Origin of the sequence: Pontibacter sp. MBLB2868 (assembly GCF_051904785.1) — a bacterium.
Classification (GTDB): Bacteria; Bacteroidota; Bacteroidia; order Cytophagales; family Hymenobacteraceae; genus Pontibacter.
Window position 1 is genome coordinate 346,029 of the sequence record NZ_CP196710.1, and the last position, 115,343, is coordinate 461,371.

General features: G+C 45.2%; 100 protein-coding genes (2 of these 100 cut by a window edge). 47 read left to right on the forward strand and 53 right to left on the reverse strand.

Going from position 1 to position 115,343, the window contains the following annotated elements; translation table 11 throughout:
- On the forward strand, positions 1-573 hold the 3' end of the coding sequence (locus tag ACSX1A_RS01495) for a sigma-54-dependent transcriptional regulator (protein ID WP_439881836.1). The gene continues 807 nt to the left of window position 1, outside the view; the window shows 573 of its 1,380 coding nt (coding positions 808-1,380); its start codon lies off the left edge, out of view; it ends in the stop codon at positions 571-573.
- A complete protein-coding gene (locus ACSX1A_RS01500) occupies positions 563-1,939 on the forward strand; it encodes a sensor histidine kinase (protein ID WP_439881837.1) in 1,377 nt (458 codons plus the stop codon). The genes ACSX1A_RS01495 and ACSX1A_RS01500 overlap by 11 nt, the downstream gene beginning before the upstream one ends.
- A gap of 33 nt (positions 1,940-1,972) precedes the next feature.
- Here the strand turns inward: ACSX1A_RS01500 and trxA are convergent, their stop codons facing one another.
- On the reverse strand, positions 1,973-2,278 hold the full coding sequence (trxA, locus tag ACSX1A_RS01505; protein WP_439881838.1) for a thioredoxin: 306 nt from the start codon (positions 2,276-2,278) through the stop codon (positions 1,973-1,975).
- 260 nt (positions 2,279-2,538) lie between these two features.
- Between trxA and ACSX1A_RS01510 the strand changes: the two genes are divergently transcribed.
- The 7 genes from ACSX1A_RS01510 to ACSX1A_RS01540 all read left to right on the forward strand — a co-directional run bounded on the left by ACSX1A_RS01510 (position 2,539) and on the right by ACSX1A_RS01540 (position 7,441).
- Positions 2,539-2,868: a hypothetical protein gene (locus ACSX1A_RS01510; protein ID WP_439881839.1), complete on the forward strand. Its 330-nt coding sequence runs from the start codon at positions 2,539-2,541 to the stop codon at positions 2,866-2,868.
- Positions 2,868-3,530, forward strand: coding sequence for a hypothetical protein (locus ACSX1A_RS01515; RefSeq protein WP_439881840.1), 663 nt, complete (start codon positions 2,868-2,870; stop codon positions 3,528-3,530). Before ACSX1A_RS01510 ends, ACSX1A_RS01515 begins: the two co-directional genes overlap by 1 nt.
- Entirely contained in the window at positions 3,527-4,306 is a 780-nt protein-coding gene (locus ACSX1A_RS01520; protein WP_439881841.1) for a sensor histidine kinase, read from the forward strand. Before ACSX1A_RS01515 ends, ACSX1A_RS01520 begins: the two co-directional genes overlap by 4 nt.
- A 27-nt stretch (positions 4,307-4,333) precedes the next feature.
- Entirely contained in the window at positions 4,334-4,753 is a 420-nt protein-coding gene (locus ACSX1A_RS01525; RefSeq protein ID WP_439881842.1) for a response regulator, read from the forward strand.
- Positions 4,754-4,975: 222 nt separating this feature from the next.
- The gene (locus ACSX1A_RS01530) at positions 4,976-5,263 is read left to right on the forward strand and encodes an HNH endonuclease (RefSeq protein WP_439881843.1); all 288 of its coding nucleotides are present in this window, start codon (positions 4,976-4,978) and stop codon (positions 5,261-5,263) included.
- An 85-nt stretch (positions 5,264-5,348) separates the two neighbouring features.
- Complete coding sequence (locus ACSX1A_RS01535) at positions 5,349-6,416, forward strand: DUF6687 family protein (RefSeq protein ID WP_439881844.1); 1,068 nt, start codon at positions 5,349-5,351, stop codon at positions 6,414-6,416.
- Between the two features lie 170 nt (positions 6,417-6,586).
- Positions 6,587-7,441: a universal stress protein gene (locus ACSX1A_RS01540; protein WP_439881845.1), complete on the forward strand. Its 855-nt coding sequence runs from the start codon at positions 6,587-6,589 to the stop codon at positions 7,439-7,441.
- A gap of 46 nt (positions 7,442-7,487) precedes the next feature.
- Here ACSX1A_RS01540 and ACSX1A_RS01545 read toward each other — a convergent pair whose 3' ends face one another.
- The 11 genes from ACSX1A_RS01545 to ACSX1A_RS01595 all read right to left on the reverse strand — a co-directional run bounded on the left by ACSX1A_RS01545 (position 7,488) and on the right by ACSX1A_RS01595 (position 23,687).
- A complete protein-coding gene (locus ACSX1A_RS01545; RefSeq protein WP_439881846.1) occupies positions 7,488-7,895 on the reverse strand; it encodes a hypothetical protein in 408 nt (135 codons plus the stop codon).
- Between the two features lie 37 nt (positions 7,896-7,932).
- A complete protein-coding gene (locus tag ACSX1A_RS01550) occupies positions 7,933-8,772 on the reverse strand; it encodes a thermonuclease family protein (RefSeq protein WP_439881847.1) in 840 nt (279 codons plus the stop codon).
- Positions 8,773-8,869: 97 nt separating this feature from the next.
- On the reverse strand, positions 8,870-9,088 hold the full coding sequence (locus ACSX1A_RS01555) for a hypothetical protein (protein WP_439881848.1): 219 nt from the start codon (positions 9,086-9,088) through the stop codon (positions 8,870-8,872).
- A 126-nt stretch (positions 9,089-9,214) separates the two neighbouring features.
- A complete protein-coding gene (locus ACSX1A_RS01560) occupies positions 9,215-12,640 on the reverse strand; it encodes an amidohydrolase family protein (RefSeq protein ID WP_439881849.1) in 3,426 nt (1,141 codons plus the stop codon).
- Positions 12,641-12,971: 331 nt separating this feature from the next.
- Positions 12,972-14,984 carry a tetratricopeptide repeat protein gene (locus ACSX1A_RS01565; protein WP_439881850.1) on the reverse strand — a complete coding sequence of 671 codons (2,013 nt, stop codon included), beginning with the start codon at positions 14,982-14,984 and terminating at the stop codon, positions 12,972-12,974.
- Positions 14,985-15,174: 190 nt separating this feature from the next.
- The gene (locus ACSX1A_RS01570) at positions 15,175-18,828 is read right to left on the reverse strand and encodes an AAA family ATPase (RefSeq protein ID WP_439881851.1); all 3,654 of its coding nucleotides are present in this window, start codon (positions 18,826-18,828) and stop codon (positions 15,175-15,177) included.
- 124 nt (positions 18,829-18,952) lie between these two features.
- Positions 18,953-20,182: an exonuclease SbcCD subunit D C-terminal domain-containing protein gene (locus ACSX1A_RS01575; RefSeq protein ID WP_439881852.1), complete on the reverse strand. Its 1,230-nt coding sequence runs from the start codon at positions 20,180-20,182 to the stop codon at positions 18,953-18,955.
- Between the two features lie 293 nt (positions 20,183-20,475).
- Positions 20,476-20,862 (reverse strand): rhodanese-like domain-containing protein, encoded by a 387-nt coding sequence (locus ACSX1A_RS01580; protein WP_439881853.1) that lies wholly within the window; start codon positions 20,860-20,862, stop codon positions 20,476-20,478.
- A gap of 122 nt (positions 20,863-20,984) precedes the next feature.
- Complete coding sequence (locus tag ACSX1A_RS01585; RefSeq protein ID WP_439881854.1) at positions 20,985-21,290, reverse strand: ArsR/SmtB family transcription factor; 306 nt, start codon at positions 21,288-21,290, stop codon at positions 20,985-20,987.
- Positions 21,291-21,530: 240 nt separating this feature from the next.
- Positions 21,531-22,481 (reverse strand): YeiH family protein, encoded by a 951-nt coding sequence (locus ACSX1A_RS01590; protein ID WP_439881855.1) that lies wholly within the window; start codon positions 22,479-22,481, stop codon positions 21,531-21,533.
- A gap of 72 nt (positions 22,482-22,553) precedes the next feature.
- Complete coding sequence (locus ACSX1A_RS01595; RefSeq protein ID WP_439881856.1) at positions 22,554-23,687, reverse strand: BamA/TamA family outer membrane protein; 1,134 nt, start codon at positions 23,685-23,687, stop codon at positions 22,554-22,556.
- Positions 23,688-23,995: 308 nt separating this feature from the next.
- Here ACSX1A_RS01595 and ACSX1A_RS01600 point away from each other — a divergent pair, with 308 nt between their 5' ends.
- Positions 23,996-27,019 carry an amidohydrolase family protein gene (locus ACSX1A_RS01600; protein WP_439881857.1) on the forward strand — a complete coding sequence of 1,008 codons (3,024 nt, stop codon included), beginning with the start codon at positions 23,996-23,998 and terminating at the stop codon, positions 27,017-27,019.
- 57 nt (positions 27,020-27,076) lie between these two features.
- Positions 27,077-28,420, forward strand: a complete 1,344-nt coding sequence (locus ACSX1A_RS01605) for an amidohydrolase family protein (protein WP_439881858.1) — start codon at positions 27,077-27,079, stop codon at positions 28,418-28,420.
- 76 nt (positions 28,421-28,496) lie between these two features.
- On the opposite strand, the gene ACSX1A_RS01610 is transcribed toward ACSX1A_RS01605, so the two are convergent.
- Together ACSX1A_RS01610 and ACSX1A_RS01615 are read right to left on the reverse strand one after the other, a co-directional pair.
- Positions 28,497-29,531 (reverse strand): alkaline phosphatase D family protein, encoded by a 1,035-nt coding sequence (locus tag ACSX1A_RS01610; RefSeq protein ID WP_439881859.1) that lies wholly within the window; start codon positions 29,529-29,531, stop codon positions 28,497-28,499.
- A gap of 128 nt (positions 29,532-29,659) precedes the next feature.
- Positions 29,660-31,459: a M61 family metallopeptidase gene (locus ACSX1A_RS01615; protein WP_439881860.1), complete on the reverse strand. Its 1,800-nt coding sequence runs from the start codon at positions 31,457-31,459 to the stop codon at positions 29,660-29,662.
- A gap of 234 nt (positions 31,460-31,693) precedes the next feature.
- Here ACSX1A_RS01615 and ACSX1A_RS01620 point away from each other — a divergent pair, with 234 nt between their 5' ends.
- Positions 31,694-32,599, forward strand: a complete 906-nt coding sequence (locus tag ACSX1A_RS01620) for a hypothetical protein (protein WP_439881861.1) — start codon at positions 31,694-31,696, stop codon at positions 32,597-32,599.
- A gap of 159 nt (positions 32,600-32,758) precedes the next feature.
- Positions 32,759-33,226: an META domain-containing protein gene (locus ACSX1A_RS01625; protein ID WP_439881862.1), complete on the forward strand. Its 468-nt coding sequence runs from the start codon at positions 32,759-32,761 to the stop codon at positions 33,224-33,226.
- A gap of 55 nt (positions 33,227-33,281) precedes the next feature.
- Here the strand turns inward: ACSX1A_RS01625 and ACSX1A_RS01630 are convergent, their stop codons facing one another.
- Together ACSX1A_RS01630 and ACSX1A_RS01635 are read right to left on the reverse strand one after the other, a co-directional pair.
- Positions 33,282-33,692: a hypothetical protein gene (locus ACSX1A_RS01630; protein WP_439881863.1), complete on the reverse strand. Its 411-nt coding sequence runs from the start codon at positions 33,690-33,692 to the stop codon at positions 33,282-33,284.
- Between the two features lie 288 nt (positions 33,693-33,980).
- A complete protein-coding gene (locus tag ACSX1A_RS01635; protein ID WP_439881864.1) occupies positions 33,981-35,621 on the reverse strand; it encodes a M28 family peptidase in 1,641 nt (546 codons plus the stop codon).
- A 210-nt stretch (positions 35,622-35,831) separates the two neighbouring features.
- Between ACSX1A_RS01635 and ACSX1A_RS01640 the strand changes: the two genes are divergently transcribed.
- A complete protein-coding gene (locus ACSX1A_RS01640) occupies positions 35,832-37,379 on the forward strand; it encodes a gluconokinase (RefSeq protein ID WP_439881865.1) in 1,548 nt (515 codons plus the stop codon).
- Positions 37,380-37,453: 74 nt separating this feature from the next.
- Complete coding sequence (gene gnd, locus ACSX1A_RS01645) at positions 37,454-38,353, forward strand: phosphogluconate dehydrogenase (NAD(+)-dependent, decarboxylating) (RefSeq protein ID WP_439881866.1); 900 nt, start codon at positions 37,454-37,456, stop codon at positions 38,351-38,353.
- A 39-nt stretch (positions 38,354-38,392) separates the two neighbouring features.
- On the opposite strand, the gene ACSX1A_RS01650 is transcribed toward gnd, so the two are convergent.
- From ACSX1A_RS01650 to ACSX1A_RS01665, 4 genes are all read right to left on the reverse strand, one after another.
- Complete coding sequence (locus ACSX1A_RS01650) at positions 38,393-38,671, reverse strand: GNAT family N-acetyltransferase (RefSeq protein ID WP_439881867.1); 279 nt, start codon at positions 38,669-38,671, stop codon at positions 38,393-38,395.
- Positions 38,672-38,754: 83 nt separating this feature from the next.
- Entirely contained in the window at positions 38,755-39,009 is a 255-nt protein-coding gene (locus ACSX1A_RS01655; RefSeq protein ID WP_439881868.1) for a DUF3820 family protein, read from the reverse strand.
- Positions 39,010-39,013: 4 nt separating this feature from the next.
- On the reverse strand, positions 39,014-39,460 hold the full coding sequence (locus ACSX1A_RS01660) for a GNAT family N-acetyltransferase (protein ID WP_439881869.1): 447 nt from the start codon (positions 39,458-39,460) through the stop codon (positions 39,014-39,016).
- Positions 39,461-39,639: 179 nt separating this feature from the next.
- Positions 39,640-40,125: a DUF4168 domain-containing protein gene (locus tag ACSX1A_RS01665; RefSeq protein ID WP_439881870.1), complete on the reverse strand. Its 486-nt coding sequence runs from the start codon at positions 40,123-40,125 to the stop codon at positions 39,640-39,642.
- Between the two features lie 398 nt (positions 40,126-40,523).
- Here ACSX1A_RS01665 and bioA point away from each other — a divergent pair, with 398 nt between their 5' ends.
- Entirely contained in the window at positions 40,524-41,774 is a 1,251-nt protein-coding gene (gene bioA / locus ACSX1A_RS01670; RefSeq protein WP_439881871.1) for an adenosylmethionine--8-amino-7-oxononanoate transaminase, read from the forward strand.
- A gap of 113 nt (positions 41,775-41,887) precedes the next feature.
- On the opposite strand, the gene ACSX1A_RS01675 is transcribed toward bioA, so the two are convergent.
- The 5 genes from ACSX1A_RS01675 to ACSX1A_RS01695 form a co-directional block, all read right to left on the reverse strand.
- Positions 41,888-42,280, reverse strand: coding sequence for a response regulator (locus tag ACSX1A_RS01675; RefSeq protein ID WP_439881872.1), 393 nt, complete (start codon positions 42,278-42,280; stop codon positions 41,888-41,890).
- A gap of 436 nt (positions 42,281-42,716) precedes the next feature.
- Positions 42,717-44,915 (reverse strand): M3 family metallopeptidase, encoded by a 2,199-nt coding sequence (locus ACSX1A_RS01680; protein ID WP_439881873.1) that lies wholly within the window; start codon positions 44,913-44,915, stop codon positions 42,717-42,719.
- Positions 44,916-45,082: 167 nt separating this feature from the next.
- Positions 45,083-46,681 (reverse strand): FAD-dependent oxidoreductase, encoded by a 1,599-nt coding sequence (locus tag ACSX1A_RS01685; RefSeq protein WP_439881874.1) that lies wholly within the window; start codon positions 46,679-46,681, stop codon positions 45,083-45,085.
- Between the two features lie 33 nt (positions 46,682-46,714).
- Positions 46,715-47,629 carry a YihY/virulence factor BrkB family protein gene (locus ACSX1A_RS01690; RefSeq protein WP_439881875.1) on the reverse strand — a complete coding sequence of 305 codons (915 nt, stop codon included), beginning with the start codon at positions 47,627-47,629 and terminating at the stop codon, positions 46,715-46,717.
- Between the two features lie 644 nt (positions 47,630-48,273).
- Positions 48,274-49,587 carry a hypothetical protein gene (locus ACSX1A_RS01695; RefSeq protein WP_439881876.1) on the reverse strand — a complete coding sequence of 438 codons (1,314 nt, stop codon included), beginning with the start codon at positions 49,585-49,587 and terminating at the stop codon, positions 48,274-48,276.
- A 356-nt stretch (positions 49,588-49,943) separates the two neighbouring features.
- Between ACSX1A_RS01695 and ACSX1A_RS01700 the strand changes: the two genes are divergently transcribed.
- A complete protein-coding gene (locus tag ACSX1A_RS01700) occupies positions 49,944-50,243 on the forward strand; it encodes a hypothetical protein (RefSeq protein WP_439881877.1) in 300 nt (99 codons plus the stop codon).
- Between the two features lie 349 nt (positions 50,244-50,592).
- Here the strand turns inward: ACSX1A_RS01700 and ACSX1A_RS01705 are convergent, their stop codons facing one another.
- Both ACSX1A_RS01705 and ACSX1A_RS01710 read right to left on the reverse strand, forming a co-directional pair.
- Positions 50,593-50,754 carry a hypothetical protein gene (locus ACSX1A_RS01705; protein WP_439881878.1) on the reverse strand — a complete coding sequence of 54 codons (162 nt, stop codon included), beginning with the start codon at positions 50,752-50,754 and terminating at the stop codon, positions 50,593-50,595.
- Between the two features lie 88 nt (positions 50,755-50,842).
- Positions 50,843-52,237, reverse strand: a complete 1,395-nt coding sequence (locus tag ACSX1A_RS01710) for an arginine decarboxylase (RefSeq protein WP_439881879.1) — start codon at positions 52,235-52,237, stop codon at positions 50,843-50,845.
- A gap of 176 nt (positions 52,238-52,413) precedes the next feature.
- Here ACSX1A_RS01710 and rocF point away from each other — a divergent pair, with 176 nt between their 5' ends.
- The 4 genes from rocF to ACSX1A_RS01730 all read left to right on the forward strand — a co-directional run bounded on the left by rocF (position 52,414) and on the right by ACSX1A_RS01730 (position 56,842).
- On the forward strand, positions 52,414-53,385 hold the full coding sequence (gene rocF, locus ACSX1A_RS01715) for an arginase (protein WP_439881880.1): 972 nt from the start codon (positions 52,414-52,416) through the stop codon (positions 53,383-53,385).
- A complete protein-coding gene (gene argS, locus ACSX1A_RS01720) occupies positions 53,385-55,175 on the forward strand; it encodes an arginine--tRNA ligase (RefSeq protein ID WP_439881881.1) in 1,791 nt (596 codons plus the stop codon). Before rocF ends, argS begins: the two co-directional genes overlap by 1 nt.
- Before the next feature lie 81 nt (positions 55,176-55,256).
- Complete coding sequence (locus ACSX1A_RS01725) at positions 55,257-55,856, forward strand: glutathione peroxidase (protein WP_439881882.1); 600 nt, start codon at positions 55,257-55,259, stop codon at positions 55,854-55,856.
- Between the two features lie 53 nt (positions 55,857-55,909).
- Positions 55,910-56,842, forward strand: coding sequence for a 1,4-dihydroxy-2-naphthoate polyprenyltransferase (locus ACSX1A_RS01730; RefSeq protein WP_439881883.1), 933 nt, complete (start codon positions 55,910-55,912; stop codon positions 56,840-56,842).
- Between the two features lie 21 nt (positions 56,843-56,863).
- Here ACSX1A_RS01730 and ACSX1A_RS01735 read toward each other — a convergent pair whose 3' ends face one another.
- Entirely contained in the window at positions 56,864-57,982 is a 1,119-nt protein-coding gene (locus ACSX1A_RS01735) for a M23 family metallopeptidase (RefSeq protein WP_439881884.1), read from the reverse strand.
- A gap of 224 nt (positions 57,983-58,206) precedes the next feature.
- The gene (locus tag ACSX1A_RS01740; RefSeq protein ID WP_439881885.1) at positions 58,207-59,640 is read right to left on the reverse strand and encodes a DEAD/DEAH box helicase; all 1,434 of its coding nucleotides are present in this window, start codon (positions 59,638-59,640) and stop codon (positions 58,207-58,209) included.
- A 638-nt stretch (positions 59,641-60,278) separates the two neighbouring features.
- On the opposite strand from ACSX1A_RS01740, the gene ACSX1A_RS01745 reads away from it, so the two are divergent.
- The 3 genes from ACSX1A_RS01745 (at position 60,279) to ACSX1A_RS01755 (ending at position 63,106) form a co-directional block, all read left to right on the forward strand.
- Positions 60,279-61,031, forward strand: a complete 753-nt coding sequence (locus ACSX1A_RS01745; protein ID WP_439881886.1) for a YebC/PmpR family DNA-binding transcriptional regulator — start codon at positions 60,279-60,281, stop codon at positions 61,029-61,031.
- Between the two features lie 132 nt (positions 61,032-61,163).
- Positions 61,164-62,279 carry a CaiB/BaiF CoA transferase family protein gene (locus ACSX1A_RS01750; protein WP_439881887.1) on the forward strand — a complete coding sequence of 372 codons (1,116 nt, stop codon included), beginning with the start codon at positions 61,164-61,166 and terminating at the stop codon, positions 62,277-62,279.
- A gap of 146 nt (positions 62,280-62,425) precedes the next feature.
- The gene (locus ACSX1A_RS01755) at positions 62,426-63,106 is read left to right on the forward strand and encodes a hypothetical protein (protein ID WP_439881888.1); all 681 of its coding nucleotides are present in this window, start codon (positions 62,426-62,428) and stop codon (positions 63,104-63,106) included.
- A 70-nt stretch (positions 63,107-63,176) separates the two neighbouring features.
- On the opposite strand, the gene ACSX1A_RS01760 is transcribed toward ACSX1A_RS01755, so the two are convergent.
- Positions 63,177-63,914, reverse strand: a complete 738-nt coding sequence (locus ACSX1A_RS01760) for a phenylalanine 4-monooxygenase (protein WP_439881889.1) — start codon at positions 63,912-63,914, stop codon at positions 63,177-63,179.
- Between the two features lie 136 nt (positions 63,915-64,050).
- The gene (locus tag ACSX1A_RS01765) at positions 64,051-64,188 is read right to left on the reverse strand and encodes a hypothetical protein (protein ID WP_439881890.1); all 138 of its coding nucleotides are present in this window, start codon (positions 64,186-64,188) and stop codon (positions 64,051-64,053) included.
- Positions 64,189-64,546: 358 nt separating this feature from the next.
- Between ACSX1A_RS01765 and ACSX1A_RS01770 the strand changes: the two genes are divergently transcribed.
- Together ACSX1A_RS01770 and ACSX1A_RS01775 are read left to right on the forward strand one after the other, a co-directional pair.
- Positions 64,547-65,542, forward strand: a complete 996-nt coding sequence (locus ACSX1A_RS01770) for a sulfatase-like hydrolase/transferase (protein ID WP_439881891.1) — start codon at positions 64,547-64,549, stop codon at positions 65,540-65,542.
- 120 nt (positions 65,543-65,662) lie between these two features.
- Positions 65,663-66,775, forward strand: a complete 1,113-nt coding sequence (locus ACSX1A_RS01775; RefSeq protein WP_439881892.1) for a hypothetical protein — start codon at positions 65,663-65,665, stop codon at positions 66,773-66,775.
- A 40-nt stretch (positions 66,776-66,815) separates the two neighbouring features.
- Here the strand turns inward: ACSX1A_RS01775 and ACSX1A_RS01780 are convergent, their stop codons facing one another.
- From ACSX1A_RS01780 to ACSX1A_RS01790, 3 genes are all read right to left on the reverse strand, one after another.
- Positions 66,816-68,705: an ABC-F family ATP-binding cassette domain-containing protein gene (locus ACSX1A_RS01780; RefSeq protein WP_439881893.1), complete on the reverse strand. Its 1,890-nt coding sequence runs from the start codon at positions 68,703-68,705 to the stop codon at positions 66,816-66,818.
- Between the two features lie 98 nt (positions 68,706-68,803).
- Positions 68,804-69,193, reverse strand: a complete 390-nt coding sequence (locus ACSX1A_RS01785; protein ID WP_439881894.1) for an SPW repeat protein — start codon at positions 69,191-69,193, stop codon at positions 68,804-68,806.
- A gap of 94 nt (positions 69,194-69,287) precedes the next feature.
- Positions 69,288-69,791 carry an RDD family protein gene (locus ACSX1A_RS01790; protein ID WP_439881895.1) on the reverse strand — a complete coding sequence of 168 codons (504 nt, stop codon included), beginning with the start codon at positions 69,789-69,791 and terminating at the stop codon, positions 69,288-69,290.
- 303 nt (positions 69,792-70,094) lie between these two features.
- Here ACSX1A_RS01790 and murI point away from each other — a divergent pair, with 303 nt between their 5' ends.
- The gene (gene murI, locus ACSX1A_RS01795) at positions 70,095-70,910 is read left to right on the forward strand and encodes a glutamate racemase (RefSeq protein WP_439881896.1); all 816 of its coding nucleotides are present in this window, start codon (positions 70,095-70,097) and stop codon (positions 70,908-70,910) included.
- A gap of 16 nt (positions 70,911-70,926) precedes the next feature.
- Here murI and ACSX1A_RS01800 read toward each other — a convergent pair whose 3' ends face one another.
- Positions 70,927-71,640, reverse strand: a complete 714-nt coding sequence (locus ACSX1A_RS01800; RefSeq protein ID WP_439881897.1) for a hypothetical protein — start codon at positions 71,638-71,640, stop codon at positions 70,927-70,929.
- 149 nt (positions 71,641-71,789) lie between these two features.
- Here ACSX1A_RS01800 and ACSX1A_RS01805 point away from each other — a divergent pair, with 149 nt between their 5' ends.
- The 10 genes from ACSX1A_RS01805 (at position 71,790) to ACSX1A_RS01850 (ending at position 84,921) form a co-directional block, all read left to right on the forward strand.
- Positions 71,790-72,893 (forward strand): complex I subunit 1/NuoH family protein, encoded by a 1,104-nt coding sequence (locus tag ACSX1A_RS01805; protein WP_439881898.1) that lies wholly within the window; start codon positions 71,790-71,792, stop codon positions 72,891-72,893.
- A 115-nt stretch (positions 72,894-73,008) separates the two neighbouring features.
- On the forward strand, positions 73,009-73,614 hold the full coding sequence (locus ACSX1A_RS01810; RefSeq protein ID WP_439881899.1) for a NuoI/complex I 23 kDa subunit family protein: 606 nt from the start codon (positions 73,009-73,011) through the stop codon (positions 73,612-73,614).
- Between the two features lie 23 nt (positions 73,615-73,637).
- Positions 73,638-74,150, forward strand: a complete 513-nt coding sequence (locus ACSX1A_RS01815) for an NADH-quinone oxidoreductase subunit J family protein (RefSeq protein WP_439881900.1) — start codon at positions 73,638-73,640, stop codon at positions 74,148-74,150.
- A gap of 2 nt (positions 74,151-74,152) precedes the next feature.
- Positions 74,153-74,461 (forward strand): NADH-quinone oxidoreductase subunit NuoK, encoded by a 309-nt coding sequence (nuoK, locus tag ACSX1A_RS01820; protein ID WP_439881901.1) that lies wholly within the window; start codon positions 74,153-74,155, stop codon positions 74,459-74,461.
- 205 nt (positions 74,462-74,666) lie between these two features.
- A complete protein-coding gene (nuoL, locus tag ACSX1A_RS01825) occupies positions 74,667-76,853 on the forward strand; it encodes an NADH-quinone oxidoreductase subunit L (RefSeq protein ID WP_439881902.1) in 2,187 nt (728 codons plus the stop codon).
- Positions 76,854-76,922: 69 nt separating this feature from the next.
- Positions 76,923-78,668: a complex I subunit 4 family protein gene (locus tag ACSX1A_RS01830; RefSeq protein ID WP_439881903.1), complete on the forward strand. Its 1,746-nt coding sequence runs from the start codon at positions 76,923-76,925 to the stop codon at positions 78,666-78,668.
- The gene (locus tag ACSX1A_RS01835) at positions 78,669-80,174 is read left to right on the forward strand and encodes an NADH-quinone oxidoreductase subunit N (protein WP_439881904.1); all 1,506 of its coding nucleotides are present in this window, start codon (positions 78,669-78,671) and stop codon (positions 80,172-80,174) included.
- Between the two features lie 8 nt (positions 80,175-80,182).
- Entirely contained in the window at positions 80,183-82,075 is a 1,893-nt protein-coding gene (locus ACSX1A_RS01840; protein WP_439881905.1) for an amidophosphoribosyltransferase, read from the forward strand.
- A 178-nt stretch (positions 82,076-82,253) separates the two neighbouring features.
- The gene (locus ACSX1A_RS01845; protein WP_439881906.1) at positions 82,254-83,582 is read left to right on the forward strand and encodes a T9SS type A sorting domain-containing protein; all 1,329 of its coding nucleotides are present in this window, start codon (positions 82,254-82,256) and stop codon (positions 83,580-83,582) included.
- 95 nt (positions 83,583-83,677) lie between these two features.
- Positions 83,678-84,921 (forward strand): IS3 family transposase gene (locus ACSX1A_RS01850; protein ID WP_439881907.1). Its coding sequence is split into 2 segments (ribosomal slippage): positions 83,678-84,020 and positions 84,020-84,921, totalling 1,245 coding nucleotides; the frame shifts between segments, so codons are not numbered across the junction.
- Positions 84,922-84,963: 42 nt separating this feature from the next.
- Here the strand turns inward: ACSX1A_RS01850 and ACSX1A_RS01855 are convergent.
- The 4 genes from ACSX1A_RS01855 to ACSX1A_RS01870 all read right to left on the reverse strand — a co-directional run bounded on the left by ACSX1A_RS01855 (position 84,964) and on the right by ACSX1A_RS01870 (position 87,469).
- Entirely contained in the window at positions 84,964-85,290 is a 327-nt protein-coding gene (locus ACSX1A_RS01855; RefSeq protein ID WP_439881908.1) for a HesB/IscA family protein, read from the reverse strand.
- A 12-nt stretch (positions 85,291-85,302) separates the two neighbouring features.
- On the reverse strand, positions 85,303-85,710 hold the full coding sequence (locus ACSX1A_RS01860) for a hypothetical protein (RefSeq protein WP_439881909.1): 408 nt from the start codon (positions 85,708-85,710) through the stop codon (positions 85,303-85,305).
- Between the two features lie 13 nt (positions 85,711-85,723).
- The gene (gene iscU / locus ACSX1A_RS01865; protein WP_439881910.1) at positions 85,724-86,137 is read right to left on the reverse strand and encodes a Fe-S cluster assembly scaffold IscU; all 414 of its coding nucleotides are present in this window, start codon (positions 86,135-86,137) and stop codon (positions 85,724-85,726) included.
- Positions 86,138-86,254: 117 nt separating this feature from the next.
- Positions 86,255-87,469: an IscS subfamily cysteine desulfurase gene (locus tag ACSX1A_RS01870; RefSeq protein ID WP_439881911.1), complete on the reverse strand. Its 1,215-nt coding sequence runs from the start codon at positions 87,467-87,469 to the stop codon at positions 86,255-86,257.
- A 116-nt stretch (positions 87,470-87,585) separates the two neighbouring features.
- Here ACSX1A_RS01870 and mce point away from each other — a divergent pair, with 116 nt between their 5' ends.
- The 3 genes from mce to ACSX1A_RS01885 all read left to right on the forward strand — a co-directional run bounded on the left by mce (position 87,586) and on the right by ACSX1A_RS01885 (position 90,165).
- Positions 87,586-87,987, forward strand: coding sequence for a methylmalonyl-CoA epimerase (mce, locus tag ACSX1A_RS01875; protein ID WP_439881912.1), 402 nt, complete (start codon positions 87,586-87,588; stop codon positions 87,985-87,987).
- Between the two features lie 65 nt (positions 87,988-88,052).
- Positions 88,053-88,625, forward strand: a complete 573-nt coding sequence (locus ACSX1A_RS01880; RefSeq protein ID WP_439881913.1) for an L-threonylcarbamoyladenylate synthase — start codon at positions 88,053-88,055, stop codon at positions 88,623-88,625.
- Between the two features lie 97 nt (positions 88,626-88,722).
- Positions 88,723-90,165, forward strand: coding sequence for a CCA tRNA nucleotidyltransferase (locus ACSX1A_RS01885; RefSeq protein WP_439881914.1), 1,443 nt, complete (start codon positions 88,723-88,725; stop codon positions 90,163-90,165).
- Between the two features lie 30 nt (positions 90,166-90,195).
- On the opposite strand, the gene ACSX1A_RS01890 is transcribed toward ACSX1A_RS01885, so the two are convergent.
- The 3 genes from ACSX1A_RS01890 to ACSX1A_RS01900 all read right to left on the reverse strand — a co-directional run bounded on the left by ACSX1A_RS01890 (position 90,196) and on the right by ACSX1A_RS01900 (position 94,271).
- Positions 90,196-91,077 carry a hypothetical protein gene (locus tag ACSX1A_RS01890; RefSeq protein ID WP_439881915.1) on the reverse strand — a complete coding sequence of 294 codons (882 nt, stop codon included), beginning with the start codon at positions 91,075-91,077 and terminating at the stop codon, positions 90,196-90,198.
- A gap of 342 nt (positions 91,078-91,419) precedes the next feature.
- Entirely contained in the window at positions 91,420-93,930 is a 2,511-nt protein-coding gene (locus ACSX1A_RS01895; RefSeq protein WP_439881916.1) for a PspC domain-containing protein, read from the reverse strand.
- On the reverse strand, positions 93,927-94,271 hold the full coding sequence (locus ACSX1A_RS01900) for a PadR family transcriptional regulator (protein WP_439881917.1): 345 nt from the start codon (positions 94,269-94,271) through the stop codon (positions 93,927-93,929). Before ACSX1A_RS01900 ends, ACSX1A_RS01895 begins: the two co-directional genes overlap by 4 nt.
- Before the next feature lie 289 nt (positions 94,272-94,560).
- Here ACSX1A_RS01900 and ACSX1A_RS01905 point away from each other — a divergent pair, with 289 nt between their 5' ends.
- Positions 94,561-95,655, forward strand: coding sequence for a PorV/PorQ family protein (locus ACSX1A_RS01905; protein ID WP_439881918.1), 1,095 nt, complete (start codon positions 94,561-94,563; stop codon positions 95,653-95,655).
- Between the two features lie 27 nt (positions 95,656-95,682).
- A complete protein-coding gene (locus tag ACSX1A_RS01910; protein WP_439881919.1) occupies positions 95,683-100,689 on the forward strand; it encodes a C25 family cysteine peptidase in 5,007 nt (1,668 codons plus the stop codon).
- 71 nt (positions 100,690-100,760) lie between these two features.
- On the opposite strand, the gene ACSX1A_RS01915 is transcribed toward ACSX1A_RS01910, so the two are convergent.
- The 3 genes from ACSX1A_RS01915 to ACSX1A_RS01925 are packed head-to-tail and all read right to left on the reverse strand — an operon-like array spanning position 100,761 to position 103,436.
- The gene (locus ACSX1A_RS01915; RefSeq protein ID WP_439881920.1) at positions 100,761-101,246 is read right to left on the reverse strand and encodes a dihydrofolate reductase; all 486 of its coding nucleotides are present in this window, start codon (positions 101,244-101,246) and stop codon (positions 100,761-100,763) included.
- Between the two features lie 3 nt (positions 101,247-101,249).
- Positions 101,250-102,179, reverse strand: a complete 930-nt coding sequence (fmt, locus tag ACSX1A_RS01920; protein WP_439881921.1) for a methionyl-tRNA formyltransferase — start codon at positions 102,177-102,179, stop codon at positions 101,250-101,252.
- A 3-nt stretch (positions 102,180-102,182) separates the two neighbouring features.
- Positions 102,183-103,436: an exo-beta-N-acetylmuramidase NamZ family protein gene (locus tag ACSX1A_RS01925; protein ID WP_439881922.1), complete on the reverse strand. Its 1,254-nt coding sequence runs from the start codon at positions 103,434-103,436 to the stop codon at positions 102,183-102,185.
- A 34-nt stretch (positions 103,437-103,470) separates the two neighbouring features.
- Here ACSX1A_RS01925 and ACSX1A_RS01930 point away from each other — a divergent pair, with 34 nt between their 5' ends.
- Positions 103,471-104,679: an ABC transporter permease gene (locus ACSX1A_RS01930; RefSeq protein WP_439881923.1), complete on the forward strand. Its 1,209-nt coding sequence runs from the start codon at positions 103,471-103,473 to the stop codon at positions 104,677-104,679.
- A gap of 65 nt (positions 104,680-104,744) precedes the next feature.
- Here the strand turns inward: ACSX1A_RS01930 and ACSX1A_RS01935 are convergent, their stop codons facing one another.
- From ACSX1A_RS01935 to ACSX1A_RS01945, 3 genes are all read right to left on the reverse strand, one after another.
- Positions 104,745-105,590, reverse strand: a complete 846-nt coding sequence (locus ACSX1A_RS01935) for a mechanosensitive ion channel family protein (protein ID WP_439881924.1) — start codon at positions 105,588-105,590, stop codon at positions 104,745-104,747.
- 98 nt (positions 105,591-105,688) lie between these two features.
- Positions 105,689-106,387: a peptidoglycan DD-metalloendopeptidase family protein gene (locus tag ACSX1A_RS01940; protein WP_439881925.1), complete on the reverse strand. Its 699-nt coding sequence runs from the start codon at positions 106,385-106,387 to the stop codon at positions 105,689-105,691.
- Between the two features lie 33 nt (positions 106,388-106,420).
- A complete protein-coding gene (locus tag ACSX1A_RS01945) occupies positions 106,421-106,999 on the reverse strand; it encodes an HNH endonuclease (RefSeq protein ID WP_439881926.1) in 579 nt (192 codons plus the stop codon).
- A 259-nt stretch (positions 107,000-107,258) separates the two neighbouring features.
- On the opposite strand from ACSX1A_RS01945, the gene ACSX1A_RS01950 reads away from it, so the two are divergent.
- From ACSX1A_RS01950 to ACSX1A_RS01960, 3 genes are all read left to right on the forward strand, one after another.
- Positions 107,259-108,344 (forward strand): 2Fe-2S iron-sulfur cluster-binding protein, encoded by a 1,086-nt coding sequence (locus ACSX1A_RS01950; protein WP_439881927.1) that lies wholly within the window; start codon positions 107,259-107,261, stop codon positions 108,342-108,344.
- Positions 108,345-108,460: 116 nt separating this feature from the next.
- Entirely contained in the window at positions 108,461-110,191 is a 1,731-nt protein-coding gene (locus tag ACSX1A_RS01955) for a M3 family oligoendopeptidase (protein ID WP_439881928.1), read from the forward strand.
- 103 nt (positions 110,192-110,294) lie between these two features.
- On the forward strand, positions 110,295-111,104 hold the full coding sequence (locus tag ACSX1A_RS01960) for a copper resistance protein NlpE N-terminal domain-containing protein (protein ID WP_439881929.1): 810 nt from the start codon (positions 110,295-110,297) through the stop codon (positions 111,102-111,104).
- 79 nt (positions 111,105-111,183) lie between these two features.
- Here the strand turns inward: ACSX1A_RS01960 and paaD are convergent, their stop codons facing one another.
- The 5 genes from paaD to ACSX1A_RS01985 all read right to left on the reverse strand — a co-directional run bounded on the left by paaD (position 111,184) and on the right by ACSX1A_RS01985 (position 114,880).
- Positions 111,184-111,669, reverse strand: coding sequence for a 1,2-phenylacetyl-CoA epoxidase subunit PaaD (gene paaD / locus ACSX1A_RS01965; protein WP_439881930.1), 486 nt, complete (start codon positions 111,667-111,669; stop codon positions 111,184-111,186).
- Between the two features lie 40 nt (positions 111,670-111,709).
- A complete protein-coding gene (gene paaC, locus ACSX1A_RS01970; protein WP_439881931.1) occupies positions 111,710-112,465 on the reverse strand; it encodes a 1,2-phenylacetyl-CoA epoxidase subunit PaaC in 756 nt (251 codons plus the stop codon).
- The gene (locus ACSX1A_RS01975; protein ID WP_439881932.1) at positions 112,465-113,103 is read right to left on the reverse strand and encodes a phenylacetic acid degradation b; all 639 of its coding nucleotides are present in this window, start codon (positions 113,101-113,103) and stop codon (positions 112,465-112,467) included. Before ACSX1A_RS01975 ends, paaC begins: the two co-directional genes overlap by 1 nt.
- A gap of 107 nt (positions 113,104-113,210) precedes the next feature.
- Positions 113,211-114,197 (reverse strand): 1,2-phenylacetyl-CoA epoxidase subunit PaaA, encoded by a 987-nt coding sequence (gene paaA, locus ACSX1A_RS01980; RefSeq protein WP_439881933.1) that lies wholly within the window; start codon positions 114,195-114,197, stop codon positions 113,211-113,213.
- Positions 114,198-114,274: 77 nt separating this feature from the next.
- Positions 114,275-114,880 carry a TetR/AcrR family transcriptional regulator gene (locus ACSX1A_RS01985; RefSeq protein ID WP_439881934.1) on the reverse strand — a complete coding sequence of 202 codons (606 nt, stop codon included), beginning with the start codon at positions 114,878-114,880 and terminating at the stop codon, positions 114,275-114,277.
- A 357-nt stretch (positions 114,881-115,237) separates the two neighbouring features.
- Here ACSX1A_RS01985 and ACSX1A_RS01990 point away from each other — a divergent pair, with 357 nt between their 5' ends.
- Positions 115,238-115,343 carry the 5' portion of an enoyl-CoA hydratase/isomerase family protein gene (locus tag ACSX1A_RS01990; protein WP_439881935.1) on the forward strand. 704 nt of this gene lie beyond the right edge of the window, so only the first 106 of its 810 coding nucleotides appear in the window; the start codon lies at positions 115,238-115,240; the stop codon falls past the right edge of the window.

Below are 115,343 nucleotides of genomic sequence, written 5' to 3' on the forward strand. Positions count from 1 at the left end.
AGCAGGCAGGTAATACGGTTGGGCACCAACAAACCACGCCCTATCGATGTGCGGCTGGTGTGTGCTACTAACATGCCGCTGTACGAAATGGTGAAAGAGGGCACCTTCCGGCAGGATTTACTATACCGCATAAATACCGTAGAAATTCACCTGCCACCGCTGCGGGAGCGGCGCGAAGATGTTAAACTGCTCGTGGACCACTTCCTGAAAGTATACTGTGAGAAGTATGAGCGGCCTGATCTGGGTATCAGCAGCGAAACGATCCGGCGCTTAAGCGAGTACCACTGGCCTGGTAACATACGTGAACTGGACCATGCCATTGAGCGCGCTGTTATTTTGTGTGATGGGAATGAACTGCATCCGGATGATTTTTACCTGGTACCAGGTGAACCGGATAAACAGCAGCAGGGTAGTGAGGCGTTTGCCGAAAGCGATTATACTTTGGAAGCCCTGGAAAAGATGATGGTGCAGAAAGCTTTGGTAAAACATGGCGGTAATATTACCCATGCCGCAAAAGAGCTGGGCATAACCCGAACGGCCCTTTACCGACGAATAGAAAAACATGGCCTTTAAAAGCTTCAGGCTTAACATGCTGCTGCGTCTGTTATTGCTGATAACAGTGATAGTGGCTTTGCTGCTAGTGCTCTACCGTACAGATTGGTTCATTACAGCGTTTTGCCTGCTTCTGCTTGCCCTGTTCCAGATATATGATCTTTTGTATTTTGTAGAGCGGACTAACCGTGATATCAGCAGTTTCCTGGAGGCTATCAGGCATTCTGATTTCACACAACGCTTCGCCACCAAAAGCAAGACATCTTCCTACAATAAACTCTACCAGAGCTTTAATGATATCTCAGATGCTTTCCAGAAGGTGAAGGCAAAGGAGCAGGCGCATTACCTTTATTTGCAGGCAATTGTAGAACAGGTAGGGGCAGGTATTTTAACATTCGACGAAAGCGGAGAAGTACGCCTCGTAAATCAGGTAACAAAGGAAATGTTTCATGTGCCTCACCTTAAAAATGTGGAAGCATTGGCACGTGTAAGTCCCGAACTGGTGCATGCTCTGCGGTCAACAGGCCATAATGAGAAAGCACTGGTTACGGTACAAGTAGGGCAGGCCCAGTTATTGGTGAACCTGCATGTTACGGAGATGGTGACGCAGGGGCAAAAGCTGAAGATCGTGACATTTCAGAACATACAATCAGAACTGGAAGAACAAGAACTGCAGACGTGGCAAAAGGTGATTCGGGTGCTGACGCACGAGATAATGAACTCCATAACCCCTGTCATCTCTCTGGCTTCTACAGTGTCTGGTATGCTCGAGCAGGAGGTAATTGAAAAGTATAAGAAGGGCGAGCCCCTGGACGAAGAGGTATTAGGTGACATGCAGGCCGGATTACAAACAATTGAAAGGCGTAGTACTGGCATGCAGAGCTTCGTGAAGAACTACCGCCGGCTTATGCGCTTGCCTGCTTCCGAGCTGAAACCTGTGAAAGTGAGAGACCTTTTACACAACATCCATCATCTGCTAAGTTCCCAGATGCAGGCCAATAAAGTGGAAATCAAAATATTTTTACCGGAAGAAAACCTGATGGTGCTGGCTGATGAGGAGCAGTTGGAACAGGTACTCATCAATCTGGTAAAGAATGGTATGGAAGCCTGTGCGGCAGGGGAGCACCCATGCGTTGAGATAATTGCTTATCTACCGGAGCAGGAAAATGCAAAGCTGCAGATCGATGTTACGGATAACGGGACAGGTATACCGGAAGATGTGCTGGATAAGATCTTTATCCCGTTTTATACTACAAAAGAACAGGGGTCCGGCATTGGTCTAAGCCTTTCAAAACAGATCATGCGGCAGCATGGCGGTAACATTCGTGTACGATCACAGCCCGGCGAAACCACTTTCAGTCTGCAACTAAGGCTGATGAAGAAGTGAGGATCGGCTATAACTCCTGTTTGCGCCTAACAGTTATACGTATTGCTTGATTACCTGTGTGAGCTGATGGGCGGGCATAGCGCCTGACTGTCGCCATACTTGTTGACCTTTGTGAAATAGAATAAACGTGGGTACTCCCTGTACCCTGAACTGAGAAGCAGCAGCTTGATTGTTATCAATATTTACCTTTACTACTTTTAGTTTACCATTGTACTCGCCGGCGACTTGCTGTATAATGGGATTCATACTTTTGCACGGGCCGCACCAGTCAGCGTAAAAATCAACGAGCACGGGCATACCCGGACTGCTAATGATCTCCTGGAATGATTTTTTTGCCATAATTTAGAAATTAGAAGGGCCTACTACATCATCTTCTACGTCAATTGTATAAAAAGATGTTGCACGGTTTTCTCCTAAGGTAGTATAAGCGCGGAACAATTCAGATGATCATAAATAAAAATTGTATACAGCTGCTATTGCGTACGGGGTCGCGCTGGAAGTTTAGGATGAATAAAAAAAAATGAGCTGGCCAATACGATTTTTTATAAATATAAATTTCTATATATTTAGCATAGATTTTCAAGCTAAATGAAAAAGAGATGGCAAAGTTTGACGGAACAGAAGGTGCAGTGATCGAGCTGAGCCAGGCTGCTAACTGGACAGGAAATTATAGAGCTGGGGCAGCAGAGGAGCCAGGTGGTACAGTAGTTAAGGCGCACTTTTTCGGGCATCAGATTTTGCAAAGTATTCTCGATCAGGAAGGTTGTATGGGCATCAGGATATACTATGCCCGGGATGAGGAAGGGCGTAAAAAACTGGTACTTATCGGTGCCGATGCAGCGGGCAATGACATGGAGGATGGCGTAGTTGCAGACTGGTCAAAAATATGCCATCCTGATTGCACAACCAGTGGAAAACTGATCGGTTAATGGAATTTTTTCTTCGGAAGGTTTACCCATGGCTGATCGAATTTGCATCTGTCAGTCCAATTTTCCCATTTATTATAGCTCTGCTTTTAATTACAAAGCATAAAAGTCTTCAATTCAGATTACTGTTTGCCTTAATCCTGGTAAATGTTATTGCAGAAATAGTTGGGCAGGTTACAGTATATTTAGGTACTACAAGCAACCTGTGGCTGGGACATATCATTACTCCTGCAGAGCTGTGCATTCTGGCAGCCGTTTATTACCATAGCTTTAAGAGGCCAGCTTTTAAAAAGATCATTTTTTGGGCTTCAATTGTGTTTGTGATCTTCAGTATAAGCGACAGCTTTTTTGGAGATGGCGTAGTTCAGATGAATTCGGTGCCTAAAATGATAGCAAACACCATCTTGATCGGCATGACGATCTTATACTTTTATAAAGTTGCCAATGATCTTACTATCACTTACCTGGACCGTGACCCGATCTTTTTACTGAGTTGCGGACTTTTGATCTATAAAGCAGGTACCAGTATGTCCTATGCCATGTTTAATGCAGCACTTGCAGAGTCTTATGACGCAGCACGTTTGTGCATAACGTTTATTTTAGTGCTGAATGTCTTTTTTAATGTTGCCTTAATTTTCGTGCTGAAAAGAACTTCTCTGAGATGAAAACAATAGAACCTGTACTGTATATCACACCTGTGCTGCTGATATTGGCATTTGGCATTATTGCATTCGTATTTTTATATCAGCGGCGTATGCTGCAGCACCAGGAAAACCTCCGGCAGTTGCAGGAAGCAAGGCAAAGACAGGTGCTGGAGGCAACACTACAGGCACAGGAAGAGGAGCGCAGGAGGGTGGCCCGCGACCTGCACGATGATGTGGGCGCGATGCTGGCATTAGTAAAACTCAATGTTCATCAACTCAATGCCGCTCTTGAAGATAAGACCATGGGGCAGGGGGTAAAGAAGATGTTAGATGAGGTAATTGGCACCGTGCGCCGCATTTCTCATGATTTGATGCCGGTTGTTCTCGAAAAGATGGGTTTACCCCAGGCGCTTGAGGCAATGAAGCGTGCTGTGCCACCTTCTTCAGGCATTAATTTCGAATTTGTATGCAACGATAAGGAAAGGCGTATAAATTCCATAGTAGAGCTTTCCTTGTACAGGGTGGTGCAGGAGCTCCTGAACAACACCTTAAAACATGCCGAAGCATCTTTGATAGCTATAAATCTGGATTTTGAAGCGCATACCTTGCGGCTGGAGTATCTGGATAATGGCGTAGGGTTTGATTACAACGGCATGGTGAATAAGCCAGGGAAAGCCAGCCGGGGATTGGGACTGATGAACCTGCAGGCACGCGTTGCCCTTTTAGATGGAAGTTTTAAGTTTGAGTCTGAATCAAATAAAGGCACAAAAGCTTTTATTTCTGTCCCGATTGCTTAATTTTGTAGTAAAGCTGAACGCTAAATCATGGATTACCAGTCTCTTACACTTGCCATCGCAGATGATCATACCTTATTTAGAAAAGGTGTGATGGAGATACTTAAATCCTACCCGGAAATAACAGTAATAGCTGATGCTAATAACGGTGCAGAACTTATCGAAAAGATTGAGAAAAGCCTGCCAGATGTCGTTATGCTAGACCTGGAGATGCCTGAGATGGACGGCATCGCAACATCCCGCTACTTACTGAGCAAGTACCCTTTTGTGAAGATCCTGATCGTGTCTATGTATGGCGAAGAATCACTGGTGGAAAAATTGCTGCAAGAGGGTGTACACGGGTATTTATTAAAAAGCTCCGAACCAGAAGAGCTTCGGGAAGCGCTTCAAACCCTGAAATCAGGTAATTGCTACTTCTCTCAAACTATCCAGAACAGGTTGCACCTGTAGTCTCTGTCTTAATTTATTATTTTACCTTCCGTTGCTTTCTGCTGTAAGTCAGGATAGCAGTGCGTTGCTTTAATTAACCCAATTTTTTGTTGAACTTATAAAACTGACTTAAAGCCCTTCTATTTAAAGAGGAACTTTGCCAGCAGTATGATAATAGCTGAATTTTAAACCCTGGAAAGCCTAAAACTGTTGTGAAATAAGAATAGGAGTAACATTTTTGGGATGGCAAAAAAGCAGGAGCAGCAGGTTTGCGAACTTTGTGGCAGAGATGTTCAAAATTTATCCAGGCATCACCTGATACCCCGCGAAGAGGGTGGCCGGTATGGAGCGACAGCCGAGCTTTGTCAGCCATGTCACAGCACTGTACACCTCAAATTCAGTAACCGGGAACTGGCAGTTACCTACAACTCGATACCGGCCCTACAAAAAGCAGAACCTCTGCAGAAGTACCTGAAATGGGTAAAAGGCAAGCGTATAGAACGCATCTCCAACAGCAGGGGCAAAAGGTGATCTAATATAGGTTTTAGGGTCAGTGCAGTAAAAGTTTAAGCACAGAATGTTTTATGCAGGATCAAAATCTATTTAACTTTATAGTATGCAAACACGAAAGTACCTGCCTTTCGCAGAGGTTAAGAACCAGCAAGCTGTAGTTGTAGATAGTACTCACCCAAATGGGTTCATGTTGTCGCATTGGAAAGGTGCGCCTACCCCGGAAAATGTACGCGACGACACCAGTGCAGCCATTGTGCTGCATGCGCTCCGGCAAAACCTGCCTGAAATCGACCTGCCCTACGTCACAGCAAATCATTTTGATATTGATGGCTTTATAGGCGTTTGGGCCCTGCTTAACCCTGAGAAAGCACTGGAAAATGAGGAGCTGCTGCGGCAAATGGCACTTATCGGAGACTTTCGGGAACTGGACCTGAATCATCCGCTGGCAGGGGAGGCGCTAAAGCTTGTTTGCTGGATAAATGCCAAAGAGCAGGAACTGTTCTACCGGCCTTTTGAAGCTGATGAGATGGAGGAAAAGGAAACAGAACAGTGTACCGCAAAGTTTAAATATTTCCTGCGTGAGTTTGATCGTGCTTTACTGAACCCGGACTGGGAAAAAGGCGCCTGGGAGGATGAGGTAGCCAGTGTATTGCTGGGCTATCGTGACATGTACAAGCCAACCACGAAGCTAATACGCCACCCTGCTATCGGATTGGTTATCATCGAGACACCACACCCTGTGCATTATTACGCCCTGTTTAGCCGCACGAAAGGGTTTGATATAGTACTAAGCTGCTATGAACATAACCGGTACGAACTGGAGTATAAATACACCACTTGGGTAGATATTGCTTCCAGGCCCACATTGCCACGGATAAAACTGGCACCCTTGGCTGACAGCCTAAACGAGTTGGAAAAGTCCGGCTACCACTGGACCTCTAATTCTATCACTGAAACCGGGCCTTTACTGCGCCTGCAGGGTGATCAACTGAAAAGGTCTGAGATGTATGCAAACCCTACAGAGCGTGAAATATTTTCATCCTCTATACCACCGGAACAATTCAAGCAGGTGGTGGTAGCCTATTTTCAGAATGCTTATGCAGGACTAGAACCAAGATTTCATTGGTCCTGGAAAGAAGTAAAAGAGTTGAACAAGCAGTTGCAGCTTTAGAGGGAAGTTAAAGATCTGCTACACGGATTACAAATGACCTTTAGGGGCTAATGAGTTGATCCTAATCATTTTTAAATTGGAAAAGTTCTATCTCTTTTGCATTATCACGTATACATCGTAAAAAAGGGATATTTTGTGCCGCTTATCACACTAGCAAATCAGCATCTGCAATGAAAAAGATATTGTGCCCCACCGACTTTTCTAAGACAGCCTCAAAAGCTGTAGAATATGCCACCTACATCGCCCAAAGGGCTGGTGCGCATCTCACGCTCATACATGTTGTTCATCTGCCGATCGTGGATACTTCGGAAACAGCATTGGTGGCGAGTGAGCTGCTAGGAGAGCAGATGCGTGATGCCGCTGAAAAGCTAAAGGCACTTGTAATGCACCTGGAGGAAAAGTATGGAGCCAACCGTGGTGGAGAATTTACCTGTGATTATGTGCTGAAAGAGGCGCTTCTGACAGATGTAACGGAGTACCTGACCAAAAGAGAAGGCTATGACCTCATCGTAATGGGTACCACAGGTTGCGACAACACAGTAGAAGAGATATTGATAGGCAGTAATACCGAAGCAGTAATTGAGGAAGTACACTGCCCTGTGCTATCAATTCCTGTTAACGCAGAGAGCCCAAGTATAACCAAGATCGTGTATGCCACTGAGTATACAGCGGAAGATAAAGAAGCGCTAGTATCAATAGTTGATATAGGAAGTATTTTTGGGGCGCAGATAGATGTGGTGCATGTTGTAAAGGAGCCTGGTGAAGACAGTACAGAGAAAGGAAAACAGTTCTGGCTCGACCTTCAGCAAATTTTTCCTGGGGTTCCGATGCATTTTCAGGAAGTAATAAACAAGCATCGTGATCAGGGGCTAAAAGATTATTTTAAGCAGGAAAATGGCAGTGTGTTAGCGATCTTAAGGAAAAGTAAAGGGTTTTTACGGGAGCTCTTTTCCCAAAGCCTCGCAGAAAAAATGACCTACCAGGCAGAGGTTCCGTTGCTGGTATTGCAGGGGCATAAGGAATAAAAAAAGGGCTTTACTATACAGTAAAGCCCTTTTTTTATTCCTAAGATTAACGCACCATGTTTTCGTCGAAAATATGGTTAAGTTCACTACTGCACTCCTGGCAGTTGTAGCGGCCATATTCTTCAATAGCCCTGGTCAAAGTAACGTTTTTGAAAGTGCCTTTTCCCTTACCTGCTACCAAAACCGGGCAGTCATGCTTCAGATGAAAGATATCAGACTGCCCATCTTCCAGTAGCCATACACGTTTCTTTGCGAGATCCTCAGGAATGATATAAAACGTAGGGGCTGGTCTTTTTTCAGTTACCAAAGTATTTGTTACATCGGAAGGAGCCTTTGTAGCCGCTACTTCTTTAGATGACTCTTGCTGCTGGCAGGCAACAACATTGATTAATACCAACAGGGTAACCGCGCATTTTAGAGTAGAGCCTGCTAGAGTTTTTAGGGTAAGTTTCATTTTGATGTAACTCGTGGTATACTCAAAAGTATTAAAATTATTTGTATTTACTGCAGGTCTTATCAATTCTTCTGCCATATTCACGAATGGCTGCAGCCTCTGTTACAGTTAATACATCGGCCTTGCAGCGCTTTAACACCGAACAGTTTTTGTCAGTGTGATAAACTGCAGATCCACTGCTGTTACACAAGTAAACAGTGCGTTTGGTTGCACCGGCCGGTATTGCAGCATTAGCCGTTGTACTGCTGCCGCTACGTTTGTCCTTGCGATAATCCCAGGGCGCAATTGGGTTTGGATCCTGCCATAAGCCACGCTTGAACCGGCGCGCATCTGCTTCTGCGTTTGCCAGGTTCTTGTCAGTGGAGTAGGCTTTGTAGTGCCAGGCAAAGCCATTCTTTACAAGCTCTTCATTAAGGCTTCGGCCATCCGGGAGTATAATGGTGCCTACTGTTCGTCCATAGCGGTCTTTGTTATGCACGATCAGGCGCACCTGCTTCCCGAAAACAAGATCAGAAGTGTATTGCTTTGCTTTCTGCCCAAATGCCTGTGCCTTTTCAGGAGTATCCACACCATAAAGCCGCACCGTTACTTCCTCGCCGTTTCGTAGCAAGACAATTGTATCACCGTCTTTAACACCAACCACTTTATCTCCGCTGGTAGTGGTCGGTTTGGCTGATGCTTCCGGTAAAGGCTCCGCTATGTCCTCTTCAACTATAATTGTATCTGTAACAGGCTGAGCAGGGGATGGCTCTTCCCGCTCCAGGATAGCTTGTTGCCGCTCTCTGAATTGTTGTTGCGCATCTTTATTGTCTTCCCGGCAGGAAAGGGTGGTAAAAAGTAGTAGTACAGTAAGCAGTTGAAGGGCAGTCTTTCTCATATAAAGCAAGTATGTTATGCAAAGGTACAACTGCAGATGGGAAAAAAATAAAAGCGTAATCCTAATAAACTGCAGAATTCCCCGGAAAGTATGGAGGTTACAGACTGTCTATAGTTTCTCCTTGCTCCTGTAAAGAATCCTCAAGTCCGGCGCCGATATTGGTTGTCGGTTTATCCGGAGCAACAGTTGGCGCCCTTGGGTCTTCAGCTGATACAGGAATTTTACCCTCCTCTGAATTTTCCCGCGAATCGCTGTTACAGGAAAAGCCGGCAAAAAGTACAAAGCTTAAAAGCAGGTTAATAATGAGCTTTTTCATGATACATTTTTAAGTACCTGTATAAATACGATTATTCCACACGATTATGTTAGATTCAGGTGCAGCAAAAAAAGGAAGCCCTCCAGGCTTATCAGTCTGGAGGGCTTCCTTTTGAAAATACATTTATTATTCGTGGATACCAGGAACACCTACTGGTGTGGCGCTGTGCCAGTCAAAAGCTGGTGCTTTCTTCTTGGTCGGTGCCAGTTGATCCAGTGTGCTGGCATCATACAGGCGGCCATTACGCATCACATACTTGATGGTATTTGTGTTTCGGATATTCTCCAGCGGGTTCTGATCCAGGATAACCAGGTCCGCCAGTTTACCTCCTTCAATAGAACCGATGTCGCCATCCAGGCCTAAGCCCTTGGCACCAAGTATGGTCGCTACTTTCAGAGCATCCATGTTACTCATGCCTCCTGACTGTACAGACCAAAGTTCCCAGTGGTAACCAAGCCCCTGCAACTGTCCATGAGATCCGATACCGGCAAGACCGCCAGCTTTCACCAGGTTATTCACAAATTCGGCATGGCGCTCAAAGATGTGTTCTTCTTTTGTGAACCAGCCTGGTCTGCGTCTGGCTTTGGCATCCAGCTCAGCCTTTGGTGTAAAGTAGTTCAGTTTCTTGTCTCCTACCACATCTTCGGTTGCATAGTAATAGTTCTCAGCCCAAGGGCCACCGTACGATACAAGAAGTGTAGGCGTGTAGGCCATCTGTGATTTAGATACAAAGTCAACTACATCCTTGTACAGCGGGTAGATCGGGAACGAGTGCTCATGTCCCGGATAACCATCAATAGCCTGTGTCATGTTCAGTTTAAAATCAAGGCCTCCCTCGGTTGTTGGAAGTAAGCCCTGCTCTTTCGCTGCCATTATGATCCACTGACGATGCTGGCGATTACCAACGAGGTACATCTTGATCGTTTTAGTGTGATAATACTCAGAGTACTGCTTCAACACCTGCCTGGTATGGTCAAGGCTTTTTAAATTGTATGCCCAGTAACCAACTCCGGGGCCCGTAGAGTAAACGCGAGGGCCTATCATTTTGCCGGCATCTACCATGTCGCTGTATGTCAGCACGTCTGTCGTGCCGGTTTGCGGGTCGCGGGTAGTGGTAACGCCATATGCAAGGTTAGCTGCATAGATCCATACCTGGTTCGTATGCACGCCCCAACGCGGCCACATGTGTGCGTGAGTATCAACGAAACCCGGAGTGATCGTTTTACCTTTTACATCCACAACATTAGTACCTTTCGGAGCATTTAGTGTTCCTGTTGGTCCTACAGCCTGGATCCTGTTGTTTATGATCAGGATATCTCCGTTTTCAATCACCTCATCGCCCTTCATGGTGATAATGCGTGCCCCTTGCAGGAGCGTAGTACCCTGTGGGATGTCGCGTGGTACCTGAATGGCAATTTTCGTCTCTACAGGTTTATAACCTTCGTCTTTTTTCTCCTCTTTGCTCTTATCGTCCTTCTTTTCTTCAGCCTTGTCGCCTTCAGCTTTGGCTTTCTCTTTTTCGGCCTCTTTCTTGCGCTCTATTTCCTCCTGCTTGGCTTTAGCCTCATCCAGGTTATAAGCAAAGAAACCGTTACCAATAGACCAGTAAACAGTTTTGCCATCGGCAGACCAGCTCGGGAACTGGCCACCAATTTCTGTCAGCTTCCAGCTTGGGAACGCAGCTTTGTCAGCATCGGCTACGGAGATAGTTGGCGTTTCGCCACCTGTAACCGGAATGGTTACGACATAAATCTCATTATTGATCAGTGCCAGAGCTCTGTCACCTACCGGAGCTTTGATTACAGTAGAAGCTGTTGATGGCTTTTGCTGCGGTTCACGCTCTTCCAGGTGCAGGTTATGGCTCATCTCTTCCTCTATCATGTCTTCGACAGAGCCAAAAGTCGTGATCCCTTTTACTTTCAGGAATGACTTCTTATCCGTTCCATCCCAGCGGATCGAAATAAGGCCATCCGAGTCGCTGTAAAGGTAAATGCGGTCATCACCTTTTACAAAGTGCGGGTTTGCACCTACGTCAGCTTTAGTAACATACTGCGTTTCGCCACCTTTGGCAGGTACCCAGTTTATACTTTGACGGGAGTCAAAGGCACCCGGACCTGCTGCTTCACGGTAAGCCTGTGCAGATCCTTTTACAAACACGATCTTGCTTCCATCAGGAGACCAGGCTGGATCCTGGAAAACAGCTTTCTCAACAGTTACTTTCGTTGGCTTGCCTTTTCCACTGGCGTTTATTTTATAGATGGAGCCTCCTTCCTTTTCGTCCCAGGTTACATAAGCAAGTTGCTTGCCATCCGGCGACCAGGCAGGCTGTGCTTCGGTGTGCTCTGCCTCTGTCAGGCGCTTTGGAGTACCGCCCGGGTAATCCATCACATATAACCGATCGAGGGCTGTAAATGCAATCTGCTTTCCGTTTGGAGACACTGCCGCATCCCTGATCTGGGTAACGGTCATCATCTTCTCATCAGATATCGGGAACTTGAAGTCCAGCTTTGGACCAATGGCAATTTCTGTATCTACCTGGAAAGGTATTTCTCTGGCGTCGCCGCCTGCTACCGGAATGCTGTAGATCTTACCACCATAAGAAGCGATCAGGTTCTTGCTATCTGGTGTGAAGGACATAGCAGGAAGTACGCCAAGTGGTGCGATCGACTCCTGCTCATCGCGCTGTACGGGGTAAGCCAGCCATTTCTCTTCGCCTGTTTTCAGGTTTTGAGCTACCAGGCCTGTATTATCGTTATGGCGCGTGCCATATACCAACCAGGTACCATCCGGTGACAGGGTAGGGGTAAAGGCTGAACCGTAGCGGGCTGTTCTTACATCTACTTCGCCGGTTTCACGATCGAAAGTGGCCAGCTGATACTGCGGCAGTTGTGCGTTATAATTCCAGGCCCCGGTGCGCTGCGAGAACCAGATGTAGCGGCTGCTTTTGCCAAAAGCCGGTTCCACAGTTTTCAGGTTATCCGGTTTGCTGATCAGTTCTGCCCCTGAACCACCATCTTTGTGATACAGGTGCAGCTTCAGATTTCTCCGGCCTTGAGCCGCCACCAGGTACTGACCGTCCGGCGTCCACTCAGCAGACTGGAAATTTTCATTTTTACTTTTGCTGATCTGCTTTGTCTTTTTAGTGGCCAGATCCATGGTCCAGATATTGTCAGCGCCGTCTTTATCAGAAATGAAAACGATTGACTTACCATCCGGGCTGAATTTTGCCTGCGTATCAAACTGCATTCCTGAAGTAAGAGGCTCTGCCTTTCCGCCACTTACCGGAAGCAGATACAGGTCTCCGAGCATGTCGAATACTATCTTGCTGCCATCGGGGCTAACATCCAGCGCAAGCCAGGAGCCTTCAGAGGTGTTTATCTTGATTTTGCGCGCACCTTCTAAAGGAAGGTCCTGCTTGTCTTTTTTGTCTTTGTCCTTTTCTGTTTTAGCTGCATCCTGCGCCATGGCGGGCTCAAGCAGTAAACCAAGAGAGCAAACAACTAAAAGAGACATTTTCCATCGTCTTTTGATGTTGTACAGGTTTTGGTACATAAGAAGAGTTAGGTTTAGTTTAGTTCAGCTAATATAATCGATTCGCTTGAAATCAGCTTTTCAAATAGATGAACCGCCTTATTGTAAAGGTATTAAGCTGATTTTTCTAGATAAATCAGTTTCTGCTTCAGTAAGTTCCAGTAAATATGAGGTGCAGGAAAATTGGCCGGCAGCATGGAGTGGCGGGTTTTAATTCAGGCTGTACTGGTTGCACAGTATTGCCTTCCAAAGCTTCCAGTAAAGCGAATAGTTTTAAAGAGGGCTGTTTAAAATCTTAAGATAATCTTTAAAAGGGTGTGCGTCTACACTGGTCGCTCAAGCGACGGTTATACTAGGCCATCTCAAGTTCTGCCGGTTGTTCTGTGGTGGCAGCATCTACTGCTTTTAGTACAGCCGGCAACCTGAAGCTAAAGTTACTTCCTACTCCTAACTCACTTTCTGCCCAAATCTGGCCTCCGTTCTGCTCGATAAAATACCTGCAAAGCTGCAGCCCTAAGCCGCTGCCCTTTTCATTGGCAGTACCGGGGGAACTGCTGTTATTGTGCCCTGTAAATAACGTGCCGAGCTTTTCAGGAAGTATACCAATGCCGCTATCAACAACCTTTACTGTCACCTTATCAGCATTACAATCAGCCTTAACGGTGATTTCATCACCCTGCTTACTGAATTTGATCGCGTTTGACACCAAGTTTCTGATCACCAGGTCTGTCATCTCCTTATCAGCAAACAGCAACAGCTCCGGGTCTATGTCAGAGATCAGTTTTAGCCCCTTATGTTCTGCCTGGGGCTGCAGGAGTTTGATATTCTGTTTTACCAGTTTTGAGATGTTTACTTCACCCGGCTCGACTTTAAGGCCATTCATCTGGGCCTTTGCCCATAAAAGTAAGTTATCAAGCAGCCAGAGCGAGTTCTGTTGTGAAGTTTCAATGGCTGAAATAAAGGTTTTCATTTTTTCAGGTGGTACTGCTCCCCTCGAGAAGACATTTAACAAACCTTTCAGCGTAACCAGCGGCCCCCGCAGGTCATGGGCAATTATAGAAAACAACTTGTCTTTGACGTTATTCAGCTTTTCAAGCTCTGTCTTTTGTTGCTGTAGCAAAACAGCCTGCTTCTGCAGTTCTTCCTGTTTATGGGTCAGAGCTGCGCTCTGTTCCAGGATACTGTTGTTTTTAAGGATGAGCAGCTTGTTGAAACGGTGAAGACGTTGCCTGCCCATAAAGAATACGACAGCCAGTACAACTGACATTAAAAGTAATGAAATCGTAAAGTACTGTAATAAGTTCTTACGACCCATATCCTGCTCCTGTAAGTCTCTTTCTGCTTTTAAAAGCTTATTTTCCTGCTCCGCTTTTTCCTTGTCGTACTGCAGTTGCAGCTTTGCTATTTTGGTATCGGTCTCGGTTGTGCTTACACTGTCTTTGTATTGATCATACAACGAAAGGTAATTGTGGGCTTTTTTATAGTCTCCCAGTTTGATGTAGATCTCATTCAGTAATTCAGCACCTATCTTGATCTCTTCTTTTGATTTGATCGTTTTTACTACCTCAAGATTTCGCAAGGCAAAAGGAAGCGCCTGTTCCGGGAAGCCACCAAACATGTAGGCCTGAGCCAAACCATACAGGGAGTATGCTTTGCTCAGGGAGCTATCCTGGGGGGGGAGTAACTCCAAGGCACGCTTATGGTATGAGATTGCCTTATCCCAGCCACCCATGTCGGAGTAGATGTAGCCAACATTGTTCAGGCTTAGTACAATACTCTCCTTATCACCTAACTTCTGTTTTAGATGAAGGCTTTTCAGGATGTAGTTAAGCGCCTTGTTCAGGTCCTGCTTTTTCTGGTAAATGCTGCCCAGGTTGTTATAGGACATCGCAATAGAAACCGTGTCATGCAGTGCAACAGCAATGTCTAATGACTTTTCGTAAAATTCTGTTGCTTTCTCAAAATTGTTCTGGATATTATATATAGAGCCTATGTTATTATAGCTTGCTGACAGGCCAACAGAATCTTTCAACTCTTCCCTGATCCGAAGCGATCTATAGTAGTATTCAGCAGCACCGTTGTAATCGCCGGATTTGTCATATGCTACGCCAATTGCATTATAAGCATACGCCAGCCCAGTCGGGCAATCAGCATGTTCTGCAAGTTGTACCGCTTTGTTGGCATAAGCTAGAGACGTACTCAAAGATGTGTTTACATTTAGTTTGCTTAGTTCACAAAGGAGCTTTACCTGCTCAAAAACATCAGAAGTTTCCTCTAATCTGGATTGAACAGACGTTATATTATCAGTTTGTGCGTAAGCCCCAAAGGTGAAAAGCAAAAGGCCTATGTATATAAGGTGTCTCATTTACACTATGTTATAATCAAATATAATGCAAAAGTATAGACTAACATAAATTTAATATGATTAATATTTCATGTTTCTGGTTGCTTGTATAAAAAACGTTATTTAAACACTTAAAGCGCACTTTATACATCAAAATTTAAAAACATGTAAGAATAGATTGTGGTAATGCCAGCACGGATGCAATTATATGTTACCAGCCTGCTACTTCTACTGTGCTAACTCCACCAGCCTTACGGTGCAATTTTACCTGCGTATGGATACGCTCCTTTAAGGCTTCGACGTGTGAGATAATACCAATCATTTTACCGCTTGCCTGCAGGTTTTCCAAGGTCGAGATCGCCGCATCCAGCGTTTCACCGTCAAGTGTCCCAAACCCCTCATCTATAAATAAAGAGTTGATCTGTGTTCTGCGGCCGGCCAGGTCTGATAGGCCAAGAGCCAGGGCAAGACTTACAAGAAAGCTCTCTCCACCGGAAAGGGTGTTCATCGGGCGTACTGCTTCTGCCTGATACGTGTCTATTATCAGCAGTTCCAGGTCTTCAGTAGTGCTTTTGACAATTCGATAACGGTCATTCAGTTTCTGCAGGTGGTGGTTTGCCAGTTCTACCAGCCTTGCCAGCGTTAATCCCTGGGCAAAGCGGCTGAATTTTGTTCCTTCCGCAGAACCAATCAGGTCCGACAACTGAGACCAGCGGTGGTATACCTGCAGCTGGGTTTTGATCTGATTTGCCAGGTCTCTGTTCTTCTCGCGCTGCGTTGCATCTTGTTCCAGCAGCTGTTGCAGGCGGGCCCGCTGTGCAATTATTTCCCGGTGCTCACTTCCGTTCTCCAGCAGGAGCTGCTGCAGCTTTTCCATACTTTCGTTGGTGAGTTTTTTCTCCTGTACAAGCTGTAACTCCTGCTGCACATCACTCAGTGATTTTCGAAGTTCTGTCAGTTGCTTTTCTACCTGGGCTTTCAGGTTGGCAAGCCGGTCTGCCTCATCCCGCTCAAGGAGCATCTGGCTAAGTGCCTCGATGGTTTCTATGCCTTTTTGTTGCAATACCCGCAGCAGCCCACGCTGTAATTCATCCAGCACTGATTTGTTTTGCTGGTGCTTTGTCTGGCATTCTGACTGCCGAGATCGTGCTTCTTTTAACTCAAGTTGCTTTTTCTGGTGACGTGCACGCGCCTCTTCGGCCAGGGATGTGAGCCGACGAAGTTCCTGTTGTGCCTGCTGTCGTTCTTTTTGTGGGTCTTTCTCCCCGAACAGGCCCGAGCGCACTTGTTTTAGCTTTGCAAGCTCCAGGTGCTCCTGCTTTAAGTCTTCCTGGCGCTGTTGCAGCTCTTTATCTCTTTCCTGTACAGTTGCTTGTAGGTTTTTTACCTGCTCCTTCACCTCAATGTATGCTTCACGCATGCGCTCCAGTGCCTGTTGCTTTTGTGCAAAGTCAGCAGCTTTTTTCTCCAGGTTCAGCAGTAGTTCGTGGCGTTTGTCCGGGGAATAAGTACAACCATAGGCTATAGCGAACGATTCAGCCATCTGTGTATGTACCTGTTGCTGCTCCTGGTCATCGGCATGTATCGCCTGCAGTTTTTGTAATTGGTCCTGCAGGTGCTTACTGGTTGCCTGCAGTTGTTGCTGCTTCGAACTGCAAAGTACCTGTGCTTCCCTGTTCTGCTGCAGCTGCTGGTTTATACTTTCAAGGTCCCGGTTTATGGCCCGCGCCTGGGCAGATCGCTTTTGAAGCGTATCTGCAGTGGCTTGTTGTGTTTGCAGGAGCAAAGACAAATGTGTGGTATCTGTAATGCTCACCTGTTCCGGAACCCCTTCTGCCACTTCCGTAAAGCTGCGGAGCAGGCGCTGGCGCTCTGTTTCCGTTTCTGCCTTCACTACTCCAGCCAACTGCAACCGGTGCTGTAATGACGCAATTTCCAATTGCAGGGTATTGGTGGCTGCTTCCAGTTCTTTGACCAGGTTACGTTGCGCATCACGTTTCTGTACTTCTTCCGGAAGGTCAAATGTATACTTGTCTTTTACAAAAGGATGGTGGATTGATCCGCATAGCGGGCACGGTTCCTCTTCTGTTAAAGAAAGACGTGCTTCATCATATTGCTGTATCTGCTTCTGCAGCTCTACTATTTTCTGTAGCGCTTCCAGGTGAGATTTTGCATCATTCAGCTTTACCTGTGTAGTTTCAAGCTGCGTAGTTTTGGCTGTTCTTTCTTGCTCCTGTTGCTTGAGCTGCTGCGCTGCCATATCCATTTTTTGCTGCAATAGCGTATGCTGTTGCGCAATATCGGTCAGGCGTTCATACTTTGCCAGTAAAGCAGGTTGTGCCTGGGCAGCTACCATTAGCTCATCCACGGTCATCCCGGCAAGTTCTGCCTGCAGCTCTGCCAGCTTTTCCTGCTTTTGTTTTTCGAGCAGCACTTGCCCTTGCCGCTGACTTTCCTGCTCCTGATGCAGCCTTTCTGCCTGGTCAGATGCTGTTTTCAGTTGCTTCTGAAGCTCTTGCTGCTCCTGCTGATTGCGTTGTATGCGTACTCCCAGTTCCTGCAGCTCCTTTAGCGTTTGGCGGAGCTCTGGCAGATGCTCACGCAGGTCCTCAGCCTTCTCATTTTGCTTTAGCCAGCTTTTTATACTTGTCGCTTCCGATGTGAGCTTTTCTAGCTCCTGCTGCCTGGCCAGGCACTGTGCCTGTACAAGTTTTAGTTGCTCTTCAAAAGAAACATAAGCCAGTTTATTTTTACCGTACGCGTCACGGATAGTGCTTAGCTGATGGTCCAGTTTAGTGACCTGCTCAAGTAGCGGCTCCAGCTTTTGCTGCGCCTCTTCCTGTTGTGCCTTTGCCTTATCTGCTTCAATAGCTGTTTTACCTGTCAGCTCGAGTTCTGCCTCCAGCTCAGGCAGGCGCTTATCCAGCAACTGCAACTCTGCTCTAACTTCTGAAAGCTTGCTATTAGCGCTCCGTATCTCAGCCAATTCACCTACAAACTGGTGTGCCTGCTCATGATGTTTCAGCTTTTGAAACTCAGGCTGAAGCTGCGCCAGTTTTTGCTCCTGCACCTGTAAGGCAGACTGGTTTTGCTGCTGTTTCGTTTGGAGCTGTGCCACCAGCTGCAGCCACTGTACCTGCTCCTGCAGCTGATGCAGTGTTGCCTGAAGGTTTGTTTCCTGGTTTGTCAGCGTATTTATACTTTCAGTATAAGCTTGCCGCATTTCGTCGGGCAGTAATTCTATGTCCTGAAGCTTTCGTTCCAGGTCATCACGCTTCTGACGCTCCGTCCGGGCTTTTTCAAAAGCGTATTTCGATATTTCAGAATAGATTCCCGTATCTGTGATCTTCTCCAGCAGGGTGCTGCGCTCGTTTGGGGTAGCTTTCAGGAAACGGGCAAAATCGCCCTGCGATAGCATGACCGAACGCAAAAACTGACTGTAATCGAGGCCACATATCTCGGCCACCTTGCCGGCCACTTCGCTTGGTTTCAGGTCGAATAAGGAATTCTCCTTAAAGCTATACAGTTCCATGTGTACCGGCTGAATGTTACCGTCTACTTTTCCACGGCTCCTGCGCAAATGCCATTTAGAACGGTAACGAAGTCCGTCTGTTTCGAACTCAACTTCAGAAAAACTCTCGGCCGTATGCCGGGTCATCAACTCAAGGGGCTTATCGTTGTTGTGGCGATGCGCCATGCCATATAACCCCACTGTGATCGCATCCAGAATCGTGGTTTTACCCGCCCCTGTAGGGCCGGTTATCGCAAATAGCCCTGCCTCGGCTAAAGGACTTTGATCAAACCGGATCTCATGCTCACCTTTCAAAGAATTGAGGTTCTGGAAACGTACGGAGAGTATTTTCATGAGTGCTGCTTAAACTGTACTGTAGTTTTATAAACTTTAGAATGTCGGCTGTTTCGGGTAGCTCTCAATTAATGAGAGGCTCGTAACACAATATGCTTGCCGGTATTTAGAGCGAAAAGGTTTGCTAGCTTTCTTTTTCCTGTCCCATCAGTTCCAGCAGTTCAGCAAATGTCGCTAACAGTTCTGAGTGGTCAGAATCAGGGAATGAACTTTGGCAACGTTTTAGAAAAACATCCTTCTCGTTTAAAGTATGGAGGTCTATTTCGTCCTGTACCTGCTGCTCTAAAGTTTGTGTGGCTCTTTTGATGATAGGAGGCCGGTGGATGAGGAGCTGTAGCTCGCCCTCTTTCAACTTCAATACTTCTTCCAGTTGCTGGTTCAGGTCTGGGAGAGGGGCATCCAGTTCTAATTGCAGTTCAGCCCAGGCAGGCAGGCTATAAGCGCTGTTGTCAAACAAGACTACTTGCTGTTTTACCTTCTCAAGAGGTCCTTTAAAACGTACCAGCTTCCGGCAGCATGGAATTTCCAGCTCACGCAGATTAGCTAGCTTACCATCTTCAAAATCAAGTATAAATATGACTTTCTTATCTGTTACTTCGCTAAAGCTAAGCGGAATAGGAGAACCCGAGTACCGGATGTGGTGCCTGTTGTTCACCATTTGCGGACGGTGCAGGTGCCCCAGGGCTACATAGTCAAAGTCTGCTGGAAACTGGTCTGCCCCGATCTGGCCGAGGTTGCCGACATGGATCTCTTTTTCACTGTCAGATGCAGCACCTCCGGCAGCAAACAGGTGGCCCATGGCAAGCACTGGTACCAGCTGGCTTTTATACTTTTGGATATGTGGGACAAAGGCTTCGTAGTGTGCGGCAATACCCGTTTTTATACGCTGCTCACGCTCTTCAAATGTTTCACCGGCAACAGACAAACGCACATCCCTGTCCCTTAAAAAAGGCACCGCACATACTACCATTTTCAGCTCGCCCTTATCACAATGAAGTTCGATCAGTTCATCTAAAGGATTCTGTGACGCGCCTCCGACCACGCGGATGTTGAAGTATTCCAGCAGTTCTTTTGGGGCGTTGAGCGTGGATATAGAATCGTGGTTACCCCCGGTTATGATAATGTGGCGGCAACAAGTAGCGCAAACACGGCGCAGGAAATTATAGTATTGCTTTAATGCAGTGTTAGATGGCGCACCATTATCAAATACATCGCCTGACATAAGCAGCACTTCTACCTGCTCCTGCTCAATGGTTTGCAGTAGCCAGTCCAGGAAATGCTGGTGTTCTTCCGTCCGCTCGAGGTTAACAAGGCGCTGGCCCAGGTGCCAGTCTGAGGTGTGTAATACGCGCATACTTCTTCTTCTCCGATTCCGCTTCAATATACATCAGAATATAGAGATATTGCAAGTAAGGGTGCGAAGTAAAACAAAAAAAGAAGGAGGGCCAAAACGACAACTTCCCTGTAAGCGAGGCTTACAGGCAAGTGAGAGAGATAGTGCTAAGCAGCTATCAATGAGCTGGTATGCAGTAACAGACAGGCAGGAAGGGGCAGCCTATTAAAGGTGCACGTTACATGCCATGTCCAAAATTTAAATCAGAACTTCAACTTAAAATAAATCCTGTTGAAGCTCAGGAGATGCAATGTTTATTCTTCAGTTGGCAGGCCTGCCTCTTTTAGTGTGCTATAGCCTCCAATGTTATAGATGTGCTTAAAGCCGGCTTCTTTTAACAACTCAGCTGCCTTGCCGCTACGGTTGCCAGATGCACAGTACAGGTAATAAACCTTGTTTTTATCCCAGTTCTGCATTTCCTGCGCAAAATCACCACCCCGGTAATCAACGTTAGCGGCACCATCTAAATGGCCTGTGGCATATTCCTCAGGCGTACGCACATCGAGGAGTACAGCCTTGTTGGTCATTTTCTGATTTTTATACTGCTCAGCCGTTAATTTTTTTACCTCAACAGGCCCTTGCTGCGGCCCTACGCAACTAAGCAAAATAACAGCTAGCAAACTTAAAAAGATAGTTTTCATTGTTTCTGGTTTAACGGTATAATACGGAAGTTTAAATTTAGAACGTGGCTAAGTTAGCAGAATAAGCCTTTATGTCATAAACCTAATTCGTTTTTTGAATAAACGAAACGCAGCCAGTACTTTTAAAAAGTTCTGCAGCCGTTTATACAATCTATGATGTTGGTGATGGTGGTGTCTGTCAGGAAATAGTACACTTTTTTACCTTCGCGTTGGGTGTCTACCACCCCTTTGTCCCGCATATTGGTAAGATGATGCGATAAAAGCGACTGCTCTATCTTGAGCACTTCCTGTAACTCACTAACCGTTAGCCTTTCACGCTGTTCAAGCAAGTCTATGATACTAATACGGACCGGGTGCGCCACACATTTTAATACATAAGCAGCCCTATCCAACTTCTTCCGATCAACCCGCACTTTTAAGGTACTCATGAGATATAAATATTATGTAAAACTAATATATGAACATTGTTTCATGTGATATAATAAATGACAATATCAAAGACTTACTGGTTCCATTGCAGAAGCTTATTTTGAGAGCATTATGGCGTATAATATGCCCGAAAACTTATGCTGAAGGCAGGGCTGTACCAGGTAAAGAAAGGGAGTGGGTTGGTAATAAAGCCGTATGCGGTTCCGCTGCAGTATTGTGTCCGGTAGTGGCTTTGCTTTTTAGCCCCAATAATAAATTAAAGCCAGGGAGGTACAGGAGATAAGTATCCAAAGTAAAAGGCCCTGGTAAAATGGCTTTGCGCTGATCTGGCGCAGTGTGCTTAGACTTAAGTTAGCTCCTATAAAGAAGAGAGAAAGGAGTAATCCTTTTTTAGCAACAAGCAAAACAGGTGCTGCAACAGAAGCAACAAATGGTACAAATGTGATCAGAACAGAGGCTAGAATAAAGAGAAGTATAAAAGGAGGAAATTTGACTTTTGCATCACCCGTTTTAAACAACGCGGAAGAGAGGAGCACCATCGGAACGATCCACAAAGCCCGGGTAAGCTTTAACGTAGTAGCTAGTTGTAGTGCCTCATCTCCATACTTGCTGGCAGCACCAACAACAGAACTGGTATCGTGAATGGCAATAGCTGCCCAGACTCCGAACTGATACTGCGATAAATGGAGGATATGCCCAATAACCGGAAAAATGAACAGCGCCAAAGCATTCAGGATAAAAACGACTCCTAGTGCTACGGAAATTTCCTGAGCGGAGGCCTTAATGGCGGGAGCCACTGCAGCTATGGCGCTACCCCCGCAGATGGCAGTGCCAGAAGAGATCAGGTGCGTAAGTTTAGGAGTAACACCGAATTTTTTGCCAAGTACCAGTCCGATAAGCATTGTCAGGGTTAAGGAAGTAAAAGTGAATACTAACCCAGACAAGCCTGTTTCAGCCACCTGGTAAAGGTTTATTCCGAAACCAAGACCAACAACCGACGCTTGCAAAACATATTTTGAAGCCTTTGCAGAAAAAGCAGGAAAAGGATTGCCTACAAATATACCCACCACCAGCCCAGCCAGTAAAGCCGTGGGAGAGGTTAACAAGCCCGTGGAAAGAATTATAAGTATGAAAGAAGTATATACCAGCTTTTGAAGGAAAGGGGAGGCCTGGTATTTCCCGGAAATCATAGCTCATTTAATTGGTTGCAAAGCAAAGGTAACAGGCTTTCCCGAATACTGCCTTTAACTAACTATAATTCCTTAAAATGCCTCTCCTATCACGATGTAAAAGTTAGAGCCTTCTCGTCCATAGCCGATGTCAGCCCTGATGTTTAATTTTTGCTCCTGGTTGAGTGCATAACGGAGGCCAGTGCCAATAGAATATTTCAGGGTTGAAAAATCCACATCCGAAGCCTTGTCAAACACATCTCCCAAACCTGCAAAAGCAGTCATGCCGAAGCGCCTGTAAACCGGAAAGCGATATTCGACCTGCGTACCTGCAAAGTTCTTGTCCAGGAAACGGTTACGGGCATAGCCGCGCAGTATCTTATCGCCACCTGCCGGGGCTAACCTGAAGAGGGGAGTCGTGCCTGTGTTGAGGGTGATGAAGGTATTTGTGCCCAGCACATGGTTCGGTCTTAGTCCGAAGTACTTGCTGAAATTGATGTTAAAGTTGCTATAGTCAAAGTCACCGCCAAACATGTCACCAAATCTATAAGCTGATGTTTCCAGGATCATGCCGCTGCTGGCAAACGATACATTGTCGCGGCTGTCGTACAGGAAAACAAGACCTGTTCCGCTGTTCACGCCACCGCTGTAGCCTGGTATCTGCTCAGAAAGCAGGATGCTTGTGCCTGAAGCTTCCCCGTTGTTTAACTTCAGATCATAGTAATTGGTAACCTGGATGTCTATTCCGGCAAAGGTGTGGGTCCCTACTTTTTTCAAGGCTCCTAATTTGGCATTTACCAGCGCATACTCATACTTCTCATCATTCACTTCCAGGGAGTTGTTGCCGATCCCGTAAAAGCGATCTGTATAAACTCTGTGGCGCAACTCGCCACGCAGCAGGTATTTTTCTTCACGTGTGAAAATGGCCCATTCCAACTGCTGATCGGTTTGCTTATTTAAAGTATAGTCGGCTAACAGGCGCATGGTGGAAAGCCGGGTGTAAGTGGAGTCGTGATGGCTTTTAAGTTGCATATAGCCAATGGCCGCTGCTCCAAAGCCCAGACGCGTGTCTGGAGTGTAGTATAAAACCGGAATAGGAATGATGCCTTTTATAGTGGAACTCTTTACTTCTTCTTCAGGTGCATCCACAGTTTCCTGGGCCATTACCTGCGAGAAAGAAAAAAACAGCGCCAATGGCAGTAAGATCAGAAGAAGAGTTTTTTTCATGGTCAGGAATTATATGAATTTTAATGCCGTATGTGCCTGATAAACTATGTGTTATGGTGTATATGGTCTGTGAAATATACGATTTAATTTCTTTGTCAACTACAGTTTTATCTTCAGCAGATCAAAATTTTTAAAGTGAATCCGGAACTAAAGTTAATGTATAAACACTATTCTGTATTGTACATTACCGCTATACTCTGGGAGCCAATAAATTAAGCCATCAGAACATAGCTAGTTTCATGTATAGCTTTTATATTTGGATTAACATACAACTCAATCTAAACTTTTAACCACCTTATCTACAACGGATGAAAAAAATCTTAACCATTGCAGCTTGCCTTGCTTTTGGGGCAGGCCATGTGATGGCGCAGGAGACGTTTCCGCGCAATGGGGTATATGATGAGCGCTCCGGCCTGGTTGCCCTCACCAATGCTACCATCCACACTGACTACAAAACTACCATCACTAACGCCACACTGCTGATCCGTAACGGGAAAGTAGAGGCCGTTGGCACAGGTATAAAAGTGCCGGCAGGTGCTGTTGCCATCGATGCAAAAGGCAAGCATATTTACCCGGGCCTGGTAGACATGTTCACAAGTTATGGACTGCCTGAGGTAAAGAGCCAGCGTATTGGCTATGGCTCGCCGCCGCACCCTGACACTGACAAGCAAGGTGCTTATAGCTGGAACCAGGCGATACGGCCGGAGACCAATGCTGTAGAGATTTTTAAAGTAGACAAGAAACAGGCGGAAGAACTGCGTAAGCTGGGTTTTGGCTCGGTGCTGGCTGTTAACCGTGATGGTATTGCGCGGGGCACTGCCACTTTGGTAACACTAGCTGACAAGCGGGAGAATGAAGTGGTGGTACTGGATAAGGCTGCCGGTGCACTGTCTTTTGACAGAGGTTCTTCGCCCCAGGATTATCCGAACTCATTGATGGGAGCTATTGCCTTGCTACGCCAGACGTACCTGGATGCCCAGTGGAACGCACAGAACCCGGCCAAGGAGCAGAATATATCTTTAACAGCTTTTGCAACCGCCAATAAGTACCCACAGATCTTCGAAGCTGAGCGCAAGCTGGACTTGCTTCGTGCAGATAAAGTCGGCGACGAGTTTGGCAAGCAATATATCATTAAAGGTGCCGGAGACGAGTACCAGATGATCAAGGAAGTGAAAGCTACCAATGCCCCGATCATCTTGTCGCTTAACTTCCCGGATGCCTATAATGTGGAAGACCCGTTTGACGCTCGCCGTATTTCGCTGGAAGATATGAAGCATTGGGAAATGGCACCTTCAAACGCGGCTATGCTGCAGAAAGCTGGTGTAACCATCGCGATTACGGCATCTGACTTAAAGGATAAAAAAGACTTCCTTCCAAACCTTCGGAAGGCCATTCAATATGGTTTATCAGAAGAGGAAGCACTGAAAGCCCTTACTGCCACTCCTGCAAAGCTGTTGCATGCAGAGGGTAAGATCGGTAGCCTGAACAAAGGAATGCTGGCAAACTTTATCATCACCAGCAACAATCTGTTTGCTGACGATAATATAATCCTGGAGAACTGGGTGCAGGGCAATCAGTACAAAATATCGGAGATGCCTGCCGACTACAGAGGTGTATATACTTTAAAACTGGGTCAGCAGCCGGATCGCAAACTGTTGATTGCCGGCACACCGGACAAACCAGAGCTAAAAGTTATTGCGCAGGACACTGTTAAAGGCAAAATATCTTTTAACGGAAACCTGGTAACACTTTCTTTTGCAAAAGATAAGAAAAGCAAAGAGAACATCAGGCTAAGCGGCTGGCTGCAGGATAAGAACCTGCAGGGTGAGGGGCAGTTGCCAGATGCTTCTATGGTAAAGTGGACGGCAACATTTTCTGAGGCCATGAGCCAGAAAGCTAAAACCGACAGCACTAAAGTAGCTAAGGTACCACAGATCGGAAATATGATCTATCCTTTCCGAGCATTTGGCCAGACCGAGTTGCCAAAGCAGGAAACGGTGCTGATCAAAAATGCCACTGTCTGGACTAATGAGAAAGACGGAAAACTTGAAAATACAGATGTACTGCTGAAAGATGGGAAAATAGCTAAAGTTGGGAAGAATCTGTCAGAGAATGGAGCAAAAGTTGTTGATGGCACTGGTAAACATGTTACGCCAGGCATCATTGACGAGCACTCGCACATCGCCCTGGATGACGTGAATGAAGGTACACAGTCTGTGACGGCAGAGGTACGCATGGCAGATGTAGTCAATTCTGATGATATTAACATTTACCGCCAGCTTGCTGGTGGAGTTACTACTTCACAATTGTTGCACGGTTCTGCTAACCCAATAGGTGGTCAGTCAGCTATCGTGAAGCTACGCTGGGGCAAGAGCCCACAGGAGATGATGGTAGAGAATGCAGACGGCTTTATCAAGTTTGCCCTCGGCGAAAATGTGAAACACTCGAACCGCAGCCGTGAGCATAGCATCCGCTTCCCGCAGTCAAGAATGGGCGTGGAGCAGGTTTATGTAGATGCCTTTACCAGAGCTAAGGAGTATGAGCAGGCCTGGAAAAATTATAACGGTCTGTCGAAGCGGGAGAAAGCAAAAACGGCAGCTCCACGCCGCGATCTGGAACTGGATGCACTGGTAGAAATCCTGAATGATAAGCGTTTTATCACTTGCCACTCTTACGTGCAGTCGGAGATCAATATGTTGATGAAAGTTGCTGATGAGATGGGCTTTAGAGTGAATACGTTTACCCATATCCTGGAAGGTTATAAGGTAGCCGACAAAATGAAAGAGCGCGGCATAGGAGGTTCAACGTTCTCTGACTGGTGGGCTTATAAGATGGAAGTAAAGGATGCTATCCCGCAGAATGCCGGTATCATGAACCAGATGGGCGTGGTAACTGCTATCAATTCTGACGATGCTGAGATGGCACGCCGCCTGAACCAGGAGGCTGCCAAAAGTGTGAAATACACTGGCATGAGCGAAGAAGATGCTCTCAAAATGGTAACACTTAATCCTGCCAAGCTACTGCACCTGGATGATAGAATGGGAAGTATAAAAGCCGGCAAGGATGCGGATGTCGTTTTGTGGAACGAGAACCCACTGTCTATCTATGCCAAGCCGTTGAAGACCTTTGTAGACGGTGTTGCTTACTACGATCTTGATCGCGATGAGCAGATGCGTGTAGAACTGGAGAAGGAGCGCATGCGCCTCGTACAGGCTATGCTAAATGCGAAGACCAGCGGTGCCAGAACACAAGCGCCTGTTATCAAAAGGGCAAGTGTTGTGCATTGCGAGGATGTGGAGCATGACCAGGAAGAGCAGTATTTCGCTTATTAATCTTTGAGATAAAAGACACGCATCTTTATCGGTGATTAAATTTAACTGATTCGAAAAATGAAAATTCATAGAAGATATATTTCAGCCATCGCCGCCCTGCTTTTTGCAGTTCCGGTAATGGCGCAGGTGCCTGCTCCGGCCCCTAAGCAAACTAAGCCCGTGTTGCTAAAAGGTGCTACACTGCATATTGGCAATGGCACAGTGATCGAGAACGCGGCCGTTGGGTTTGATAAGGGTAAAATAACTTATGCCGGTCCGCAAAGCGGTGCTAACCAAAGTGGCTACGAAGTAGTGGATGTGACAGGGCAGCATATCTATCCCGGCCTGATCCACCCAAATTCCAACCTGGGTCTGAACGAGGTAGAAAGTGTTCGCGCGACAATAGACTGGCGAGAAGTGGGTGATATTAATCCGCACGTACGTTCTGTGATCGCTTACAATACTGATTCAGATATTATCCCTACAATTCGTACCAACGGCGTGTTGATGACGCAGGTAACGCCAGTGGGAGGCACTATTTCTGGTACGTCGTCTATTGTGCAGCTGGATGCCTGGAACTGGGAAGATGCTATCATAAAAGCAGATGAAGGTGTTCATCTGAACTGGCCATACATGCTGGTAGCCACGGGTAATTCCGAAAGCGATGCCAGATTGGCAAGAATGAAAGCGCAGCGCGAAGAAACCCTGACCGAGCTTGCTGCTTTGTTCCGTGATGCTGCCGTATACAAGGCTGGCAAACACGACAACGAGAACCTGAAGCTAGCGGCAACTGCCGGCCTTTTCGATGGTTCCAAGAAGCTGTACATCCACGCAAATTATGGTAAAGAGATCATAGAGGCTGTTAATTTTGCGAAGCAGTACGGTGTCAAGAACATGGTAGTAGTAGGTGCCCGCGATGCCGTAGCCGTAGCGGATTTCCTGAAAGCGAATAACATTTCTGTGATCTACTCTGGCGTGCACGCTCTGCCATCACGAGCAGAGGAAGATGTGGATATGCCTTATAAAACGCCATACTTACTGTATAAGGCGGGAGTGCCCTTTGCACTTGATTATGACCTGAGCATACATGGTATTCGTAACCTGCCATTTATTGCCGGTACAGCCGCTGCTTACGGCCTGGACAAAGAGCAGGCTTTAGCAGCTGTGACCTTAAATACGGCTAAAATCCTTGGTATCGATAAGCAGGCTGGTTCTGTAGAGGTTGGTAAAGATGCTACGTTAGTAGTGTCGTCTGGCGACCTGCTGGACATGCGCACCAATAACGTAACGCTGGCTTTTATACAGGGCCGTAAAATAGACCTGAACAACAAGCAGAAGTACCTGTATGAGAAGTTCGAGAACAAGTATAAAAGAGAGCAGAAGACCCCGGCGAACGTAACTACAACGTCTGCGGGTAACTAATACTTTTGAACAGATCCTTGTCTTTAAAAGGGCTGCCGGTTTGGCAGCCCTTTTTTTTTATCTTGTAACTATACTTCTACTTTTCCCGCAGCGTTGGGTAAACCACCTGCTTCTGGAGAAGAACTTTGTTGTTTTCACCTCTGATCTGGATAGTAATTTTGGTATTGTTATTTTGCCAGTCGATGTCGAGTACACCAAAGTTGAGTGCCCCGACCTGTTTGCCCACACGGAAAGGATTACCGGTAGTACGCGGCTCCCGATGGTGGGTCATGCCGCTGGAGGTGATCTCAAAAAGTGGAACATCCAGTCCCTTTAGTTTGATCATAGAAAGTTCACCCACATGCCTGTCGCCGGATAAGATAATTGGAACAGAGGGGTTTGTTTTCTGAAGCAGCCGCAAAAGCCTCCCGCGCGCAGCCGGAAACTCTGACCAGTTGGTGTAGGCTTTTCCGGTTGGTAGTACTTGTATACCACTGGCAATAATGTTTACCGCAGCATCGCTGTTTGTCAGCTCCTGCTCCAGCCACTCCCATTGCGCATCGCCAAGTATGTCGCCGTTTAGGTTAGGTAAATAGAGCCCGTAAATATCACGCAGCTTATCCCGGAAATACCGCACATCAAGTAAGATCAGTTTTATCTTTTTGTTGCCATCTCCCAGTAGGTAACTCCTGTAAATTCCCGGCTGTTTCCTGACTGGCGCATTGCCCGGCACACCCATAAAATCAAGAAACAATTGCTGACTCTGTTGTTTTTTCTCATAGTCAGCCCCGGCATTGTCATAGGCATAGTCATGGTCATCCCAGATGCCGGTAATAGGGGTGGTGACGAGCAGTTGCTGGTACCCTTCCTGCTTCAACTGCTTCTGATAATCGGTGTACATGTCCAGCATATTGCTGGTATTAGCGTAAATGTTATCTCCCAGCCACACCCACAGGTCAGGTTTGGTAGCTACTATACTTTCCCAGAGCGGCTGTGGTTTGTTCTGGTCGTTGCAGGAGCCAAAGGCAATCCGCACATGGTCATCGTTTTGTGGTGATGGTAGTTGAGAGAAGGAGGGTTGACTAGGAAGGATAAAAAGAACAAGAAGTAGAACTACCGGTAATTGTCTCATAAGCAAAAGGTACATATCATGCTTATGTACGACATTTTCCAGACAGGTTACCTTTGGCTACAAAAAAGAAAACCCTGCCACAAGGGCAGGGAATCAATCAGGAAAAGTAAACAAACAACAAACTAAACTTACATATTATGCATCCAGCTGTTACGGAGTGCTACCTGCTGTGGTGTAGCCTGCTCGTTGAGCTTAAACAGATGCTTCTGTATTTTTTCTTTTTCAAATACTTTCAGGTTGAGCTCCTGCTGCTGGCCATCACGGTTTATGGTTAATTTGTATGTGTCTCCAGCATTCAGGTCGTTCAGCTTGCTAAGTAACTGGCCGGCGTTCTGTAGTGTCAGAGCCGTGCCGTTCAGGGCCAGCACTTCATCAAAATCCTTTAAACCGGCAGCAGCAACTTCCGGATTAACACTAGCCACACGTAGTTTGCCGTCTGGTGCCCCGAAATTATAACCCAGTGATTTTACCTTTAACCCGGTATTAACAGCGGGTGTATAAGCAATACCAAGTTTTGCATAATATTCTGATAGCGGAAGCGGCTCGGCATTCTTGATGTAGCGGTTGAAGAAATCGCCAATTTCAGGATATGTCCTGGCAGTAAAAATGTCGAAGAAGTCTTTTTCAGGGAAAGCCTTTGCAGGGCCGTACTCTTTCGAAAGTTCATTGATCACTTCACGCAAGCCTCTTTTTCCGTTAGAAAGCTCTAGTAAACGGATATCCAGAAGGGCAGCAGTTACTGCGCCTCTGTTGTAAATATTACCGTACTGCCTGTTGCCTTCCGGGGTATAAGATGTCATGGCAAGCTTCAGGATACTGTAGTTCTTATCCATGTTGTCGTCATAAGACAACTTCTCGCTTAGGTCCTGGAAGTAGGCCGGCAGATCAAGCATGCCGCCACGTAGCTGCATCATGTCTGAGGCCCACTCTGTAGTGCCTTCATAAAGCCACAGGTGTTGTGAAGGCGTTGGTTCTACAAAGTTAAACTGCTCAATTACTTCGCTGTGAATATTGAGCGGTGTAATGATATGGAAGAATTCATGCGAGGCCATATCGGTGACATACTTCGCATATGCCGGTGTCAGGTCCTGCTCCTTCAATACATACTCAGAGCTATAGGAGTGTTCCCAGGCGCCCCATCCCATATCCTCAAAGTGATATAGAAATGTATAGCGGTCCACAGGGAAATCAACCACAAATTTATTGGCAGCCCCTAGCATGGAGGTCATGTTCTGCATCAGGTCTTCAGACTTTATCTTACCTGTTTTAGAGTAAGTATAAATATCTATGGTGGTGCCGTTATAAGTTGTCTCTGCTTTGGTAAGCTTACCAGCCAGAATAGGAGAGTCTACTGCCTGGTCGTAGCTTGTGGCAGTATAATAGCCATCTTTATCAGCTTTAAGCGCAGTGCCCACCAGCCATTCCTGCGGATACTGTAACTTGATGCGCATTGGCTGTGCTTGTAACCCTTTAAGGTAACCGAATACGCCTTGACCGTTGATAAGGGCGTGGTCCTGTTCCAGAGAAGTACCGCACATCCAGTATACCTGGTTGCCTTTTACTTTGGTATCCCAGGTTTCAGCGATCCGGTAGGTGATTGTACGAACCTTCTCCGGTCTGCTCAGTTCCCACTGGTTTGTGCTGATCTGCTTTACCTCAATTGCACGTCCCTTTTTGTCGAATGCTTTAAAATCGGTTACAAAGCGGCCGATGTCCATTGTTTGGTATGTACCGGGAGCGGTGGCCGCAAACTGGTATACATTGTTCTCTGGCTTGAGTCCCTTTACTTCTAATGATACCCTGAACTGGTCATCTGCGCGTTCGTTCAGGTTCACAAGGTAAGTAAGGGAAGGGCTTTTGCCGGCCTCAGCGTCCGGAGCAAATGCAAGCAAAGCTGCAAGGCCTAGCGCTGCAGTCAGTTTTTTCATATAGCTTGGATAGGTTTTCATCAGCCTGAAAGTATAAAAGCAAATCAATAAAATCTAATGAAATAGATGAACTCACCGAACATCTCGACAAACGGGAATTGTGGCTGAGGGCTTGGGTAAGAAAGTAGCGATATCAGACGGAACAGGTACAAAATTATACTTCCGCTCCAACGTTGCCGGTTTACGTCCGTTTATAAGTACAATTGACGTTAAACATTAAAAGATTCAAAACCTATGGAAAGAAACGAGCATAAGTACGACAGAGAATTTATAAATAAGTTACAGGACCGCGACAGCCGCTATAGCAGGGGCTATGATAGGGATTATGACCGACACTATGACCGTGACAATGAGCACTTCGAAAATTACCGTGACCGGTACAGCGCCCGCGGCAATTATTACGGGATGCCAGATAGTGACCACGAATACAGGAATGTGAAAAGCAGAGACACAAGACCTTCAGAGTTTGACAAATCTTCTGGCGGCCCCATGCAGGATAGCAAGAGCAGAGACTACAGCACTGGCAGCAGTAGTAGTCATTACCACTACGGTGACCCAAACCCATACATGGGCAATAGCCGCAACGAGGGATATGAGCGCACCCGAGGTACCGGCTGGCGTAGCGAAAGCGATGCTGGCAGAAGCAGAGGCAACTATTCGGGGTATGGCTACGGCAGGCAGGATAACGACCGGTATGACCGCCAGGACAACAGCTATCGCTACGAAGGAGAAGGCAGGCGCTATCGTGACTTTGGCCGCGACGAAGACAGAACCGATGACAGGAACAGAAGCTTTAATGCGGGTACCGAAGATAGTTACTACGACCGTGGCGATTTTAACCGGAGCAGGGAAGATAACGACTACGGCAGAAACCGTAACTACTCCAGAAGCTACTATAGCGGAAATTTCGATGATAGTTCTTCACACTACAAAGGGGAAATCCGGAATTCGGACCGCGACAGGGACGACAACTATGCCACAGGCTTATACGCCTCTAACCGTGCTTATGTGAGCGACCATCGCAACGAAAGCGACGGCGACCGCAACAGTAGTCGTGAAAGACGCCACCCGCGTTCAGGGCCTGACTATAGTGCTAACTCCCGCATCAGCAGCTACGGCTATGATAACTTCGGCATTTAAGTCTTAAGCTAAGAAAGTGATAAAAGCCCGCAGTTTAAACTGCGGGCTTTTTGTTTGTCCGGCTACTTAAAGCTATACCTTCAGGCACAGGCTCCGTAAAGAAAAAGGCATCAATAATTATAAAGTCTGGTGCATCGAACATAGCGAGTCTAAACAAAAATGAGCAACATACTTAAACTAACCATTCTGTTTTTTGCTGTAGGGGTACTGCAGGCATGCACCTTGAAAACCTCTGATATCATTACACAAGATAATACCATACTGGATGCCTATTGGATGTTAATATCCCTGGAGGGGCAGGACGTGCCAAAATCCCAGGATAACCGCATGGCCTATATCCGGTTCGAGGAAAAGGAAAACGATGTGTTTGGCTATACAGGTTGCAACAAGTTTTCCGGCAAGTATAAAGTAGGCGACGAAAACCTGACCATGTCGGAGCTAAGGTCAACCCGGATGGCCTGTGCCGGCATGGACACAGAAACCAAACTGTTGGATATACTTAGCAGGGTAGACGGTTACCGGATCTCTAAAAACGTGTTGACCCTGTACGATGGAGGCAAGGCAGTTGCCACCTTTATGACAGGCAACCCGGACACGCTGGACAATGACCCGGGCAGGTACAAATAAAAAGCACTGATCCGTTTGCCAGATCAGCGCTTCACCATACGGTTTAAGTGTTCCGCTAATTAAGAGAAGTTTTTAGCAGCAACTCGTTAAATTTTTCGAGGAGGGCAATATACTTACGCTGTAAGGTAACAAGCTCAGCTTCACATTCCTTCAGGTTACCTGGCTTTGGAGTTGCTTCCGGTTCGCCATCAAAAGGCAGCAGCAGGTTAGTGTTGGAAGGAGCCTGTGGCATTGGGGATTCTTTTTTCACACTTTTACTCAAATGCGGGAATTCCTGTGAAAAATCGTGGTGAATAACTTCTCCCAGGCGCAGTATAAAGCTGTATGGAATGCTGCTCTCTTTAAACTTATTGTAAAGCGTTTTCCTGCTGACACCAAGTTTTTCAGCAACCACCCCTATTGCTACCCCACTAGCCTTGATCGCTTCCCTGATTGTTTCGCCTCTGTGCACGTTATTTTTTACCATTTTACCGGCCCCCTTTCCTGATTAATATGTGGAATTACTGTTTACAAAAATAGGTAATATAGATGCAGAAAATGTAGATGTGGACAAATTTTACACACTGCCGGAGGCGGGGTTTGGGTAATACTATTAAAGCTATTCAAAACCAGTTGTTTACGAATTAGGCCTGTGCACTTTATCAACAAGTAGCTTATGTTATCCACACCAGACATACTCAAGATAAAAGGTGTAAAAACAAAAACACCCTGACCTGGGCTCATCAAGGCAGGGTGTTTATCTGAGTTTGTATGTTTATTTGTTGAATCTTGTCCCGAAAAAGTCTCCGGGATTCCAGGCAGGCCTTTCAGGATTTTGCGCAATCTGGTAACCGATCAGGAAGTTGAGCTGCACGTATTTTTTACCAGCATTAAAGTCAAAAACGCCATTGATATCGTCCTGAGGTTTGTGGTAATATTTGGCGCGCCAGATCTTTACCTGTTCATCCAGGTTATTTTTCCCGTCCTCTGTCTTGTTGCCATACTTAATGTGCAGGGCAGGTATTCCTTGTGTCACGAAACTGTACTGGTCGCTTCGCACAAACCTGTTCTGATCAGGCTCCGGATCTTCTTCCACAGCAAGGCCTAAATAATCGGCTGCCTTAGCCACAGGTTGAGCCAGTGTTGAGTTGGTCGCACCGAGAGGTACTACTGCAAGTAGCGGCGCAATGATGGTAGGCATGTCGGTGTTTATGTCAGCCACAATGCTTTGAGCTGGTACTGTGGGGTAGTTGGCAAAGTATGCGCTGCCTAAGAGCCCCATTTCTTCTGCGGTTACCATTACCAGTAACACAGAGCGCTTGGGCTTGTTTTTAAGCTTTGCGTAAACGTTGGCAATTTCAAGCAGGCTAGCCACGCCGGAGGCATTATCATGCGCACCATTGTAAATAGAATCCCCGTCTACTGGTGCTCCGATACCAACATGATCCAGGTGGGCACTGTGTACGACATATTCATTTTTGAGCTGCGGATCAGATCCTTCTATCTTCCCGATCACATTATAGCTCTCAATATCCTGGTAAGTGGAGTTATAGCTTGCTTTGACACTGGTAGGAAGGGGGGTAGAAGCGGTTTTGCCATTTTTGATGCTGGCAATGATCGGATCAAGTTCCAGGCCGGCATTTTGAAACCACCTGGAAAGGGTCGCATGATTTACGGCCGCCAACAGCTTAATATCCTTGTTATATGTCCTGGAGAAAGCGTTATCACCGTTCTGGTGCGTTACATTGTTTACGCCAGCACTTAGGTTTGGCACCTTTGCTTTTGGGTTAGGGTTGCCAATGATCACGCCAACTGCACCATGATCCGCAGCGGTTTTAAGTATGGTCTGGTAATCCATGCTGTAAGAGGCAACTGTATTCGGGAATTCAGCCGGTGCGCCTCGCAGCACGACTACAATTTTTCCATTCGCATTTATGCCGGCATAATCATCGTAATTCAGGTCAGGGGCACTTATGCCGTAACCTGCAAATACAAGCGGGGCTTCAACAGTTGTCTGTTTCTCTTGTGGGTTGGGATAAATAGTGAAATCCAGGCCGTTTTTCAGGATGGTCTGGTTACCAGCACTATCCTGGGTCAATATAATGGCATCCTCGTTGGTAAAAGCCTTCCTTATGTTTACTTTCTGAAGGTAGGTGCCATTTTCACCGGCCGGTTTCACGCCCATTTTCTTGTACTGATCAACCACATAATTTACTGCGGTCTGGTAGCCTTCTGTTCCGGGCTTTCGGCCGAGCAAACGATCATCAGCCAGGTATTGTATGTGCCCTTTAATAGCCTCGGGCTCAACCTGCTTTAAAGCTTTCGCTACTTTTTTATTGACTTTTAACTCCTGTGCAGGTGCTTCGTGCAGTACGGCTGCGAAGCACAATCCCAGAAATAAGAGATGAGGTTTCATAGGTATTCGTCTTTTATGATCAAATATAAGTATAAATCCTATACCAGTTGATCTCAAAACATATGATGGTACAGCTGCTTTAAGGCAGGTCCTTACAATAAAATCAGTTTCATATACCTATCAGATCAAATTTTTTCGGACGCTGTAATCCTGCTGTTCCATAACTCTCTACAGCCCCTGACTCGTAGGTAAAGCTTAACAGAAGAATACATGGCACAACCCGCAATCATTGGCATAGACATAGGCACCACCAGCACCAAAGCTGTAGCATTTAACAGCGGGGGCAAAGCATTGTTTCAGTATGCTGTGGAGTATCCTATTGTAAGCACAAGCCCCGGTTTTGCTGAGCAGGATCCTGAACTGGTTTTCCGGTCTGTCTTAACCACCCTCAAAACAGTTGTACAGTTGCTCCGCGAAGGTAGTTATCAGTTAAATGGGGTGAGTTTTAGTAGCGCCATGCATAGCCTGATCGCGATGGACGAAAGCGGTAAGCCGCTTACTAAATGTATCATTTGGGCCGACGCAAGGAGTACAAAACAGGCTGCAGAGTTAAAAGCGAGTGTGATCGGGCACGATATCTACCTGCACACCGGTACTCCGCTACACCCTATGTCTCCTTTACCTAAGATCTGCTGGCTCCGGGAAAAAGAACCAATGCTGTTTAAGCTTACCGCTAAATTCATCGGTATTAAAGAGTACGTTTTTTACAGGTTGTACGGAGAGTATAAGATAGATTACTCCATAGCATCGGCTACAGGGCTGTTCAACATCTTTACCCTTAACTGGCATGCTCCTGCGCTGGAAATAGCAGGAATAAGCCCGGGAAAATTACCTGAACCTGTAGCGCCATCTTATCTTTTTAATACGATGAAACCTGGCTTTGCACAAGAACTTGGCCTTGCTGTGAACGTGCCTTTTGTAATTGGGGCAAGTGATGGCTGCCTCGCAAACCTGGGGTCTGATGCCGTGCTTCCGGGAGATGCTGTTGTTACCGTCGGGACGAGCGGGGCAATACGGGTAATGTCTGATAAACCTGTTACCGACCTTCAGGAACGAATATTCAGCTATATACTTACACCTGGCAAATACGTGTTGGGAGGAGCAGTGAATAACGGTGGCATTGTGCTGCAGTGGTTCCGGGATAACTTTTATGGATCAGAGGCGGAAGCCGCAAAGAAGAAGGATGAGGACATATTCAGCTTACTAAACAAAGAGGCTGAAACTGTGCCTGCCGGTTCGGATGGACTACTGTTTATGCCTTACTTGCTCGGAGAAAGGGCCCCGATCTGGAATGCCACCGCCCGGGCATGCTTCATCGGAATCCATTATACCCATACCCGAGGGCACTTTTTAAGAGCGCTGATGGAAGGAGTAATTTTTGGTTTGTACAGCGTGGGCAAAGCGCTGGAACAAACAATGGAGCCGGTAAAAGCGATCTACGCCAACGGTGGTTTCTCTCATTCGGAGCTATGGGTTCAGATGTTGGCGGATGTATTTAATGTAAAAGTGCACTTAACCGGAACAGCAGAAGCATCAGCACTGGGAGCTGCCATTTTGGGTATGCACACCTTAGGGATGATCGATAAACTGGAGGATGCGGAAAAACTGTTCACGGTACACAAAACGTTTACACCTGACCCTGCTGCACATGAGGTATACATGCAGAACTATACTTTATTGGAGGCCCTTTACCCCAAGCTGAAAGATAGCTTTAGCCAGTTGCAGCAGCAAAGCGGCGCTGCTGAACCAGAAGCGTAAGAATGCAGTAAGCATGTATAGTAGTAGGCAATCAGGCAGTTAAAAGCCTTTAAGCAAATTTAAAATAAACAGCAATGCAAATAGGACTGATCGGACTTGGTAAAATGGGCTATAACCTGGCACTCAATCTCAGGGACCACAACCATGAAGTAGTGGCTTACGACATAGCCAAAGAAACCATAGATTCCATAGCTAAAGAGGGGGTTACGCCGGCTTATGCTATTCCTGATGTGGCGGATAAATTATCGGGCAGGAAAGTGGTCTGGATCATGGTGCCTGCCGGTAATCCTGTAGATGCCGTGATCGAGCAGCTGGTGCCCTTTCTTAACCAGGGGGATATTATTATTGATGGTGGTAACTCCAACTTTAAGGATTCTGTTAAAAGGGCTGAAACGCTAAAGGACTCCGGTATTTATTTGCTTGATTGCGGCACGAGTGGCGGCCTGACAGGTGCCCGTAACGGGGCCTGCACCATGATAGGGGGCGATGCCGATGCCTTCGCTTTTTGTGAGGAGATCTTCAGGGACGTGTCGGTGGAAAAAGGGTATTTGCACGTAGGAAAACCGGGCAGTGGCCACTTTGTAAAAATGGTGCATAACGGGGTGGAGTACGGCATGATGCAGGCGATTGCAGAGGGCTTTGAGGTACTGCACAAAAGCGACTTTGAGATGAACTACAAAGAGGTGGCCCGCGTCTGGAACCATGGTTCTGTTGTGCGCAGCTGGCTAATGGAACTTGTGGAGAATGCCTTTGACAAGGATCCGGAGCTTACCGGTATCAAAGGAATTATGCATTCGTCAGGCGAAGGTAAATGGACCGTGGAAACAGCGCTTGATATGCAGGTGGCTACACCCGTAATTGCCATGTCGCTGCTCATGCGTTACCGCTCTTATGAAACCGATACTTTTTCGGGTAAGGTTGTGGCGGCACTTCGCAATGAGTTCGGTGGTCACAAGGTGGAAAAAGCTGACTAGGGAGTTAATATAAGAAGAAGCTATTTCCTGATAATAAAGTCATTCCAATAAATCCTGGTACTCCGGATGTGTGTTTATATATTTTGAGACAGCTGGGCAAGTGGCTCTGACTTTTAATTGTTGCTCACGGGCATAGTCCAGCCCAGTTTGCATCAGTTCTTCTGCAACGCCGTTATTACGCTCTGATTTAGGTACAAACGTGTGCGTGAAATCAATTACGGAATCTGAAGGGTGTGCATAAGCCAGTTCGGCCTCGTCTCCGTCTAAATCAGCGGTAAACTGCTGGTATTTCTTTTCGTGATTTATAGTTGTTGCCACTTCGCTGTAAACAGTTGATGAAGTATAACATACGCATTGAAATGGCTTAGGGGTATATTAGAATTATAAATAGGTCCTATATCTTACCGTATTTTAGAACCCGTACCATACTTCTTTTTGAGGGGCTGCAGCAGATGCTCCAGTCCGTTTATTTTAATCTCGTAGATGGTTGCCAACTGCATGCCTAATTTACCTGGCGGAAAACCCTCACGGTAGAACCACTCGAGGTAAGACACCGGCAGATTACAAAGGACGGTATCCTTATACTTACCAAAGGGCATTTTTATCTGTACCAGTTCTAGCAGGATATTGGAATTTGGTTGTAATGGTTCGCTCATTTACTTATGATCTGATCATATGAATATGGTCTATGCCATCTTCGTCGTATACCTCGCCGGATTGCTCAAAACCAAAGGATTCGTAAAACTTTTTGGCGTAAAGTTGCGCCCCGATCTTAATAGGGCCATGCCCGAACAACCTGTAGCATTCTTCTATAGCCATTTCTACAAGTATCTTACCTAATCCTGTGCCCCTGGTAGCCGGACTGGTAATTATCCTGCCAATAGACATTTGAGTGTAAGAAACACCCGGTGGAACTAATCGGGCGTATGCAGCCAGGTGGTTTTCCTGGTACAGCAGCAAGTGCTGGCACTCCTGGTCTTTATCGTCCAGGTCCAGGAAAACGCAATTCTGCTCTACTACAAACACCTCACTACGCAAGCGAAGCAAGGCATACATTTCCTGTGGAGTAAGGGCATTAAAATCTTTGCAAACTTTAGTAAGCGGCATAATAAGAATGAATTGGAGCTTAAAGATAAACACATAGCGCCATATAAGCTTTAAGAAGTACAGAAACAGCTTACAAATGCAGCAATATTTAGCGAAGAAACGCACACTAACACCATCCATAGAAACAGCAAAAGCCCGGTTAAAACCGGGCTTTTGCTGTTTCTATGGATGGTTGCTGCTTACTTAGCAGATAGCAACACTTTTATTCTTGTCTCCACGGCAGGATCTTCCTGGAAAGCCTCCATGATAGACTCGTATTTTTCTACTGTCAGATCGGCCTCTTCTATGGCCGACTCAATTTTCTTTTTTGTTTCAGGCTGTACTTCTGCCAGGCTTTTGGCGGCTGCAATAAATGCATCGATCTCTTCCTTGTTCTCTGCTACTTCCTTTAGCTGATCCTGCCTGTGCGCTTTTGCCAGGGCATTAAAACGATCTACCGTCAGGTTCGCATCTTTGATTGCACTAACCATGGCTTGACGACCTTCTTTCTGTAACTCAGTCACAGTGCCGTTTACTTCAATAAATTTTTTCAATTCAGCGTCCGAGAATTTCAGTGCGTCTTGCTGCTCCTGGGCAGGTGGAGTTGCGGTGCCCTGGGCGAAGGCAGTTTGTCCGAAAATCATTGATGCCACGAGAGCTGCGGCTGCAATAGTCCCTTTCTTCATTGTTATTTAGGATTGGGTTAAAAGATAAATTCAACTGGAGTGGGCAAGTTTTTCTTATGATAGACACTTAACCACTATACTTTAAGTATAGCAAATCTTGGGCAAAAATCAAAATAATATCATATCTGTATGTGAATTTATGTAAATTTTGAAGTATGATACTATTTTTATTCTATTTATGCTGCTGGGTATTCTCCTTAAATCAGAGAGATTCTTTCACCTGAGCTACCGATAAAAATATTTTAAGTGTGTACGCGCACCGTGTTTTTCCAGTACTTAACCTGATCATCAGGTGTATTTAATAAAAGTGATAGATCTAATCTTTAGAGCTATTTCTACTTTGATAGTGCCATTACCTATACCTTTGTGGTATATAGAAAGAACAGAGATCTGAAAGCATGAAGTTATGGTATCCTTATTCCCAGATGGCCAGGCAACAGCACCGCTACCCTGTGACAAAGGCCAATGGCGTTAATTTATACCTGGAAGATGGTAAAAAAGTAATTGATGGTGTTTCATCCTGGTGGGCAACCATACACGGCTATAATCATCCGGCTTTAAACGAAACCCTGGTAAAGCAGGCGGACCAGTTTTCGCATGTCATGCTGGGAGGTCTTGATCATCAGCCCGCCCACCAACTGGCAGAGAAGCTGGTGCAGATTACTCCAGAGGGTTTAAACCATGTTTTCTTTTCAGATAGCGGGTCAGTAGGGGTAGAGGTTGCCTTAAAAATGGCTATTCAATACTGGGTGAATCACGGCAATACGCAGAAATCCAAGTTCCTGTCGCTCAGGAATGCTTATCACGGAGACACGTTTAAGGCCATGGAAGTAGGAGATGATTCTGACTTTCAGATTCCTTTCGGGCATGTGCTGCACAAAGGTTTTTTCATGAAAACGCCTTCGGGTGGATTTGCCGCCACATTGGATGATGTAAAGCAGGATTTGATACGGCTTGAGCAGCTGCTACAGGAAAACCACGAAGAACTGGCTGCTTTTATTGTAGAGCCGCTTGTGCAGTGTGCCGGCGGCTTTAAAATGTATTCTCCGGCCTATTTAACAGGTGCAAGAGCACTCTGCGACAAGTATAGCGTGCTTTTGATTTATGATGAAGTAGCCACAGGTTTCGGCAGAACCGGTAAGTTGTTTGCCGCTGACCATGCCCAGGCTATACCGGATATCATAGTGCTTGGCAAGGCCCTTACGGCTGGCTACCTGGGGCATGCGGCAACGCTTACAACTACAAAGATTTTCAATAGCTTTCTGGGTACAGGTTATAACAAAGCATTCATGCATGGGCCTACTTTTATGGGAAACCCATTGGCATGTGCTGTTGCTTTAAAAAGTATCGAAATAATAGAGCAGGAAAACTACCTTGATAAAATAGCGAATATTGAGGCTGCCCTGAAACAACAACTTCCCGAAATAAAGCATGATGGTATACAGGATATCAGAGTACTGGGAGCTATTGGTGTAATAGAAGTAAGTGACAGTAAGTTATTAGAAGGATTTACAGAATTTGCCGTGCAGCAGGGGGTATGGTTAAGGCCATTTGGGAAATACCTGTATACTATGCCACCATACATTATAAGCCAGCAGGAGCTGGAGCGGATTATTCAGGTCATGGATAGCTGGTTCAGGCAAGTATAATATTACTTAATACATGTAGAGCCGCTCTGGGAGCGGCTCTACATGTATTAAGTATGTTTGGATAGGGACTTTGCTTAAGGTGAGAAGTTTTAACGCCTATAGGTTGGTTACGCTTACGATGCCTGACTTAATTCCTGCTTAATTCCTTGCAGGTGCTCTTCTGTCAGAGGCTTGCTAATAAATCCTCTGACAACTGCATATTCCTTCGCCATGGTTTGTTCCGAAGGATCAATTGATGACGTGAGGATGTAAATGGAGCAAGCTTCTGAGATTTTGTTTTCATGTGGTTTAAGTGCCTGTAAAAACTGCCATCCATTCATGGTGGGCATGTTGAGGTCCAGAAAAATCACTCTCGGAACATTCTCTCCCAGGTCCTCGGTTATAAAATGCAACCCTTCTTCAGCTGAGGCAAAAGTTAAAGCATTTTCAGTGAAACCCTCCAGCTTTAAAACCATCTCTGTCAGGCAGGTACTGATCGGGTCATCATCTATGATAAATGTTTTCAACTTAATGTCCTTGAGTTAAAATAGTGGTTTTGCATTTAGCTTCTCCCAAATAAACGTTATCTCAGTGGTATAAAACAGGAATATTAACCCATTTTGGTAACATTTAATTTATTAAAAAATATCTGTACTATAATGAATATATTTCATTAAACTATAATTATAGTTATGTAAGTATGGTTTATAAGCTAATAGGTAAGGACTTTTTAATTGCAAATTGCTTTTGTCCTGTAACACAATACTGCAAAAGGTAACATATAAGATTGTGCAGGAATTTGCCGGTTTAGACAATAATCTCTCATGAATATGCGAATATTCACCAGTTGCAATGTTTAAGTGCTATTCTCCCAACTAAAACTAAGTGAACGAATAATTTATTAAACAACAAGGCCCGCTACGAGTGCGGGCCTTGTTGTTTATAGAGGGCAATACGGGTAGCCTATTTTTTATTCGACGTATTTGTAGTAACCGGGAACCCACGGTCACGCATCAGGGCATCTATTTTGGCATCGCGTCCACGGAATTTCCTGTAAGCCTCAGCTGGGTCCATAGAGTTTCTTGGAGCAAATAAGTATTTCACTAATCTGGCTGCCACCTCTTTGTCGTAAAACCCGCCAGGTGCTTCCTCAAAAGCCTCGGCTGCATCGGCAGTTAACACATCGGCCCACATATAACCATAGTAAGCTGTTGCATACCCCTCACCCGAGAATACGTGCCCGAATTGTGGTGAACGATGACGCATCACGATCTCATTCGGCATGTTCAGCTTTTCGAGTGTTTCCCTCTCAAACTTGTCAGGATCTATTCCTGCAGGATCAGCGAGGTGGAACTTCATGTCCATAAGGGCAGAAGCAAGGTATTCGGTAGTAGCAAAACCTTGATTGAATGTAGATGCATTCTTGATTTTTGCTACCAGAGAAGCCGGCATCACTTCTCCGGTTTTATGGTGTTTCAGGAACTGGTTAATAACTTTGTCAGTAGATAACCAACGCTCTAAAAGCTGGGAATGAAACTCTGTATAGTCTCTCACGCCGCTGTTCAGGGTTGGGTACTTTACGTTAGATGACAGAAAGTGCAGTGCATGGCCAAACTCATGGAAAAAAGTAATTGCATCATCCCATGACACCAGAACTGGTTCACCGGGGGCAGGCTTTATGAAGTTTGAGTTATTTGAAGCCAGCACAGTTTGCTTCCCGTTAAAAGTGGTGTGGCTACGGTAAGGCGACGCCCACGCACCTGATCTTTTACCCTGGCGTGCAAACGGATCAAGATACCATAAGCCGATGTGCTCACCGGTTGTCTTATCGGTTACTTCCCAAACCTTTACATCTTCCTGGTAAACAGGCACAGAGCCTGCTGGCACCGGTGTGAATTTAAAATTGAACAGTTCACCGGCAGTAAAGAAAAGCGCCTGTGTCAGGTTGTTTAGCTCCAGGTATTGCTTTACCTCATCAGAGTCGAGGTCATACTTTTGCTTGCGTACCTTTTCGGCATAATATCGGTAATCCCAAGGCTTGATCGTGATCTTTTTACCACTGGCATCGGCTACGGCCTGCATGTCTGCTACCTCTTCTTTTACCCTGGCGATAGCAGCCGGCCAAACGGCATTCATTAGATCCATGGCGCGTTCAGGTGTTTTTGCCATTCTGTTCTGTAACCGCCAGTCAGCATAATTATCATACCCCATTAGCTTCACACGCTCGTTGCGCAGCTGAAGAATCCTGGCAATGTTAGCGTTGTTGTCAGAGGCATCGCCGTTGTCGCCGCGGGAGTAGTAGGTATTCCATACTTTCTCTCTCAGTGATCTTTCGTCAGAATAGGTCAGGAACTGATCCATGGACGAACGTGTGTTAGTTACGGCATACTTGCCTGCTTGTCCGCGGTCAGCGGCAGCTTTGGCGGCGGCCTTCACAAACGACTCAGGTAAACCGCTCAACTGGTCCTTGGTCAGGTAAGTAACATATTTTTCCTCGTCTGCCAGGATGTTGTTTGAGAAAGAAGTATAAAGCGATGAAAGCTCTTTGTTAATTGCCGCATAGCGCTCTTTAGCTGTATTATCAAGGTCAGCGCCTTCCATGGCGAAGCCTTCGTACACCAACTGCACAACACGCTGCTGATCTGCAGGGAGCGGATTTTTCTGAGCATTTTGGTATACCGTTTTAATACGCTGGAATAGTTTCTCGTTCTGTGAGATCTTAGAGTCGAAATCAGAAATCTTTGGAGCCAGTTCTGCCTGAATGGTCCTGAACTCTGGGGTTGACATGTTGCTACTCCAGATGCTATAGTACGTGAAGGCACGGTTCAACTCTTCTCCTGCTTTTTCCAGAGCTTCAATAGTGTTCTCGAAAGTAGCAGGGGCAGGGTTGTTCGCAATGGCGTCTATTTCAGCTAACTGTAGCTCCATGCCTCTTTCAATGGCAGGCTTCAGGTCAGCCAGCTTCATTTTGTCAAAAGCAGGAATACCACCGTAAGGGCCGGTCCATTTAGTCAGTAGCGGGTTGGTCTCCGCCTGCTTCTGTACTACTGCTGCCTGTGTTTTGGTTGAGTTCTCCTGCGTTTGCACAGAAGTACAACTGGCTAATGCCAGTAAAGCAAGCAATCCTGATTTTTTGCCTGCTGTAATAATCTGGTTTCCCATATAAAGTATAGTGAGTAAAATAGCCTTTATCAGACTAGGTTGATGATTGTTCAGGTGACAAGTTACAAAAAACCAGCCAAACTTACCCGCCTGCCTTGTCGTTACAGGGTGTCTGGGGTTATTGACATCCCTTTTTGCAAACCTTTCACAGCAGATCTTTCTGATGCTTAAGCCTGGAAGTTGCTTTCCTTCTTTGTTGCAAGCGGTGCCAGGTAGCCCATGGCCAGTCGTTCAAACGCTGATATTTGCTGCAGCTCCCATGCCTGGTCCCTGGCTAGTTCGGATGCCAGGATACGCGCAACTACCGGTGCAGTCTCGATTGCGGCACGCGCATCCAGAAACAGCATGCGCAGCCGCCTTGCCAGTACATCCTCAACGGTACGGGCCATTTCATGACGGACAGCCCAAACAACTTCTGCCAGGCAATAGTTAAAGGCAGGGTGCAGCTTTTCGCTTAATTCTGGTTGAGTAAGTATAAGTTGTTTGATTACTACTGCATCGGTCCCGTAGATGGAAAGCGGATCATCTGAATCTGAGGCTAAGGTGTTGCCATGTACAGGGTAATGTTCGGTGCGACAGGGCGAAGCAGTAAGCTGATGCGTTTTAATTGTCACTGCCAGGGTGTCTTCAGCCATTTTCCGGAAGATCGTCCATTTACCACCTGTCACTGTAATTAGCCCTGCTGATGAGACAACGATCTTGTAATTGCGCGAAATATCTTTGGTAGACTGCGCATTGCCCTGGTGTGCGGCTAATGGCCTGAGCCCGGCGAAAACAGCGCGTATATCTTCCCGGGTGGGTTTTGTGGTCAGGTAATCGCCTGCAGTATCTAATATAAACGTTATCTCCTGCTCCAGGGCCTTCGGCTCCAGTTCTGCTTTTTTTCGTAAAACGTCTGTTGTGCCTGCCAGCACATGGCCATACCATGGCACTGCAAACAGTACCCGGTTATCCTTGGTTTCAGGTATTAGTAAGGCTTGATTTCCGGGCAGGAAAGAAGCGCTTAGCACCACGTGTGCTCCCTGGCTGGGTTGTACCAGAGGCTTCGCGCCGTGCTGCTCCATCCGGAGGATGGAATCTACGAAAACCCCGGTTGCATTTATAACTGCAGTAGCCTTGATTTGAAACATTTTGTTGTTTTCCAGGTCAAGTGCAGTTACCCCATTAATCTTTCCATTTGCATCCTTTAACAGATCAGTGACCTGTATGTAGTTTAACACGCAGGCTCCATTTTCTACGGCAGTCCGGGCCAGGTTAATGGCGAGGCGGGAATCATCAAACTGGCTGTCATAGTAGCGTATGCCTCCTTTCAGGCCTTTTGCTTTGATAGTAGGCAAAGCCGACAACGTTTCTGTTTTGCTTAAAAATCCGGAAGCTCCGAAACTCCATTTCCCGGCCAGTAGGTCGTATAACTTGAGGCCTGCCAGGTAATAGATGGTTTTCCACCAGGTATACACCGGTATGATAAAGGTTTTCTTCTTCACCACATGACCTGCATTCTGTAAAAGTAGCCCACGTTCTTTAAGGGCTTCCAATACCAGCTTCACGTGCCCCTGTGCCAGGTACCGCACACCGCCATGTATCAGTTTAGTGCTTCTGCTCGATGTACCCTTTGCAAAGTCAGATTGCTCTAACAGAATGGTTTTGTAGCCCCTGATGGCTGCATCCATGGCAATGCCAAGTCCTGTTGCGCCACCACCAATTACCAGTATGTCCCAGGTTAGATTTTGGTCTGTTAGCTGCTTGATAAGCTTCGGGCGGTCCATTGTTATCAGGTATAAAGTTGGAGAAGGTGCGGGTTATACTTTATCATCAATTATGTTATTGTACTTCACTGCTATAGACGATGGTTCGCCTTGTCTGCCATGTTTATTTGCATACGCTTTTGTTACTTCAGCGCCCAGCATAAAAATTATTGAGGAGTAAAATACCCACAATAAAACCACTACCAGAGAGCCAGCAGCTGCATAAATGCCAATTAGTTTTACACTGGTTAAAGCAAAATTGATTACCTGTTTGCCGATCAGGAACAGGATAGAGGTAATTCCTCCTCCCGCCAGGGCATCTTTCCAGGTAACTTTCACATCTGGTAAGATCTTGTGTATGGTTGTGAAGAAAAGGAAAACGACTGACAGGTAGAACAGTGTGTTTACAACCCGTACTGCCGGCGTGAAATAATCTTCCATCAGGTTTACCAGTTCCTCTTTAAAGAAGGCGATAATAAAATCGAGCATCAAGCTTATGATAAGCAAAAGTCCAAGCCCGGCCACTATGGCAATCGCCCCAAGCCTGTGTTTGGCAAGCTTTCGGATGCTAACGCCTTTCTTTACCCTAACATGCCAGACAGAGTTTAGCGCCTTCTGAATAATGAAAAACATGATAGAAGCACTCTGCACGACTACTACTATCCCCAACAGCATGCTCCAGAAATCGGTGGGCATGTTCACCACGTTCTCGAGCACCGTGTTTACCTGCTGCCCGGCTTTTGCACTGATCATGCCAGCTACGTTTCCGACTAGCTTTGCCCTGACTGCTGCTTCTGAAAAGAACAGTGACGCTATCAGGGTAACGACAATTGAGATAGCCGGCAAGGAAAAGATGGTGAAAAATGCGATGGCAGCGCTGAAAACAATGGGTTCGCCTTGCTGAAAATTCTCTTTTGTTTCTTTTAGTATATCCCAGGCATTTGAGGCAAAGCTTTTGATGTTTATCATTTACAAGTATTTCCCTGATGTGTGGGGTTAGATTCCCTGCTATAAACGCTCCTGAATGTATGAAGTTTAGCCACAGAGGTGTACCTGGCGCAATTAGGCTTTCGCTTTTACTTACACAGGACGCTTTAACTTTCAACTTCTGAAGCGGGGAGGTTAAAGTTTATCTGTTTTCTATGCAATTTCGTAAACTAAGGTATGAACCTCACCCTATTCAACACCCACACCTTAGCTGGAAGACTGGAAATAGTCTGGGAACACGGCACTTTTATTGCTCGAAGGGGCAGGAGGGGATATCGCATTGAGCTATACTGTATTGGCAATTTTTTTGCCGAAATATGGTCAAATCCTGAAACAAACATCATTGGTTTGATAAGAGGCTTTAACAGCAGTAAAGCGCTGGAACCCTATGCCAGTAAGATTCAACTGGTTGATATGTTAAATTGATAACATAAGCTATATGGTGCAGCAGGCAGTTATTTGCCATGCTGTAATAGTTTAAACATGCAGTACAAACAAGTACTGGAAAGATGCACTATAGAGTTAATAAATAAAAGAAGCTCCTGATCTGATAATTGCTGTCATGCAATTATCAGATCAGGAGCTTCTTTTACAAACAGTCAGTTGCTAAGTAACTAATTTGGACTTTATTGTGCCGCAGCCAGCCCTTTTTGTTTTGCTAACGGGTGTTGCTTTTGGGCTTCCACTTTTTGCAGTAGTGCGGTAAAAAATGCTACAGCTTCACTTGGCTCAAAGTTACAATGACCATAGCGTTGTACCGGGAAGGCTGCAAACAGGCTGCTTTTGCCAATAGGCACTTTTTCCTGGTATAAAGCCAGGTTCCAGATCAGGGCGATTGGGTCGCCGGTTGTGTGTGCCTTTACCAGTGGCTTTTTAAAGATACCTTGTGTCTCGTATTCTTTCTTTATGGTTTTGAGTGCTTCCTTATCTGCTGCATAGCGCTGCACCTCCTCATTCAACTGAATATCGCCACTAACACTACCTGTACCGGTATAAACGTAGTCGGTGTTGTCGAATGGTAAGCCGCCAAGCTTTATGATAGCATCTTGTACAAACAGGTTGTAACGAAGTACGTCAGTAAAAGTGTTTGCAACAGTGCTGAAATTATTAGGGTCATAGGGGGCTTGGACAACGTTCAGGAAAGTTAATGTTTTAGATGGGTCTTGGCTGATGGCAGCAATTATTCTAGGTACATAAACTGTTTCCCAGTCTGTGATCATATCAGCAGGAACATTTACTAAGCTGCCCGGAAGCACTCCCGGGAAGAAGTAATCAAACAAAACCCTGAAGTTGCCATAATAGTTGATCTGCCTTTGAAAGTCGCCACAAGGGCCGCATAAAGACAAGCCTCCGCTCCACAGTTCCGGGTATCGTTCTATAGCAAGTGTAGTAACAAGGCCTCCCTCCGAAGCTCCTGTCAGGTAGATCTCTTTTGGGGCTCCATAGTTCTCAATAAAATAATTCCGAAGGTTGATCATGTCTTGTATGCCGGTTTGAATCGCCAGGCCATTCTGGCTGTAGCTGCTAGTAGCGAAGGCATAACCAAGGCTGGTGAAAAGAGGAGCATACATCTCAACTTCTTCTGCAATGCTCAGGGGCACAAATGCAGGAGTATAACCGCGGGCATACATGATCAACTCACCATTCCAGTTTTCAGGTACACAGATTAAGGTAATAGCTCCATCTAACATGCCTGGTATACATTGTACTGAACCATTAAGCGGCATTACTGATTGCTGGCTGGTTACATTGTCATTCAGTGGTTGAGGGTCTTCTTCTACTATAGGCTGGCATTGCGTTAATAAGAGCAGCAAACATAAAAAAGCAGCTATAACACCCTTGGAGGATAACCTACTAACAAATTTTTTCTGGTAATAAGTTAGCAGATGCAGTTTACCTTTTCTACTTACTCTTGGTAATTGATTAGTTGATGTTTCCATAAGTATGAGTTTATTTCTAATTATAAAAACTTAGTAGGGTAGCAAAGCAGGGTAAACTTATGCAGCAATATAAAGGGCGGAATTAGGTAAATTCGTGTTCCTGCCGCTGAATACATTGTGAGCAGGATATGCGTCTGGATTAAAATAAAAAGTGATTAATACATTATTGTGTTGCAGAAACAGTAAAGGGTATAGAAGTATACGGGTAAAATTTTGCACCTAAGTATTTATATGTAGAACTATTAGGTGCTTGCCAGGGATTTTAAAGTGTAGGGAGTATAACAACTGGTGAGTGTGTTTTGGCGACACCTGAACCAGGGTTAAATTTGTATAACCGTCCTGTTATCTTTGCATCAATGAATTCTATTGAACTGAGCTCCTACTACCGCCTCTATGCCTTTTCTGACTATCAAAGTATGAAGTCAGCGCTTCCGTATATGCAGCGTGTGGTGCTGGCAAAGGGTCTCACAGAAATAGAAGAAGCCGATGCCAGGCGCTTTGTCTGGCGAAGTGGTAATGGGTATAAAAATTACCTGAATCCTTTCTCAGCTCAAAACATACGTGTATCAGCTATCCAGTCATTTATAACGGCACTACAGGCTCTTTATAAAAGCAATGGATTTTCAGCACGATATGTTGTTGTGGAGCGCAGGTAGCTTACTTTTTTTGCTTTAAGCCTTTGCCGGATTATATCGTAACACTTCTTTACTAGCAGATTTCCTGTCTTTAAATGAGTCCATACTCTTTCCTAAAAGAGGAAGAGTGCGCCTCAATAAATTTAAACAAATAAAGATAGTGATCCTGTTTTCAGCCCTTGTTAAGATGGTGCCGCTGATAAGTAAGGCAGGTGCCCAGAGGGCTGGGTTTTAGGGAAATAAAAAGATGTAGAACGCGCCTTCAACCTGTAAAGGTACCTTCCAGCATGAAAAGGAATAGTAACTACAACATAAAAAAGGCCGGGTATTATACCGGCCTTTGTATGCTTACTAGTAGCGGGCAGCCTGATTAGCTGTTTGCTTTGCTTGCCGCTTCTTTTGGAGCGTCTGGAGCTAGGTTAGCTTTTGTATTTTTTTCAACCTTGGCATAGTTGTAGGCCGGGCAATATGTTTTACAAGACGCCATGCCAAGCGCTAAGCATAAACAACCCACTGCTAATACTCTCTTCATATTAATGTTTGTTTTGGAGATTTAAATCAAAAATAGTATTTTTCTTTTAAAAGCAAAATTTATTTACTAAAAAATAAGGTAATAATTTCTAAGCTTCATAACCCAAAATTCGCATCATAGATTCGCTGGATTGCTCCGGTGCAAACTGCCATGTTTTCAGATTTCCCTCTTCATCACGATCTACGAGAATATGCTGTGGTGACGGGATCAGGCAATGTTTAATTCCACCATAACCACTCAACTGTTCCTGGTAAGCACCTGTATGGAAGAAACCAATGTATAATGGTTGCTCTTTAGGCGCCTTCGGTAAAAACACCTGGAACGAGTGCATTTCAGAGTTATAATAGTCCTGGCTGTCGCAGGTCATACCTCCGAGTTGTATCTTACGGTATTCTTTATCCCAATGGTTTACAGCGAGTAGGGGCCAGCGCTGGTTCAAAGCCCAGGCATCCGGTAGATTTGTGATGAACGAGCCATCTATCATATACCATAACTCCTTGTCGTTCTGTAGTTTCTCGTCCAAAATAGAGTAAATGTTGGCAGCACTTTCACCAACAGTAAAAATTCCGAATTCTGTAAAAATATTTGGTTCCGGCACGCCTTCCTCGTTGCAGATACGCTTAATGGTACGCAGGATTTCTTCTGTCATATACCTGTAATCGTAGTCTGCCTGAATCGATGTCTTTATCGGGAAACCGCCACCGATATCAATGGTGTCCAGCTCCGGACACACCTTCTTCACTTCAGCATACTTGTGCACAAAACGGCTAAGTTCCGACCAGTAATAAGAAGTGTCTTTGATGCCTGTATTGATAAAGTAGTGCAGCATCTTCAGTTCAAACCTGTCGTCGGGCTTTATTTGCTGCTCGTACAGGTCAATCACATCGTTATACCTAACACCTAACCTAGAAGTATAGAACTCAAACTTAGGTTCTTCGTCTGATGCCAGCCTGATGCCGACTTTGGTCTTCTGGGTAATGTGCTCTTTGTAATAATCAATCTCGCCCAGGTGGTCCAGTATAGGCATGCAGTTCACGAAACCTTCGTTTACTAACTCAGATATCCACTGGCGGTACCGCTGACGCTTAAAGCCGTTACAAACAATGTATGTGTTCTTGTTTATTTTACCCTTTTTGTAGAGCGATCTGATGATCTGCATATCATAGCCAGACGAGGTTTCGATATGAATGTCATTCTTAAGGGCTTCCTCCAGCACAAATGAGAAATGCGAAGCTTTGGTGCAATAGCAGTATGTGTAGGTACCGTTATAGTTCAGCTTTTCCATGCTTTCCTGGAAAAGCTTTTTTGCCCGCTGAATTTGCGAACTGATCTTTGGTAAATATGTTAATTTAAGAGGAGTGCCATATTCTTTAATGATATCCATAAGCGGAATACCGTTAAAGAGTAATTCATTATTTTCTACGGTGAACTCTTCTGTTGGAAAGTCAAACGTTTGATGAATCAGATCAGTGTATTTATCCATTCTGTGGTGCTGGGTTAAGAAAACATGCAATATTGATTGTATTTTACCATCTTTGCAAAAACTTTGTTCAGATTATGTGAAACGTTCATCAATTTATTGTTATCACACCTTTTAAAGTGTGATTAATAATAAGGTGTTCAGTTTCATGTGGCTAGAGAAACTCTAAAATAAAACACATGAAAAAAATTAAACTGATAGAAGTAAGATCGGAGCTTGGAGCCGGAACAAGAGGGGCCAGTATGGGCATAGATGCGCTACGCGTAGCCTGCTGGGATAAAGGCTCTGACTATTTCAGGCGCTTTAACTCTGTGAGCGTTCCTGACCTGAATTATACTTTGTTCGATAAAGATGTTTTCCCAAATGCACACCGCATAGACAGCATCCTTACGGTACAGAAAAATATTGCCAATGCCGTGGAGCAGACCATTAATATGGGAATGTTCCCGCTGGTACTGGCCGGAGACCACTCCAATGCGCATGGCACCATTGCCGGAATTAAATCGGCTTACCCTGAGAAAACCTTGGGAGTGATCTGGATTGATGCACACGCTGATATTCACTCTCCTTATACTTCTCCTTCAGGTAATGTGCATGGCATGCCATTGGCTATGGCCCTAAACGTAGATAACTTGGACCGTCAGATAAACGACCCGGCTCCGGAAGCGGTTTTTTTCTGGAACTCGCTGAAGAAACTCGGCTTTGACGGACCTAAACTAAAGCCGGAACACCTGGTTTATATTGTTGTGCGCGACACCGAGGAGCCGGAAGATTACTTTATCAAGAAAAATGGCATCAAGAATTTTACGTATGCCGAGTTTACACAAAAAGGTGCCGAAAAAATTGCACAGGAAGCACTAGAGCGCCTGAAAGATTGTGATATCATTTACGTGTCTTTCGACGTGGACAGCCTGGATTCCAAATTCTCTAAAGGAACGGGTACACCCGTAGAGACTGGTTTAACAGTGCAGGAGGCAAAAGACCTGAACTACCATCTTTTGCAGGATCCGCGCGTAGTTTGTTACGAAATGACGGAGATCAACCCGACATTGGACACAGAGAACACCATGGCAGAAAATGCCTTCGATATTTTAGAGACAGCTACAGAAGCTATCTTACACCGAGAATCTAAAAGTACAGCCATACATTAATGCAACTTCAATTCGCCATTAGCCAAAGTATCAGCCAGGCGCTGCAAGCTTTATTTCAAATTTCTGTTGATGCCTCGCAGATTGCGCTGCAACCAACCCGCAAAGAGTTTGCAGGCGCCTTCACGTTCGTAACTTTTCCATTTACCAAGCAAGCAGGCAAAGGCCCGGAGCAAATAGGGCAGGCGCTGGGGGAGTACCTCAAGGAGCACGCCAAAGAGGTAAAGGATTTTAACGTAGTGAAGGGCTTCCTGAACCTGGAAGTACAGGATGCCGAGTGGCTAAGCCTGTTCCGGGACCTGATGCAGCGTCCGAACTTTGGGCAGGGCGAACCTAGTGGGCGCAATGTGATGGTAGAGTATTCGTCGCCAAACACGAACAAGCCACTGCACCTGGGCCACCTGCGCAACAACTTCCTGGGATACTCTATCTCAGAAATTCTGAAAGCGAACGGCCATGAGGTAATGAAGGTGAACCTGGTAAATGACCGTGGTATCCATATTTGTAAGTCGATGCTGGCTTATGAAAAACTGGGCAACGGCGAAACACCACAGAGCAGTGGCATGAAAGGCGACCACTTGGTAGGCAAGTACTACGTGCTGTTCGACAGGGCTTACAAAGAACAGATCGAGGAGCTGGTAACGCAGGGGATGGACAAGGAGGAAGCCAAGAAGAAGGCTCCCTGGATGCTGGAAGCGCAGGACATGCTGCTGAAGTGGGAACAGGGTGATGCGCATGTGGTAAACCTCTGGAAAATGATGAACAGCTGGGTGTATGCCGGCTTTGATCAAACATACCGTACTATCGGTGTTGATTTCGATAAGTTCTACTACGAATCAGAAACCTATACTTTAGGCAAAGAGCTTGTGGAAGAAGGCCTTCATAAAGAAGTGTTCTTCAAAAAGGAAAACGGCTCTGTCTGGGTAGACCTGACAGAAGACGGATTAGATGAGAAACTGCTTTTAAGAGCAGATGGCACATCTGTATATATTACCCAGGACCTTGGTACTGCCGAACTGAAGTATAACGACTTCCCGTACGACCAGTCGGTGTATGTTGTGGCTGATGAGCAGAACTACCACTTCCAGGTTTTAAAAGCTGCTTTAAAGAAGCTCGGAAAACCTTACGCTGATGGCATTTATCACTTGTCTTATGGCATGGTGGACCTGCCTTCCGGTAAAATGAAATCAAGAGAGGGTACTGTGGTAGATGCAGATGAGCTGGTGCAGGAGATGATAGATACGGCGCGTCAGCAGACAGAGGAACTCGGAAAGATTGACGGCTTTAACACAGAAGAGGCGCAGCAACTATACCATACACTGGCTATGGGCGCTCTGAAGTATTTCCTGTTAAAAGTAGACCCCAAAAAGCGTATGCTGTTCAATCCGCAGGAGTCAATCGACTTCCGTGGCAACACAGGTCCGTTTATACAATATACACATGCTCGTATCTCGGCCATACTGCGTAAGGCAAATGAAATGGGTATAAAAGTGGACGCTACTGCCTTTGAAAACATCACAGAACTGCATGATGCAGAACAGGAAGTGATCATGCAATTAGCGAACTACCCATCGGTGGTTAAAGAGGCCGGAAGCCTGTACGCACCTTCTGTTATCGCAAATTATGCTTATGAGCTGGCAAAATCTTATAACCGCTTCTACCAGGAGATATCCATCTTTAACGAAACGGATGAGGAGGCGCGTAATTTCAGGATAGCCTTATCGGCCATGGTAGCGCGTTTTGTGCGTGCAAGTATGAGTTTGTTGGGCATAGATGTGCCCGAGAGAATGTAAGTGAACCCTGCGAATAAGTTAAAACAAAAGTATAAGCTGCTGGTTACATTGGCGCAAATTCACTTTAACAAAACTAAACACATGAAAAGTATCTTTAAACTTTTAGGTTTGTCACTGGTATTAGGTATTACTGTGTCCTGTTCGGGCACTGCAAATAACAAAACATCAGATAACGCTATGGCAACAGAAACAACAGCTAATGCAAACACATCAGGCACCGACTTTTACTCTTTTAAAGTGGAGGCGTTGGATGGCCAGGAAATTGATTTTTCGAAGTATAAAGGTAAGAAGGTACTGCTAGTGAATACAGCTTCGGAGTGCGGATTTACGCCTCAGTATGCCGGTTTGCAGGAGCTGCACGAAAAGCATGGTGATGAAGTGGTTATACTTGGCTTTCCGGCTAACAACTTTGGCGGCCAGGAACCTGGTAGCAACGAAGAGATCGCTACTTTTTGCCAGCGTAACTATGGCGTCGCTTTCCAGATGTTCGACAAGATCTCGGTGAAAGGCGAAGACAAGCACCCGCTTTATACCTGGCTTGCTGCGCATGCCCCGAACCACGAAGAGCCTAGCTGGAACTTCTGTAAATACCTGGTAGATGAGAATGGTAATGTTGTTGCCTTCTTCCCTTCCAAAGTGAAGCCGATGGATGAAGAAATCCTGGCAGCAATTCAAAAGTAAGTTAATGAGCAAAGAGGCCAAAGCGGTTTAAGCTCAATAAATAACATAACACGTTGAATACAACAGAACATACCACCACAAATCCAGGTCTTGTAAAGGCCTGGATTTCGGCTTTTAGGCCACGCACATTGCCTCTGGCATTTTCCTGTATAGGTATGGGCGGATTTATAGCAGCAGCAAACAATGTGTTCGATGCTACTGTTGTAGGGCTCTGCGTGCTCACTACGCTGTTTCTTCAAATCCTTTCCAACCTGGCAAACGATTACGGTGATACCAAACACGGCGCTGACAGTGAGCATCGTGAAGGGCCAATGCGAGCGGTTCAGGCAGGGCATATACAGGCAAGCCAGATGAAGCAAGGGATGATGGTATTCAGTTTGCTATCGCTGGTCTCCGGGTTGCTGCTGTTGTGGGTCGCATTTGGCTCCGATGGTATTTTACTGTTCCTTGTGTTCCTGGGGCTTGGGCTGGCTTCTATCTGGGCGGCCATTAGCTACACTGCCAGCGACAAACCTTATGGGTATGCTGGCTTAGGGGATGTTTTCGTTTTTATATTTTTTGGATTGGTAGGTGTACTGGGTACATATTACCTGCAGGCGCAGCAGTTACAAGCGGTGGTTGTACTTCCGGCTTTGATATGTGGCTTTTTCTCTACCGCTGTTTTAAACGTGAATAACATTCGGGATATCAAGTCTGATATAATAGCTGGGAAACGCTCGGTTCCGGTAAGGCTAGGGCCGGAGAAGGCCAGGGTTTATCACCTGTTGTTATTGCTAGGAGGCGTGCTGAGCGCATTTTTTTATGTGCTGCTAAACTACTACAGTCCATGGCAGTTTCTATTCATACTTGCCCTTCCGTTGGTTGTTGTAAATGCTGTAAATGTATGGCGCAAACAAACGTCTAAAGAGCTTGACCCCTACTTAAAGCAAATGGCCATGACTACTTTGCTTTTTGTGCTATTGTTTGGCATAGGGCAGGTGCTGTAACATATTCCTTTTGTTGCCGCATTACTTTATCTTTATTACCTCAAAATTGACAGGTATCGTATTTTTTACCTTTTCTTTTTCCTGGAAATGGAACGGCTTAACCAATTGATTGCCGTTTTCGTCAGTGTCCCAGATATCAGCAGGAGCAGTGCCCCATGAAGTGTACTTGGGAAAAGCGTAAGGAATTCCTTCCCAGTAAAAGCCATTGCGGCTCTCTGCAAAGGGAATGTTATTTGTATCCACAACATGAAAATGAAGGTGAGGAGCATCGGAGTTACCCGAGTTTCCCAGCTTGCCCAGCACTTGCCCTTTCTTAACTATTTCCCCTTCTTTTACCTTAATAGACCCAGGCTGCATATGTGCGTATAGGGCAACTACGTTTTTCCCCATATCAATGTATACATTGTTTCCTGCAATGTTATCGATAGTAATTTTGTAGTCAAGTTTGCCTGGAGTCTGGTGCTCTGGTATGCCGTCTTTTACCGAAATAACTTTACCTCCTGCTGCAGCTAAGATTTCCTCGCCATAAGAATACCAGTCTGCATTGCTGGCTCCTTTGTTTTTGAAGAGATTCCCTTGCTTGTCAAGCTTAACAAAGTCTATTGCATATCGCTGCGCGTTATGGCCTAATACATATCCCTGCTGTAAGCTGTCAAAGCTTGGCTCCTTCATTTTTACTGTTAATTTGGTATGCTCAGAAGTGGGGCCTGGCGCATTGCCTGCCATCCAGATTCCAGGTCTTAAAGGGAAGCCTATCTCGAGAGGTGACTCTCCAGATACAGCCACAGCTCTGTTCAACTCTTTTTCCTGCCCGTTTACTGTATATAAAAAGGTAAGATTTAACTGGGTTGGCGTTTCCGGAGATGAAGTGGGTACCCAGTTATAGCTTACAAAAGCTGTGCTATCGCTCCGCAAGGGTTCAAAGGTTGAAGAACTGTATTTTATACCTTCCTCTCCTGATACCTCTAAGCTTTTAGGGGTAAAAGCTTCCCTGCTGCTGATCTGTGTATCGAACACCACCCAACTGCCTGTACTACTTTTAACTGTTCTGGCAGGTGTTGGTACTATTACCTGGATCTGCTGTGCCTGCGCGGCAAGGCAGAGTAGAATTGTCAGTGCTGTTAGAACATTCTTTTTCATAGTTGAAAAGTTTAAGCTGTGATATTAACTGTATAGCTCTACTTACCTCTTCTATTTCATTAAACGGTGTACTATCAGGAGTGCAAAGCTTTTCATAAAAACAGTTGAAGCTCTTTCAGCTTAAGAGCTTACAAGTACCCATACGTTACGATACAGAAGTGATAGAAAAGGGGGTACAAAAATAGCCGCTTTCAGGCGGCTATTTTTGTGCTTTATGATGTTTGTTACGCATTCTGCTGTTCACCGCCTTGAGGTTGGGATCCTTCGCTTTTGTTCCTGTTCTTATTTCGGTTCCTGTTACGGTTATTAGGTTTGCGTGTGCCGCCCTCAGTAGATGCCTGATCTTTAGGCTGTGCTATCAATTTTATAGGCCGGTCTCCTGTTTGCGCAGGCGTGCTCCTGGGTTTGCCATGTCCCTTGCTACGGTTATCACGGCGCTGACCTCCTCCACTTGGGCGGTTTCCTCCGGCATGTTTGCTTCCGCTGCCTCCTCTGCTGTCATGGCGCTTAGTCGGGTCATATACAGGGCCAGGACCAAAATCTTCAGGTAACGGTAGTTTAGGTACTTCACGCTCTATCAGGCGCTCTACTTTCTGTACCCGGTGCATGTCTTTCTCGTTCACAAAGGTGATAGCCACCCCTGTTGAGGCTGCACGTGCTGTACGGCCAACACGGTGAACGTAGTCCTCGGCATCCATCGGCATATCAAAATTAACCACATGGCTCAGGCTTTCGATATCAATACCCCTGGATACAATATCTGTGGCAACCAATATCTGGTACTGCTTATTTTTAAAGCCTTGTAAAGCACGCTCACGCTCATCCTGCGTCATGTCAGACTGAATGCCTTCCGCGTTAAAGCCCATCTTGCACAAAGATCGTACGATCTGGTTTACATTAGATTTACGGGAAGTAAACACGATCATGCTCTGCACCTCCTGCTCTTGCAGCAAGTGTTCCAATAATGGCAGTTTCTGATTATCGTAGGCAAGATACATGCGCTGGTCAATACCGGCAGCAGGCTTGGAAATGGCTAGGTTTACTTCAGCAGGATTTTGCAGGATCTGCTGTGACAGGTCACGGATCTTGCGAGGCATTGTAGCTGAAAAAAGTAATGTCTGTCTTTCCTTTGGCAACTGCTGGATGATCTTCAGGAGGTCATCCATAAAGCCCATGTCCATCATTTTATCCGCCTCGTCCAGTACCAGGTGGTTCAGCTTATCCAACTTAACATAGCCCATTGCCATATGGGCCATTAAACGCCCTGGCGTAGCAATAATAATGTCAGCACCGGTGGTTAGGGCTCTTTTTTGCTGATCCCAATCACCGCCTTTGCTGCCGCCATAAATGGCAATGGAGCTAACGGAGGCAAAGTACCCGAAGCCTTCTACCTGTTCGTCGATCTGTTTTGCCAGTTCCCGGGTGGGTACCAGTATAAGTGTGCTTGTGTGGTCGTAGTTGGAGTGAGATATCCTGTCGATGAGGGGGAGCAGGTAAGCTGCTGTTTTACCCGTACCGGTTTGTGCACAGGCAATCATGTCTTTATGCTCAAGGATAAGCGGAATAGCTTGTTCCTGAACGGGAGTGGGTTTATCGTAACCCATCGAGTCAATACCAGTCAGTACGTCGTCGTGTAAATTGAAGGAATGAAAATCCAAAGTATGTTTTATTAATTAACAGACAATTCCAGTGGAGCTATACGGTTTGCACAGTTCCCTTTATTAGGTAAAGATACGATAAATAAGGTTGCTAAAACAGTAGGCTGTTTTCTTGTTCTTTCAAAGCTGTATATTGCAATTTAAGGTATATTGTATTTTTATTGTGTGTATTTGTATTGATATCTTGTAAGTGCAATATATATAAATGTATTAATATATCCTTTTTATTCTATATTGTTAGTTTTATTGTGTTATCTGATTAATAAGTGTGTGGGTGGTATTTTAAGCAATATATAAAAAATCATATTACTGTGTAACATTTGATAAAAGGCGGCGTAATGGATTTAAGGAAGTGCTTCTGGTGCTATCCTGATAAAGTATAATATCACCTACATTTTCGGTTATGAAAAAAATTATACAAGAGTCACCTAATTTCTTTTTATTGTTAGGCCTTAATATCATCAATGCAATCTTTATGCTACTGAAATAAGAGCATTTTAACATAAGATTAACCAAACAAAAGCGCAGCCTGGCCCGAAAGCCGGGCTGCGCTTTTTATGCCGATTAGGAAATTTTAAGTTATTTTGCCCTGTTGGTTAAGTAAGCTCATTTAATAATAGAAGAATACACAATATTTTATGGCTGGACATAATAAATGGTCACAGATCAAGCGAAAGAAGGGTGCTCTGGATGCAAAACGATCAAAGATCTTTACCAAGCTTATAAAAGAGATTACAGTTGCGGCCAAAGTAGGAGGGCCGGACCCTGACGGAAATCCACGTCTACGCCTTGCCATACAGACAAGCAAGGCGGCCAATATGCCAAAAGACAATATTGAAAGGGCCATTAAGAAAGGGGAAGGCAATGAGGGTGACTACAGCGAAGTAACCTACGAAGGGTATGCTTCCAATGGCGTGGCGATATTTATTGAATGCCTTACAGATAATATCAACCGCACCGTACAGAACCTGCGCACCATATTTAACAAAGGCAATGGCAGCCTTGCTACCAATGGGTCAGTTGAGTTTTTGTTCGACCGCAAAGGGGTATTTATCGTTAAGGCAGCTGCTGAAAGTGCGCCTGACGAAGATGAACTGTTGCTTGAGCTGGCCGATGGAGGAGCTGAGGAGGTTGAGTTTGAAGATGGCTATATCACCATTTACTGTGCCATGGAAGATTTTGGCGCGCTTCAGAAGAAAGTAGAAGAATTAGGCATGGACCTGGAAACTGCAGAGCTGCAGCGCATCCCGCAAACAACTGTGGCCGTGGAAGACCCGGATGCAGTGCGTAAAATACTGCGACTGATCGATTCGCTGGAAGATGACGACGATGTGCAGAAAGTATACCATAACCTTGAACTGAATGAAGAGGTACTGGCTGAACTGGAGTAGTCTGGTTCAGCTCTTATAAAACAACTAAGCCGCTGGCGTAATGCCAGCGGCTTAGTTGTTTTATAAGAGCTAGTATTTGAAAACTAATACCACCGGGTTGCTTATTTGACCACAGATGTTCACTTTTACCTTATGAAAGACTCTGTTTTCCGGGATATGCTGGTACTGGAACTGGCAAGTGTATTGGCAGGCCCTAGTGTAGGGCAGTTCTTTGCCGAGCTGGGGGCGAAGGTAATTAAAATAGAAAATGCCATTACACACGGCGACGTAACCCGAAGCTGGAAACTGCCATCAGAATCACCTGACACCGATACTCCTGCCTATTTTTGTGCAGCGAACTGGGGTAAAAGCTCAATGGCTCTGGATCTGCGACAAGCCCAGGACTTACAGCAACTGTATGCTTTAACCAAAGAGGCAGCTATCGTAATAGCCAGTTATAAACCAGGAGATGCTGAAAAGCTGAAAGTTGATTTTGCAACACTGCAAGCTATTAACCCAGCCTTGATCTATGGCCATATTACAGGGTACGGAGAACAGGATAGCCGTGCGGGGTATGATGCTGTGGTGCAGGCTGAGAGTGGCTTCATGTACCTGAACGGAGAACCAGGCGGACCTCCCGTTAAGATGCCTGTGGCATTGATGGACGTACTTACTGCTCACCAGTTAAAGGAGGGCCTGTTGGTAGCCATGTTGCAAAGGGAGCGTACAGGGCAAGGGCAGTTGGTGCAGGTTTCGATCCTGGATTCCGGTATAGCTGCATTGGCCAACCAGGCTACTAATTACCTGGTAGCAGGACATGAGCCACAACGAATGGGCTCAGAGCACCCTAACATTGTGCCTTACGGAAGTGTATATACTACAAAAGACAGGAAGCAGCTGGTGCTTGCAATCGGCGACGACAGGCAGTTTAAAAAGCTTTGCAGTGCCCTCGGGAAACCAGAACTGGCAGAACTTACCGCATTTAAAACAAATCATAGCCGTGTCCGGAACCGCCAAGAAGTTAACCACGCTTTAAGTGACCTTATTTCGCATCAGGACAGAGCGCCATTGCTGCAACTGTTACATGATCTGCATGTTCCGGCAGGGGCTGTTAACAGTATACCAGAAGTGTTTAGGTTACCCCAGGCGCAGGAGATGTTGCTTAGGCAGCAAGACACGCCTGGCGGTGTGCGGCAGGTGGCATTCAGGATAGCAGGCCAGGAACTGCCTGCGCTTTCGCCTCCCCCTGCTTATGACAAACATTCGTAGAAATAGGTGATTGGAGGTGTTAATATACCGTACAAACTAGTTAGAGTAAGATTTGTAGTTCAAGGAAGCTTTGTCAAATTTTAAACAAAGTTTCTTCGTATTCGGTACAAACTACATCTGGCAAACCCACTGACGCAGAATAAAACATGGAAGATAGATTAAATGATATAATAAACGGACTGCACCAGAAGTCTGTCACAAAACAAGAAATATACCGCAACACCAAATTCACCTTCGATAGAATGAAGGTGATTTCGCAGGAGCTGATTGACGAGCTTACAGAGCGTATTACTACGCAGGATGCCAATGTTGTGATTGAGTACAGGAATGTAGGGGAGCATGAGTTTCAGATAAAGTTCTCAGGCGACCTGCTCGTTTTTGTAATGCATTCTAATATCATCACTTTTCCTGACGATTACGAGATCATGCGCAATGAATATATCGATGAGGACTTCAGGCGAAGGTTCTTTGGCCATATTATGGCCTACAATTTTATGGCGGATACCATCAAGTATAACAGGCTGGACGACCCCGGCTACCTGGTAGGACGAATGCTCATCAATATTGAAAATCATTTTTGTATAGAAGGTGTAAAGCAGCTGGACCTGCCTCAGGAGGAGATCTCAAATATTGCAAAGAATGTGATCACAGACCGTACTTTGAGAGTAATTGTGGAGAGCGCTATGGTGGCGGCAGTAAATAACGATTTGATGGGGCAGGATGTAAGTGATATTGAACGAATCACGCTAAAGCAAAAGCTGGAAAACACGCACCTCACAAAGCCTCGAAAACTAGGTTTCCAGATCAGTCACGAGCTAACACATTAACTCTGGTTTAGTTATAAAGTATAAATGCCCGGGCTATGTCCCGGGCATCCTTTTTTTACCAGTTGTTGGATCATACTTCCAGCTCCTGCCGCAAAGCAACCAGCACTTTGGCTATCTCCGGCAGGCTATCCAGCAACTCCTCGAAACTGCTGATGCAAAAATACTGGCTCTGGAAAGTTTCTTTTATGTAACCTGTGTCTAATATGTGCGCAACACTGAACTTGTTCTTAATACTTTCGGCAGATACTGACAGCTTACTCTCACCAACCGATGAAAGAATACCAGCTCCGTAGATACGCGCCTCAGAACCGGGTTTACGAAACAACCCAAACTCGATGGTGTACCAGTAAATCCGGGTAAGCCGGTCTATGATTTCAGGGCTATCTATGTGTTCAAGAGCTAAAGCCGACAGCTTCGCCAGGAACTCACAGTAAACCGGTATGGTAAGTAGAGGCACATGCCCAAACACATCATGAAACATATCCGGCTCCTCCAGGTAGTCAAGTTGTTCCATCTTCCTGATCCAGACTGTAGCCGGAAATTGCTTGTTGGCTATCAGTTCAAAAAACAGGGCATCATCAACAATACCCGGAGCCGGCACTACTTCAAATCCGGTAAGGCTTTTCAGTCTTTTATTTATCTCTGCGAAGTCAGGTATTCTATCAGGCTTAAAATTTACTAGTTGCAGCCCTTCAAAGAATTCAGGAATGGCTTTTCCAGGTAAATTTTTCATCTGACGCTCAAATAGTATTGCCCATACTTTGTGGTTCTCTTCTGTGTAAGTGCTATAGTTCTGTACTAAGGTCATGTCTTTTTATTTGCTAAAATGTTATATGGATTAAAAATAGAAAAGCAGTGGCTTGAGCCACTGCTTCGGCAGGTTCACCTATATGGGGAGTACACTCCGGTAACTCCTTAAATTTTATTTGATGTTGGTGATTGCCTTAGCAGTAGCGATAATAGCGATAATAATAGCTGTAGTAGCTATACACGCTAAGGCAATAAGAATAAGCAGCAGACAGCAGCAACTGACCAGGAGTTGGCAGTGTAAGTGTGGTTGCTATGGCTGTCGGTTTGTGCATCTGTTTATTTGGTGATACAAGAATGCAAACATAAACGGGAAATCCAAATGTTTAACAAGGTTTTGTTTGGTGTTTTTTCAGGCTACAGGAGTAGTTTGTAACGCTGGTGTTTGTAGAGAGCTGTATTTGGTATATTTAGTTTTTGTTGGTGTATATGTCTTTGTATTAAGTAGTTGCGTATACTGATTTGTGTGCTGTATGAACATGATTTAATTTTATTTCGACCATGAGGAATACGGTTTCTCTTAATAAATATCTTACTCTTACCAGTCTGGTATGTTGCTTAAATAGTATTGCGCTATTCCTGTATATTGGTTTGCTAAGCAGCTGTACCTCGCCAAAGTCAAAAGCAGAAACATTGCAGACCAGCAACGTTGTCATTGTTGTCATTGATGGTCCGCGTTACTCTGAGACATGGGCAAACACGCCTGGCCTAATCCCGAATATGTCTGGTGAAATGAAAAGCAAAGGTGGGTTTATCAAAGAATTTTACAACGAAGGGTTTACCTATACTAACTCAGGACATACTGCCATAACAACGGGAGTGAACCAGCCTATCGATAACTACGGCAATGAATATCCGGCAAATCCCTCCATTTTTCAATATTGGCTGAAAATCACAGGCAAAGATTCAACGGCTGCCTGGATCATAAGCAGTAAAGATAAACTACACATACTTGCCAACGCCCTTGACCCCGAATGGCACAATAAATACATGCCTTCAATAAACGCCGGTGTTAATGGCCCGGGCACCGGGTACAGGGCAGACTCGCTGACGTTGAAGAAAGCGAAAGAGATATTGAAGACCTACCAGCCGGGGCTTGTGCTCATTAATTTTATGGAACCTGATGGCTACGCACATGCTGGTAACTGGGAGTATTATTTAAGAGGTATCTCAAGGTCAGATGACTATGTGAAAGAGCTCTGGGATTTTTTGCAGAACGATCCACACTACAAGAATAACACGACGCTAATTATAACTAACGACCACGGCAGGCACCTGGATGGGATTGACGGCGGCTGGAAAGAGCATGGCGACAACTGTGAAGGATGTCAGAAGATAAGTTTATTGGCACTGGGACCTGATTTTAAGAAAAATAATGTGGTGGAAACAAAGTATACCCTGATTGATATCGCACCCACTGTCTCCCGGTTACTCGGTTTTGAAATGGATCGGAATGTTTACATGCCTGAAATAGATACGACAGTGGTTGCCTTTGAGGTGGACTCTGCAGGTATAATGCTTCAGAAAGACTCCCTAAAGCTTGAGATGGTTCTGGATACAGCTCAAATGCAGGGGCATCCGATCAGAGAGCTTTTCTTAGATAAGAAACTGAAGGTAATTGAAAATTAACCTTGTTGAGGTGTTTCGGCCCGTACAAGCTGCTTGCTGTGTTACTGATGTGAATGTGGCTCAAATCTGTAGCAGATTAGCCTGTGTACCGGGAGCTTGAAATGAATAGTTGGCAGCCCTATGAAAAGGAGTTCTCCATATTTGTTAATCATATTTATACTGGTTGGCATCTTGCCCCTGAAAGGGCAGAATAACGTTTCAGCAGGCAGCATACGTTTTGCAGGTGTACAGGCTGATCCGGCACTTTTACGGGAAGAGAATCCATTGTTTCTGGATGAGGAAGTGCTGCAGCTGAAACTCTCTATGGATGTAAAGGCAGTGCTGAAGGACAGAGGAGAAAAGAGCAGTTACCACAAAGCCATCATCTCATACCAGGAAAAGTCCGGCAAAATTATTAGCGAGGAGCTAAAGGTAAGGGTTAGGGGGAAACGCCGCCGCGATGCAGAAGTTTGTAAGTTCCCGCCTTTACTGCTCAACTTCAAAAGAGCCACAGTTCAAAATACCGTGTTTGGTAAAGTAAACAAGTTGAAGTTGGTAACGCATTGTATCACTGATGATTATGTGTTGCAGGAGTACCTGGTATATAAGCTTTATAACATTGTTACTGACAAAAGCTTTAGGGTAAGGCTTTGCCAGGTCACATACGAAGACGTACAGGGAAAACGGAAACCTGAAAAGAAGTATGCTTTCCTGATCGAAGACGAGGCTGATATGGCTGCCAGGAACGGGGGCAGTATCATGCCAGATGATCTGAAGTTCAGAATGGACAGAACTGACTCCTTATCAATGGCAATGCTGGCAGTGTTCCAGTATATGATTGGCAACACAGATTGGTCAGTACCTTATCAGCATAATATTAAAATACTTCACGTAGACTCCCTTTACTTTTCAGTCCCGTTTGACTTTGACTATTGTGGTTTAGTAAATGCCCCTTATGCGCAGCCCCCGCCAGAACTGGGTATTGAGTCTGTAAAACAGCGGTTATTCAGGGGGTACAGTTTTACCCAACCTATTTATGATGAGGTTAGCACATATTATAAGGAGCATAAAAAGGACTTTTATCAGGTGTACCATGAGTGCAAGCCGCTCGGTAAGAAGAGCAAGAAAAGTTCGATCCGGTACTTGGACAGCTTTTATAAAGTCTTGAACGACCCAAAGGACTTTCAGAAAGAAATTGTTAGGGTGGGGGAGTACAATGCAAAAAGTTATATCATAATAAAAGGGTTGGAATAAATTATCCCAACCCTTTTATTATGCTTTTCACTTCGGATGCTTACATCAGTTCTGCCAGTTCCAGCCAGCGGAATTCCTTCTCTTCCAGCTGTTCGTTTATACCTTCCAGTTCTGTGGCAAGCGCATTTAGTTCTGCGTGATCTGTAGTGGCTCCGCTGTTCATTACTTCGATGATCTCAGTCTTGCGTGTCTCCAGTTTTTCAATATCCTTCTCCAGGCGCTCGTACTCCTTTTTCTCGTTAAAAGTAGCTCTGCGTTTATTTTCTGGCTGCTCTTCTTTTTTCTCAGGAATGGGGGCCGGTGCTACGGCTTGTTTTGTTTCCTGCTCCTGTTTTCCCTGCTTCTCCTGCTCTTTCTGCCACTCCCGGTAATCAGTGTAATTGCCTGGGAAATTACGGATATGGCCATCTCCCTCAAATACAAATAAATGCTCTACCAACCTGTCCATAAAGTAACGGTCATGCGACACGATCAGCAGGCAACCTCCAAAATTCAGGAGGAAGTCCTCTAGTATATTCAGGGTGATGATATCCAGGTCGTTGGTTGGCTCATCGAGGATCAGGAAATTAGGGTTTTTGATGAGCACGCGGAGTAGCTGTAAACGGCGTTTTTCACCACCGCTCAGCTTACTTACAAAAGTATACTGCTGCGGAGGGGCAAACTGGAAATGCTGCAGAAACTGGCTGGCAGTGATCACTTCACCATTGGCCATTTCCACTACTTCTGCAATCTCCTTTACAATGTCAATTACGCGCTGATCCTCTTTATACGTTAGCTCATCCTGGGTGTAGTAGCCGAAAACCGTAGTTTGTCCTGCATCCACCACACCTGCATCCGGGGTAAGCTTTCCGGTTAGCATGTTCAGGAAAGTAGATTTTCCGGCTCCGTTTGGTCCTACGATACCAATCCGGTCCTTCTTTTTGAAAACATAAGAGAAATCCTCCACTATCTTCTTCTCCCCGAATGACTTGGAGATATGGTCAACTTCTATGATCTTGCCTCCCTGGCGCGTAGTTTTTACGGATAGTTCCAGTTGTGGCCCGCTAGTTTTCTTAGCGGCTTTTTCCTTCAATTCCTCAAAGGCATCTACTCTGTACTTGGCTTTTGTTCCACGCGCTTTCGGCATTCTCCTGATCCACTCCAGTTCTTTGCGCATCAGGTTGCGAGCCTTCTCGGTTTCTGCCACTGCACTTAGCTCACGCTCAGCTTTTTTCTCCAGGAAATAACTGTAGTTGCCTTTGTAACTATAGATTTCGCCATTGTCAAGTTCTGCTATTTCGTTGGCTACTTTATCAAGAAAATAACGGTCGTGGGTAACCATTAGCAGCGTTGTATTTTGGGTGCTGAGCAATCCTTCCAGCCATTCTATGGTATCCAGGTCGAGGTGGTTGGTAGGCTCATCCAGTATCAGCATGTCGGGCTCCTCGATCAGGACCTTCGCCATTGCCACGCGTTTGCGCTGGCCTCCAGAAAGATGCTGTATCTTTGTCTCGAGATTATGGATGCCTAGCTTGGACAATATTTGCTTCACCTTCACTTCAAAATCCCAGGCTTGCAGCTCATCCATTTTCTCCATCAACTGCTGCATCTTGTCTGCACTTGTATCAGGGTTTTCGATGGCTACTTCATATTGGCTGATCAGGTCAAGGGTCTCGTTCTGCATCGAGAAGATATTCTGATGCACCGTCTGCTCTTCGTTCAGTTCCGGGTTCTGCCCCAGGTAGCCAATACTGATCTCTTTTCTAACGCTCACGCTACCTTCATCAGGAAGAAGCTTACCAGAGAGAACGTTGAGCAACGTTGTTTTTCCGGAGCCGTTTACGCCTACCAGCACAATTCGCTGCCCCTGGCTGATACCGAAATTCAGATTTTTGAAGAGCCAGCGCTCGCCAAAGCTTTTATATATATTTTCTGCTGATAGATAATTCATGGTGCAAATTTAGCATTTAATCTTCAGAGGCGCAGCGTAAAGTAAAACAGGCTGACCTAAATGGTCAGCCTGTTTTACTTTACATTGATTATCTAAGCTTATTGTGCCCTTTCATGTTGTGGGTTTTTTGCCACGTAATCCCGGCTTGGCACCCGATGCGTAGTTAATGATGCAAGAATGATAAATAAGCCCCCAATTAAATGAGGCGTATAAACCCTGTCTGCAAAATTGAACATCCATGGCGCAAGTGCCAGGATGACGCCTATACCAAAATCAACCATTAAATGCGATTTCATTGGTATTTTATGGATGATACCAACTTCAAAGTCGGTGAATATAGTCTGAAACAATACTAGTATACCTGCAGCTACTATAGTCCAGGTGGCATAGCTGACATCTGAAAAATTGAATAGCCAGGGAGATATAATGAGTACTAAACCAACTATATAGTCCAATATGCCGTGAAAACGGGTCGGAATAAATCTCATGGTTATCCTCCTTTCTAAATGTATGTTATATATAAGTATACGGGAGGCTGTTTTGTTTGTAACAAAACAGTGCAATTTTTTAGTTAAATATCTACTAGTCCGTTACCACTACTGTGCGGGCAATATAATCGTGCAGCATCTGCCGGCGCCTGGTAGACAGGATCAGCAGAAAGCCAAGGCAAAGCGGAATAGCAGAGAGGATTTTAGAGAAGTAGCGGATATTTGCCTGTAAAAAGCTTATGCGTCTGCCCCGCAGGTCTGTCACCCGTAACCCTAAAGTAAATTTACCAATAGTTGCCTGCTTCGGCGACGACTCCAGCAATGTATTGTATAACCAATGCAGAACAGGGAGGTAGATATTGAAGAATAACATCTTAATGATCACCCATATTTCAAGCATGCTGATCGAATGATCATGGAACAATTCCTTCCAGGTATACAACTGCTGCGGTTCCTTAGCTGTAGAATATAAGATGATGGTATACCAAAACACTATCAGAGAAGTATCTACCAAAAAAGAGACAAAGCGTGTAGCAAGGCTGCCATATAAAGAAGACCTTTGAATGGTAGGGTTCGGAATACTAAGGGCAGATTGCATCAGGGGTCTTGGTTAAGGGTTCTTTATCAGGAAAAAAAAATTCTGGAGCAAAGGAAACCTAGAGTAGGCTGGACTGCAGTTAAGAGCCAGGTGTGAATCAGTAATGCTAAGTTATAATATAGACTTTAAACAACAAATTATTTAATAAAAATAATTTAAAAGTTATTTTATGGTAATAAATGGTTCAAATTTGTAACTAAAAAGCTTGCTGTTTCATTCATTAAGGGAATTAAATTTGTGTAAACAGACATATTTTGAGGGTTAACATAAATTTTGGCCTCTTTTTGTATAAATTCGCTCTTCATGACGCTAGATAAAATAAACAGGCCCATTGGCATATTCGATAGTGGTATTGGAGGGCTAACTGTGGCTAAGGCAATTACAAATGTGTTGCCCCATGAGCGAATCGTATACTTTGGGGATACTGCACATTTACCGTATGGGGACAAGTCAACGGCAGCCATACAGGCTTATGCCGTAAAGATCTGCGACCTGCTGATAAAGCAACAATGTAAACTGATACTGATTGCCTGTAATTCGGCATCAGCGGCAGCTTACGACCTGGTAAAAGAGTACGTTGGCAGTAAAGCGAAGGTATTGAATGTGATTGACCCTATCGTTGCACATATAGGCCATACTTATCCGGGCAAGACCATCGGTCTTATTGGTACCAAGCAAACGGTTAACTCCAACGTATACCGAAAGAAAGTTGATGAACTGGATAAAAGTATAGAGTTGAAGTCGCATGCCACACCGCTATTGGCCGCTATGATAGAGGAGGGGTTCTTTAATGACTCTATATCTGAAAGTGTCATTCATGCTTACCTCTCTGATCAGGACCTGTCTGGTATAGAAGCGCTTATACTTGGTTGTACGCATTACCCGCTTATCAAAAAACAAATAGAAGGCTACTACAAAGGTGAAGTAGATGTGCTGGATGCCAGCCAGATCGTGGCCCAGCATGTAAAAACGTACCTGGAGCAGAATAACCTGGCATCGGATAAACTGACAGGAGAACATCACTTTTATGTTTCTGACTTTACCCGCTCTTTCGAAGAAAGCACACGCATCTTCTTTAAGCGCCGGGTGCACCTGGAGCATTACCCGCTTTGGGAGTAGTAGTTCGTAAATAACGTTATTGGGCACGTACATTGGCTGGTAAATTCATATTAACCAGCTTCACTTCACCATCTGCGCCATCTTTCCCGTTTACTTTGCCATACCTGCCAGGTTTGCCACCTGTTCCTCCTTTGTATAGTAGTATAATGGAGTTTTGCTTACGATACTGGTTAAATCTGGGTATAAAATCTTGCGTGCTGTAAGTTAAAGTAATGGTGCCGCCATTGCCACCACGCCCGCCAAGTCCTCCTGCTTTTGTTGCGCGAACCGGTGCTGCACTTTTATAAGTACCATCTCCGTCGGACTTTATGGTAGATGCAAGTTCAGAAACCCCATCTTCACCAGTGTCGCCGTTGCCGCCTCCGGTGTCAATAACGAGGCTGCCTAACGTTACAAAATGGATATTAACTTCTGCAGGGCTCCCATCTTGACCATTAGAGGCGTGTACACCGGTTCTTCTGAAAGAGCCATCTAAACCTTTGGCTATAATTTTACAGTTTTTGCCAATAAACGCTGCATTTACGCCCATTAAGGCAGGTTTTCCCTGATTGAATTGAATGGTTGCCTTATGGTGCATGATCAGCGTATCTGCGAGTAACACATTATCAGGACCAACCAGGTATACTTCGTTTTCGTTTATAACTAACCTCGAAATCGCGCTCTGCGCTCTTAATTGGGATGCGTTACCCAACAAAAGTAAGGTTGCCGCAAGGATAAGTCTCTGATACATTTGTTTGATGACATGAGGTTTGTCTGAGTAATTATAGTAAAAATTAGATATATACTGTATAACTCCCCGCTAATTTATTTAAACAAGCTCTTGAGTACCATTTTAACACATTAAAAACTACCTTTGCCTGTTATCAAACCTCAACGCCTATGCTTGCTTTTGTGCTCACTCTTGTGCTGTTGCTGCTGGTCGTAATTGTGCTGGCGTATGCAGAGCGTAAGGTGGCTGCCTTTATGCAGGACCGCCTGGGGCCTACAGAAGCCGGGCCATACGGTAGCCTGCAGCCTGCCCTTGATGTGCTGAAACTGCTGCAGAAAGAGGATATTGTGCCTGCTGCTGCTGATAAGGCCCTTTTTAAGCTGGCACCCATCCTGATCTTTGCCGCGGTATTCGCAGGCTTTGCTGTGATCCCTTTTACACCTTCTATAGTGCCTGCAGGGATCGGCATCGGCGTGTTTTATTTGTTAGCCATCGTGTCGTTAGATGTTGTTGGCTTGCTGATGGCAGGGTGGGGGTCTAATAACAAATATGCCATGCTGGGGGCTATGCGCTCAGTGGCTCAGATTGTATCCTATGAGATTCCGGCTGGTTTGGCTATACTTTCAGCTGTTATGATATGCCAGTCACTGGACTTTCAGGAGATCAGTTACCAGCAAGGTGCGCTCATGAACCAGTTTCCGGGTATGGAGTATGAAATGAACTGGTTATTCGGAATTCGTAACCTGGGTATTAATACAACAACTATAGGTGGAATCACTACCTGGAATATCTTTCGGGCTCCCATGTTGTTAGGTGCATTTATAATATACTTTATCGCTTCCCTGGCAGAAAGCAACAGGGCCCCTTTTGATATTCCGGAAGCTGAATCTGAGCTGGTGGCAGGTTTTCACGTGGAATACTCCGGGTTTAGATTTGCAGTGCTTTTCCTGGCAGAGTATAGTATGATGATATTGGTGAGCCTGGTGGCAGTAGTGCTGTTCCTGGGTAGCTGGAATACGCCTTTTCCGAATATCGGGCCTGTAAGCCTTGCCTACTGGACGTCGGGAACCGTAGGAGAAGTGTCAGGAATAATTTGGGGAGGATTCTGGTTGCTCTCTAAAACATTTGTGCTTTTGTTTGTACAGCTTTGGTTGCGTTGGACCTATCCGCGCTTACGCGTAGACCAGTTGATGCACCTGTGCTGGAAAGTACTGACACCAATAGTCCTGGGCATTGTGTTGCTGGCAGGTATCTGGCGTTTGTTAATGATATAACTGAACTAGACACAAGTATTAAGATACAATACGTAAGACTATTACTTAGGAGAAAAGGAATCGTGCTGATGCAAAAGCCCTTTGTCTTCAATCTTATGGCCTGTGTGCTCTTACAATGGAAAAAAAAATAGCTAAACATAAAAACGGATTTTGGGATGTAGTGCAATCGCTGCTGAGTGGGCTTCGTTTGACATGGCAGCATTTTAAAAAGGCCGGTAACCGCCGTACCCCGGAATATATCTCGGATGATAATTACTTTAAGCAAGCAGAGGGACTGGTTACTCTAAAGTATCCTTATGAGTCAATCCCTGTACCTGATAACGGACGTTACCGCCTGCACAACGAGATCGATGATTGTATCGTTTGTGACCTGTGCGCCAAAATATGCCCTGTTAACTGCATCACTATTGAGTCGGTTAAAGCTACCGAGGAGATAGGTATGACATCCGACGGTACAAAAAAACGCCTTTATGCGCCAGTATTTGACATTGATATGGCCAAGTGCTGTTATTGCGGCCTCTGCACTACAGTTTGCCCAACCGATTGCCTTACCATGACGCCTGTGTACGATTTTGCTGAAGTGAATATCCAAAACATGATTTACCACTTTACTGACCTGACACCAGAGCAAGCCGAAGAGAAGAAACAGTTATTGGCGAAGCAGCAGGAAGAAATGGCGGCTGCCAAGGCAGCCGCACTGGCAGCCAGGAAACAAGGTTAGTTTTCATAGATAAAAAGGAATAGATGCTCTTCTACATTTTCGCCGCATTGGCTATACTTTCCGGGGCGTACATGGTACTGACGCGTAATCTGTTGTATGCCGGTTTTTCGTTACTGGTAACGCTGTTAAGTGTAGCGGGTATATACGTGCTGTTATATGCTGATTTTATCGCCATTACGCAGTTAATGGTCTACGTTGGCGGTGTGTTGGTCCTGATCTTATTTGGCATCATGCTTAGCAGCCGCGTGCATGATAAGTCAGTCGTTTCTGAAAATGTAAATACCGTTTGGGGCCCTACAATATCTGCCCTGGTTTTGATCGGGCTGAGCTATATTATTTTAAAGTCTAATATAAGTGCTTTGCCCTGGCTGCAGACAGCTGATACCACTGTCCTGAATCAACAGAAAAGTACGGTGCAGAGTATAGGCATAAAGTTAATGACAGATTTTGTAGTGCCGTTTGAAGTAGCATCATTGCTGATGTTGATTGCCCTGATCGGTGCGGCCTACATTGCTACCGATAATCAGAAAGTATAAGTATGGAGCAAATTCCGATAGAGCATATCCTGCTGCTAAGCGCTGTTCTTTTTAGCCTGGGCATACTTGCTGTTATTACAAAACGACATGCTGTGCTGGTACTGATGGGTATTGAGCTTATCTTTAATGCTGCTAACCTAAACCTGGTGGCGTTTAGCCGCTATGATCCACTTCTGTTGCAGGGGCAGCTGTTCTCCCTGTTTGTAATTGTTGTTGCCGCAGCCGAAGCAGCAGTGATCCTTGCCATTATACTGCGCGTTTACCAGCATTTTAGAACGGCCAATCTGAGTCAGATCATCAGCAAAGAGTAGGGCAAAGTTTTATAATCGGAAAACTGCAGAATGTTTGTAGTCCGCAACCTTTTCTCCCTATCCCTGGACTTAGGCTTGAGTTATATCTACCTTCTCCTATTAATGCTTAAATCCTATAAAACTTGGTTCTTTATACTTAACTTTGGCGCCTGTTAGCGCAGTTTGAAATAACAGCAAATAACTAAACCGAAACCAAAAGTATAACTTGGAGCTATCCGCACTTTTAGAGCCTCTGGCTGGCACACTTCAAACTACAGTAGCTCTGTGGTTGTTGCTGTTGCCACTTCTGGCTTTTGTGGGCTTATACTTCTTCGGTAACAAACTACCCCGCCACGGTGACTGGTTGGGAATAGGTTTAACCTTCATCGCATTTGCCCTGGCTGTATGGCTCTTTCAGCAGACATGGAATACGGCTACCTTTCACACCCGAACCACGTGGTTTAGTTTAGCCTCGCTCTCTGGCGCTGTTGCTGATTTTACTGCAGGCATTTTGCTGGATAACCTGGCGGTGCTGCTGTTGGTGATCGTAACTTTCATTTCCCTGCTTGTACAGATCTTCTCGGTTGGCTACATGCACGGCGACAAAGGTTATAGCCGTTATTTTGCTTATTTGGGGCTATTTACCTTCAGTATGCTGGGCATTGTGCTCGTAGATAATCTGCTGCTGCTGTTTATGTTCTGGGAACTGGTAGGGTTCTCATCTTACCTGCTGATTGGTTTCTGGTATGACAGGCCGGCAGCAGTAGCAGCCAATAAAAAAGCTTTTCTTGTAAACAGAATAGGTGATCTGGGCCTTCTCCTGGGGCTGTTTGCTTTCTATACATACTTCCGAACATTTGATCTGGAGGCACTTCGGACGCTGGTTGGTTCGGGCACCTGGGCAAACGGTAATTTTATATTGCAATATACCCTTTCCGATCAGCCTTGGCTGATAGAGCTAAGTCCGGTGGTGCTTACTTTAGCAGGTTTAGGTCTGTTTATGGGGTGTGTAGGCAAGTCGGCACAGTTTCCGCTGCAGGTTTGGTTGCCAGACGCCATGCAGGGTCCTACGCCGGTTTCTTCGCTGATACATGCGGCAACTATGGTGGCGGCAGGAGTTTACCTGCTTGCACGTTGCTATGCGTTTTTCACCATCGATGCACTTACTGTAATGGCGGTTATTGGGGCAGTTACAGCTTTGCTTGGGGCCTTAGCGGCGCTTACGCAGCATGATATTAAAGCTGTACTTGCATTTTCCACTATCTCACAGTTGGGGTACATGGTGATGGGGATGGGTACGGGTGCACACGATGCAGCCTTATTACACTTATCGACCCATGCGTTTTTTAAAGCAGCCCTGTTTTTAAATGCCGGGATCATTATACATGCCATGCACCGGGGGCTCCACCATTTGCACCCATACAAGCACATCGATCCGCAGGACATTCGTAACATGGGAGGTTTGCGAAAGGCTTTACCGGTTACATTTTATACCTACTTGTTAGCTGCCGCTGCCTTAGCTGGAATACCGCTTTTTTCCGGTTTCCTGTCAAAAGACGCTATACTTTCTGTTACCTGGGCCTGGGCGCAAACCATGAGTGCGAACGGGAATAATCTTTATTACCTGGTACCGGTAACAGGTTTTATGGTCGTGCTCCTGACAGCCTATTATATGACCCGCCACATGTGGTTCATGTTCTTCGGGAGCTTCAGACTACCCTTCGATGTCAATAAATTAAGGCTTGCTGCCGGTAGTGAGGCAGAGCGGGTGATGCTATTGCCAGTCGTTTTACTGGCCATCCTTTCACTAGGTATATTCTTTTCGATTAACCCGCTGAACTTTAGCGATAGCTGGGTAGTGCAGGGAATTGGCCTGCAGCAACTGTTGCCAACAGGCGTGTTGCTATCAGGTGGGCTTGTACCGGAGATCGTGCTTCAGAATGAAGCCAACCATTTCCTTCATATTATTTTCGGAGTACTATCTGCTTTACTAGCAGCCACTGGTGTCATTCTGGCGCTTATCCACTACAACAGAAAAACAGAAGAATTCCTGGTGCATGAAACACCGCAGGGGGCTTTTGCACGCTTTACGTTCCATCACTTTTACCTGGACAGCCTTTATAGTAATTATTTTGTAAAACCAACATTGCTCTTGTCTCGGAGCCTGTACAGGGTAGATAAGCGCATTATCGATTATACACTTGATTACAGCGCAAAATGGCTGGTTGTACTTTCAAAAATAGTAGCCTGGTTTGACAGATTGGTAGTGGATGGTACCGTGTGGTTAGTTGGAGCTTTATCTAAAGTAATAGGATGGCTTGGGCGAAACCTGCAAAATGGGAAGGTGCAGTCGTACTACGCCTACTCTCTTTTCGGATTTATTTTAATAATACTATACATCGTTCTTTTTTGATGTTAATTTCGTGACCGAAATCAGATTTAATTTATAACAAGACACATATATCAACCCTAAAGCCAGTTGATGGATTTTATACTCAGCAGTCTCATTTTTTCACCTTTACTAGCGGCGCTTTTTGTGCTGCTCATGCCGTCTCACCTGCACAAGCCCATCAAAGTGGTGACTTTACTAGGTGTGCTGGTACAAATGGTGTTGGCTGTCTGGTTGTATGTGGCCTACGATGGAGCAGCATTTGCGAATGGGCTGGCAGGGTATCAGTTTGTTGAGAAACTGCATTGGATCGGGTTTTCATTAGGTAGCCTGGGGCGGCTGCAGATAGATTATTTCGTGGGTGTGGACGGTATTAGCGTTGGCATGGTGCTCTTAACAGGCATTATAGGGGTGATCGGAGTTATCTCGTCCTGGACCATTGATAAGAACATTAAGGGGTATTTTCTGCTTTACCTCCTGCTACTTTCAAGCGTTATGGGGTGTTTTCTGGCCCTTGACTTCTTCCTATTCTACCTCTTCTTTGAGTTTATGCTCCTGCCAATGTACTTCCTGATCGGAATTTGGGGTGGGCCAAGGAGGGAATACGCCGCTATAAAGTTCTTTATTTATACTTTAGTAGGATCTTTGTTTATCCTGATCGTGATGATCGGGCTTTATACTTCCGTAATTGACCCGCAGGCAACCGCACTGCAAATGGGTTTACTGAAACCCGGCGAACCTGTGTCTTCCAACGCACTTATGCAGGTACAGCAACTACTGCAGCAGAATGTGATTGATGAAGCTGACATGGTACGTACTTTCAGTATTCCGGCAATGATGGAGCCTGCCAATTTTATACCTGATAGCCTGCTGCATGTCCTTTCCGGGGTTGTGCTATGGGATCTCCCGATTCGATTTATTGCCTTTCTTTTGCTTTTTGCCGGCTTTGCCATCAAAGTGCCTGCAGTTCCGGTACACACCTGGTTGCCCGATGCTCACGTAGAAGCTCCAACGCCAATTTCAGTTTTACTGGCCGCTATACTCCTGAAAGTAGGAGGTTATGGCCTGATACGAATCGTTTACCCGGTTTTTCCGGATGCCGGAGCGTATTTCTCTATACTTGTAGGTGGGTTGGGAGTGCTCTCTATTATCTATGGCGCCCTTTGCGCCCTTGCCATGAACGACCTGAAAAAGCTTATCGCCTATTCATCGGTCTCTCACATGGGTTTTGTTTTACTGGGCTTAGCTTCGCTGACAACGGAAGGTGTTAACGGGGCAGTGTATATGATGTTCAGCCACGGGATTATTTCTGCTATGCTCTTTTTGGTAGTGGGCGTGATCTATGATCGATCCCATGACCGCATGATACTGAATTTCAGAGGTCTTGCAAGTAAAATGCCTGCCTATACTTCTTTTGTTGTCATAGCATTTTTTGCATCCTTAGGGCTGCCTGGCTTCTCTGGTTTTATATCGGAGTTACTGGTGCTGGCGGGTGGTTTTAGTGCACCTGAAATTACTGGCATGCTGCCACGCTGGTTCACTATTGTGGCGGTGTTTGGGCTTCTCCTGTCAGCGGCTTATTACCTGTGGGCGCTGCAGCGTATGTTCTTTGGTAAGTTCTGGCTTTTCCCGGAGTTAAGGGCAACTGCCGTCATTAAAGATTTGACTTTCCGGGAATACCTGATGTTGGTGCCTTTAGCTGTTCTTGCTTTGCTATTTGGAATTTTCCCGCACCTGCTCCTGGATAAAGTAAGCGTTTCTATATCTGGTTTTACTGAAATAGTTTTACAGAACGGGCAGGAGCAGTTAAATATGGTTTTATCATCTTTACTCCCATAAGTGAACGAGCAGGCATTATACTTAACCGAAAAGATTGATGCCATTGTAGCGGGGGCAGGTTCACTGCTGCCCGAATTTATACTGGCTGTTTTCTTCCTGCTGCTTATAACTGTCGACCTTTTTAAGCTGAGGTCAATCAAGGCCATTCTTCCCTGGCTTGCCTTAACAGGATTGTTTGCATCTTTGGTTGTGCAGCTGCTAGGCACTTCTGCTACCTATACTTCTGCCTTTCTGGGGCTGCTTTTTTCAGATGGCCTGGCGCGGTTTGCAGGTATACTTTTTAGTATGTCCGGCATTTTTGCCATACTACTATCTGTGCTTAACAAACCACTCGAGAAGCTAAAGTATGGGCATGGCGAATATTATGGCCTGATACTTATGCTGGTGCTTGGGCTCAATCTGATGGCAAAGTCAGTTAATTTGCTGATGGTATTCCTTTCAATTGAAACAGTCTCGATCGCTTCTTACATCCTTACGCTTACCTTTAAAGACAATCGCAGGTCTGTAGAGTCAGCTATAAAGTATATCCTGTATGGTGCTTTGTCAGCGGGCGTGATGCTCTATGGCATGTCCTTCTTCTATGGTGTAACCGGAAGCTTAAACTATACGACAGAGTCATTTGCGCTGGCCTTACTGCAGGCAGATACCACGCTGGTGACAGTTGCCGCCATACTTGTCTTTGCAGGCTTCTTTTTTAAAGTATCAGCAGCACCTTTTCATTTTTGGGCCCCGGATGTTTACCAGGGTGCACCGATGCCTGTTGTTGCCTTGTTCTCCACTGGCCCTAAGATGGCGGCTGTCGTGGTGATACTACGCTTTTTAACTGCTTTTACAGATCCGCTTGCTTTTGCTGATGTGCAGCTTTTCTTAGGCATCGCGGCAGTTGTAACCTTAGCAATCGGAAACTTTACGGCGCTATGGCAAAAAGCTCCCCGCAAACTGCTGGCATATTCTTCGGTGTCGCATGCGGGCTTCCTGCTGACTGCCTTGCTGGCTTTTGGTACCGACTATACTTCCAGTGTGCTTTTTTACCTGGCGGTATTGCTGTTTATGAACTTCGGTATTTTTCTGTTCCTGCAAATAATGGAGGATGAGCTGAAGATAGATGAGTTAGAACAGTTTTCCGGTTTGGGTAAATTGTATCCTTACTTAGGCGTGATGGCTTTGCTATACCTGCTGTCGCTGACAGGCTTGCCACCACTGGCAGGTTTTATAGGAAAGCTATTTATTTTTACGAATGTTTGGGAAGCTTACAGAATTACAGGGAATTCAATGTTGCTGGCGCTTTTGGTCACCGGAATATTGCTTACAGGTGTTGCCTTGTTCTACTATATAAAGATTCCTTACTACCTTTTCTTTAAACGGAATTATAGCGAAGAAAATTTAGTTATTTCACTGTCGAATAAAATGTTGCTGGCTTTGTTTGCCTTGCCGTTGCTCGTTCTGTTTTTTAAACCGGACCTGCTGCTGACCTGGATTGAACAAATGCTGGCCCAGACACTATAATAACATCCATGAGCGACTCTATTAAGCACGAATGTGGCATTGCCCTGATCAGGCTCAGAAAACCGATCGAATATTATGTAGAGAAGTATGGTACCCCGATGTACGGCATAAACAAACTGTACTTGCTGATGCAAAAGCAGCATAACCGTGGTCAGGACGGAGCGGGAGTTGCCAGCATTAAAATAGACGCCCTCCCAGGCATTGATTATATCAACCGGTTTCGCTCCGTGAAGAACCGGGCAATTGATAGCATCTTTGGTAAGATAGGGAAGGAGTTTAAGAAGCTAAAGGAGGAAAATCCCCAGCATGCAGATGATACTGCCTGGATATGGGCTAATATGCCTTTTCTGGGTGATGTTTACCTGGGCCACCTGCGTTACGGTACGCATGGGCTGAACAGCGTAGACAATTGCCACCCCATGGTACGTGAAAATAACTGGCGAAGCAGAAGCCTTGCAGTAGCTGGTAACTTTAACATGACCAACGTAGATGAGCAGTTTCAGAAACTGATCGAACTTGGCCAGCACCCAAAGCATAAGACTGACACTACTACTGTGCTGGAGAAGATCGGCCATTTTCTGGATGAGGAGAACCAGCAGCTTTTTGATTCTTATAAAGACGACTATACCAATAAAGAGATTACTGGACTGATTGAAAGCAACCTGGATCTGCAACGGGTTCTAAAACGTGCTTGTAAGGATTTTGACGGTGGTTATGCCATGGCAGGTCTTACAGGCTACGGCGCTGCTTTTGTGGTTCGTGACCCCAATGGTATTCGTCCGGCTTATTACTATGAGGATGACGAGGTAGTTGTGATTGCATCTGAAAAACCAGCCATCAAAACAGCTTTTGATATTGATTACAGCCAGATAAAGGAGATCACACCCGGGCACGCGCTGATCGTTGATAAAGCGGGCAATCCAGAGCTGAAAGAGATACTTCCGCAGGGTGAGAAACTTTCCTGCAGCTTTGAGCGCATCTATTTCTCACGGGGTAACGACCCTGAAATTTATAATGAGCGCATGATGATGGGGCGGCTGCTTTGTCCGCAGATACTTAAAGCCATCAATTTCAACCTTAAGGATACAGTCTTTTCTTATATCCCAAATACTGCTGAGACCTCCTGGCTTGGTATGATGAAAGGTATAGAAGACTACCTGAGAGGTTACCGGAAGCAAGCCATTCTAAATAATAAGCTTACAGAGCAGGAACTGGATGAGATTTTACAGTATAAACCCCGTGCTCATAAGCTGGTTATTAAAGATGCCAAACTGCGTACGTTCATAACGGATAATAACAGCCGTGATGATCTGGTTACGCACGTGTATGATACTACCTACGAAGTGATTAAGAAAGGAGTGGATACGCTGGTTGTGTTGGATGACTCCATTGTTCGTGGTACCACTCTTGAGAAGAGTATCATTAAGATGCTCGACAAACTGGAGCCAAAGAAGATCATTATTGTGTCCTGTGCACCTCAGATCCGTTACCCTGACTGTTATGGTATAGATATGTCCAGGATGAAGGAATTTGTAGCTTTCAGAGCTTTGCTTGGTCTGTTGCACGATACCGGAAAAGAAAGTATGATTCAGGAGGTGTATCAGCAGTGTGTAGAGGCACAACATACGTCAGCTTTCTATGAGAAGAATTTTGTTCAGCAGCTGTACGACCAGTTTACAGCAGTCGAGATTTCTCAAAAAGTTTCTGAGATCGTTAAAGCTCCTGAGGTAAAAGCAGATGTGGAGGTAATCTACGAAACAATAGAAGACTTGCACCAGGCATGCCCTAATCATAAAGGTGATTGGTATTTTACAGGCAATTACCCTACTCCAGGCGGTACAGGCGTTGTGAACAGAGCTTTTATGAACTTTGTGGAAAATAAAGCCGGAAGAGCATATTAAGTACAGCTTATTATATAAAAGGCCTGCTCCTGATCAAGGGGCAGGCCTTTTTTTATGCATTGGATATTTTCTATAAAATAGCTTTAACTAATTGAACTTAAGCAAGGTGGTGCAGGTTGGGAGTTAATCAGAAACCACGGTGGATGAGCAGCTTTCTATCTAATATATTTTGCTTAAAATGAGTGAAACTTTTACCTCTTTCAGAAAAGCTATCGCCTTAACGCTACTAGCTGCTTATGTAAGTTTTTCTGCTTCAGCACAGGTAAGTATGGGTATGTATACTACCTCTTACACACAAAACTTTGACGGCTTGCCTGTTAAAGTTAATGGCACCTGGGCAAGTGGAGCAGAATATTTCGCGGGTTGGAAACTCCATCGTACTAAACCTGATATTACCGCAAAGGATGGTACAAAGACCGAGCTTAATGCGCTGACCGTAAATACAGGTACAAGCAACACTGGTGGTTTGTATAGCTATGGCGCTACAGATGCCTTTGACAGAGCATTGGGCTCTATCGGTTCTCTTAATTACGGGGAATTCGCATACGGTTTGTTGCTGCAAAATAACACCGGCAGTACGGTGCAATCACTTAATGTAAGTTACATAGGGGAACAGTGGCGCAGCGCCAACAGTACCACGGATATCCATCGCATAACTTTCTGGTATGCCATCAGCAACGATAAAAATACATTTAACCTCTGGCCCTCAGGCGACAAAGGCTGGACGCAGGTAAATGAGCTAACTTTCCTGTCACCGGTTTATAAAAGTGCCGGATCACCACTTAACGGAAACCTTGGAGCTAACAGGCGCTACTTAACCCATACATTGCAGGTGAGCGTGCCGCCAGGTTACTACATTATGCTTCGTTGGAAGGATGCAGACGAGCCCGAGGCAGACCATGGTTTGGCAATTGACGACGTGAGCCTAAGCTGGAGAACGGACGCACTGGCCGGCCCCAGCCCACTGCCAGTAGAGCTTATGGGGTTTAAGGCTAAAGTAGTTGATAGGGACGTAATCCTGGAATGGAAAACTGCGATGGAAGAATCGAACGATCATTTTGTTATTGAAAGAAGCATTGACACGCGTACTTTTGAAGGAATAGGCATAGCCCAAGGAAACGGTAATACGAAGCAGATAAGTAACTACAGATTTATTGATGAACGGCCTTTGTTAGGTATGTCGTACTATCGGCTGAAGCAAGTGGATGAAGATGGCACCTACACGTATTCATCGCTTGTTAGTGTAGCACGATCTCCCGGAGAGCAGGAGGTGAGCGTTTATCCCACTACCACATCTGATTCAATTACTATTGAGTATGAGGCAGTAATAGCCCTTAACAGGGCTACAGTTATTGATGTAATGGGAAAGAAAGTGCTTGATGTGCCACTGCCGGTTCAAAACAATCAGCATGTAATAAATTTAAGCAGGCTAGGTAGCAGCACTTATTTGTTAATATTACAGGACGTGAACGGCAGATCTTTTACTAGAAGGGTGAGAAAGATATAATTTTATATTCAGCTAACAAAAAAAGGTCGCTTGTACAAGCGACCTTTTTTTATGCCAATGAGTCGTCCTAGAATAAGTTGACACTATTTAGACTTATGCAAGGAAAAGAAGAAACAGGTTGCAGCAGACGCAGCAGTCGTGATTATCCGCTAGGCTTTAAACTGGCTGTTGTCAGGCAGGTTGAAGAAGGCGAGCTAACCTACAAGCAGGCCCAGCGCCATTACGGGATCCAGGGGCGCTCCACGGTTTTAGTGTGGCTTCGGAAACACGGCCGGTTGGATTGGCGTTATCCCGGTATACACACACGTATGAAAGAAGCCGAAACACCCGCCCAAAAGATCAAGCGCCTGGAGCGCGAACTCTCTGATGAACGTCTCCGCAGGCAGGTTCTCGAGAAGATGGTAGAGGACATTGACCAGCAGCTTGGCACTGGTTTTTCAAAAAAGCCCTTACCCGGACAATGTGGTTCTTCCAGAAAGAGAAAAGCGTGAGCCTGTCGCGTCTCTCTTCTTTGTTCGGGTGCAGCAGGCAATCGCTCTACCAGCTGAGGGCGCGGCAAACCAGGCGCGCAGCACAACTGGCCCCTGTCAGGGAACTGGTGCAGGAGGTGCGCCGGCAGCTGCCCCGGGTGGGTGCCCGTAAGCTCCACTACCTGCTCTCGGCACAGTTGCAGGAGCAAGGCGTCAAGCTGGGCCGTGACGGGCTGTTTGCTTATCTGCGCACAGAGCACCTGCTTATCGCCCCCCGCCGCAGCTACACCAAAACCACCCACTCCAAACACTGGCTCAGGAAATACCCCAATCTGGTGAAAGAACTGGCCGTAGAGCGGGCAGAGCAGGTGTTTGTCTCTGACATCACGTATGTCAAAAGCCGGCAGCGCACCCATTACCTCTCGCTGGTCACCGATGCCTTCAGCCGCCGCATCATGGGCTATGCCCTGAGCGACGACCTGAGCGCCGAGAGTGTGGGCAAGGCCCTGAAGATGGCTGTGAAGGAACGCAAGACGACTTTGCCGCTCATCCACCACTCGGACCGCGGGCTGCAGTACTGCTCGCAGCACTACCAGCGCATCCTGCAAAAGCACAGTATCCAGCCTTCCATGACCGATGGGTATGACTGCTACCAGAATGCATTGGCTGAACGCATGAACGGCATACTCAAAGAGGAGTTCCTGATTTACCCCTGTAATACCAGACAGGAACTGGATGTGCTCGTAAAACAGGCAGTGGAAAGCTACAACACCCGAAGGCCTCACCTGAGCCTGAGGATGCTGACACCACAGCAGGTACATGAAAAAACCTGTGAGCCAAGGCCCACAGGTTCTGTAAAATCATCGTAAAACCTGTCAACTTATTTTAGGACGGGTCACTGAATGGCTACTTTATACCGAGAAGCTGTCGCCGCAGCCACAGGTACGGGTGGCATTTGGGTTGTTAAAGTAGAAACCTTTACCATTCAGGCCATCTGAGAAATCAAGCTCAGTGCCAGCCAGATATAAAAAGCTCTTCATATCTACCACAACCTTTATTCCTTTATCTTCAAACTCCTGGTCCATCGGCTTCACCTCATCATCAAAGTCAAGGTTGTACGATAAACCGGAGCAGCCACCACCCGCAACAGAAGCACGCAGGCGAAATGTGTCATCAAGCTGCGCATCTTGCTTCAGCTTTAGAACCTTTTCTTTTGCTTTATCTGAAACTGTGATCATAGAACTTTTAATTTAGGAGACAGGGTTTAATACGACACTGAAAACAGTGATGGTATTCATGTCTCGTCCGTAGTATAATTTATCCAGCGCCTCATACATGTTGCGGGCTCTGAAGTAAGAAGTCTGCAACTCCTTATCGTCATGAGCCATCCACTGCACAGTAAACGAGCTCTCCTGGTCACGATAATTCTGAACGTAGTCCAGCATTTTGCGCAACACATCCAGCCTGTCGTATCCGGTTTCGGAATGAAAAAGGAAAGACTGCTGGTGGCGCGGATTAATCGTGATCAGGTCGAGGCGCAGTTTATTATCAATCTGCCTGAATTCAAAAAGCAGACTGTTACCGCTTATGCCTAAGTGGTTTTCGATCTGCTTTTGAATGCGTGCACTTTCTACGTGCACATCAGTTGTTGACTCCATTGAGTCCGGTTTCTTAGTGGTGAGACTTTGGCATCTCCAGTTCTGGAAGGCCGTTTTTCACTCTATAGTCGTTGATCGCTGTTTTGATAGCATCTTCGGCAAGTACAGAGCAGTGAATTTTTACTGGAGGTAAAGCCAGTTCTTCCACGATAGCCATGTTATCAATGGCCAGTGCCTCATCAACAGTCTTGCCTTTCAACCACTCAGTAGCCAATGAAGAAGATGCGATAGCAGATCCACATCCGAAAGTCTTGAACTTAGCGTCAGTGATTACCTGGTTCTCATCTACCTCAATCTGCAGACGCATTACGTCACCACACTCAGGGGCACCTACAAGACCGGTACCAACGTTATTTTTAGATTTATCTAGCGTACCTACATTACGAGGATTGCTATAATGATCGATTACTTTATCTGAATAAGCCATAGCTTTTATTTAATTAAAAATTAAAATTATCAATTAGAAATTAAAACCAGAAGTGAAAAATCAGAAGGGCTGGATTAGCACCTTTTCTAATTTCAACTTCTAATCTTTAATTCGATTTTAGTGTTCTGCCCACTCAATAGAGTTAAGGTCAATACCTTCTTTAAACATTTCCCACAGCGGAGACAGTTCACGAAGTTTGTGTACAGCTTCTTTTACGTGGCCGATGGCATAGTCGATCTCTTCATCGGTTGTGAAACGGCTCAAGCCGAAACGTAAAGAAGAGTGTGCCAGGTCGTCACTTAAGCCCAAAGCTTTTAAAACATAAGAAGGTTCCAGGGAGGCAGAAGTACAGGCAGAACCAGAAGATACGGCCAAATCCTTCACACCCATCATCAGACCTTCTCCTTCTACATACTTAAAGGAAATGTTTGATACGTGTGGCAGGCGATGCTCTGTTGAACCGTTAACATAAGACTCCTCAATAGTGGTTAACTCACGCTCCAGTCTGTCACGCATAGCTGCGATACGCTTTGTATCTGACTCCATGTCCTGTTTTGCCAGCTCGGCAGCTTTACCCAGGCCAACAATACCTGGTACGTTAAGCGTACCTGAACGCATGCCGCGCTCGTGTCCGCCACCATCCATCTGGGCAGTAACTTTAACACGTGGGTTCTTACGACGCACGTAAAGCGCACCAACACCTTTCGGACCATACATTTTGTGGCCGGAAAAAGCCATCAGGTCGATACCGTCAGCTTCAACGTCCACTGGTATTTTACCTACTGCCTGTGTCGCATCCGTGAAGAACAGGATGCCGTGCTTCTTAGCAATGGCAGATATTTCACGGATCGGCTGAATAACACCAATCTCGTTATTAGCATACATGATAGAGATCAGGATCGTTTTATCTGTGATAGCTTCTTCCAGCTGCTTCAGATCGATCAGGCCTTTTTCATCTACCTGCAGATAAGTAACTTTACCGCCAATTTTCTCGATATGCTTACACGTATCCAGTACTGCTTTATGCTCAGTGGTAGCTGTAATAATATGATTTCCTTTGGAAGCATACATCTCATAAACACCTTTAATAGCAAGGTTGTCTGATTCTGTAGCGCCTGAGGTAAAGATGATTTCCTTTGGAGAACAATTGATAAGGGCTGCGATTTGCTCGCGTGCATAATCAACGGCCTCTTCTGCCTGCCAGCCAAACGGGTGGTTACGGGAAGCGGCATTACCAAACATGTTTGTCATGTATGGCATCATGGCATCCAGCACACGCGGGTCTAGCGGCGTAGTAGCATTGTTATCCAGGTATATCGGTAGTGTTAGCATATAAATCGAATTTCTAATTTTTATCCTGTTACCTAAACAGTTTAAAGAAATTATTAGTTTTGAATCAGGGGCAAAATTAACAAAAAAACCTTACTTAGACTAATTACAAATTGAAAATGAAAAACGTAGAACATATAGGGATCGCTGTAAAAGATTTTAGCGCCGCAAATGGCTTGTACTTTAAACTGCTGGGGGTAGAACCATATAAAACTGAGTTTGTTGCATCTGAAAATGTTAATACCTCTTTCTTTAGAGTTGGAGATACTAAGATTGAGCTGCTTGAGGGCACAACGCCAGATAGTGCGATCAGTAAATTTATAGAAAAACGGGGAGAGGGCATTCATCACATTGCTTTTGAGGTCGAAGATATTTACGCCGAAATGGAGCGGTTAAAGCAGGAAGGCTTTACCCTGCTGAACGAACAGCCCAAAAAAGGAGCTGATAATAAATTGGTTTGCTTCGTACATCCAAAGAGCGCAGGCGGAGTGCTGGTAGAACTTACACAGGAGATCAGGTAAATTTCCGTTTTACGTCAGCCAGTTGTATCGCAACCAGCGGCAAAAACATTTTAACTATTACGCTTATGAGCCAGTTATTGAAAGAAATACAGGCAGCAGAGGAAGAAATTATTCTAGGCAATGTCATTCTTTATCCAACTGATACAGTTTGGGGAATTGGCTGTGATGCCGAGAATGAACAGGCTGTAAAGAAGATATTTGAAATTAAAGAACGGGCGGAGTCAAAATCTGTGATCCTGCTGATGGCTGACCTTGATATGTTGAGGCGCTATGTAAAAGAAGTGCCTGCAGCACTGGAGAAGTTGATAGATGAGCAGCAGAGGCCCACTACTTTTGTGCTATCCGGTGCTCAAAATTTACCAAAACAGGTTATTGCTGAAGATGGTAGTATAGCAGTGCGTTTAACGAAGGAAGAGTTTTGCCACAGACTGATCCGGCAAGTGGGTAGACCGCTTGTTTCTACGTCAGCTAACATTAGCGGTGAGCCGGCTCCTGCTTCTTTCAAAGATGTTTCGGAAGAGATTAAGAAGCGGGTAGATTATGTGGTGCGCTGGCGGCAGGGCGAGGACATCGAAGCAAAGCCATCACGTATCATTAAAATAGCGCCTGGTGGTGAGCAGCATGTTTTGCGCGATTAACGGCTTGTATGCTGTTTAGCGTAAGGCTTTCAATATAATACCTTATTTTTGCACCTCAGGCCGCCAAATATTGGTCTGAGGTGTTTGATTTTTACTGATGGATAAGATACAATTACCAGCACATTCTATATTTGAAGTAGTAGCCGAAGCAGCGGCAGAATTAGGGGTTGAAGCATATGTAATAGGTGGCTTTGTACGTGACTTGGTGCTCAAGAGGCCGTCTAAAGATATCGATGTAGTGTGTGTGGGAGATGGAATTGCCCTGGCTGCTATGGTTGCTCAGAAGCTGCCACACAAACCTAAAGTATCCATCTTTAAAAACTTTGGTACGGCCATGCTGCGCGACGGAGACTGGGAGGTGGAATTTGTAGGTGCCCGAAAAGAATCTTACCGGGAGCACTCCCGCAAGCCTGAAGTAGAGCAGGGGACACTGGATGATGACCTGAAACGCCGCGATTTTACTATAAACGCGCTTGGCATCAGCCTGAACAAACAGAATTACGGTGAGCTGATAGATGAGTTTGAAGGGATTAAGGACATGAAGCGTCAGTTGATCCGGACACCCTTGGAACCTGGCATCACGTTCTCCGATGATCCGCTGCGCATGATGCGTGCCATCCGCTTTGCCTCGCAACTAGGTTTTGATATAGACCCGGATACGTTCGATGCCATCATTGATAACAAGGATCGGATCAAAATTGTGTCCCAGGAACGTATTACAGATGAATTAAATAAAATTATACTTTCCCCGACCCCTAGCTACGGTTTTAAACTATTGTTTGCCTCCGGACTGCTTCATTTGATCTTTCCTAAAATGGTGGAGTTGCAGGGGGTGGAGACTAAGAACGGAAACTCCCATAAAGATAACTTTTACCATACTTTGCAAGTGCTTGACAATGTTGCAGGAGTGTCAGATGACCTGTGGCTTCGCTGGTCAGCCATTATGCATGATATTGCCAAGCCAGACACGAAGCGTTATCACCCGAAAGCCGGCTGGACCTTTCATGGGCACGAGGACAAGGGCGCACGAATGGTGCCCAAGTTGTTCCGTGACCTGAAGCTGCCTCTTAATGAGCACATGAAGTTGGTTCAGAAACTGGTGCGTCTGCACCTTCGCCCGATAGCATTGGTTAAAGAAACTGTAACAGATTCTGCTATCCGAAGGCTACTATTTGAAGCGGGAGATGATATTGACGCATTAATGAAGCTTTGCCGTGCCGACATCACCTCTAAAAATGACACGAAAGTAAAGCGTTACCTGCAGAATTTTGACAAAGTAGAGAAACGCCTGGTAGAGGTGGAGGAGAGTGATAAGTTGCGCAACTTCCAGCCAGTGATCACCGGCGAGATCATAATGGAAACGTTTGGCTTGAATCCTTCCAAAGAAGTAGGACACTTGAAAGAAGTACTGACAGAAGCTATTCTGGAAGGAAAGGTGAAGAATGAATTCAATGACGCGTATGCCTTCCTTTTAAAGAAAGGAAGTGAGATGGGCTTGACAGTAGAAAAGCCTTTGGCATTTATTGAAAAAGGAGAATAGCTAGTGACAGCTACTCTCCTTTATTAATTCTTATTTCAAGACACATTTTATGGCCTCTGCCTGCATTGGTACATGATTACGGCCAACTACTGCAAAAACTTTTTCTCCTTGTAAAACAGCGTTGGTCAGGAGCCGGTACATGTATAAATCCCTGAATTCACTACTGTGGCGGTTGATATCGTTAGTGAACTGCCCCCCTGTATCTTCTCCGTTACTATCTGGCTTAAACCATGCTGTAGGTGCCTCCCACCAGTTAGCTGGGGCAGACCAGTACTTCTCATAGGCAGGCTGTAATGATTCTACATTTGGTAGTACAGTTGCAAAGGCTGGTACCATGCTGTTCGCTTTCGAGAGTAACTGGGCAATGGCTGCTTTTATCTGCGCTTCATTCATCCCTTTTCGTTCCCGAAGCCTGCTGGCTTCCCGAAGTATAAAGAATAGTTTGATCTGCTCGGGTGTAAACTGCTTTAAGGACAATAAGTAGTTCACCTCATCCTGCGGACCAGGCTCCAGTGACTGCGCTTTAATACCTGCGGTTTTTGCAAGAAATCGTACATAGCCAGATTCTCCGAATTTGTTAATGGTTTCTGCCTCTGTTTCGGCTGTACCTCGGTCTGGTCCTTCAAAAAAAGCAATAGTGGGTTTTTGTGAATCCCAAGTCTTACGAAGGGTGGTGAACTGTGGATGTGTGGTGTCATCAGAGTGGGATGCGCCAATGTACTCTAAATTCCCTCCGTTACTGGCTGAAACATTTAGCGACCACTCTGTTGCTGGTGTTTCTTTCCAGTTTAAGTAGGAAATGAGTTTAGTGTCGCAGTTAGAAGTACCTTGACTCTGTGCCTGGACGGCTGGAGAATTAAGCAAGCCTGAAGTAACAGCTGCTATTACAAGTGCAGGAATGTGTTTGAACATAGTTTTATAGTATAAGTGGACAATGAAAAAAGCTGAAGTATATGCTGGCGTGGATAGGGCAGAGCCAACAGAAGGGGAAGATGAAAGGCTTGTAAGCGTGAAGTAAATTGTTGGAGTAAATCTTTAATTCGGATCAATTCCGCAAAAAAGCCTACCCCAACAATTTCAAATAATCACTAAACACAACTAAACAAACAATCTCTTTAAAAACACCGGTTTTTTGTGCGCTGATGGCAATTACCGGTGAAATAAGTTATGAAGGCAGCACCTGACACTGTTTGAAGCAAAAGATGCTGCCTGTAAGTTTTATTTTGTACTAAATGGCAGTAAATAAATCGTAAGCTATCTTCGCTTAATGCTGCTTGGACCTGAACTATCAAGTATTGTCTCTTTGGGGTTACCTCTGTAGGTGATGTGGCTTGTGCCTGATGCATCGGCCCGCAAAGAAGAGGAAGCATAAACTTCAGCAACACTGGCACCTGTCAGATCCAGATCCACATCATTGGCACGCAAGCCTACTGCGTCAATGCCACAGGCACCTGTTGCATCCAACTCAAAGTTATTGGCACGGCCTGTGAACTTACTGATTGAGGCACCTGAAATATCTACTTTCAGATCGCGAACATCCAAGTTTGCAGTTGATTTTATAGCTCCCGATAAGCTCATGTTCAATCTGTCGGTGTCAATGCGGCCAATATCGGCTTTAATGGCACCAGATAAATCAATGCTTTCGAAGTCAGGGGCTGTAATCTGGATCAATACTGGTTCTCGGTCGTCAAAAAGGCGGAAGAAACGCTCATCAGTTTCGATAGAGAGCTTATCTCCACGCTTATTAAATTCCATGTGGCGTACGTCATCCTGATCACCGCGCACGCGCACGCTGTAGTTGTTCCCCTGCACGATTTGCACGTGGTATGGACCGGAAATTTCCAGACGGCTGAAGTCTCTGTAGTTGTATGAGCGTACATTACTGCTGTACTCGTCTTCATCTAAAAGTACGCTGCCGCTCACTCTTACTGTTCCATCGGCAACGTTAAAATCCATGTCATCATCATTAAAATCTGAATTAAAACCAGTTTCGGTTTCAGCGTCCAGGGTATCAGTTGCACAGGTTAAGCATTCCAGTTGATCCCCTTTTACCTGCCAGGTGTTACGAACAATTTTATCGCTGCTGTAATCCTCAGTGAAAGTAGCACTTGGCAGCATGTAAATAAACTCTCGTGTGAGGCGCAGGGGCTTATTTTTCGGTAGTTTAAGCACGATATTCAACTCCTGGTCACGGAACACAGCACCATCCTTAAACTCATAGCTGTTATCAAAGCGAATTACGGAATCCTGTTGTACTACCCGGTAAGATATCATGCGGGCATTTCGTTTCGCCTCTTCTTCAGTTTTTCCTTTTGCCTCGGCATGTTGAATAACTTCTACCTCGCTGCTGTTCGATTCCTGTACATCAATAAAGATGCGGTCGAAGTCCATGTTGTTATCGTAAGCGTCGAGCACAAGCGTGCCATAATTTGCCGCCGGAATGGTTTTGGCAGTGACTACTTCACCGCTTCTTCGGAAGTTGCTGCTGAACATTACTCCTGTAGCAACAAGGGTGAATAAACTTACCAGCCAAACACCAAACATAGACCAACCCACAATAGGACGAAGGAACGTGCGCTTAATTAACAGACTGACAGCCAGGATAATCAATAGTAGGAGTGGGATAAGCCCTACAATAAAACCCGCCACCAGTCCGAGCCTGGGAAATCCGTTCAGGAACACAGAGGCCGGGAAGTCACCCATTACCATGTACTGTGATTCTTCCACGAAACCCAGGGACACAAAAAAGGCAGAAAACAAACCAATTGTTAATCCGATAGAAACTATCAGAAGTATAACTCCTGCACCTATCCTGATCAGGGTGATCAGGAAGGCTAGTATAGGGCCTAGGGCAGTGCCTAACCAGTTAATGATCTGTGAGATCAACCTTATTGGTAACAGAATGATCTTTGCCAAAGTGCTTTCTTCACCATTGTTGTCACGCATGTTCAGGTTGGTCTTTAGCGTTTGTTCTATACCTGCCAGCGTAACAGGGTCGCCCTGCATCTGCATGCGCTCTGTTAATGTAACGGCCTCAGGCATTGCGATCCAGAGCACGATGTAAGCTAGTATGCCGAAGCCACCTGCAAAAATCAAAATCAGGAACAAAACACGTATAACTGCTACATCCACACCGAAATATTTAGCTATACCGCTGGCCACGCCAGCTAATTTCTTGTCTTCAGGGTCGCGGAAAAGCTTTTTTACAGTGGTTTCAGGAAGAAACTCACTTTGTGGCATTGCAATCCAAAGCACTACATATATGATGACCCCTGTAGCGGCTGACACACCTGCAGAAACAACACCCAGCAGCACCAGCAAAACAAAGAAGAGTCTGATCCAGAGCGGATCCACCTTCAGGTAGTTTGCCATACCAGCACACACTCCGCTTATCACTTTGTGGTTGATGTCACGGTAGAGTTTCTTAGGCCCTTCGGTAGTGTAGGTGCTATTTGCATCAGGTCCAGGGGCAGCATGAGGGATTTCTTCATCCATCGGCTCCAGAACTTCAAAGTCAGTAACGTCCCCCATTCTAGCTATAAGGTACTCTACATCGTCCAGTGAAATGACCTGCTTACCAGGGGCTAGTCTTGCAGAGAAAATTTCGGCAATACGAGCCTCAATATCGGCCACAATCTCTTCATGCCCCTCATAGTTGGAGAAGTACGTTCTGATAGAAGCCAGGTATCTGCTAAGCTGCTCGTAACCATCCTCCTCGATATGGAAGATGATGCCTTGCAAGTTGATACTTATATTCTTTTTCATAATTGCTGAGATTTCTTGTTGTGGATAATGAATTCGGTGGAGTCAACTAGTTCTAGCCAGGTAGCGCGGAGTTGTTCTAAAAAGTCGCGGCCTGTTTCGGTAAGCTTGTAATACTTTCGTGGGGGCCCGGAGGTAGACTCCTGCCAGTTATATTCTAGAAGCGACGCGTTCTTAAGGCGGGTAAGCAGCGGGTAGAGAGTGCCCTCTACTACGATCATTTTAGCTGCTGTAAGCTCTTCCAGCATGTCAGACGCATATACTTCACCACGAGAGATAATCTCCAGTATGCAGAATTCGAGAATTCCCTTCCTCATCTGCACTTGTGTGTTTTCTACTTTCATGATGATTCTGTTATAATGTTGAAGCAAAGATAATATAAGGTACTATGTAAAGCAAGGTACTGTTTAAAATTTATTACGAAAGATTTTAATAATGGTTATCAGGGTTAAGCATTATGATTTTAATTAACTATTTTTGGATAAAAATATAATTAAGTAAAAGTCAACTAAATAGACTGGTAGCGTGTTTAAGGAGCATCTTTGAAAAGCCTTAACTCTAAATTTCCGGGTTCAAAAAGACTTTTATAACTTGTCTCGATTTGATTGATGCAGAAACGCTTACAGGATATGTATGAATAGATTTACCCTTGCAGCTTTAGGATTGCTTATACTTTTGGCCAGCTTTTCTGCTACAGCGCAGGTGGCTACTCCAAAGTATAGCAATGAGTTTTTAAATATTGGTGTTGGTGCCCGTGCCCTGGGTATGGGAAATGTACAGTCGGCTATTGTAAACGATGCTACAGCCGGCTATTGGAACCCAGCTGGTTTGCTAAACCTCAGTAGGAAACATAACATAGCACTGATGCACTCGGAACTGTTTGCCGGAATCGCCAAAAATGACTTTGGCAGTTATGCGATGCCCTTAGATTCGAGCAGTGCCTTAGCTGTTTCCGTAATCAGATTAGCAGTAGACGATATTGCTGATACCCGCCGCTTGCAGAATGAGTATGGTTACATCCAATATGATAGTATAAAATTCTTCTCGGTAGCTGATTACGCAATGCTTGTTTCCTATGCACGCCGAAGTCACCTGGTGGAGGGATTACAACTGGGAGCCAGTGCTAAAATTATTTACCGCAATGTAGGCGAGTTCGCCAATGCTTATGGGTTCGGGATAGATGCCGGGGCGCAACTTACAAGAGGAAGCTGGCAGTTTGGATTGATGGCAAAAGACATTACAACAACTTTCACTGCCTGGACACATAATGTGGAGGCGCTGGAGGAAGCATACCAGCAAACCGGAAACGACCTGCCAGAGAGTTCCGCTGAACTGACCCTGCCGCGCCTTATTCTGGGAGCAGGAAAGTCTTTTCAGTTTAATGATAAAATATCCGCGTTGCTCGCAGCAGATTTAGACTTTACATTTGACGGCAAACGAAACGTACTCCTCAAGTCAGGTGTAGTTTCCATGGATCCTCATGTTGGTATAGAGCTAGCCTACGCAAATACTGTGTTTGTGCGCGGCGGCTTAAATAATTATCAGGAAACGAAAAGTTTTGATGGAAGCACCAGCAAGCGTATGCAACCAAATTTTGGCGTTGGTTTTACAACGAAAGGATTAAATTTTGACTTAGCCATGTCAAGGGTAAATGATAAGGAGGCAAATTCCATTTCGGGCAGCGGCACCTCATCGGTGATTATCTCCTTTGGTTATTCCTTTAACTAATTGTATAACAAATAAGCTTTACCACCAATGTCTTATAATCTCATGTTGAAGCGGGTTATACTTTTGATGATACTCTCTGTTACTGCCTTCGCAGCCAGGGCACAACAGCAATTCGGTAATGAGTGGATCAACCACTCCCAGACATATTATAAGATTAAAGTAGTGCAGACGGGGCTGCACCGGTTAAATTATACTTACCTCAACAGCCTGGGGCTGGCAGAGGTAAACCCACAGCATTTTCAGCTTTTCAGGAGAGGGAAAGAAATATCTCTTTATGTAGCCGGAGAAGCTGACGGTAAATTGGATGCCCAGGATTTTATTGAATTTTACGGGGAGCGTAATGACGGCGCTTTGGATAGGGAGTTGTATAAAGATCCGGAAAACCAGGTACACCAGTTATACAGCTTATATACTGACACAGCAGCTTACTTTCTTACGGTAAATCCGGCGGGTGGCAAGCGCATGCGTGAAGTAAACCCTGCTGTGAATGGCAGAACGCCGGAACCTTATCATTTGCAAAAGGCTGTTTATGTAAATCTGGACCGATACAACTTCGGAAAGATATATGATATTCAGTCAAAGCAAATAGCTATGCCATGGATGGACGCAGGAGAAGGTTGGTTTTCTCACTACTCTATCAACCCAAGGACTTACAAGATTTCAGGTATAAGGGATGTTAATGTTGCCGGACCGAAGCCTGTGGTGGAGTATGCTACAGTAGGGGCTTACCAGGAGTACCATAATTTTGATGTAAATATCCTGCCTCCTGCTGGCACAGGCAGGAAGCTCAAAACATTCTCCTATGACATGTTCAGTAGTGCTAAGGACAAACAACAAATAGAGTTTACTGATATTACAAGCCAGGGTGATATTACTTTACAAATAAGCCCGACATATACTGATACCAAAGGAAATGCTATTAGTTTTTCTTACGGCATTTTAATGTATCCGCAGAAGCCTGTGTTTGCCGGCAATTCGATGTTTATTTATACAGACTCAACCAGAAGTGCGACACCATACTACGAGTTTTCAAGTTTGCCCTCCTCTGTTGTGGCTTTTGATATAACAGACCAACAGAATATCATAAGGGTGAGTGGTCAACAGGCAGGCGCGGGAAAGGGTTTTGTAATTGAGGCAGGGACTAGGTCACATAAGTTGTTTTTGGCAAATACGGCACAACCTATTACGCCTGTTGGTAAAGTTGATAAAGTTAACTTCAGGAGGATCGATCCTGCTGCCTTTAATTACATTATTCTTACTAATAAAAGATTAGCCGCAGATCAACCGTCTGTTGGAATGTCGGCGCCCAAAGCGTATGCAGCTTACAGAGCTTCCGATGCAGGCGGTAAGTACGATACGCTACTAGTGTATATGGATGATATCATCAACCAGTACCACTATGGAGACTACTCAGCCAATGCTATTAAGCGGTTTACATCGTTTATGTTAACCGCTCCTGAACCAAAACATATGCTGATACTGGGCAAAGGAGCTGAATACACTAAGATAAATTACAGAAATGCGGCTTCAAGGCTTTTGGAGTTTGTTCCTACAGGTGGTAAGCCATCTTCTGATGTGATGTTATCTTCTGATTTTCAACATAACGTGTTTGTGCCAGGTATTCCAACTGGTAGAGTTTCTGCCACTACTGCCACAGACATTATTAATTACCTGAATAAGGTAAAGCAGTACGAAGCCACACCTGAAGGAGTAGAGTGGCGCAAAAATATATTGCAGTTAGGTGGTGGCAAGACAACACGGGAAATAAGTGATATTACCTCTTATCTTAATGATTATGCTAAAATTGTAGAAGGCCCACTGCTTGGAGCTAATGTTATTGAGAAGTACAGGCAAAATGTAAGCGAGGTGGTTGAAAACATAAATGTTTCTGAAGAACTAAATAAAGGTCTTTCACTCATAACATTTTTTGGACACAGCTCCCCCGGAACAACCGATTTGGATATTGGCTATGTTTCCAGCCCGGGCAGTAATTACAAAAATGATGGCAAGTATCCTGTGTTGTTGATGAATGGCTGTAATGTAGGAGATTCATTTAATCCTGGTGCAATTTCTTTTGGAGAAGACTGGTTAAATACGGCAAATAAAGGAGCAGTTGCGCTGATAGCACATACAGATGCCGGTTACCCAAACTTCCTCAATATTTACTCGTCCTACTTTTACTCATTAGCTTTTCAGAATCCTGATTTTTATGGGGCTACAATTGGTAAAATACAGCAGGAAACAATCAAAAGCGTATTAGAAACAACTACATCAAACGCTGCAGTTGCAATGGTGAATGAAATGGTGCTGCACGGGGATCCTGCTCTTAGGCTTTATAGCCCAAGTAAGCCAGATTATTACTTTAAAGACAATACTTTTGAAGTTAAGGAGCCTAATGGTGATTTAGTGACAGCAGCCTCCAATAGTTTCACTATTGCCGTAAAAGTTGGCAACTTAGGTAAAGCTATTACCGATCCGGTGTCTGTAACTGTTAAAAGAACCTTACCCGACAATACCATTATAACTGACTCACCTGTAAAAGTAGAGGGTATTGTAAAGGATAAAGTAATTCTACTAACTCTAAATAATAAAGGGCTTGCATCATTAGGTATGAACACCTTTGAGGTGCAGCTAGATAGTCCGAACACTATTGTAGAACTTAACGAGAATAATAATACTGCAGTTTATCAGCATTACTTTCCTGCAAGTGGTTTAAAGGCTTTGAGTCCGGCTGAATATGGCATTGTTAATTCAGATAAGGTAAAGTTGCAGGCACAACCGACCCAGGCATTGCTGAACACGCAGGGATATTATTTTGAGTTGGATACTACACAAGCATTTAATAGTAAGCTAAAGCAGAGCCGGGTTATAGATAATACATGGTTACCTACTTGGCAGGTGACCCTGCCAAAAGGTGCTGCAGATAACGATAGTACAGTTTATTACTGGCGTGCCCGCTTCCAGCATTATGCTCCAGGTGAAGATACTGTCTGGACAACTAGCTCTTTCAGGTATGTGCCAAATACCGGCACCGGATGGTCCCAAAGTCATTATGGACAGTTCACCAAAGCTATTACTGATAAATTAAGTAATGAGGGAACAGAAAACCTACATTGGGAATTTCAGAAGACTAAAGCAGAGATCGCTCTGAAAACTGTAGGAGGGGACTTCCGATACACGAATCCACCATATGGTATCTTCTACAATGGAGAGATGCTGTTTCAGGCTGCATGTGGCGATCCGGGGGGGAGTGCAACCCCAAGAATTTTTGCCATTGTATTAGATGACAAAACCCTGAAAATGGTAGAAAAGTTAGGGGCAACCTATTGTGCCAGTTACCCATACCTGTATGAATTTGGAGATCTGAATAGCAATGCTAACAGAGATAAAATGATCGCTTTCATGAACGCGGTGCCTGTTGGATACCATGTGATAGCTATGAGTGTTAATAAAGTGCCTTTTGAAAGCTTTACAGCGGCACAAAAAGCAGCATTTACCTCCATAGGATCTTCCTTTATTAATAATTTAAAAAATGGCTATCCGTACACAATTGTAGGTCGTAAAGGTGCTGCCCTCGGAACTGTAACGGAAAGAACAGGAGATGCTGGGAGCGCAACAGCAGTAACTTCGCAGACTGTTATATTAAATGAGATTGTCTATTCCCGCCAGCCGGAAGGTTCGATCTCGTCTACGATCATTGGGCCTGCCCTGAATTGGAAATCATTGCACCACAATATTGAACGCTATAAAGCCGGAAACGACAACTATAAACTCAGTGTGGTTGGGCTTGACAAGGCTGGCAATGAGCAAGTGCTGGTAGAAGAGGTAACTTCTAAAAAGTTTGACCTCTCAGCTATAAGCGCTAAGGAATACCCGAATTTGAAACTAGTTGCAAAGCTGAATGACTTGCAGGACCGTACAGCGCCGCAGCTAAAGGAGTGGTTCGTTTTATATGAAGAAGCCCCAGAGGGAGTTATCAAACCGGACCTGGATAAAGTTAACAGCCAAACCCTTTCACTGCAGTCCGAAAAGGGAGGCATTAAAGTTCCTATGTCTTTCCAGAACATTACACCTACAGCCTTCAGTGATTCACTGACAGTAGAAGTTACTGTTCGAGGAGATAATTCTGACCCTGTAGTTACCAGGTTCAAAATTAAGCCACTTGGTGGAAATGAGACAGTAAACTTTGAGTTTGCAATGCCAACACACCTGATGGAGGGGAATTACAAGTTAAGCATGTATGTAAATCCCCGGATCTTACTAGAGCAAAACTATTCTAACAATATTTTTGAAGTAAGTTTTAAAGTAAAGCCAAAACTTCACCCGATCCTGGATGTAGCGTTCGATGGAATCCATATCCTGGATGGAGAACTGGTGTCTCCTACTCCGCTGATTAGTGTGACTGTGAAGGACGAGAACCGCTTTACACCATTACAGGATCCTTCTGCCATGTTAATGGTTTTAAAAGGACCGGAAATAGAAGATGTTGAAATTCCTTTGATGGGTAATTCAAGCGAAGTGAGATATTTCCCGGCAGATGAGAAAAATGATTTCAGGTTGGAATACAAGCCTTCAGCAGCATTAGCGAATGGTAAGTATCAGTTGGAAGTGAGCGCGAAAGATGCGGCTGGCAGAGCTTCAGGCGTTGCGCCTTATCGCATTGGTTTTGAAGTGGAGAACGCTTCTAAGATCACTAATTTCTACCCATTTCCGAACCCGTTCTCTACTAAAACGAACTTCATTTTCACACTTACAGGCAATGAAGTGCCAGAGCACATGAAGATACAGATCTTAACTGTTACCGGGAAAGTGGTAAAGGAGATAATGAAAGAGGAAATGGGAACCATAAGAATCGGTAACAATAAAACAGAGTATGCCTGGGATGGAACCGATATGTATGGAGACAAACTCGCCAATGGCGTTTACCTGTATCGCGTTGTCATGAGCCAGGTAAGCGACAGCATGAAGCACATGTATAAGATAGGGGATAAATCATTTAAAAACGGCTACGGAAAGATCTATATCCTGCGCTAGTACAACCCTCTCCTCAAATAGAAAAGGCCGCATTCATGAATGCGGCCTTTTCTATTTGAGGAAGTATAACTCTAAATGCGCTTTAAAGTAAGGTAGGAGTAGCTATACTTGTTTTTCTCATCCGGTTCATGATCTTCTTTTGCTACTACTTTCCATTCCTGTTCTTTTATCTCCGGGAAAAAGGTATCCCCATCAAAAGTATGATGGATTTTAGTAAGCTCAATAGTATCAACCATGGGTAGTGCTTGCCTATAGATCTCAGCACCACCGATAATACACACGCTTTCATCAAGCTGGCTTGCCTGTTCAATAGCTTCCTTCACGGAATGTACCACTATACATCCTTCGGCCTGGTAATCCTCCTGTCGGGTAATGACAAAAGATGTGCGGCCCGGGAGGGGCTTTCCAATCGACTCAAAAGTTTTACGGCCCATCAGAATGGGGTGCCCCATGGTAAGTTGCTTGAAATGCTTCAGATCAGCAGGAAGGTGCCAGATCAACTGGTTGTCCTTCCCTATTACATTGTTCTCGGCAGTGGCTACTACTATACTTACCATAGCTTATACTTTAAAAGTGTAGCCTCTTAACAAGTCCTGTATCGGCATGCGCTTTTTCCCTTCCATCTGTAGGTCCAGTACAGAAACAGCTCCATCTGCAGTTTTTACATGCAGGAATGTTTTGTTGTCTGTAAAAATATGACCCGGTTCAGAAGTATAACCTGTATTTTCCAATGCCTCCACCTTGAATACCTTAAAGTTTTTGTCGTCCAAACGCGTCCAGGCGGCAGGGTAGGGACTTAAACCACGAATAAAATTTCGCACCTGTTCTGCCGTGTGGTTCCAGTTAATCTGGCAGGTTTCTTTAAAAATTTTAGGCGCGTGCTTTGTTTCTGCTGTGGTTATCTGCGGCTGTGGTTTTACGTCACCTTGCTCAATGGCCTGTACTGTTCTTAGCGCCAGTTGCGCACCGGTATACTTCAGCTTTTCATACAGGCTTCCGAAGTCATCTTCTTCTAATATAGGCACATGCTCCTGAAAGATCAGATCTCCGGTATCTATCTCATGCTGCAGGAAAAAAGAAGTAACACCTGTTTCCTTTTCACCGTTGATGATGGCCCAGTTAATTGGTGCAGCACCTCTATACTGAGGCAGTAACGAAGCATGAATGTTAAATGATCCGAGTTCCGGCATAGCCCAAACAACCTCAGGTAGCATCCTGAACGCCACGATGATCTGTAGGTTAGCATTATAGCTGCGCAATTCCTCCAGAAATACATCCGACTTTAAGTTTGTTGGCTGCAGCACCGGAATGTTTTGCGACACGGCATACTCTTTTACAGGCGACTGATGAATCTTTTGGCCACGACCTGCCGGCTTATCCGGTGCCGTGATTACTGCAACTACATTATATTTATGTTCAACGAGTGTCTGCAGGGTAGGCACCGCAAAGTCCGGTGTACCCATAAACACGATCCGTAATTCTCTTTTCATATTTTATTTAAAATCAGGGTAAAGCAGGTACTGCTTACGCATTTTCTTGTATTCGGAAAGTTGCGGCTCCCAGCTAGCTCTGATCTCTGCCTCTGACATGCCGGCTTTTAATTGCTCACGCAGCTTTGAAGTACCTGCCAGTTTCTCGAAAAAATTATTAAAAAACTTATCCTTCTCAGTAGAGTTCTGGTACATCTCCAACAGGTAAGTGAGGTCAACTTTAGCAGGTACGGCAACATGAGTTAAATCTAAACCATAGCATACTTCTCCTTTGTGAGGTGGGTTAGTAGCTCCTGGTGTACTAACTGGCGTAAAACTGAAGTCTTTGATCTTATAGTAAGGGCTACCAATAACCTGGAATGGTGTCGGGGTTCCACGGCCTACACTTACAGTAGTACCCTCAAAGAAGCAAATAGAAGGGTATAACTGTATCGCTTGCTCGTTAGGCAGGTTCGGAGATGGCCTTACCGGTAAAACATAAGGTGTCTCGTGGGTGTAATTGGCCATCGGAATAACTGTTATTTTTGCCTGACGCTGGCCCTCCAGCCATTTCTGACCATTGATCATCTGTGCCAGCTCGCCTACTGTTAACCCGTGCACGATCGGAATAGGGTGCATGCCCACAAAAGACTTGTGCTCCTTTTCCAGCACCGGACCATCCACATAATCCCCGTTCGGGTTAGGGCGGTCCAAGATCAGAACCTCTTTGTTATTTTCAGCTGCAGCCTCCATAACATAATGCATGGTGCTGATATAAGTATAAAAACGTGTTCCAACGTCCTGGATATCGAACACCAGTACATCAAGATCCTTTATCTGCTCTGGCTGCGGTTTTTTGTTGTTGCCATACAAGGATATGATCGGGAGCCCGGTTCTTGTGTCTTTCGCATCTTTGACGTGTGCTCCGGCATCGGCTTCACCTCTGAAACCATGCTCAGGGGCAAAAATGGTAACAATATTTACGCCCCTGCTTAGTAATGTGTCCACAAGGTGCGTTTGTCCGACCAAAGAAGTCTGGTTTACAACCATGCCTACCCGTTTACCCTTTAATTTAGGGAGATACAGGTCCATTCGCTCTGCGCCCATTCGGATTGGCTTGGCCGTGGTAGCTGTCACCTTACCAGAATCTGTTTCAGTAGTAGCAGGAGGTGTGGTTGCAGCTGGTTTTGGTGTGCAGCCGTTAAAGGCTAGCAGCAGTGAAGTATAAAGTATAAGTAGGGGCTGTGTCATCGTAATTCGGAATAAGTCAAAATTCATACCTATCTTTAAGGCTGATTAAAAATTCAGACGCGTGAACATTTCCAAGTACATATCTGATAAAATATCCGAAGTGCAGTCCGGCACGTTTACGTCGTCGGTTACAAAAATAGCAATAATCAGCATAGCTGCCGGCATTGCTATCATGATTGTGTCTTTTGCTATTCTGGAGGGCTTCAGAAATGAGATACGCGAAAAGATATTTAGTTTCAGTGCGCACCTGCAGGTAACGAAGTATGATACCAACAACTCGTATGAAGGAGCGCCGATCAGCAGCAACATTGGTATAACTGATTCCATTGCTGGGGTGAAGAAAGTGCAGCCCTTTGCCCGTAAAACGGCAATCATTAAAACAGATGATGAAGTGCTGGGGGTCGTGCTGAAAGGAGTAGGCAAGGATTATGACCTTAGCTCCATGAAGCAGAACCTGGAAGCAGGAAGCCTGATCAGCTACAACGACACCGCCTCTTCAAAAGAAGTGCTGCTAAGTAAAACCGTTGCCGATAAATTAAAACTCAAGGTTGGCGACGAAGCCATTTTCTATTTTATTCAAAACCCACCGAGAGCCCGGAAACTGAAGATACAAGGTATTTTTAATACCGGACTTGAAGAGTTTGATGAGGTCTTTGTGATAGGTGATATTAAGCTGATACGTGAGCTTAACAACTGGCCGGATACTTTAGCCGGGGGAATTGAGATTGTTTTAAAGGATTTTGACCAGATTGACCAGGTGGCGGAGAAGGTTTTTGATGAAATGAATTATGACCTGCAACTGGAAAAGATCACAGACCGGCATGCGCAGCTCTTCGACTGGTTGAAACTGCTGCGTAAGAACGTTGTCATTTTCCTGGTGCTCATTATCTTCGTAGCCACGTTCAACATGATCTCTACGGTATTCATCATGATCATTGAGCGCATTAATATGATAGGCGTGCTTAAAGCAGTTGGGGCCACCGATTCGCAAATTCGAAAAGTCTTTTATTTCCGGGGCCTTAACCTGACTTTAAAGGGGATGTTCTGGGGAAACCTGATCGGACTTGGCTTCTGTGCATTTCAATACTATTTTCAGGTGATCCCGCTTGACCCTGAAAATTATTACATGGATAGAGTGCCTATCAGCTGGAACTTCGGCATTATTGTGGTGCTAAACCTGATCACATTGTTTCTGACCATGTTGGCGATACTTATTCCGGTTGCCATGGTAACAAGAATTAATCCTGTAAAGGCGATAAAGTTCGATTAGCCGGATTTGCCCTATATATAAACAAGACAGCCCCTGCACTGCAGGGGCTGTCTTGTTTTAGTTGATCAATTTTGCGAGGCCGTATTTAACTGCCCGTTTTCTATGTAGCTTAGAACTTCTCTCTTCGGCACCGGCATTGCAATATTATGTAGCTCAAATGCTGCTTTAGCTCTTTCCATGTTATCCCAGTATAGCCCCCAGTAATCAGAGCGGTTGCACCAGACGCGGGTACTGATCGTGATGGCATGCTCTGCAAAATTGGTTACGACAATTACCGGGGCAGGGTCAGTCATTACTCTTTCATCCTGGCTTATTAACTGCTGGAGTATCTGACGCACCTTGCCAATATCATTATGCACTGACACCGTGAAAAGAAGCTCCACACGGCGCGTGCTCTCAACAGAATAATTAACTACCACTGTTGAGGCCAGTGGGCCGTTAGGGAGGTAAATAGTTTTATTGTCGGGTGTTTTAAGTACAGTGTTAAATATGTTAATGATGTGCACTGTACCGCCTTGTCCCTGGGCTTCAATATAATCACCTACTTTAAACGGCTTAACTGTAAGTATAAGTACCCCACCCGCAAAGTTGGAAAGACTACCCTGTAAAGCAAGACCTATAGCCAGGCCTGCCGAACCGAGTATGGCAATGAAGGATGTCATTTCCACCCCAATCTGGGCTATTACCAGCACTATCAGCAGCACCCACAGCATCACCCCGATGATGTTGCTCAGGAAAGGGCGCAGGGATTCATCTACACCTTTACGCACCATCAAATTAAAGATAAACCTGTTCAGGCGTTTAACTACCCATATGCCTATCACAAGTATAAAAATGGCAACAATCAACTTCATACCGTAGAGCACCACAAAGTCCATAATGGAGACACGGTACTTATCAATATCAATCATAAAAAAATAAATTAGTTTAGTGATAAAAATAAAGGGCGCTGCCCGCTTAGCAGCGCCCTAAATGGCATTTTACTTAAAAAGTGGGATTTTTGCAAAAACTAAGGCAAGTGCTTACTCTGCAAAATAAGGTTTGGATTTGGGCAAAGCTTCTCATACTTAGCTCTTTCCGAACTGGTTGCCACGCCCGGAAAATCACCCAGCCTGCCTTCCATTGATTGTATTACCTGAAAGTGCAGGTGTGGTGGCCAGTTGCCATTTTCAGGAAAAGGGCCTACCTCCGCTATTTTTTCCCCTTTTGCAAAATATTTTCCAACCTCAAGCCCCTCCAAAGAGGCGCGGTTCAGATGTCCGTACAAGGTATAGAAGGTTACGCCTTCCAATTCGTGTTCCAGGATAATGGTTGGACCATAGTCACCAAAGTTATTGTTGTCCTGAAAGCTATGAACAGTTGCATCAAGCGGAGTGAAAACATCCGTCCCGTCTTCTATCCAGACATCAATTCCTAAATGCAGGTTTCTACTTTCAGCCTGTACATCAAAATGCTTGCTTCGTCGGTAAATGAACCTGTCCTCCAGGTACCCACCTACCCCTACTGTTGCTTGCTGTTCCTGCAGCATTTGTTGCACAGCGTCGTTAAAAGCTGAGGTATCCTGCAGGTCAGTTTGCTTAAGTAGTTCGTTGTGTGCTGTAAAGTCAAGGGTGCATACGGCATCTGTGTTCAGGTCAGCGTCTAAAACATGTGCAAAGACATGGCTGTGCCTGCTTAGTATCTCACTAAGGTCTTGTAATTTATCCATAAGTACAGAATACACCGGAAACGCCCGCAGAGTTTATAAAGGTACGCCGACCTCTTCCTCTACATATTTAGAAAGCGTTTTCAGGCTCTTCGTTTTGCCAAAAAGTTCTTCCGATTTTTTGCTGTAAGCAAGGGCTGCCTCTTGTAATGTTTCGAAAGTACCCAGGTTAATACGTTGTTTGTTATGGTGAATAATGGCACGGTACTTCTGCGCCTCTTTATGAACACCACGAACGCCCAGCTTATTCTCTGTTTTGGCGGTATTTCTAACAATTTTACAAAGCGGAGCCCATTCAAGGTTCTCGCGGCGGCAATCAAGTTTATTACCATTTATAAAATGGACATAAAGCTTGATATCGCTTTCCGGCTTCGTTAGTAACTGCTCACCAATCATCTTGTGCAGATAAATGGTTTCGTTACGGTACTTGCCGTTTTTAAGCGGCCAGTTCTTCTGAAAGAAGGCATAGCCGTTGGAGTGAATACGCAGATGCTTCAGAAATTCTATCTGCTGCAGGTAAGCGTTGTTTTGGATGTACTCGTAGGTTTTATCGTCTACGACTACGGTTTTTTCACAGTTTTTGAGTGTCAGTTTGTAGAGCATTATTGTTTTCACTAGTTGTTATTGCAAAGAACGGAGGTGTGCCCCTAAAACAGGCAAACCTTTGTTGTACTGCTATAAGTACGGTGCAAAGTTGTGCAAAATTTTATTATTATGCACAAGTTGTATTATTTTTATTACATTAAATATCGGTAAATTTTAGTAAACGACTATTTTTTACAGGAGACCTTCTCAGAACAGAATAGTTTATCGTAACTTTCAGCTCATAAACCTGTTAAAAGCATAATCTTTTAGATAAAAAGCATTCTATATAATGAGTAGTCCATACTTTACCCTGAAAGTTGTAGAAGTGACACACGAAACTTCAGACGCTGTTACACTACACTTTGAGCATCCTGAAAAACAAGCAGTATCTTTTAAGCCAGGCCAGTTTTTAACACTCATCCTAAACCTTGAAGGCAAAGAAGTGCGTCGTTCATACTCACTCAGCAGCACCCCGCATGAGGCTCCCCGTTTGGCTGTAACTGTTAAACGAGTGTCTGGTGGTTTAGTGTCTAATTATTTGCTGGATAACGTAAAAGTTGGCGATGAGATAAAGGTTATGGAGCCAATTGGCAATTTCTGCCTGACCTGTGCACCTGACAACCAGCGGCATATTCTGTTGTTTGGAGCTGGTAGTGGCATTACGCCGTTGATGTCAATCCTGAAAGCGGTGCTAAAAGAAGAGCCGAACAGCCAGGTTAGCTTGTTATATGGCAACAGTGATGAGGATTCTGTTATTTTTAAGGAGCAGTTAGAGCAGTTGCAGCAGGAAAATGCTGAACGTTTTCACATCGAGTACATTTATAGCCAGCCAAAACAAGCCTGTGATCATCGTGGGCGCATGAACCAGAGTATGATCATCAAAATTCTGGAACGCCTGAAGTTGGCAAAAATTGACAACGCCTTATACTATATGTGTGGTCCCGAGGGCATGATGGATGAGGTTAGGCATGCTTTGGATGTATTGCATGTGCCCGCAGAGCGCATTTTCAGGGAGAGTTTTGTTAGTAATAAATTAATTGAGCAACAGCAGCAAGGCCAGCATGGCGATGTCTTGTCTTCAGATGATGACGGAGAGATCGTAACGCAGACGGTCACGATTATTTATGAAGGTGCAGAATACCATGTGGAGGTGGAGCCTGACCAAACTATTCTGGAGGCTGCCCTGGATCAGGATGTGGACCTGCCTTATTCGTGCCAGGCGGGCCTTTGTACCGCATGCCGTGGCAAATGCCTGAGTGGTAAGGTGCATCTTGATGAGCGGGAAGGTTTGTCTGATGCTGAGCTGGAGGAAGGATATGTACTTAATTGCGTCGGGCACCCGCTTACCAGCGATGTGATCATAGAAATCGGTTAAGAAACATTTTCGTATAAAAGAGCAGAGCCATAACTTTTTTAGTTATGGCTCTGCTCTTTTATTTGCACATTCGTAAGAAGTGCTTATATTACACTTTTATAATATGTATTGTGATTATGACCATAGCCGCAACTAATCTAACTATACCTACACGAAAACCACGAACTTATCTTGCTGAAGATTTTAAGGTGGAAAACTGGGAAACCATCCAGCCATATTTTGAAGAACTGAAGGCAAGAGACATCAACAGTGTGGAAGAGCTGGAAAAATGGATGGCTGACAGGAGTGAGCTGGAGAGCGTTTTATCAGAAGATCTTGGCTGGCGCTATATCCGGATGACCTGTGACACGCAGAACGAGGAAACCACGAAAGCCTTTCAGTATTTTGTGTCGGAGATAGAGCCCAAGATCGCCCCCCTCGATCATGAGCTTAACCTGAAGTTAATGCACTCGCCATATGAGCCGGCCCTGGAGCGGGAAAAGTACCGGATTTACCTGCGTGGAGTAGAGCGCGCTTTAGAAATATTCAGGGAAAAGAACATTCCGCTTAGCACGGAGATCAGCACCAAGCAACAGCAGTACGCTGCTATTACCGGCGCCATGACAGTTACTTTGGATGGGGAGGAAATGACCTTGCAACGTGCCGCTGATCGTTTGAAACGCACTGATAGAGCGGTTCGTGAAGAGGCCTGGCGCACTGTGCAGGAGCGCCGGTTTGAGGAACATGAAAAGCTGGATAATTTATTTGATGAGCTCCTTAAACTGCGCCATCAGGTAGCTTTGAATGCTGATTTCAATAATTTCCGCGACTACATGTTTGCGGCGATGGGTCGCTTCGATTACACACCACAGGACTGCTTTGATTTTCATACCTCCATTAAGGAGACCATTGTGCCGCTCCTGACGAAAATAGATGAGGAACGAAAGGAGGAACTTGGGGTAGAAGAACTCCGGCCCTGGGACCTGGATGTAGACCCGAAAGGAAGAACGCCTTTGGAGCCTTTTAAAACCGGAGATGAGCTGCTGAAAAAAACTGTCAATGTGTTTTATAAGCTTGATCCTTTTTTAGGGGATTGTCTGGCTACCATGCGTGAAATGGGCCACCTGGACCTGGAATCACGCAAAGGAAAGGCCCCTGGCGGGTATAACTATCCGCTGGATGAGATCGGAGTTCCTTTCATTTTTATGAATGCCACTTCCAGTCTTCGTGATGTGATCACGATGTTACATGAAGGCGGTCATGCGGTACATTCTTTCCTGACACGTGATCTGAGACTAAACGCGGCCAAACACCCACCTTCCGAAGTGGCTGAGCTTGCATCCATGTCTATGGAACTGATCTCGATGGATTACTGGGGTACTTTTTTTGAGGATGAAGACGAGTTGAAGAGAGCCAAGCGCACCCATCTCGAAAGCGTTCTGGAAACGTTCCCGTGGGTAGCAACGGTAGATAAGTTTCAGCATTGGATTTATGAGCATCCAGAGCAGACTCAGGAGGAGCGCCATACCGAGTGGGTAAATATTTTCGAAACCTTTAACCATAAAATTGTTAGTTGGAAAGGTATAGAAAAGTATAAGCCATTTATGTGGCAAAAGCAGTTGCATATTTACGAAGTGCCATTCTATTATATAGAATATGCCATGGCACAGCTTGGGGCAATAGCTGTCTGGAAAAATTATAAGGAAAATCCTGCTGATGGCCTGGCCTCCTATAAACGTGCGCTAAGCCTTGGGTATACCGTATCTATTGGTGAGGTATATGAAGCAGCAGGAATCAAATTTGACTTTAGTACTGCCTATATAAAAAGCCTTGTTGATTTTGTGAAAGAGGAAATGGCGAAGATTTAAGCTTACAGAAGGATCAAACAAAAAGACCCGGCATTATGCCGGGTCTTTTTGTTTGATCCTTCTGTAAATAAACAGCATTTGCTTTGCAGCCGTATTAACTCACATGAGAGAAAAATACATACACTTTTGGACTGGGTTGTTATTGCTGTTCCTGGCGGTTTCATGTACAACTAATCCTGTTCCGGGAACAGAGGTTGATGAGAGATCGGAAGATCTGGAAGCGAACATGCAGTTAGCTCCGAATGATGTGGTTGGATCTTATCATGGGTTTATACCATGTGCTGGCTGTACAGCTTCAGGTATGACGTATGACCTGGTGTTGCTGGACGATTTTACTTTTGAGGAATCTTTGGTAGAAGGGAAGGAAGGTACACCTGTTACCCGTTCCGGTACCTGGAGTGTTGAGGATGGTATGGTTGTATTAGGGGGAGAGGAGGCTAAGCGTACCCGTTTTTCCTTGCCTACTGCCGGTGAGCTTCGAATGATAGATATGGCCGGTGAACCTATAAATAAGGAGCTTGAGGCGCAGTACAGTTTAAAAAAAGATACCACTTTCGGAGAAGAGGACACCAGGTTCTGGGAGGATAAGCGCAAAGTAGGGGTGGATTTTGTTGCTACCGGGCATGAGCCGGGATGGGTACTGGAAATAGATAAGGAACAGGAAATGTCTTTTAGAACCCGACCTTCAGGAAATGTGATATTAAAAGCAACCGTGCCAGCACCTACCATAGAAGGTAACAGAACAAGCTATAAGGCAATGACTAAATCAGGAGAGTTTGTTGTGGAGCTTTTGGAGCAGAAATGTACTGATCGTATGTCAGGTAAAGAGCGGCCTTATACAGTTCGTGTAACTGCTAAAGGAGAGGTTTATACTGGCTGTGGAATGTTATTAGGAGATAACCGCAACAATTAATCCAAAGTTGAACTCTTAATAGTATTGATATAGCAGAAGCGCCTGTAAGAGTTCTTACAGGCGCTTCTGCTGATTTTATTTACAAGGGCTTAAACTGCTCAAACATCTGCTTGCAGTTGTTGCAGTAATGCATTGAACGGCAAAGCGTTGGGCCGAAAGGTGTGCGCATAGTGGTGTTGTCGCTGTCGCAGTACGGACACTTGGCATATTCAATAATGTCGAGATCCAGGATCATGTCATACTTTGGCGGCGGGGCTAAACCAAACTCCTTTAAGTGCTGACGTCCTTTTTCTGATATCTTGTTACTGTCCCAGGGCTTATCAAAAGTCATACTAACGGTATGCTTGCTGATTCCGTGCTTCTCGAGCGTGCGCTCCACATCTTTCTTCATGTAATCCATAGCAGGACAACCGGCAAAAGTAGGAGTCATGTTCACTGTCACATGGTTATCATCTGATATCTCAACACCAGTGATCACACCAAGGTCTACCAAAGACAATACAGGTATCTCCGGATCTTTTACTTCTTCCAGCAGCGTTAATATATCTTCCTTGGTTAAGCTCATGTGATTATAACAAGTATCTGTAAAACGTGTGTAGCTGAGCTTACCACTCAGCTGTCGGGTCGATCTTAAACACTTCGGCCATCTCGTCCAGTAAGGGCTGCAAATGCTCTGTGTGCTCTCCGTAACGACCACCAACCTTTGGCTCTACATTATCCAGGTTCGGTAGTTTAAGATCGGTTTTCTCCAGCACTGCCTGAATGCGTTTCATCCACTCTGTCTGTACAGCTTCTTCGCCAGCATATACACCAGCATCTATTAGCTCCTGCTCATACTTTGACTTTTCAAACATGCCCAGGGCATAAGGAAAAGCTTCGTTAAGCGACGCTTGTAGGCGAAGAATGGCTTCCTCTGTTGATGAACCTAAATTCTTTATCCAGGTGTTAGCGTGCAACACATGGTACTTAACTTCGCCTTTCAGTTTTGTGGCAACTTTAGCGATCGGTTCGTAACTCGACTGCGACAACATCTCAAAACGGATAATTTCAGCATTGTCGTAGAGGAAGTGGCGGATCAGGCTGAAGTCATACTCTCCATTAGGCAGTTCTGCCAACTGGCTGTTATGGAACTGGTTGGCATTACGTGTGAAGGCAACCGTATCAGGTTCTGCCTCATCCAACTCGTGCAACAGCGTGAAAAATGCCAGGCTATGGCCGATCTTATCCTGTGCCATAGACGAAAAAGCGATGTCTTCTTCCAGAATAGGGCCGAAGCCGGTCCACTCGGAATTACGGTGGCCAAGTATCAGCTGGTCATCAGCCAGTTTGTATAAAAGGTCTTTTAAGGCTAGTTCGTTCATTACTGGTTAGTTGTACTTTTACGCTCTTCTTTAAACTTTGTGATTTTATCCATTACCTTGTAGGCTATGGCTTCACGGTATTTTTTCTCCGGAACAGTGGTCCACATGTCTTTGTCATCCTCTGCAGATTGCAACACATCCCCCGACTTAACTATCCAGATGTTTACCACAGGGCCTTTCTCTCCAAATGCTTTTTTTGCTTCCTGCAGTGCCTCTAAATAAGAAGGAGCCATTACACGACCAGCATGAACGTGGGCCTTTCCGCGCTTCTTCAAATGGAAGATCTCATAAGGCTCAATTTGTTCAGTACTTTCAGCAGGCGCTTCTATATTTAGTGTGTCATATAAGTTTTCGCCATCGTTACCATAAGGAGTAACCTGGATGTTCTCAGTACGGGTTATCCATAGCCCTACACAAGGGAAACGCCGGCTATACTGCTCTTTAGCGAACAGAAAAGCCACATCTTCGTTAGGTGCATGCACAGGACCAACATACGTATGGGCAGCGCCTTCCTTTTTCTGATGGAAAGCCTCATAAGTTTCGAACTGATCCAGTTCAGGTTTTTCGTCCATAGGCGGTACTTCGCCTTCAGGTAAATTCAGTCTGGTAACTCTTGGATCTAAGGACTTTAAGCTCATCTTCTATAATTTTTAATTAAAAACTAGAAATTAGAAATGGAGTTCATAACTATGGCTAATACTCTAGATCAATTTCTAATTCATAATTTTGAATTTATAATTTGCCGTTATGCTAACGGCTTTACGTATTTCGCTTTCGGGTTAAGTAAAGCTCTGCGTACCCAGGCACCACGCTCTTCAGCGGTACGGCGAACGGCAAGACGCTCGGCGTTACAAGGGCCATCGCCGTTGATCACGCGCTTAAACTCATCCCAATCCGGTTCTGTAAATTCCCACTGGCCGGTCTCCATGTTTTTACTAAGTTTCGGATCCGGAACAGTCAGTCCCAGTTCCCAGATCTTAGGTACATACATGTCAAGGAACTGCTGACGGCACTCATCATTAGAAGCCATCTTTACTTTCCAGCGCATCAGGGTTTCAGTGTGCGTACTCATTTTATCGGATGGGCCGAAGAAGGTCATGATCGGTGGCCACCAGCGATTTAGCGCTGCCTGTATCATTTCGCGCTGCTTTGGTGAACCCGTTGCCATGTGCACCACAGCATCATGACCATATTTTAGGTGGAAAGCTTCTTCTGCGCAGATACGCTCCAATGCACGTGAGTAAGGGCCGTAGCTTCCTTTAGCATTTGCCATCTGGTTCACGATAGCACCGGCATCAATCAGCCAGGAGATTATATTAGAGTCAGCCCATGTAAAAGCAGGGTAGTTAAACACATTGGAGTACTTAGACTTGCCATTGATCAGGTCTGTCAGCATCTGCTCCCGCGACTTTCCTAATGTTTCAGCGGCACTATATAATAGCTGGGCATGGCCTACCTCATCCTGCACCTTGGCCATCTGTGCCATTTTGCGCCTGAAACCAGGGGCGCGGGTAATCCAAGTGCCTTCGGGCAATGCACCGATAATCTCCGAATGCGCATGCTGCTCGATCATCCGGATCAGCTGCTTGCGGTAAAGTTCGGGCATCCAGTCAGTAGGTTCTATTTTTTCGCCTCTGGCGATACGTGCTTCAAATTCCGCCAATTTAACAGGGTCTTCTGTCTGTAGATCGTCGAATTTTGTTGCTTCGAAAACGTTTCCTCCTCCGTACATAATATTTATAGTTTAAAGGTTCATTAAAAAGTGCCGGACCGCGTTACCAGCCCGGCAGGTTAGGTTAGTTAGTTGTATTAAGGTGTGTTCGGTAATGTAAATTCTTGTGTGCTGGTGAGTCCGTTCAGCAGCATGGCCGACAGGTTTTCAGCAATCTCATCAGGTGTCATCTTGCCTTCGGGTTTATACCAGGTATGAATCCAGTTTAAGCCCGAAAGTATGGTTAGCACTGCAAATTTCTCGTCGGGCAAAGTAAACTCGCCGTTAGCGATCCCAGACCGGATTATTTCCCGGAACCGAGCTTCGTACTTGTCACGCATAGCCAGGTAAGTGCCCAGAAAAGGTTCGCTTAAGTGGCGCCACTCATGCAGAAATACTGCCGATGCCGCTGTATTCTTCGTTAATACTTGCACGTGGGCTGCTATGGCAGCTTTCAAACGCTCAGTTGCTGTTGCCTCAGCACTCTCTGCAGTATCCAGGGCTTCAAAAAACTCTTGAGCCATTCTGAAACACACCCGCTGCAAAATCTCTTCCTTCGATTTGATATGCGAGTAGATACTGGCAGCTTCTATCCCCAGGGCATTGGCCAGGTCACGCATCGAAGTAGCCGAAAATCCCTTTGTTTTAAAAAGGGCTGTAGCTGTTTTCTCGATTTGTTCTTTTCTGCTCACTGTTATCTCCATGTTAAGTTAACAAATTTAAGCAACCTAACGTTCGTTAGCAAATTTATTTATATAACGCATGCTTCAAACAAAAGTTAAGTCTGGTTGTAACTCTTTCAATGCTTCTGACTAATGTTTTCTTCGGGTTAAAAGCAGTAGTATAAAAGGTGTAATCCAGCAGGAGAATGATGCTTTATTAGTCGAAGACCAGTGAATAATAAAGTATACTTAATTGGCAAAAGCAGTAAAGATGGTTTAGGTAGTGATACGCCCCGGGCATTGCTAAAATATTTTTTTGCTGAGCAATGCATGGTGAGTTCCGTATATTTGGAACATGAGAAGCATGTTGAATTGAAATCGTTTAATCAGAAAAATACTATGACAGCTATACCCAATTCTGCTGAAAAACAAACCAAAGATTTTGTTAAGTATCAGGTAACCGAGCGTGTAGGGTACATTACATTAGCCAGGGCTGAAAAAAGAA

Coding starts and splice junctions, on each gene's coding strand:
- ACSX1A_RS01500 (WP_439881837.1), top strand. CDS start 563: ATGGCCTTTAAAAGCTTCAGGCTTAACATGCTGCTGCGTCTGTTATTG.
- trxA (WP_439881838.1), bottom strand. CDS start 2,278: ATGGCAAAAAAATCATTCCAGGAGATCATTAGCAGTCCGGGTATGCCC.
- ACSX1A_RS01510 (WP_439881839.1), top strand. CDS start 2,539: ATGGCAAAGTTTGACGGAACAGAAGGTGCAGTGATCGAGCTGAGCCAG.
- ACSX1A_RS01515 (WP_439881840.1), top strand. CDS start 2,868: ATGGAATTTTTTCTTCGGAAGGTTTACCCATGGCTGATCGAATTTGCA.
- ACSX1A_RS01520 (WP_439881841.1), top strand. CDS start 3,527: ATGAAAACAATAGAACCTGTACTGTATATCACACCTGTGCTGCTGATA.
- ACSX1A_RS01525 (WP_439881842.1), top strand. CDS start 4,334: ATGGATTACCAGTCTCTTACACTTGCCATCGCAGATGATCATACCTTA.
- ACSX1A_RS01530 (WP_439881843.1), top strand. CDS start 4,976: ATGGCAAAAAAGCAGGAGCAGCAGGTTTGCGAACTTTGTGGCAGAGAT.
- ACSX1A_RS01535 (WP_439881844.1), top strand. CDS start 5,349: ATGCAAACACGAAAGTACCTGCCTTTCGCAGAGGTTAAGAACCAGCAA.
- ACSX1A_RS01540 (WP_439881845.1), top strand. CDS start 6,587: ATGAAAAAGATATTGTGCCCCACCGACTTTTCTAAGACAGCCTCAAAA.
- ACSX1A_RS01545 (WP_439881846.1), bottom strand. CDS start 7,895: ATGAAACTTACCCTAAAAACTCTAGCAGGCTCTACTCTAAAATGCGCG.
- ACSX1A_RS01550 (WP_439881847.1), bottom strand. CDS start 8,772: ATGAGAAAGACTGCCCTTCAACTGCTTACTGTACTACTACTTTTTACC.
- ACSX1A_RS01555 (WP_439881848.1), bottom strand. CDS start 9,088: ATGAAAAAGCTCATTATTAACCTGCTTTTAAGCTTTGTACTTTTTGCC.
- ACSX1A_RS01560 (WP_439881849.1), bottom strand. CDS start 12,640: ATGTACCAAAACCTGTACAACATCAAAAGACGATGGAAAATGTCTCTT.
- ACSX1A_RS01565 (WP_439881850.1), bottom strand. CDS start 14,984: ATGAGACACCTTATATACATAGGCCTTTTGCTTTTCACCTTTGGGGCT.
- ACSX1A_RS01570 (WP_439881851.1), bottom strand. CDS start 18,828: ATGAAAATACTCTCCGTACGTTTCCAGAACCTCAATTCTTTGAAAGGT.
- ACSX1A_RS01575 (WP_439881852.1), bottom strand. CDS start 20,182: ATGCGCGTATTACACACCTCAGACTGGCACCTGGGCCAGCGCCTTGTT.
- ACSX1A_RS01580 (WP_439881853.1), bottom strand. CDS start 20,862: ATGAAAACTATCTTTTTAAGTTTGCTAGCTGTTATTTTGCTTAGTTGC.
- ACSX1A_RS01585 (WP_439881854.1), bottom strand. CDS start 21,290: ATGAGTACCTTAAAAGTGCGGGTTGATCGGAAGAAGTTGGATAGGGCT.
- ACSX1A_RS01590 (WP_439881855.1), bottom strand. CDS start 22,481: ATGATTTCCGGGAAATACCAGGCCTCCCCTTTCCTTCAAAAGCTGGTA.
- ACSX1A_RS01595 (WP_439881856.1), bottom strand. CDS start 23,687: ATGAAAAAAACTCTTCTTCTGATCTTACTGCCATTGGCGCTGTTTTTT.
- ACSX1A_RS01600 (WP_439881857.1), top strand. CDS start 23,996: ATGAAAAAAATCTTAACCATTGCAGCTTGCCTTGCTTTTGGGGCAGGC.
- ACSX1A_RS01605 (WP_439881858.1), top strand. CDS start 27,077: ATGAAAATTCATAGAAGATATATTTCAGCCATCGCCGCCCTGCTTTTT.
- ACSX1A_RS01610 (WP_439881859.1), bottom strand. CDS start 29,531: ATGAGACAATTACCGGTAGTTCTACTTCTTGTTCTTTTTATCCTTCCT.
- ACSX1A_RS01615 (WP_439881860.1), bottom strand. CDS start 31,459: ATGAAAAAACTGACTGCAGCGCTAGGCCTTGCAGCTTTGCTTGCATTT.
- ACSX1A_RS01620 (WP_439881861.1), top strand. CDS start 31,694: ATGGAAAGAAACGAGCATAAGTACGACAGAGAATTTATAAATAAGTTA.
- ACSX1A_RS01625 (WP_439881862.1), top strand. CDS start 32,759: ATGAGCAACATACTTAAACTAACCATTCTGTTTTTTGCTGTAGGGGTA.
- ACSX1A_RS01630 (WP_439881863.1), bottom strand. CDS start 33,692: ATGGTAAAAAATAACGTGCACAGAGGCGAAACAATCAGGGAAGCGATC.
- ACSX1A_RS01635 (WP_439881864.1), bottom strand. CDS start 35,621: ATGAAACCTCATCTCTTATTTCTGGGATTGTGCTTCGCAGCCGTACTG.
- ACSX1A_RS01640 (WP_439881865.1), top strand. CDS start 35,832: ATGGCACAACCCGCAATCATTGGCATAGACATAGGCACCACCAGCACC.
- gnd (WP_439881866.1), top strand. CDS start 37,454: ATGCAAATAGGACTGATCGGACTTGGTAAAATGGGCTATAACCTGGCA.
- ACSX1A_RS01655 (WP_439881868.1), bottom strand. CDS start 39,009: ATGAGCGAACCATTACAACCAAATTCCAATATCCTGCTAGAACTGGTA.
- ACSX1A_RS01660 (WP_439881869.1), bottom strand. CDS start 39,460: ATGCCGCTTACTAAAGTTTGCAAAGATTTTAATGCCCTTACTCCACAG.
- ACSX1A_RS01665 (WP_439881870.1), bottom strand. CDS start 40,125: ATGAAGAAAGGGACTATTGCAGCCGCAGCTCTCGTGGCATCAATGATT.
- bioA (WP_439881871.1), top strand. CDS start 40,524: ATGAAGTTATGGTATCCTTATTCCCAGATGGCCAGGCAACAGCACCGC.
- ACSX1A_RS01680 (WP_439881873.1), bottom strand. CDS start 44,915: ATGGGAAACCAGATTATTACAGCAGGCAAAAAATCAGGATTGCTTGCT.
- ACSX1A_RS01685 (WP_439881874.1), bottom strand. CDS start 46,681: ATGGACCGCCCGAAGCTTATCAAGCAGCTAACAGACCAAAATCTAACC.
- ACSX1A_RS01690 (WP_439881875.1), bottom strand. CDS start 47,629: ATGATAAACATCAAAAGCTTTGCCTCAAATGCCTGGGATATACTAAAA.
- ACSX1A_RS01695 (WP_439881876.1), bottom strand. CDS start 49,587: ATGGAAACATCAACTAATCAATTACCAAGAGTAAGTAGAAAAGGTAAA.
- ACSX1A_RS01700 (WP_439881877.1), top strand. CDS start 49,944: ATGAATTCTATTGAACTGAGCTCCTACTACCGCCTCTATGCCTTTTCT.
- ACSX1A_RS01705 (WP_439881878.1), bottom strand. CDS start 50,754: ATGAAGAGAGTATTAGCAGTGGGTTGTTTATGCTTAGCGCTTGGCATG.
- ACSX1A_RS01710 (WP_439881879.1), bottom strand. CDS start 52,237: ATGGATAAATACACTGATCTGATTCATCAAACGTTTGACTTTCCAACA.
- rocF (WP_439881880.1), top strand. CDS start 52,414: ATGAAAAAAATTAAACTGATAGAAGTAAGATCGGAGCTTGGAGCCGGA.
- argS (WP_439881881.1), top strand. CDS start 53,385: ATGCAACTTCAATTCGCCATTAGCCAAAGTATCAGCCAGGCGCTGCAA.
- ACSX1A_RS01725 (WP_439881882.1), top strand. CDS start 55,257: ATGAAAAGTATCTTTAAACTTTTAGGTTTGTCACTGGTATTAGGTATT.
- ACSX1A_RS01735 (WP_439881884.1), bottom strand. CDS start 57,982: ATGAAAAAGAATGTTCTAACAGCACTGACAATTCTACTCTGCCTTGCC.
- ACSX1A_RS01745 (WP_439881886.1), top strand. CDS start 60,279: ATGGCTGGACATAATAAATGGTCACAGATCAAGCGAAAGAAGGGTGCT.
- ACSX1A_RS01750 (WP_439881887.1), top strand. CDS start 61,164: ATGAAAGACTCTGTTTTCCGGGATATGCTGGTACTGGAACTGGCAAGT.
- ACSX1A_RS01755 (WP_439881888.1), top strand. CDS start 62,426: ATGGAAGATAGATTAAATGATATAATAAACGGACTGCACCAGAAGTCT.
- ACSX1A_RS01760 (WP_439881889.1), bottom strand. CDS start 63,914: ATGACCTTAGTACAGAACTATAGCACTTACACAGAAGAGAACCACAAA.
- ACSX1A_RS01765 (WP_439881890.1), bottom strand. CDS start 64,188: ATGCACAAACCGACAGCCATAGCAACCACACTTACACTGCCAACTCCT.
- ACSX1A_RS01775 (WP_439881892.1), top strand. CDS start 65,663: ATGAAAAGGAGTTCTCCATATTTGTTAATCATATTTATACTGGTTGGC.
- ACSX1A_RS01780 (WP_439881893.1), bottom strand. CDS start 68,705: ATGAATTATCTATCAGCAGAAAATATATATAAAAGCTTTGGCGAGCGC.
- ACSX1A_RS01785 (WP_439881894.1), bottom strand. CDS start 69,193: ATGAGATTTATTCCGACCCGTTTTCACGGCATATTGGACTATATAGTT.
- ACSX1A_RS01790 (WP_439881895.1), bottom strand. CDS start 69,791: ATGCAATCTGCCCTTAGTATTCCGAACCCTACCATTCAAAGGTCTTCT.
- murI (WP_439881896.1), top strand. CDS start 70,095: ATGACGCTAGATAAAATAAACAGGCCCATTGGCATATTCGATAGTGGT.
- ACSX1A_RS01800 (WP_439881897.1), bottom strand. CDS start 71,640: ATGTATCAGAGACTTATCCTTGCGGCAACCTTACTTTTGTTGGGTAAC.
- ACSX1A_RS01805 (WP_439881898.1), top strand. CDS start 71,790: ATGCTTGCTTTTGTGCTCACTCTTGTGCTGTTGCTGCTGGTCGTAATT.
- ACSX1A_RS01810 (WP_439881899.1), top strand. CDS start 73,009: ATGGAAAAAAAAATAGCTAAACATAAAAACGGATTTTGGGATGTAGTG.
- ACSX1A_RS01815 (WP_439881900.1), top strand. CDS start 73,638: ATGCTCTTCTACATTTTCGCCGCATTGGCTATACTTTCCGGGGCGTAC.
- nuoK (WP_439881901.1), top strand. CDS start 74,153: ATGGAGCAAATTCCGATAGAGCATATCCTGCTGCTAAGCGCTGTTCTT.
- ACSX1A_RS01830 (WP_439881903.1), top strand. CDS start 76,923: ATGGATTTTATACTCAGCAGTCTCATTTTTTCACCTTTACTAGCGGCG.
- ACSX1A_RS01840 (WP_439881905.1), top strand. CDS start 80,183: ATGAGCGACTCTATTAAGCACGAATGTGGCATTGCCCTGATCAGGCTC.
- ACSX1A_RS01845 (WP_439881906.1), top strand. CDS start 82,254: ATGAGTGAAACTTTTACCTCTTTCAGAAAAGCTATCGCCTTAACGCTA.
- ACSX1A_RS01855 (WP_439881908.1), bottom strand. CDS start 85,290: ATGATCACAGTTTCAGATAAAGCAAAAGAAAAGGTTCTAAAGCTGAAG.
- ACSX1A_RS01860 (WP_439881909.1), bottom strand. CDS start 85,710: ATGGAGTCAACAACTGATGTGCACGTAGAAAGTGCACGCATTCAAAAG.
- iscU (WP_439881910.1), bottom strand. CDS start 86,137: ATGGCTTATTCAGATAAAGTAATCGATCATTATAGCAATCCTCGTAAT.
- ACSX1A_RS01870 (WP_439881911.1), bottom strand. CDS start 87,469: ATGCTAACACTACCGATATACCTGGATAACAATGCTACTACGCCGCTA.
- mce (WP_439881912.1), top strand. CDS start 87,586: ATGAAAAACGTAGAACATATAGGGATCGCTGTAAAAGATTTTAGCGCC.
- ACSX1A_RS01880 (WP_439881913.1), top strand. CDS start 88,053: ATGAGCCAGTTATTGAAAGAAATACAGGCAGCAGAGGAAGAAATTATT.
- ACSX1A_RS01885 (WP_439881914.1), top strand. CDS start 88,723: ATGGATAAGATACAATTACCAGCACATTCTATATTTGAAGTAGTAGCC.
- ACSX1A_RS01890 (WP_439881915.1), bottom strand. CDS start 91,077: ATGTTCAAACACATTCCTGCACTTGTAATAGCAGCTGTTACTTCAGGC.
- ACSX1A_RS01895 (WP_439881916.1), bottom strand. CDS start 93,930: ATGAAAAAGAATATAAGTATCAACTTGCAAGGCATCATCTTCCATATC.
- ACSX1A_RS01900 (WP_439881917.1), bottom strand. CDS start 94,271: ATGAAAGTAGAAAACACACAAGTGCAGATGAGGAAGGGAATTCTCGAA.
- ACSX1A_RS01905 (WP_439881918.1), top strand. CDS start 94,561: ATGAATAGATTTACCCTTGCAGCTTTAGGATTGCTTATACTTTTGGCC.
- ACSX1A_RS01910 (WP_439881919.1), top strand. CDS start 95,683: ATGTCTTATAATCTCATGTTGAAGCGGGTTATACTTTTGATGATACTC.
- ACSX1A_RS01915 (WP_439881920.1), bottom strand. CDS start 101,246: ATGGTAAGTATAGTAGTAGCCACTGCCGAGAACAATGTAATAGGGAAG.
- fmt (WP_439881921.1), bottom strand. CDS start 102,179: ATGAAAAGAGAATTACGGATCGTGTTTATGGGTACACCGGACTTTGCG.
- ACSX1A_RS01925 (WP_439881922.1), bottom strand. CDS start 103,436: ATGAATTTTGACTTATTCCGAATTACGATGACACAGCCCCTACTTATA.
- ACSX1A_RS01935 (WP_439881924.1), bottom strand. CDS start 105,590: ATGATTGATATTGATAAGTACCGTGTCTCCATTATGGACTTTGTGGTG.
- ACSX1A_RS01940 (WP_439881925.1), bottom strand. CDS start 106,387: ATGGATAAATTACAAGACCTTAGTGAGATACTAAGCAGGCACAGCCAT.
- ACSX1A_RS01950 (WP_439881927.1), top strand. CDS start 107,259: ATGAGTAGTCCATACTTTACCCTGAAAGTTGTAGAAGTGACACACGAA.
- ACSX1A_RS01955 (WP_439881928.1), top strand. CDS start 108,461: ATGACCATAGCCGCAACTAATCTAACTATACCTACACGAAAACCACGA.
- ACSX1A_RS01960 (WP_439881929.1), top strand. CDS start 110,295: ATGAGAGAAAAATACATACACTTTTGGACTGGGTTGTTATTGCTGTTC.
- paaD (WP_439881930.1), bottom strand. CDS start 111,669: ATGAGCTTAACCAAGGAAGATATATTAACGCTGCTGGAAGAAGTAAAA.
- paaC (WP_439881931.1), bottom strand. CDS start 112,465: ATGAACGAACTAGCCTTAAAAGACCTTTTATACAAACTGGCTGATGAC.
- ACSX1A_RS01975 (WP_439881932.1), bottom strand. CDS start 113,103: ATGAGCTTAAAGTCCTTAGATCCAAGAGTTACCAGACTGAATTTACCT.
- paaA (WP_439881933.1), bottom strand. CDS start 114,197: ATGTACGGAGGAGGAAACGTTTTCGAAGCAACAAAATTCGACGATCTA.
- ACSX1A_RS01985 (WP_439881934.1), bottom strand. CDS start 114,880: ATGGAGATAACAGTGAGCAGAAAAGAACAAATCGAGAAAACAGCTACA.